Source organism: Streptomyces sp. NPDC029674, assembly GCF_044903205.1.
Classification (GTDB): domain Bacteria; phylum Actinomycetota; class Actinomycetes; order Streptomycetales; family Streptomycetaceae; genus Streptomyces.
This window is the reverse complement of record NZ_JBJDPY010000003.1, coordinates 110645-221232: the sequence shown is the minus strand read 5'-3', so window position 1 is coordinate 221232 and position 110588 is coordinate 110645. Positions and strand designations below refer to the sequence as shown.

108 protein-coding genes, 1 tRNA gene and 1 riboswitch (2 of these 110 running past the window's edge) are annotated in these 110588 nt (G+C 71.4%); of the genes, 57 read left to right on the top strand and 52 right to left on the bottom strand.

What is annotated here, in order from left to right:
* Window positions 1–345: the start of a DUF3027 domain-containing protein gene (locus ACI2L3_RS08450; RefSeq protein ID WP_404751538.1), read on the bottom strand. It extends 594 nt beyond the left edge of the window; only the first 345 of its 939 coding nucleotides appear in the window; its start codon is at window positions 343–345; its stop codon lies off the left edge, out of view.
* 652 nt (window positions 346–997) lie between these two features.
* On the opposite strand from ACI2L3_RS08450, the gene ACI2L3_RS08445 reads away from it, so the two are divergent.
* The 4 genes from ACI2L3_RS08445 (at window position 998) to ACI2L3_RS08430 (ending at window position 4672) form a co-directional block, all read left to right on the top strand.
* Window positions 998–2440: an MFS transporter gene (locus ACI2L3_RS08445; protein ID WP_404751919.1), complete on the top strand. Its 1443-nt coding sequence runs from the start codon at window positions 998–1000 to the stop codon at window positions 2438–2440.
* Between the two features lie 78 nt (window positions 2441–2518).
* Window positions 2519–3028: a DUF2771 domain-containing protein gene (locus tag ACI2L3_RS08440; protein WP_404751537.1), complete on the top strand. Its 510-nt coding sequence runs from the start codon at window positions 2519–2521 to the stop codon at window positions 3026–3028.
* Window positions 2998–3759: a futalosine hydrolase gene (locus ACI2L3_RS08435; RefSeq protein ID WP_404751536.1), complete on the top strand. Its 762-nt coding sequence runs from the start codon at window positions 2998–3000 to the stop codon at window positions 3757–3759. Before ACI2L3_RS08440 ends, ACI2L3_RS08435 begins: the two co-directional genes overlap by 31 nt.
* A gap of 70 nt (window positions 3760–3829) precedes the next feature.
* Window positions 3830–4672 (top strand): 1,4-dihydroxy-6-naphthoate synthase, encoded by an 843-nt coding sequence (locus tag ACI2L3_RS08430; RefSeq protein WP_404751918.1) that lies wholly within the window; start codon window positions 3830–3832, stop codon window positions 4670–4672.
* 14 nt (window positions 4673–4686) lie between these two features.
* Here the strand turns inward: ACI2L3_RS08430 and ACI2L3_RS08425 are convergent, their stop codons facing one another.
* Complete coding sequence (locus ACI2L3_RS08425; protein WP_362999596.1) at window positions 4687–5070, bottom strand: cold-shock protein; 384 nt, start codon at window positions 5068–5070, stop codon at window positions 4687–4689.
* Window positions 5071–5259: 189 nt separating this feature from the next.
* On the opposite strand from ACI2L3_RS08425, the gene ACI2L3_RS08420 reads away from it, so the two are divergent.
* Window positions 5260–5511, top strand: a complete 252-nt coding sequence (locus tag ACI2L3_RS08420; protein ID WP_404751535.1) for a hypothetical protein — start codon at window positions 5260–5262, stop codon at window positions 5509–5511.
* Here the strand turns inward: ACI2L3_RS08420 and ACI2L3_RS08415 are convergent.
* Window positions 5504–6133, bottom strand: a complete 630-nt coding sequence (locus tag ACI2L3_RS08415) for an HAD family hydrolase (protein WP_404751534.1) — start codon at window positions 6131–6133, stop codon at window positions 5504–5506. The genes ACI2L3_RS08420 and ACI2L3_RS08415 overlap by 8 nt on opposite strands.
* Window positions 6134–6280: 147 nt before the next feature.
* Between ACI2L3_RS08415 and ACI2L3_RS08410 the strand changes: the two genes are divergently transcribed.
* The 4 genes from ACI2L3_RS08410 to ACI2L3_RS08395 are packed head-to-tail and all read left to right on the top strand — an operon-like array spanning window position 6281 to window position 10231.
* The gene (locus ACI2L3_RS08410) at window positions 6281–7279 is read left to right on the top strand and encodes a FecCD family ABC transporter permease (RefSeq protein WP_404751533.1); all 999 of its coding nucleotides are present in this window, start codon (window positions 6281–6283) and stop codon (window positions 7277–7279) included.
* Window positions 7276–8388, top strand: a complete 1113-nt coding sequence (locus tag ACI2L3_RS08405; RefSeq protein WP_404751532.1) for a FecCD family ABC transporter permease — start codon at window positions 7276–7278, stop codon at window positions 8386–8388. Before ACI2L3_RS08410 ends, ACI2L3_RS08405 begins: the two co-directional genes overlap by 4 nt.
* The gene (locus ACI2L3_RS08400) at window positions 8385–9230 is read left to right on the top strand and encodes an ABC transporter ATP-binding protein (protein ID WP_404751531.1); all 846 of its coding nucleotides are present in this window, start codon (window positions 8385–8387) and stop codon (window positions 9228–9230) included. Before ACI2L3_RS08405 ends, ACI2L3_RS08400 begins: the two co-directional genes overlap by 4 nt.
* An 11-nt stretch (window positions 9231–9241) precedes the next feature.
* Window positions 9242–10231: an ABC transporter substrate-binding protein gene (locus ACI2L3_RS08395; protein ID WP_404751530.1), complete on the top strand. Its 990-nt coding sequence runs from the start codon at window positions 9242–9244 to the stop codon at window positions 10229–10231.
* A 66-nt stretch (window positions 10232–10297) separates the two neighbouring features.
* On the opposite strand, the gene ACI2L3_RS08390 is transcribed toward ACI2L3_RS08395, so the two are convergent.
* Window positions 10298–11392, bottom strand: a complete 1095-nt coding sequence (locus ACI2L3_RS08390) for an HAAS signaling domain-containing protein (RefSeq protein WP_404751529.1) — start codon at window positions 11390–11392, stop codon at window positions 10298–10300.
* A 210-nt stretch (window positions 11393–11602) separates the two neighbouring features.
* Between ACI2L3_RS08390 and ACI2L3_RS08385 the strand changes: the two genes are divergently transcribed.
* The 3 genes from ACI2L3_RS08385 to ACI2L3_RS08375 all read left to right on the top strand — a co-directional run bounded on the left by ACI2L3_RS08385 (window position 11603) and on the right by ACI2L3_RS08375 (window position 13391).
* A complete protein-coding gene (locus ACI2L3_RS08385) occupies window positions 11603–11800 on the top strand; it encodes a hypothetical protein (RefSeq protein WP_404751528.1) in 198 nt (65 codons plus the stop codon).
* Between the two features lie 102 nt (window positions 11801–11902).
* Window positions 11903–13078: a glycosyltransferase 87 family protein gene (locus ACI2L3_RS08380; protein WP_404751917.1), complete on the top strand. Its 1176-nt coding sequence runs from the start codon at window positions 11903–11905 to the stop codon at window positions 13076–13078.
* Entirely contained in the window at window positions 13035–13391 is a 357-nt protein-coding gene (locus ACI2L3_RS08375) for a hypothetical protein (protein WP_404751527.1), read from the top strand. Before ACI2L3_RS08380 ends, ACI2L3_RS08375 begins: the two co-directional genes overlap by 44 nt.
* 8 nt (window positions 13392–13399) lie before the next feature.
* On the opposite strand, the gene ACI2L3_RS08370 is transcribed toward ACI2L3_RS08375, so the two are convergent.
* From ACI2L3_RS08370 to ACI2L3_RS08355, 4 genes are read right to left on the bottom strand one after another with little or no spacing between them, the layout of a single operon-like run.
* Entirely contained in the window at window positions 13400–15040 is a 1641-nt protein-coding gene (locus ACI2L3_RS08370) for a DNA repair helicase XPB (protein ID WP_404751526.1), read from the bottom strand.
* Between the two features lie 52 nt (window positions 15041–15092).
* The gene (locus ACI2L3_RS08365; protein ID WP_404751525.1) at window positions 15093–17480 is read right to left on the bottom strand and encodes a tetratricopeptide repeat protein; all 2388 of its coding nucleotides are present in this window, start codon (window positions 17478–17480) and stop codon (window positions 15093–15095) included.
* Complete coding sequence (locus tag ACI2L3_RS08360; protein ID WP_404751524.1) at window positions 17477–19081, bottom strand: hypothetical protein; 1605 nt, start codon at window positions 19079–19081, stop codon at window positions 17477–17479. The genes ACI2L3_RS08365 and ACI2L3_RS08360 overlap by 4 nt, the downstream gene beginning before the upstream one ends.
* Window positions 19082–19129: 48 nt before the next feature.
* Window positions 19130–20074, bottom strand: a complete 945-nt coding sequence (locus ACI2L3_RS08355) for a hypothetical protein (protein ID WP_404751523.1) — start codon at window positions 20072–20074, stop codon at window positions 19130–19132.
* Window positions 20075–20244: 170 nt separating this feature from the next.
* Here ACI2L3_RS08355 and ACI2L3_RS08350 point away from each other — a divergent pair, with 170 nt between their 5' ends.
* From ACI2L3_RS08350 to ACI2L3_RS08340, 3 genes are all read left to right on the top strand, one after another.
* Complete coding sequence (locus ACI2L3_RS08350) at window positions 20245–21039, top strand: metallophosphoesterase family protein (RefSeq protein ID WP_404751522.1); 795 nt, start codon at window positions 20245–20247, stop codon at window positions 21037–21039.
* Between the two features lie 217 nt (window positions 21040–21256).
* Window positions 21257–23911, top strand: coding sequence for a helicase C-terminal domain-containing protein (locus ACI2L3_RS08345; RefSeq protein WP_404751521.1), 2655 nt, complete (start codon window positions 21257–21259; stop codon window positions 23909–23911).
* A gap of 664 nt (window positions 23912–24575) precedes the next feature.
* Window positions 24576–26552 carry a HelD family protein gene (locus ACI2L3_RS08340; protein WP_404751520.1) on the top strand — a complete coding sequence of 659 codons (1977 nt, stop codon included), beginning with the start codon at window positions 24576–24578 and terminating at the stop codon, window positions 26550–26552.
* On the opposite strand, the gene ACI2L3_RS08335 is transcribed toward ACI2L3_RS08340, so the two are convergent.
* The 3 genes from ACI2L3_RS08335 to ACI2L3_RS08325 form a co-directional block, all read right to left on the bottom strand.
* Window positions 26549–27172 carry a DUF2165 domain-containing protein gene (locus tag ACI2L3_RS08335; RefSeq protein WP_404751519.1) on the bottom strand — a complete coding sequence of 208 codons (624 nt, stop codon included), beginning with the start codon at window positions 27170–27172 and terminating at the stop codon, window positions 26549–26551. The genes ACI2L3_RS08340 and ACI2L3_RS08335 overlap by 4 nt on opposite strands.
* Window positions 27173–27292: 120 nt before the next feature.
* Window positions 27293–27985: a copper homeostasis protein CutC gene (locus ACI2L3_RS08330; protein WP_404751518.1), complete on the bottom strand. Its 693-nt coding sequence runs from the start codon at window positions 27983–27985 to the stop codon at window positions 27293–27295.
* Window positions 27986–28172: 187 nt separating this feature from the next.
* Window positions 28173–30476 carry a heavy metal translocating P-type ATPase gene (locus tag ACI2L3_RS08325; protein ID WP_404751517.1) on the bottom strand — a complete coding sequence of 768 codons (2304 nt, stop codon included), beginning with the start codon at window positions 30474–30476 and terminating at the stop codon, window positions 28173–28175.
* A 197-nt stretch (window positions 30477–30673) separates the two neighbouring features.
* On the opposite strand from ACI2L3_RS08325, the gene ACI2L3_RS08320 reads away from it, so the two are divergent.
* The gene (locus tag ACI2L3_RS08320; RefSeq protein ID WP_404751516.1) at window positions 30674–31630 is read left to right on the top strand and encodes a hypothetical protein; all 957 of its coding nucleotides are present in this window, start codon (window positions 30674–30676) and stop codon (window positions 31628–31630) included.
* A 22-nt stretch (window positions 31631–31652) separates the two neighbouring features.
* Here the strand turns inward: ACI2L3_RS08320 and ACI2L3_RS08315 are convergent, their stop codons facing one another.
* Entirely contained in the window at window positions 31653–32318 is a 666-nt protein-coding gene (locus ACI2L3_RS08315) for a CatB-related O-acetyltransferase (RefSeq protein ID WP_404751515.1), read from the bottom strand.
* Between the two features lie 16 nt (window positions 32319–32334).
* On the bottom strand, window positions 32335–33015 hold the full coding sequence (locus ACI2L3_RS08310; RefSeq protein WP_404751514.1) for a maleylpyruvate isomerase family mycothiol-dependent enzyme: 681 nt from the start codon (window positions 33013–33015) through the stop codon (window positions 32335–32337).
* A gap of 69 nt (window positions 33016–33084) precedes the next feature.
* Between ACI2L3_RS08310 and ACI2L3_RS08305 the strand changes: the two genes are divergently transcribed.
* Together ACI2L3_RS08305 and ACI2L3_RS08300 are read left to right on the top strand one after the other, a co-directional pair.
* Window positions 33085–33765, top strand: a complete 681-nt coding sequence (locus ACI2L3_RS08305) for a hypothetical protein (RefSeq protein WP_404751513.1) — start codon at window positions 33085–33087, stop codon at window positions 33763–33765.
* 74 nt (window positions 33766–33839) lie between these two features.
* The gene (locus ACI2L3_RS08300) at window positions 33840–34916 is read left to right on the top strand and encodes a GNAT family N-acetyltransferase (protein ID WP_404751512.1); all 1077 of its coding nucleotides are present in this window, start codon (window positions 33840–33842) and stop codon (window positions 34914–34916) included.
* Between the two features lie 9 nt (window positions 34917–34925).
* Here the strand turns inward: ACI2L3_RS08300 and ACI2L3_RS08295 are convergent, their stop codons facing one another.
* The 3 genes from ACI2L3_RS08295 to ACI2L3_RS08285 are packed head-to-tail and all read right to left on the bottom strand — an operon-like array spanning window position 34926 to window position 35897.
* Complete coding sequence (locus ACI2L3_RS08295; RefSeq protein ID WP_404751511.1) at window positions 34926–35228, bottom strand: NIPSNAP family protein; 303 nt, start codon at window positions 35226–35228, stop codon at window positions 34926–34928.
* A gap of 49 nt (window positions 35229–35277) precedes the next feature.
* Window positions 35278–35544: a DUF4031 domain-containing protein gene (locus tag ACI2L3_RS08290; RefSeq protein WP_404751510.1), complete on the bottom strand. Its 267-nt coding sequence runs from the start codon at window positions 35542–35544 to the stop codon at window positions 35278–35280.
* Window positions 35541–35897: a hypothetical protein gene (locus ACI2L3_RS08285; RefSeq protein ID WP_404751509.1), complete on the bottom strand. Its 357-nt coding sequence runs from the start codon at window positions 35895–35897 to the stop codon at window positions 35541–35543. The genes ACI2L3_RS08290 and ACI2L3_RS08285 overlap by 4 nt, the downstream gene beginning before the upstream one ends.
* A 101-nt stretch (window positions 35898–35998) precedes the next feature.
* Between ACI2L3_RS08285 and ACI2L3_RS08280 the strand changes: the two genes are divergently transcribed.
* The 4 genes from ACI2L3_RS08280 to ACI2L3_RS08265 are packed head-to-tail and all read left to right on the top strand — an operon-like array spanning window position 35999 to window position 38579.
* The gene (locus ACI2L3_RS08280; RefSeq protein WP_404751508.1) at window positions 35999–36922 is read left to right on the top strand and encodes a MurR/RpiR family transcriptional regulator; all 924 of its coding nucleotides are present in this window, start codon (window positions 35999–36001) and stop codon (window positions 36920–36922) included.
* Window positions 36923–36978: 56 nt separating this feature from the next.
* On the top strand, window positions 36979–37977 hold the full coding sequence (murQ, locus tag ACI2L3_RS08275; RefSeq protein WP_404751507.1) for an N-acetylmuramic acid 6-phosphate etherase: 999 nt from the start codon (window positions 36979–36981) through the stop codon (window positions 37975–37977).
* Window positions 37978–38025: 48 nt separating this feature from the next.
* Complete coding sequence (locus tag ACI2L3_RS08270) at window positions 38026–38313, top strand: type II toxin-antitoxin system Phd/YefM family antitoxin (protein ID WP_404751506.1); 288 nt, start codon at window positions 38026–38028, stop codon at window positions 38311–38313.
* Window positions 38310–38579, top strand: coding sequence for a type II toxin-antitoxin system RelE/ParE family toxin (locus tag ACI2L3_RS08265; RefSeq protein WP_404751505.1), 270 nt, complete (start codon window positions 38310–38312; stop codon window positions 38577–38579). The genes ACI2L3_RS08270 and ACI2L3_RS08265 overlap by 4 nt, the downstream gene beginning before the upstream one ends.
* 50 nt (window positions 38580–38629) lie before the next feature.
* Here ACI2L3_RS08265 and ACI2L3_RS08260 read toward each other — a convergent pair whose 3' ends face one another.
* The gene (locus tag ACI2L3_RS08260) at window positions 38630–38842 is read right to left on the bottom strand and encodes a hypothetical protein (RefSeq protein ID WP_404751504.1); all 213 of its coding nucleotides are present in this window, start codon (window positions 38840–38842) and stop codon (window positions 38630–38632) included.
* 2336 nt (window positions 38843–41178) lie between these two features.
* On the opposite strand from ACI2L3_RS08260, the gene ACI2L3_RS08255 reads away from it, so the two are divergent.
* Window positions 41179–42471, top strand: a complete 1293-nt coding sequence (locus ACI2L3_RS08255; RefSeq protein WP_404751503.1) for an esterase/lipase family protein — start codon at window positions 41179–41181, stop codon at window positions 42469–42471.
* A 109-nt stretch (window positions 42472–42580) separates the two neighbouring features.
* Here ACI2L3_RS08255 and groL read toward each other — a convergent pair whose 3' ends face one another.
* From groL to thrC, 4 genes are all read right to left on the bottom strand, one after another.
* Window positions 42581–44206 carry a chaperonin GroEL gene (groL, locus tag ACI2L3_RS08250; protein ID WP_062776541.1) on the bottom strand — a complete coding sequence of 542 codons (1626 nt, stop codon included), beginning with the start codon at window positions 44204–44206 and terminating at the stop codon, window positions 42581–42583.
* A gap of 318 nt (window positions 44207–44524) precedes the next feature.
* A complete protein-coding gene (locus ACI2L3_RS08245) occupies window positions 44525–44728 on the bottom strand; it encodes a cold-shock protein (protein WP_005315736.1) in 204 nt (67 codons plus the stop codon).
* Window positions 44729–45147: 419 nt separating this feature from the next.
* Complete coding sequence (locus ACI2L3_RS08240; protein ID WP_404751502.1) at window positions 45148–45423, bottom strand: MoaD/ThiS family protein; 276 nt, start codon at window positions 45421–45423, stop codon at window positions 45148–45150.
* A gap of 101 nt (window positions 45424–45524) precedes the next feature.
* Entirely contained in the window at window positions 45525–46844 is a 1320-nt protein-coding gene (gene thrC / locus ACI2L3_RS08235; protein ID WP_404751501.1) for a threonine synthase, read from the bottom strand.
* A riboswitch (SAM riboswitch) is annotated at window positions 46838–46966 on the bottom strand. (Overlaps the previous gene by 7 nt.)
* A gap of 155 nt (window positions 46967–47121) precedes the next feature.
* Between thrC and ACI2L3_RS08230 the strand changes: the two genes are divergently transcribed.
* Entirely contained in the window at window positions 47122–48066 is a 945-nt protein-coding gene (locus tag ACI2L3_RS08230; protein WP_404751500.1) for a glucosyl-3-phosphoglycerate synthase, read from the top strand.
* A gap of 65 nt (window positions 48067–48131) precedes the next feature.
* On the top strand, window positions 48132–49538 hold the full coding sequence (locus ACI2L3_RS08225) for a trehalose-6-phosphate synthase (RefSeq protein ID WP_404751499.1): 1407 nt from the start codon (window positions 48132–48134) through the stop codon (window positions 49536–49538).
* Window positions 49539–49541: 3 nt separating this feature from the next.
* Here ACI2L3_RS08225 and otsB read toward each other — a convergent pair whose 3' ends face one another.
* The 3 genes from otsB to ACI2L3_RS08210 are packed head-to-tail and all read right to left on the bottom strand — an operon-like array spanning window position 49542 to window position 51904.
* The gene (gene otsB / locus ACI2L3_RS08220; protein ID WP_404751498.1) at window positions 49542–50414 is read right to left on the bottom strand and encodes a trehalose-phosphatase; all 873 of its coding nucleotides are present in this window, start codon (window positions 50412–50414) and stop codon (window positions 49542–49544) included.
* 19 nt (window positions 50415–50433) lie between these two features.
* Window positions 50434–50676: a DUF3263 domain-containing protein gene (locus tag ACI2L3_RS08215; protein ID WP_404751497.1), complete on the bottom strand. Its 243-nt coding sequence runs from the start codon at window positions 50674–50676 to the stop codon at window positions 50434–50436.
* Window positions 50677–50686: 10 nt separating this feature from the next.
* Entirely contained in the window at window positions 50687–51904 is a 1218-nt protein-coding gene (locus ACI2L3_RS08210; RefSeq protein ID WP_404751916.1) for an ABC transporter substrate-binding protein, read from the bottom strand.
* Between the two features lie 234 nt (window positions 51905–52138).
* Between ACI2L3_RS08210 and ACI2L3_RS08205 the strand changes: the two genes are divergently transcribed.
* Entirely contained in the window at window positions 52139–53032 is an 894-nt protein-coding gene (locus ACI2L3_RS08205; RefSeq protein ID WP_404751496.1) for an SIS domain-containing protein, read from the top strand.
* A 13-nt stretch (window positions 53033–53045) separates the two neighbouring features.
* Here the strand turns inward: ACI2L3_RS08205 and ACI2L3_RS08200 are convergent, their stop codons facing one another.
* The gene (locus ACI2L3_RS08200) at window positions 53046–53927 is read right to left on the bottom strand and encodes a beta-propeller fold lactonase family protein (RefSeq protein WP_404751495.1); all 882 of its coding nucleotides are present in this window, start codon (window positions 53925–53927) and stop codon (window positions 53046–53048) included.
* Between the two features lie 427 nt (window positions 53928–54354).
* Here ACI2L3_RS08200 and ACI2L3_RS08195 point away from each other — a divergent pair, with 427 nt between their 5' ends.
* From ACI2L3_RS08195 to ACI2L3_RS08180, 4 genes are all read left to right on the top strand, one after another.
* Entirely contained in the window at window positions 54355–55305 is a 951-nt protein-coding gene (locus tag ACI2L3_RS08195) for an ROK family protein (RefSeq protein ID WP_404751494.1), read from the top strand.
* Window positions 55305–56441, top strand: coding sequence for an N-acetylglucosamine-6-phosphate deacetylase (gene nagA, locus ACI2L3_RS08190; RefSeq protein ID WP_404751493.1), 1137 nt, complete (start codon window positions 55305–55307; stop codon window positions 56439–56441). Before ACI2L3_RS08195 ends, nagA begins: the two co-directional genes overlap by 1 nt.
* Before the next feature lie 142 nt (window positions 56442–56583).
* Window positions 56584–57519, top strand: a complete 936-nt coding sequence (locus ACI2L3_RS08185) for a 1-phosphofructokinase family hexose kinase (RefSeq protein ID WP_404751492.1) — start codon at window positions 56584–56586, stop codon at window positions 57517–57519.
* Between the two features lie 73 nt (window positions 57520–57592).
* Window positions 57593–58450 carry a ketose-bisphosphate aldolase gene (locus ACI2L3_RS08180; protein ID WP_404751491.1) on the top strand — a complete coding sequence of 286 codons (858 nt, stop codon included), beginning with the start codon at window positions 57593–57595 and terminating at the stop codon, window positions 58448–58450.
* Here ACI2L3_RS08180 and ACI2L3_RS08175 read toward each other — a convergent pair.
* Window positions 58434–59420 (bottom strand): carbohydrate-binding protein, encoded by a 987-nt coding sequence (locus ACI2L3_RS08175; RefSeq protein ID WP_404751490.1) that lies wholly within the window; start codon window positions 59418–59420, stop codon window positions 58434–58436. The genes ACI2L3_RS08180 and ACI2L3_RS08175 overlap by 17 nt on opposite strands.
* An 87-nt stretch (window positions 59421–59507) precedes the next feature.
* On the bottom strand, window positions 59508–61145 hold the full coding sequence (gene cdgB, locus ACI2L3_RS08170) for a diguanylate cyclase CdgB (protein WP_404751489.1): 1638 nt from the start codon (window positions 61143–61145) through the stop codon (window positions 59508–59510).
* Window positions 61146–61650: 505 nt separating this feature from the next.
* Between cdgB and ACI2L3_RS08165 the strand changes: the two genes are divergently transcribed.
* A complete protein-coding gene (locus ACI2L3_RS08165; RefSeq protein ID WP_404751915.1) occupies window positions 61651–62142 on the top strand; it encodes a flavin reductase family protein in 492 nt (163 codons plus the stop codon).
* Window positions 62143–62302: 160 nt separating this feature from the next.
* Here ACI2L3_RS08165 and arfB read toward each other — a convergent pair whose 3' ends face one another.
* A complete protein-coding gene (gene arfB, locus ACI2L3_RS08160; RefSeq protein WP_404751488.1) occupies window positions 62303–62731 on the bottom strand; it encodes an alternative ribosome rescue aminoacyl-tRNA hydrolase ArfB in 429 nt (142 codons plus the stop codon).
* 205 nt (window positions 62732–62936) lie between these two features.
* Between arfB and ACI2L3_RS08155 the strand changes: the two genes are divergently transcribed.
* Together ACI2L3_RS08155 and ACI2L3_RS08150 are read left to right on the top strand one after the other, a co-directional pair.
* Entirely contained in the window at window positions 62937–63512 is a 576-nt protein-coding gene (locus ACI2L3_RS08155; protein WP_365355144.1) for a TerD family protein, read from the top strand.
* A 140-nt stretch (window positions 63513–63652) separates the two neighbouring features.
* Entirely contained in the window at window positions 63653–64045 is a 393-nt protein-coding gene (locus ACI2L3_RS08150) for a VOC family protein (protein ID WP_404751487.1), read from the top strand.
* Window positions 64046–64088: 43 nt separating this feature from the next.
* On the opposite strand, the gene ACI2L3_RS08145 is transcribed toward ACI2L3_RS08150, so the two are convergent.
* The 3 genes from ACI2L3_RS08145 to ACI2L3_RS08135 are packed head-to-tail and all read right to left on the bottom strand — an operon-like array spanning window position 64089 to window position 65743.
* The gene (locus ACI2L3_RS08145) at window positions 64089–64616 is read right to left on the bottom strand and encodes a DUF6879 family protein (protein ID WP_404751486.1); all 528 of its coding nucleotides are present in this window, start codon (window positions 64614–64616) and stop codon (window positions 64089–64091) included.
* Between the two features lie 24 nt (window positions 64617–64640).
* Window positions 64641–64874, bottom strand: a complete 234-nt coding sequence (locus tag ACI2L3_RS08140; RefSeq protein ID WP_404751485.1) for a DUF397 domain-containing protein — start codon at window positions 64872–64874, stop codon at window positions 64641–64643.
* 17 nt (window positions 64875–64891) lie between these two features.
* A complete protein-coding gene (locus ACI2L3_RS08135; protein ID WP_404751484.1) occupies window positions 64892–65743 on the bottom strand; it encodes a helix-turn-helix domain-containing protein in 852 nt (283 codons plus the stop codon).
* A 240-nt stretch (window positions 65744–65983) separates the two neighbouring features.
* On the opposite strand from ACI2L3_RS08135, the gene ACI2L3_RS08130 reads away from it, so the two are divergent.
* From ACI2L3_RS08130 to ACI2L3_RS08110, 5 genes are all read left to right on the top strand, one after another.
* Window positions 65984–66400 carry an ATP-binding protein gene (locus tag ACI2L3_RS08130; protein ID WP_404751483.1) on the top strand — a complete coding sequence of 139 codons (417 nt, stop codon included), beginning with the start codon at window positions 65984–65986 and terminating at the stop codon, window positions 66398–66400.
* Between the two features lie 93 nt (window positions 66401–66493).
* Window positions 66494–66862, top strand: coding sequence for a PadR family transcriptional regulator (locus ACI2L3_RS08125; protein WP_404751482.1), 369 nt, complete (start codon window positions 66494–66496; stop codon window positions 66860–66862).
* The gene (locus ACI2L3_RS08120) at window positions 66825–67889 is read left to right on the top strand and encodes a hypothetical protein (protein WP_404751481.1); all 1065 of its coding nucleotides are present in this window, start codon (window positions 66825–66827) and stop codon (window positions 67887–67889) included. Before ACI2L3_RS08125 ends, ACI2L3_RS08120 begins: the two co-directional genes overlap by 38 nt.
* Window positions 67890–67981: 92 nt before the next feature.
* Window positions 67982–68959: an NAD(P)-dependent alcohol dehydrogenase gene (locus tag ACI2L3_RS08115; RefSeq protein ID WP_404751480.1), complete on the top strand. Its 978-nt coding sequence runs from the start codon at window positions 67982–67984 to the stop codon at window positions 68957–68959.
* Window positions 68960–68968: 9 nt separating this feature from the next.
* Window positions 68969–69478, top strand: a complete 510-nt coding sequence (locus ACI2L3_RS08110) for a GNAT family N-acetyltransferase (RefSeq protein ID WP_404751479.1) — start codon at window positions 68969–68971, stop codon at window positions 69476–69478.
* Between the two features lie 18 nt (window positions 69479–69496).
* Here the strand turns inward: ACI2L3_RS08110 and ACI2L3_RS08105 are convergent, their stop codons facing one another.
* The 4 genes from ACI2L3_RS08105 to ACI2L3_RS08090 form a co-directional block, all read right to left on the bottom strand.
* Window positions 69497–70924, bottom strand: a complete 1428-nt coding sequence (locus ACI2L3_RS08105; RefSeq protein WP_404751914.1) for a M1 family metallopeptidase — start codon at window positions 70922–70924, stop codon at window positions 69497–69499.
* A 120-nt stretch (window positions 70925–71044) separates the two neighbouring features.
* Window positions 71045–72187, bottom strand: a complete 1143-nt coding sequence (locus ACI2L3_RS08100) for a YncE family protein (protein WP_404751478.1) — start codon at window positions 72185–72187, stop codon at window positions 71045–71047.
* Complete coding sequence (locus tag ACI2L3_RS08095) at window positions 72184–72804, bottom strand: ankyrin repeat domain-containing protein (RefSeq protein ID WP_404751477.1); 621 nt, start codon at window positions 72802–72804, stop codon at window positions 72184–72186. The genes ACI2L3_RS08100 and ACI2L3_RS08095 overlap by 4 nt, the downstream gene beginning before the upstream one ends.
* Window positions 72805–72914: 110 nt before the next feature.
* Window positions 72915–73472, bottom strand: coding sequence for a heme-binding protein (locus ACI2L3_RS08090; protein ID WP_404751913.1), 558 nt, complete (start codon window positions 73470–73472; stop codon window positions 72915–72917).
* A gap of 405 nt (window positions 73473–73877) precedes the next feature.
* Here ACI2L3_RS08090 and ACI2L3_RS08085 point away from each other — a divergent pair, with 405 nt between their 5' ends.
* The 3 genes from ACI2L3_RS08085 to ACI2L3_RS08075 all read left to right on the top strand — a co-directional run bounded on the left by ACI2L3_RS08085 (window position 73878) and on the right by ACI2L3_RS08075 (window position 76293).
* Window positions 73878–75056 carry a sensor histidine kinase gene (locus ACI2L3_RS08085; RefSeq protein WP_404751912.1) on the top strand — a complete coding sequence of 393 codons (1179 nt, stop codon included), beginning with the start codon at window positions 73878–73880 and terminating at the stop codon, window positions 75054–75056.
* Entirely contained in the window at window positions 75053–75709 is a 657-nt protein-coding gene (locus tag ACI2L3_RS08080; RefSeq protein WP_404751476.1) for a response regulator, read from the top strand. Before ACI2L3_RS08085 ends, ACI2L3_RS08080 begins: the two co-directional genes overlap by 4 nt.
* A gap of 83 nt (window positions 75710–75792) precedes the next feature.
* Entirely contained in the window at window positions 75793–76293 is a 501-nt protein-coding gene (locus ACI2L3_RS08075; protein WP_404751475.1) for a hypothetical protein, read from the top strand.
* Between the two features lie 416 nt (window positions 76294–76709).
* Here ACI2L3_RS08075 and ACI2L3_RS08070 read toward each other — a convergent pair whose 3' ends face one another.
* Window positions 76710–77423 carry a pentapeptide repeat-containing protein gene (locus tag ACI2L3_RS08070; RefSeq protein WP_404751474.1) on the bottom strand — a complete coding sequence of 238 codons (714 nt, stop codon included), beginning with the start codon at window positions 77421–77423 and terminating at the stop codon, window positions 76710–76712.
* A 158-nt stretch (window positions 77424–77581) separates the two neighbouring features.
* Here ACI2L3_RS08070 and ACI2L3_RS08065 point away from each other — a divergent pair, with 158 nt between their 5' ends.
* The 3 genes from ACI2L3_RS08065 to ACI2L3_RS08055 all read left to right on the top strand — a co-directional run bounded on the left by ACI2L3_RS08065 (window position 77582) and on the right by ACI2L3_RS08055 (window position 81227).
* Window positions 77582–78778: an NAD(P)-binding protein gene (locus tag ACI2L3_RS08065; RefSeq protein WP_404751473.1), complete on the top strand. Its 1197-nt coding sequence runs from the start codon at window positions 77582–77584 to the stop codon at window positions 78776–78778.
* A 101-nt stretch (window positions 78779–78879) separates the two neighbouring features.
* A complete protein-coding gene (locus tag ACI2L3_RS08060) occupies window positions 78880–79896 on the top strand; it encodes a zinc-binding dehydrogenase (protein WP_404751911.1) in 1017 nt (338 codons plus the stop codon).
* Window positions 79897–79979: 83 nt separating this feature from the next.
* On the top strand, window positions 79980–81227 hold the full coding sequence (locus tag ACI2L3_RS08055) for a GNAT family N-acetyltransferase (RefSeq protein ID WP_404751910.1): 1248 nt from the start codon (window positions 79980–79982) through the stop codon (window positions 81225–81227).
* 53 nt (window positions 81228–81280) lie between these two features.
* On the opposite strand, the gene ACI2L3_RS08050 is transcribed toward ACI2L3_RS08055, so the two are convergent.
* From ACI2L3_RS08050 to ACI2L3_RS08040, 3 genes are all read right to left on the bottom strand, one after another.
* The gene (locus tag ACI2L3_RS08050; protein ID WP_404751472.1) at window positions 81281–81754 is read right to left on the bottom strand and encodes a GNAT family N-acetyltransferase; all 474 of its coding nucleotides are present in this window, start codon (window positions 81752–81754) and stop codon (window positions 81281–81283) included.
* Window positions 81755–81853: 99 nt separating this feature from the next.
* A complete protein-coding gene (locus ACI2L3_RS08045; RefSeq protein WP_404751471.1) occupies window positions 81854–82741 on the bottom strand; it encodes an aminoglycoside phosphotransferase family protein in 888 nt (295 codons plus the stop codon).
* A 104-nt stretch (window positions 82742–82845) separates the two neighbouring features.
* Window positions 82846–83661, bottom strand: a complete 816-nt coding sequence (locus ACI2L3_RS08040) for a DsbA family protein (RefSeq protein WP_404751470.1) — start codon at window positions 83659–83661, stop codon at window positions 82846–82848.
* Between the two features lie 142 nt (window positions 83662–83803).
* On the opposite strand from ACI2L3_RS08040, the gene ACI2L3_RS08035 reads away from it, so the two are divergent.
* On the top strand, window positions 83804–85234 hold the full coding sequence (locus ACI2L3_RS08035; protein ID WP_404751469.1) for an NAD(P)/FAD-dependent oxidoreductase: 1431 nt from the start codon (window positions 83804–83806) through the stop codon (window positions 85232–85234).
* 179 nt (window positions 85235–85413) lie between these two features.
* Window positions 85414–88641: a Tat pathway signal protein gene (locus ACI2L3_RS08030; RefSeq protein ID WP_404751468.1), complete on the top strand. Its 3228-nt coding sequence runs from the start codon at window positions 85414–85416 to the stop codon at window positions 88639–88641.
* 61 nt (window positions 88642–88702) lie between these two features.
* Here the strand turns inward: ACI2L3_RS08030 and ACI2L3_RS08025 are convergent.
* Window positions 88703–88776 (bottom strand) — tRNA-Thr (locus tag ACI2L3_RS08025).
* A 212-nt stretch (window positions 88777–88988) separates the two neighbouring features.
* Between ACI2L3_RS08025 and ACI2L3_RS08020 the strand changes: the two genes are divergently transcribed.
* The 3 genes from ACI2L3_RS08020 (at window position 88989) to ACI2L3_RS08010 (ending at window position 91647) form a co-directional block, all read left to right on the top strand.
* On the top strand, window positions 88989–90125 hold the full coding sequence (locus ACI2L3_RS08020; protein WP_404751467.1) for an ABC transporter ATP-binding protein: 1137 nt from the start codon (window positions 88989–88991) through the stop codon (window positions 90123–90125).
* Window positions 90126–90427: 302 nt separating this feature from the next.
* Window positions 90428–90892: a hypothetical protein gene (locus tag ACI2L3_RS08015; protein ID WP_404751466.1), complete on the top strand. Its 465-nt coding sequence runs from the start codon at window positions 90428–90430 to the stop codon at window positions 90890–90892.
* 35 nt (window positions 90893–90927) lie between these two features.
* Window positions 90928–91647, top strand: coding sequence for an NDP-sugar synthase (locus tag ACI2L3_RS08010; RefSeq protein WP_404751465.1), 720 nt, complete (start codon window positions 90928–90930; stop codon window positions 91645–91647).
* A 104-nt stretch (window positions 91648–91751) separates the two neighbouring features.
* Here the strand turns inward: ACI2L3_RS08010 and ACI2L3_RS08005 are convergent, their stop codons facing one another.
* From ACI2L3_RS08005 to ACI2L3_RS07975, 7 genes are all read right to left on the bottom strand, one after another.
* A complete protein-coding gene (locus ACI2L3_RS08005) occupies window positions 91752–93419 on the bottom strand; it encodes a DoxX family protein (RefSeq protein WP_404751464.1) in 1668 nt (555 codons plus the stop codon).
* Between the two features lie 117 nt (window positions 93420–93536).
* Window positions 93537–94481: a 23S rRNA (guanosine(2251)-2'-O)-methyltransferase RlmB gene (gene rlmB / locus ACI2L3_RS08000; protein WP_404751463.1), complete on the bottom strand. Its 945-nt coding sequence runs from the start codon at window positions 94479–94481 to the stop codon at window positions 93537–93539.
* A gap of 109 nt (window positions 94482–94590) precedes the next feature.
* On the bottom strand, window positions 94591–95994 hold the full coding sequence (gene cysS / locus ACI2L3_RS07995; protein WP_404751462.1) for a cysteine--tRNA ligase: 1404 nt from the start codon (window positions 95992–95994) through the stop codon (window positions 94591–94593).
* Window positions 95995–96073: 79 nt separating this feature from the next.
* Complete coding sequence (locus ACI2L3_RS07990) at window positions 96074–96478, bottom strand: PPOX class F420-dependent oxidoreductase (protein WP_404751461.1); 405 nt, start codon at window positions 96476–96478, stop codon at window positions 96074–96076.
* Between the two features lie 82 nt (window positions 96479–96560).
* Window positions 96561–97076, bottom strand: coding sequence for a 2-C-methyl-D-erythritol 2,4-cyclodiphosphate synthase (gene ispF, locus ACI2L3_RS07985; protein ID WP_404751460.1), 516 nt, complete (start codon window positions 97074–97076; stop codon window positions 96561–96563).
* The gene (ispD, locus tag ACI2L3_RS07980) at window positions 97066–97797 is read right to left on the bottom strand and encodes a 2-C-methyl-D-erythritol 4-phosphate cytidylyltransferase (protein ID WP_404751459.1); all 732 of its coding nucleotides are present in this window, start codon (window positions 97795–97797) and stop codon (window positions 97066–97068) included. The genes ispF and ispD overlap by 11 nt, the downstream gene beginning before the upstream one ends.
* A 289-nt stretch (window positions 97798–98086) precedes the next feature.
* Window positions 98087–98569, bottom strand: coding sequence for a CarD family transcriptional regulator (locus ACI2L3_RS07975; protein WP_003953493.1), 483 nt, complete (start codon window positions 98567–98569; stop codon window positions 98087–98089).
* Window positions 98570–99407: 838 nt separating this feature from the next.
* Between ACI2L3_RS07975 and ACI2L3_RS07970 the strand changes: the two genes are divergently transcribed.
* On the top strand, window positions 99408–100175 hold the full coding sequence (locus ACI2L3_RS07970) for a copper chaperone PCu(A)C (RefSeq protein ID WP_404751458.1): 768 nt from the start codon (window positions 99408–99410) through the stop codon (window positions 100173–100175).
* An 82-nt stretch (window positions 100176–100257) separates the two neighbouring features.
* Here ACI2L3_RS07970 and ACI2L3_RS07965 read toward each other — a convergent pair whose 3' ends face one another.
* Window positions 100258–100938, bottom strand: a complete 681-nt coding sequence (locus tag ACI2L3_RS07965; protein ID WP_030362171.1) for a response regulator transcription factor — start codon at window positions 100936–100938, stop codon at window positions 100258–100260.
* Complete coding sequence (locus tag ACI2L3_RS07960; protein ID WP_404751457.1) at window positions 100935–102218, bottom strand: sensor histidine kinase; 1284 nt, start codon at window positions 102216–102218, stop codon at window positions 100935–100937. The genes ACI2L3_RS07965 and ACI2L3_RS07960 overlap by 4 nt, the downstream gene beginning before the upstream one ends.
* A gap of 273 nt (window positions 102219–102491) precedes the next feature.
* Here ACI2L3_RS07960 and phoU point away from each other — a divergent pair, with 273 nt between their 5' ends.
* From phoU to ACI2L3_RS07940, 4 genes are all read left to right on the top strand, one after another.
* The gene (gene phoU / locus ACI2L3_RS07955) at window positions 102492–103184 is read left to right on the top strand and encodes a phosphate signaling complex protein PhoU (RefSeq protein ID WP_404751456.1); all 693 of its coding nucleotides are present in this window, start codon (window positions 102492–102494) and stop codon (window positions 103182–103184) included.
* A gap of 627 nt (window positions 103185–103811) precedes the next feature.
* Complete coding sequence (locus ACI2L3_RS07950) at window positions 103812–104033, top strand: hypothetical protein (RefSeq protein WP_404751455.1); 222 nt, start codon at window positions 103812–103814, stop codon at window positions 104031–104033.
* Window positions 104034–104099: 66 nt separating this feature from the next.
* Complete coding sequence (locus ACI2L3_RS07945; protein WP_404751454.1) at window positions 104100–104450, top strand: hypothetical protein; 351 nt, start codon at window positions 104100–104102, stop codon at window positions 104448–104450.
* 108 nt (window positions 104451–104558) lie between these two features.
* Window positions 104559–104702 (top strand): hypothetical protein, encoded by a 144-nt coding sequence (locus ACI2L3_RS07940; RefSeq protein WP_404751453.1) that lies wholly within the window; start codon window positions 104559–104561, stop codon window positions 104700–104702.
* A gap of 342 nt (window positions 104703–105044) precedes the next feature.
* Here the strand turns inward: ACI2L3_RS07940 and ACI2L3_RS07935 are convergent, their stop codons facing one another.
* The gene (locus tag ACI2L3_RS07935; RefSeq protein ID WP_404751452.1) at window positions 105045–105803 is read right to left on the bottom strand and encodes a GntR family transcriptional regulator; all 759 of its coding nucleotides are present in this window, start codon (window positions 105801–105803) and stop codon (window positions 105045–105047) included.
* Window positions 105804–105994: 191 nt separating this feature from the next.
* Here ACI2L3_RS07935 and ACI2L3_RS07930 point away from each other — a divergent pair, with 191 nt between their 5' ends.
* The gene (locus ACI2L3_RS07930; RefSeq protein ID WP_404751451.1) at window positions 105995–106432 is read left to right on the top strand and encodes an ATP-binding protein; all 438 of its coding nucleotides are present in this window, start codon (window positions 105995–105997) and stop codon (window positions 106430–106432) included.
* A gap of 269 nt (window positions 106433–106701) precedes the next feature.
* A complete protein-coding gene (locus tag ACI2L3_RS07925; RefSeq protein WP_404751450.1) occupies window positions 106702–107232 on the top strand; it encodes a hypothetical protein in 531 nt (176 codons plus the stop codon).
* A gap of 113 nt (window positions 107233–107345) precedes the next feature.
* Here ACI2L3_RS07925 and ACI2L3_RS07920 read toward each other — a convergent pair whose 3' ends face one another.
* On the bottom strand, window positions 107346–108107 hold the full coding sequence (locus tag ACI2L3_RS07920) for a phosphoglyceromutase (RefSeq protein WP_404751449.1): 762 nt from the start codon (window positions 108105–108107) through the stop codon (window positions 107346–107348).
* 224 nt (window positions 108108–108331) lie between these two features.
* Here ACI2L3_RS07920 and ACI2L3_RS07915 point away from each other — a divergent pair, with 224 nt between their 5' ends.
* Window positions 108332–109624 carry an MDR family MFS transporter gene (locus ACI2L3_RS07915; RefSeq protein ID WP_404751909.1) on the top strand — a complete coding sequence of 431 codons (1293 nt, stop codon included), beginning with the start codon at window positions 108332–108334 and terminating at the stop codon, window positions 109622–109624.
* Here the strand turns inward: ACI2L3_RS07915 and ACI2L3_RS07910 are convergent.
* Window positions 109566–110588, bottom strand: the 3' portion of a protein-coding gene (locus tag ACI2L3_RS07910; RefSeq protein WP_404751448.1) for a glycosyl hydrolase family 28-related protein. It continues 714 nt past the right edge of the window; only the last 1023 of its 1737 coding nucleotides appear in the window; its start codon lies off the right edge, out of view — the gene reads right to left on this strand; its stop codon occupies window positions 109566–109568. The two genes, ACI2L3_RS07915 and ACI2L3_RS07910, sit on opposite strands and share 59 nt — an antisense overlap.

Below are 110588 nucleotides of genomic sequence, written 5' to 3'. Positions count from 1 at the left end.
CATGTCGCCCGGCCGCAGCCGCTCGCTCCACGGCACCCACTCGGGGGCGAGGAGCGCGTCCGGGCCCGGGAGCAGCACCGTCTCGTCGAGGGTGACGACCTTCGCCCGCGAGGCACGGGCCACCGTCACGGCCCACCGCCAGCCGCGGTAGCCGAATTCCTTGCACTCGAAGAGGTGCGTGACGACCCGGTCGCCCTCGACGACGACCTCGACATGCTCGCCGACCACACCGGGCGCGGCGGCCTCCTCGGCCGCGGCGCGCGCCAGGCCGACCGCTTCGGCGCACAGGCGGTCCGGGGTACGCGGGGTGCGCGGGGTACGGCTTCGCGTTGTCGCTGCGCTCACAAGTATCGCTTCTCTCCTACGCCGTCTCACGAGTGCGCCACCCTTACGCGGGGGTACGGACGGAGCGGACCAGAGGGCCGCGTCAACGTCCGCGCCCGACGTTCTCGGGCGCACCTACGTCACCCATTCTGCGGGATGACCGAGAGGCGCGCGGCCAAGAACAACCGCCGCAGGCGCGCTACGCACGCTACCTTCTCCTGGCCCCTGGGCCTACACCGACGTACGCCCCCGCGCCCCGAGCCACCCCTCCCGCACTCCTCCGCCCCCTCCCGCACACCCCCTCATCCCCCCGCACGTCCACACCCCGCGCCGCCGCTCCGCGGCGTTTTCCCCACCCACCCGCCCTTCCATCACCGCCGGGGACGGGCGGGTGGGCACACGCCGCGAAGCGGCAGAGAACGCCCACCCCCGACCGGCGAAAGCCCGGCCACCACCCCGCCACAAAGCAGCGCAGCACCCCCACGCAACGGCGCGGGGCAAACGGGCGGGTGGGTGGGCACCCGCCGCGAAGCGGCGGAGAAACGGCTGCCCCGGGCGGGGGAAGCCCGACAACTGGCCCCGCCCCGGGGAGGGCCGCCACGGCTTGCGGGGCGGATTCGCACTAGTAGTGGCCCCGAGGGGGCACTATGACGGGGTGGCCCCCACCAGGTCGATGTCCGTAGGAACCGTCTCGCCGGGACCGGCGAGACGGACCGCCCGCGCGCTGGGCCGCGCCCTCCACCTGCCCTTCACCGGCACAGCCCGAGGCATCCGCAAGGCCACCCACGCCCACGGAGCGGGCGAATCGGGGCTCGGGAAGCTGATCGAGCTGCACGCGGTGAACGGCGCCGGTGACGTCATGATCACCGTCGCCCTCGCCTCCACCGTCTTCTTCTCGGTGCCGACGGACGAGGCCCGCGGCCGCGTCGCGCTCTACCTCGCCATCACGATGGCACCGTTCACGCTCCTCGCCCCCGTCATCGGCCCGCTCCTCGACCGGCTCCCGCACGGCCGCCGCGCCGCGATGGCGGGCGCGATGCTGGCGCGGGCCCTGCTCGCGCTGGTCCTGTCGGGCGCGGTGGTGACCGGCAGCGTGGAGCTGTACCCGGCCGCGCTCGGCGTGCTGGTCGCGTCGAAGGCGTACGGGGTGGTCAGAAGCGCTGTCGTGCCGCGCCTCCTGCCACCGGGGTTCTCGCTGGTCAAGGCCAATTCCCGGGTCACACTCGGCGGTCTGCTCGCCACTGCCGTCGCCGCGCCCGCCGGCGCGGGGCTGCAGGCGATCGGGCCGCGCTGGCCGCTGTACGGGGCCTTCGTGATCTTCGTATCCGGGATGTTCCTGTCGTTCTCGCTGCCGCACAAGGTCGACTCGTCGAAGGGCGAGAGCAAGGCCCTGCTGGCGGCCGACGAGGAGCACCTGCACCTCCACCTGCACTCCCATGCCAGAGCCACCTCAAAAGCCGATGCCGGTGCCGGTGCCGGTGCCGATTCCGACGCCGACACCTTTCGCAAGCGGCGCCTCGGCCTGCGTACCGTCGGGCCCGCCGTCACCCACGCCCTCGCGGCGAACGCGTCGCTGCGCTGTCTGTCCGGCTTCCTCATCTTCTTCCTGGCGTTCCTGCTGCGGGAGCACCCGCTCGCGGGGCAGAGCGCGGCGGTGTCGCTCGGCATAGTGGGTGTGTCGGCGGGCGCGGGCAACGCGCTGGGTACGGCCGTCGGCGCCTGGCTGAAGGCGCGGGCGCCGGAGGTCATCATCGTGACGGTCGTGGCGGTGGTGCTGGGCGTGGCGGTGACGTCCGCGCTGTTCTTCGGGGCGGTGGGCGTCGCCTGTCTCGGCGCCTGCGCGGGCTTCGCGCAGGCGCTGTCGAAGCTGTCCCTGGACGCGCTGATCCAGCGGGACGTCCCGGAGCAGGTCCGCACCTCCGCGTTCGCCCGTTCCGAGACGCTGCTCCAGGTGGCGTGGGTGGCCGGGGGCGCCGTGGGCATCGCCCTGCCGCTGATCGGCACGCTCGGCCTCTCGGTGGCGGCCGGGATAGTCGCGGTGGGCTGGCTGTCGACCGTGCGCGGCCTCCTCGCCTCCTCCCGGCGCGGCGGCCCCCGCAAAGCCCGCGTGGTCTGACCTCGGACCGGGGGGCGGCACGGCACGCCGTGACCCCCACGTAGCGGCACCCCCCGACGCGCCCGATAGCCTTCGGCCATGACCTCCCTGCTCCGCGGCGGAGCCGCGAATGTGAACAGCGCGGTGCGCCGCCGCCGCACCGCGGCCGCCCTTGGCGCCGTCTCCGCCGGACTCCTCGCTCTCTCGGCCTGCGACAAGCCGACGCCGCTGGCCACCGTGACGGTCGGCAGCGACTCCGTGCACACGGAAGCCTCCTGCTACAACGACGGCAATGAGCTCGAGGAGTCCCAGATCAAGTCCTGCCTCCAGGACAAGGACGTCAAGTCCGTGAAGATCGACCCGGACGAGAAGGTCCGCTTCGGCGTCGACCCGGAGATGGCCGAAAAGGGCTGGACCCTGCTGATGAACGGTCAGCCGCTGACCGAGGCCAGCAAGAAGACGTACGTCGTCATCCCCGGCAGCGTCTTCTTCAACCAGCAGTACGGCGGTGGCGGCAACAAGTCGACCGTCAGCCTCCTCGAGGGCGGCAAGGGCTCCGAGACGAAGGCCACGGGCCTGTGGTCGTTCAAGTTCGAGAAGGACTCCTGACCACGTACGCCGAAGACACCGCACCCCCCGCGGGCCGCGTCCTCGTCGCCACCGCCGTCCCCGCCGAACGGGACGCGGTGGCCCGGGCGCTGACCGAGGGCCCCGACGCCGGCCATGCCGCCCATGCCGCCCACATCGACGTCCTCGCCGTCGGCGTGGGCCCGGCCGCCGCCGCGGCCGGCACGGCGACCGCACTCGCCCGCGCCGCCGCCACCGGCCGGCCCTACGGCCTCGTCGTCTCGGCGGGCATCGGCGGCGGCTTCCCGCCCCACGCGCCCGTCGGCTCCCTCGTCGTCGCCGACGAGATCACCGTCGCCGACCTGGGCGCCGAGACCCCCGACGGTTTCGCGCCGGTCACCGAACTGGGCTTCGGCGCCGTCACGCACCGGCCGCCCGCTGCCCTCGTACGGGAGGTGGCGGACGCCTGCGGTGCCGCGACCGGCACCGTCCTCACCGTCTCCACCGTGACCGGCTCCGCCGAGCGCGCCGCCGAGCTGCGGCTGCGTCATCCGCGCGCCCTCGCGGAGGCGATGGAGGGGTTCGGCGTCGCCGAGGCGGCCGCCCTGCACGGGCTGCCCGTCCTGGAGATCCGCGCGGTCTCCAATCCCGTCGGCCCGCGCGACCGCGCCGCCTGGCGGATCGGTGACGCGCTGGCCGCGCTGACCGAGGCGTTCGGGAAGTTCGCGCCGGTCCTGAGGAGTTGGAATCCACATGGCAACACACACACCTGAGCAGCCCGAGCAGACCGAGCAGCCCCAGCCGCGTGAGCAGCGGGACGCGGTCCCCGACCGGCCGCTGCGCATCGCCTACTCGCCCTGCCCCAACGACACCTTCGTCTTCGACGCCTGGGCGCACGGCCGGGTGCCGGGCGCGCCCCGCCTCGACGTCACGTTCGCGGACATCGACATCACGAACGGCATCGCGGAGCGCGGCGCCGCGGCGTCCGATCTGGACGTCATGAAGGTGTCGTACGCCGTCCTGCCGTACGTCCTGGACGAGTACGCGCTACTGCCCTGCGGCGGCGCCCTCGGCCGCGGCTGCGGGCCGCTCGTGCTGACCCGGGAGCCGGGCGTCGACCTGACCGGCAAGACGGTCGCCGTGCCCAGCGAGAAGTCGACGGCGTATCTGCTGTTCCGGCTGTGGGCGGCGGACACCCTCACCGACGGGGGCGTCGGCGAGATCGTCGTGCTGCCCTTCGACCAGATCATGCCCGCGGTGCGCGACGGCAAGGTCGACGCGGGCCTGGTCATCCACGAGGCGCGCTTCACGTACCAGAACTACGGCCTGCACCGCCTCGCCGACATGGGCGAGCACTGGGAGGCCACGACGGGCCTGCCGATCCCGCTGGGCGCGATCATCGCGAAGCGGAGCCTCGGCACCCAGGCGCTGCGGCGGATCGCCGAGGCCGCCCGCACCTCGGTCCGGATGGCCTGGGACGACCCGGAGGCCTCCCGTCCGTACGTACTGGAGCACGCCCAGGAGATGGACCCGGCGGTGGCTGACCAGCACATCGGGCTGTACGTCAACGAGTTCACGGCCGACCTCGGCGAGAGCGGGTACGCGGCGGTCCGCGGCCTGCTGACGCGCGCCGCGGCCGAGGGACTCGTACCGCCCCTCGGCCCGGACGCTCTGTCGTTCCCCTAGGCCGTCTACGCGGTCTACACGTCCAGCTGGTCGGCGACCGCCCGCAGCAGCCCCGCGATCTTCGCGCCGGACGCCTTGTCGGGGTAGCGGCCCTTCTCGAGCATCGGTGTGATGTTCTCGAGGAGGGTCGTCAGGTCCTGGACGATCGACGCCAGTTCGTCGGGCTTGCGGCGCTGCGCGGCCGCGACCGACGGGGTCGGGTCGAGGATGACGACGGAAAGAGCCTGGTCACCGCGTTGTCCCGCGACCACGCCGAATTCCACGCGCTGGCCGGGCTTGAGTGTGTCGACGCCGGCGGGCAGTACTGAGGAATGCACGAAGACGTCGCCGCCGTCGTCGCGGGAGAGAAAGCCGAAGCCCTTCTCGCTGTTGAACCACTTGACCTTGCCGGTAGGCACGTGAAGTCCTCGTCCTCGTACTCGTCGCTCGACTGTGCCGGGTCCGCCCGTCCGGAACGGCGGGCGAAAACGGCTCTGGATAGCACTACAGCGGGTCGCTCGACCCGCCAGGACCAAGACTATTGGTCCGGGGGCCGGTGACAAGACGTCCCCGGATTCTTCCTACGCGCTGGGAACTACCCTGGTCGGGTGCGTGACAAAACCCAAGCGAATTCCGCCGGACCGGGCGATGGAATGGTCCGGACCGGAGCAATCGTCTTCTTCGTCGGAGCCGTGGCCACACTGGTCACGGTGGCCCCGCTCTTCCTCGGCACCGATCCCTTTCCGCCGATCGCTTACGCGGTCTGCATGCTGATGGGCGCCGGGTTCCTCATCGCGGCGGCCGGGGTGCTGCGCGGCATCGCCTTCCAGCGGCGTCAGGCCAGGTCCGGCCTCAACTGACGGCGCCCCGGGCCGCGTACACGTCGAGCCAGCCGGGGAACTCCGTCAGCGAGCCGAGGACGACGTCCGCGCCCGCCGCGCGCAGTTCCGCCGCGTCGCACGGTCCGGTCGCCACCGCGACGGAGAGCGCGCCCGCCGTACGCGCGCCGCGTACGTCGCCGGTGTGGTCGCCGACGTACACCGCCGCGTCGTGCTCGCGCAGCGCCACCGCCTTCGCCTCCGCCCACAGCCAGCCGATGACGGCGTCGGCCTCGATGCCGAGGTGCGTGAGGTGCAGCTTCGCGTTCGGCTCGTGCTTGGCGGTCACCACGATCGCGCGGCCGCCGTGCGCCCGCACCGCGGCGACGGCCTCTCGGGCGCCGGGCATCGCGAGCGTCGGCTCGATGGCGTGTGTGGTGTAGATCTCGCGGTAGAGGTCCGCCGTCTCCTGGATCTCCTCCTCGGGGAACCAGTTCCGCAGCTCGTGCTCCAGCGGCGGGCCGAGCCGGGTGACCGCGAGGTCGGCGTCGACGTACGTCCCCGTCGCCGCGGAGAGCGCCTGATAGGCGGCCTTGATGCCGGGCCGGGAGTCGATCAGGGTCATGTCGAGGTCGAAGCCGACGGTGAGCGTGTGTGACGTCATGGACCCATTCTGCGACCCATTCCGCCGACGGCGGCGGCACCGCCCGCACATACACTTAGCCCACCCTTACCGCTCCCCCGGCCGCCCTTCTCAGCCCCTCCCCGAACCTCGCCGTCCCCCTCGACACCCGTGAAACGAGCTCAGCCGATGCGTGTGCCCGTCGGACGCGCCGCCGTGATGACGGCGGCCGTCGTGGCCCTGCTGCTCGCCGTCCTGTTCAGCCTCGCCGTCGGTGCCCGCGCCATCGCGCCGTCCGCCGTCCTCGACGCGCTGCTGCACGGCGGGAACAGCGACTCCGCCGGGGTGATCCGCGAGATGCGGGTGCCCCGCACCGTGATCGGCGTCCTCGTCGGCGCCTCGCTCGCGCTTGCCGGCACCGTCCTGCAGGGCATGACCCGCAACCCGATCGCCGACCCCGGCATCCTCGGCATCAGCCAGGGCGCCTCGGTGGGCGTCGTCCTCGCCATCGCCTACGCCGGGGTCCACACCCTCACCGGTTACGTCTGGTGGGCATTCGCCGGCGCCGGCCTCGCGTCGGTCGCCGTCTACGCCATCGCGGCGGGCGGCCGGGGCGGCGCCACCCCCGTGAAGCTCGCCCTCGGCGGCGCCGCGATCAACGCGCTGCTCGTCTCCGTGACGACCGCGATCCTCACCACCAAGGCCTCCGCGCTCGACGAGTTCCGGTTCTGGCAGGTCGGTTCGCTCTCCGGCCGCGACGCGGAGATCGTCGGCCAGATCTGGCCGTTCCTGCTCGTGGGCCTGGTGCTCGTCCTCGCGGTCGCGCGCGGCCTCGACGCGCTCGCGCTCGGCGAGGACGTGGCGAAGGGGCTCGGCCAGAACGTCGCGACGGTACGGATCGTCGGCGGGCTCGGCGCGACGCTCCTCACCGGCGCGGGTGTGGCCGCCGCCGGGCCCATCGCCTTCATCGGCCTCGCCGTGCCGCACATCGCCCGCGCGCTCATCGGCAGCGACCACCGCTGGGTGCTGCCGCTGGCCGCCGTCCTCGGGCCCGTGATGCTGCTGGTCTCCGACACGGTCGGGCGGATCGTCTTCCCGCCCAGCGAGGTGCCCGCCGGTGTGATGACCGCGCTGATCGGGGTGCCGTTCCTGGTGACGCTCGTACGACGGAAGACGGTGGCGGCATGAGCGCCGGTACGAGCGCCGGTACGGGCGCCGGTACGAGTGTCGCGCCTCGCCCCCGCCCCCGCGTCCGGCCCGCCGGTTACGCCGTCCTCCGCGTGCGCAAGGCCGCCTTCCTCGTCCACCGCCGGGCCGCCGTGGTCGCGGCCGCGCTCGCCCTGCTGCTCGCCGCGAGCTGCCTCGCGTACCTCTGCGTCGGCGAGTCCTTCGTCCGGCCCGCCGAGGCCCTGAAGGTCGTCTTCGGACGGCCCTCCCCGGACGAGCTGGTCGTGGGCACGCTGCGCGAACCCCGCCTGGTGGTGGGCCTGCTGGTCGGCGCCGCGTTCGGCGTGGCCGGGGCGCTCATCCAGACCGTCGCCCGCAACCCCCTCGCCAGCCCCGACATCATCGGCATCAGCCAGGGCGCGAGCGCGCTGACGGTCGGCGCGATGACCTTCGGCATCACCTCGTACACCGTCCTGCCCTACCTGTCCGTGCTCGGCGGGATCGCCGCGGCCGCCCTCGTCTACGCCTTCGCGTGGCGCGGCGGCCTGCACGCCACCCGCTTCGTCCTGATCGGCATCGGCTTCGCCATCGCCCTGCGCTCGGTGACGACGCTCTTCATGACGAAGGGCGACTACCTCGTCGCCCAGCAGGCGCAGATCTGGATGACGGGCTCCCTCAACGGCCGCGGCTGGGCCGAGGCGAACCCGCTCGGCCTGACCCTGCTCGCCCTGCTCCCGTTCATCCTCTGGGCGGCCCGCGCCCAGCGCGCGGTCACCATGGACGACGACACGGCGACGGCCCTCGGGACGCGCCTGGGCCACGTACGCCTCGGGCTCGTCCTGCTCGGCGTCGTCCTCGCCTCGGTGGCGACCGGCGCCGCGGGCCCCGTCGACTTCGTGGCGCTCCTCGCCCCGCAGATCGCCCGCCGCCTGACCCGCACCGCGCAGATCCCGCTGCTCTGCTCGGCGCTGCTCGGCGCGCTCATCATGGTCGTCGCCGACCTGCTGGCCCGCCGTCTCTTCTCGCCCACGGAGCTGCCGGTGGGCGTCCTCACGGCGGCCGTCGGAGCCCCGTACCTGATCTGGCTCATCGTCCGCAGCCGTACCGTCCGCAATGGAGGCACGTCGTGACCCGCCTTTCGGCCCGCGAGCTGACCCTCGCCTACGAGGACCACACGGTCGTCGAAGGCCTCGACCTCGTGATACCCGACGGCAAGGTCACGGTGATCGTCGGACCCAACGCCTGCGGCAAGTCCACGACGCTGCGCGCCCTCGGCCGCCTCCTCAAGCCGAGGAGCGGCGCCGTGCTCCTCGACGGCGAGTCCCTCGCCAGACTGCCCACCAAGAAGATCGCCCAGCAGATCGGGCTGCTCCCGCAGACGCCCGTCGCGCCCGAGGCGATCACCGTCGCCGACCTCGTCGCGCGCGGCCGCCAGCCCCACCAGCACTGGTGGCAGCAGTGGTCCGACGACGACGAGAAGGCGGTGACGGAGGCGATGGAACGTACCGACGTCGCCGCGCTCGCCGAACGCTCCGTCGACGAACTCTCCGGCGGCCAGCGCCAGCGCGTCTGGATAGCGATGGCCATCGCCCAGGACACGGACATCCTCCTCCTGGACGAGCCCACCACCTACCTCGACATCTCCCACCAGGTCGAAGTCCTCGACCTCGTACGCCAGTTGGCCGCGCCCACCCAGGACGGCGACCGGGGCCGCACCGTCGCCGTCGTCCTGCACGACCTCAACCAGGCCGCGCGCTACGCCGACCACCTCGTCGCCATGAAGAAGGGCGAGGTCGTCGCCGAGGGAGCCCCCTCGGACATCGTCACCGAGGAACTCGTGCGCCAGGTCTTCGGCCTGGAGTGCGTGGTGGTGCCGGACCCGGTGACCGGCTCTCCCCTGGTCGTCCCCGGAGCGCCGTGGACCGCGCCCGCACCCGATCCCGCAAGCACCCCGTCCCCCGCCCCCGCCTGAAAGGCGTCCCCATGACCCGCTTCCGCTCCCCGCTGCACCGCCGCGCCCTCCTCACCGGCTCCCTCGCCCTGACCGGCGCGCTCGCGCTGTCGGCCTGCGGATCGTCGGACTCCGGCTCCGGCTCCGGTGACGCCGCGGGCTCGGGCAAGACCCGCACCGTCAAGACGGCCATGGGCGACGTGAAGGTCCCCGCCGACCCGAAGCGCGTCGTCGTCCTCGACACCGCCGAACTGGACTCCGCGATCAGCCTCGGCGTGCAGCCGGTCGGCTCCACGCACGTCGAGGCCGAGTCGGGCTTCCTGAGCTACCTGCCCAAGGACAAGGTCAGCGGCATCAAGGACGTCGGCGAGATGCTGAACCCCAACATGGAGGCCATCGCCGCCCTGAAGCCCGACCTGATCCTGACGTCGAAGATCCGGCACGCGGCCAAGTACGACCAGCTCAAGGAGATCGCCCCGACCGTCATGACGGAGACGACGGGCTACCCCTGGAAGGAGAACTTCCAGGTGCACGCCGACGCGCTGGGCAAGCAGGATGAGGCCGAGAAGGTCGTCGCCGACTACAAGGCGCACGCCAAGAAGGTCACCACCGCCATCGGCGGCCCCGCCAAGGCCGAGCAGACCAAGGTCAACGTCATCCGCTTCATGGAGGGCGCCGACATCCGCCTCTACGGCGAGCAGAGCTACATCGCCACGCTCCTCAAGGACGTCGGCCTCGGCCGCGCGCCGATCTCCGCGAAGGCCAAGGACGGCTTCTCCTACGACCTGTCCCCCGAGAAGATCGACCTCGCGGACACCGACGTCATCTTCCGGTCGACGTACGGCGACCCGAAGAAGGCCAAGCAGACGCAGACCGTGGGCAGCGCCCTGTGGAAGAACATGAAGGCGGTGAAGTCGGGCAACGTCCACACCGTCGAGGACGAGCTGTGGATCCAGGGCATCGGCTACACGGCGGCGGACAAGATCCTGGACGAGATGCAGACGTACCTGACGAAGAAGTAGCCCTCGACGGGTCTGACGAAGTAGCCCCTCGACGGGGCTGAAGAAGTGACCCTTGACGGGTCTTGCTCACGGCCGTCGCCGCTGCGATCTCCACAGCAGGAAGAGCGCGGAGGCGACGGCCGCGCCGCGCACCACCCACGGCCAGGTGTCGGCGACGGCGTCGCTCATGCGCCCGTCCCCGAGCGGCTCCCAGCGCCCCTCGGCACGCCCCCACAGCCACGTGATGCCCGCGGCCACCGCGAGCCCCGGCAGCCACAGGACGGCGATCTTCACCTCGGCGGGGGAGAGCCTGCGGGAGACGTAGGTGATGAGCCAGCCGACGCCGAGGACCACGAGGTTGCCGAGGACCGCGCCGACGGTGAGGAGCGCGGCGGCGAGCAGGAGCAGCGGGTTGCTGAACGCGAGGCCCGTGCCGGAGCCGGCCCCCGCCCGGCGGCCGGGGCGCCACCACCGCCTCTTGGCCCCCTCCTCCGCGTACGCGTCCGCCCCCTCCCCGTACTCGACCGTTTCATCCGCTTCGTCCTCTTCGGTCTCCGCCTCGGGGTCGTCCTCGCCGTCCTTGCCCTCCTTGGGCGGGGGCTTGAGTATCTCCGGGATCTCCACGCCGCCGACGAAGCCGGGGACGCTGTCGGCGACGCCGAACGGGCTGCTGTCCACCCGCCACCAGTCGGGCTCGGAACCGCTGGGCCCCAGCTCGTCCGTGCCGGCGAGGTGCGGCGGCGACGCGCCCTCGAAGTCGGCGGGGTGGGCCAGGGCCGAGGGCTCCTGTGTGTCGTGCTCTCGCCGAGGTCCGGGCACGATGCGCCGCCGCAGACTCTTCGGCAGCCCGCTGGACCGCGCGCCGCTAGAGGCGGGCCGCGCCCCGCCGACCCACCGCTTCGGCACAGCGGGCGCGCTCTTCTCCGCGGAAGGGAGATCCACCGTCTCGTCCCCGGCCCCGCCCGCAGCCTCGACAACCTCCTCCGGTGTGCCGAGGCGGGCGAGGATGCGGCGGACCGCGGCGGGGCTGTCGCCCGCGGGCCTGGACCTGCCCCGGTCGATCCGGTTCCGCAACTCGGCGACCAGCCGCATCCGGTCGCCGGACGGCAACTGCCGCTGCTGGGCCAGGTCTCCGACCCGGCTCAGATAGTCGTAGACCAGCTGATCGCTCTCGATCCCCACGAAGTCCCCTCCGGGGCGGCTGCGTTGACGCGCCGCGGTTGTGCACAGCGCTACCGACGGTACCGTCTCGGGGCCACCGGGCGCCCGCACCCTAGGGGTTGCCGTCCACCTCAAGACGGACGGGAGCCGCCGCGGGCAGGACCGGAGACCTAGCGGCGGGTTGCACCGCAGACCGATGTGCCGGGGACGCCGGAAAACCATCATGAATGCATGAGCGCTGCCACCTTCACCCCCGCGTCCGTCCACTCCTCCGCCGACTCCGCGGCCCCCGCCACCGGCGACCGGGCCGCCGCGCACCCGCACCGCGTGAGCGACGCACTGCGCGCCGCCAAGGTCCTCGTGAGCGCCGCGTTCGGCGTGGTCGTGCTCGGTGAGTACGCCGAGGAAGCGGGCGTACGACACCGCTGACGCACCCCGGCCGGGCACCCCCGCCCGCGCCCCGGGCTCCACTAGGGTCACGCCGTGACACCACGGACTGCGACCACCCCCTCACTCTTCGCGGCTGCCGCGCTGCTCGCGGCCTCCCTCACCGCGCTGGCCGTCCTCTGCGTCGTCCAGGACGTACCGATGGCCGACACCCTGGTCTACCGGGCCGAGGGCGCGGCCGTCACCAACGGCAGCGATCTCTACGGCTTCACCGTCACCGAGTGGGAACTGCCCGCCACCTACCCGCCGTTCGCCGCGATCCTCTTCGTCCCGACGACCTGGCTGCCCGTGGAAGCCCTCAAGGCCGTCTTCCTCGTGGGCAACACCGCTCTCCTCGCGCTCCTGGTCCACCTCTCCTGCCGTCTGGCCGGGCTTCCCGTACGCGCCGCGTCCGTCTGCGCCGCCACGGCCCTCACCCTCTGGCTCGAACCCGTCTTCCAGACCGTCCTGTTCGGCCAGATCAACCTCGCGCTCGCCTGCCTGGTCCTCTGGGACCTGACGCGGCCGCCCGGCGCCCTCGGCAAGGGCTTCGCGGTCGGCGTCGCGGCCGGGATCAAGCTGACGCCCGCCGTGTTCGTCGCGTACCTGCTGCTGCGCGGCCGGGTCCGGGAGGCGGCCACCGCGCTCGCCGGGTTCGCGGGCACCGTGCTGCTCGGCGCGCTGGTGCTGCCCGCCGCGAGCGTCGAGTTCTGGACGCGGCGGGTCTTCGAGACGGGCCGGGTCGGCAAGGCGTGGATCGTCGACAACCAGTCCCTCCAGGGCCTGGTCGCCCGCCTCCTGCACGACGCCGAGCCGGGCGCGGCGTGGACCGTCCCTGCGGCCGTGACGGCCACCGCGGGCCTCTGGCTGGCCCGCCGCACACCCGTGGAGCCCCGTGCCCTCCTCCTGGCCGCGTTCACGGCCGTGCTGGTCTCGCCCATCAGCTGGTCGCACCACTGGGTGTGGTGCGTGCCGCTCCTTGCCGTCCTGCTCGCCGAGGGCAGGCGGTGGACGGCGGCCGCCGTGGCCGTCATCTTCACCGCCCGCACGTTCTGGCTGCTGCCGCACCGGGGCGACCTGGACCTGCGGCTGCCGTGGTGGCAGCAGCCGCTGGCGTCGCCGTACGCGCTGCTGGCTCTGACCATCGCTTCGGCTCTGGCTCTGGCGCCGAGGTTGAGTACGTACCTGAGTACGCGGACCGAGGTGCCGGCCCCGCGCCCGCGGGTTGACTCGCTCCATGCACCCCGAGACGGAGCCCCGCCACGAGTGGGCCGCACGTAACGCCGCTCATGCCGCCGCACATCCGGTCCCACGGCCGTCCCGCGTCCTCGCCCTGGCCCTGGCGACCCCGGTCGTCCTCCTGCTTCTCACCCTCGGCTGGTACGTGGTCGCGCTCGACGCGGAGCTCGGCGACGCGTCGTCGCCGGAGCACCAGGACGTCGTGGCCCGCTACGTCCTCGCGACGCTCGGGGGCCTCGGCTGCCTGACGGCGGGCTGGCTCACGCCGCGCGACTCGCGCGCGGCGTGGCTGCGGACGGCGTTCGCGCTGACGTCGGTCCTTGTGATCCCGGCGGCGATGCTGACGGGCGCCTAGGCCCTTTCCTACTGGGCCAGCAGCTCGTCGGCGTCCACGATCCGGTACGCGTACCCCTGCTCGGCGAGGAACCGCTGCCGGTGGGCGGCGAAGTCCTGGTCGATGGTGTCGCGGGCGACGACGGAGTAGAAGCGGGCCTCGTGCCCGTCGGCCTTGGGTCGCAGTACGCGCCCGAGCCGCTGGGCCTCCTCCTGCCGCGAGCCGAACGTCCCGGACACCTGGATGGCGACGGTGGCCTCGGGCAGGTCGATGGAGAAGTTGGCGACCTTCGACACGACGAGGACGGAGATCTCGCCCTGCCGGAAGGCGTCGAAGAGCTTCTCGCGCTGCGCGTTGGTGGTCTCGCCCTTGATGACGGGCGCGTCCAGGTGTTCGCCGAGCTCGTCGAGCTGGTCGATGTACTGCCCGATGACGAGGGTCTGCTCACCGGCGTGCTTCTTGACGAGCGCCTCCGTGACCTTCCGCTTGGTGGCGGTGGTCGCACAGAACCGGTACTTCTCCTCGGCCTCGGCGGTGGCGTACGCGAGCCGCTCGCTGTCGGTCAGATTGACCCGCACCTCCACGCAGTCGGCGGGCGCGATGTACCCCTGCGCCTCGATCTCCTTCCACGGGGCGTCGAACCGCTTGGGCCCGATGAGCGAGAAGACGTCGGACTCGCGCCCGTCCTCCCGTACGAGGGTCGCGGTGAGCCCGAGCCGGCGCCGGGCCTGGAGGTCGGCGGTGAACTTGAAGACGGGCGCGGGCAGCAGGTGCACCTCGTCGTAGATCACGAGCCCCCAGTCCCGCGAATCGAAGAGCTCAAGGTGCGGATAGATGCCCTTCCGCTTGGTCGTGAGCACCTGATACGTGGCGATGGTGACGGGCCGGATCTCCTTCCGGGTCCCGCTGTACTCACCGATCTCGTCCTCCGTGAGGGAGGTCCGCTTCACCAGCTCGTGCTTCCACTGGCGGGCGGAGACGGTGTTGGTGACGAGGATCAGCGTGGTCGCCTTGGCCTGCGCCATGGCCCCCGCGCCGACGAGGGTCTTCCCCGCCCCGCAAGGCAGCACGACGACCCCGCTGCCCCCGTGCCAGAACCCTTCGACGGCCTGCTGCTGATACGGCCGCAGCGCCCAGCCGCTCTCGTCCAGATCGATCTTGTGGGCTTCCCCGTCCACATACCCGGCGAGGTCCTCGGCTGGCCAGCCCAGCTTGAGCAGCGTCTGCTTGACCTGCCCGCGCTCGGAGGGGTGCACGACGACGGTGTCCGGGTCGATCCGCTCGCCGACGAGCGGCTGCACCTTCTTCGACCGCAGGATCTCCTCAAGCACCGGCCGGTCGGTGGTGGTGAGGACGAGCCCGTGGGTGGGGTGCTTGGAGAGCGTGAGCCGCCCGTACCGCGCCATCGTCTCGGCGACATCGACGAGCAGCGCGTGCGGTACGGGGTACCGCGAGAACTCCACGAGCGCGTCCACGACCTGCTCCGCGTCGTGCCCGGCCGCCCGCGCGTTCCACAGCCCGAGCGGCGTCACCCGGTACGTGTGAATGTGCTCGGGCGCCCGCTCCAGCTCCGCGAAGGGCGCGATGGCCCGACGACATGCGTCGGCCTGCTCGTGGTCGACCTCGAGCAGAAGAGTCTTGTCCGACTGGACGATGAGGGGACCGTTCACGCGAGCGCCCTTTCCTTAGGCCAAACGTCCAGTGTGCCGCATGCGCCGACGATCACGTCGAGCTCACCACGGCTCGCGTGCTGCTTCCGACCCTCTTCCTCAGCTGATCGACGGCTGCGAGCGTTTCCGCGGCCCTCGCTGTCTCGCCGGTCTGGTGGTACAGGTCAGCGGCCAGCTCCAGATTCTCCAGAGCCTCGGTGTTGCAGCCCTGCCGAAGCAGCGCGTACGCGAGACTCGTCAGTTCGTCGGCCAGCCCATGATCGTCTTTCCCTTCGAGGAACGCCTCCAGAGCTAGGGTGTGCAGCCGCACCGCCTTGTTCCACTTGCCCTGCATCTGGCGTGCGAGAGCCATGTTGCCCAAGGTCATCGCCTCACCACGGCGGTCTCCCAGCTGCCGGAAGATGTTCAGCGCTTCCTGCTGTGCGGCATGAGCGGCTGCGTGGTCTCCGGCAGCGATCAGCGTTCCGGAGAGATTGGCCAGCTCGACCGCCCTCTCGTGGGGTGCCAACAGGGCGTCGGCCATGTTGAGCGCGCGTCTGTGCAGCTCTACAGCCTGCTCAGCTTCTCCGGCATTGCGCGTCGCTGTGGCGATACTCCCCAGAGTCTGGGCGTAACCGCGCAGGTCACCCTGTTTACGGAAGATCTTCGCCACCTTGCGGAGGACACGGGCTGCCTCCTCCCGGCGGCCCAGCTCGGTCAGAGTCTCGCCCGTGTTGCTCAGAGCACGCGCCACCCCGACCCGGTCGCCGGCACGCTTGAACAGCTGCGCTGCCTCCGTATGGGCCGCCATGGCCTGTTCGAACCTGCGTTGCTCGTGAAGCGAGAGCCCGAGGTTGTTCAGTGTGCTGGCCAGGGCCTTGCGCTTCTTCAGCTTTCGGCAGATCTTGATGGCCTTGTGGTGCGCCCGTACGGACCTGCGCAACTTACGCATGTCGCGAAGCACCACACCGAGGGAGCTCAGCAGAGCCGCCTCGTGGAAACGGTCCTCGCACCGTCGGCTCGAGCGGATGCCTGCGGAGAGCACCCACCCGGCATCCTCCAGATAGCGCATCTCCGTCAGGAACTGCGAAACTGGCACTGCCAGGGCGACACACACGACGTCATCGTCGGCATCGTGAGCCCAGAGAACAGCCGCGACGAGAGTGGCGCGTTCGGCCTCCAGCCACTGCAACGCCTCTGCTCGGGTCCGGAAGGCGGAATACGCCACCGGATGCGGTTCCGCGGGGTCGAAGAGCCTGCCACACGCCAAGGTCGTCATCTTGTGCAAGTGGACGAGCAGACGTATGAGGGCCTTTCCCCAGGCATCACCGTCCGACGTGAGTCGCTTCCGGGCGTAGAGACGCACCAGAGCGTGCTGCTGCCAGCGACCGTATGGGTCCCGCGGCTCGACCAGGTGTCGGCGAGCGAGGTCCAGCAGTCCCCGTTCGGTCTCCTTGACGCTCTCCCCGTACAACTCGGCCGCAGCCTCCACGGAGAAGTCGGGCCCGGGATGCAGAGACATCATCCGGAAGAGCCTGGCCCGGTCCTTTGTGAGCCTTCGATAGGACAGTTCAAAGGCCGCCGTCACGGCGCGTTCCTCCCGGCTCAGCACATCGAGTCGGGAGTGCTCGTCCTCCAGGTCCCGGCGGAGGTGGGCCAGGGGCCGAGTCGGCACATCCACCAACAGGGACGCCACGATGCGCAGGGCCAACGGCAGACCGCCGCACAGCGCGACGATCCGGTCTGCTTCCTTCGCCTCGGCCATCACCCGCGATTCCTCCGGCAGAGCCACGCGAAGGACGTCTTCCAGCAGCTCCCGTCCCTCCTCAGCGGGCAACTCCCGCAGAGTGATCGCCAGGGCGTCCAGCTCTGCCAGGGAGTGCCGCGAAGAGATGAGAGTGGCCGTGCTCGTGTCGCTCGGCAGCAGATGCCGGATCTTTGCGGTAGCCGGTACGTCGTCCAGGACGACCAGGACCCGTTGTCCGGCATCGGCAAGCGCACCAAGCGCTGAACGATAGACGAGCGCGCGTTCCTCTACCCCGGAGGGAATGTCTTTCGGCGCAAGTCCGAGCGCCCGCAGGAGAGTGCCGAGCGCTTGCTTCGGCGACACTTTGTGTGTCGCGTCATAGCCGTGCAGGTCCACGAAGAGGACACCGCCGGGGAACCAGTCGTCTTCCTGTAGGACTCGGTCCGCGGCTTGAAGCACGAGTTCGGTCTTGCCCGTACCGGCCAGCCCGGATACCACCACGGTGCCTGCTGTCTCGCCCGGCTCGGTCGGCGCCAAGGCCGCGCAGACACTCTCCAGCTGTGTACGCCGTCCGGCGAAGGTCCCGGATTTCCGGGGCAGCCCGGCGAGCGCGGGATCCGGTCGAGCCGGGAGCGTCAGGTTGACGGTCTGCCCCTGTACGACGACCCCGAAGAAGACTCCTCCGCTGATGTGGTTCTCGACCGTGCCGGTCATTCCTGAGCCTGTTGGTGCCGAACGACGGCCCGGCTGAAGGCAAGGACCTCAGCTGTGGTGAACATGCTCCTGTTCTCCTCTGTGACCACGTACCCGACCTCACGCCAGGCGTGGAGGAAGGCGGGGTCGATTCCTCTCTCGGCCGCGCGTTCCGCCATGTCCAGCATCATGGTGTCGAAGTACTCCTTGCTGAGGCCGGTGGGGGTGTCCGCGTCGGGGTCGAAGAAGAGCGGGTCGCCAGGCCCCGGCTCGCGTCCGAACTTCTCTCGGAAGGCATCCCGTTGGCCCTCCAACACCTCCTTCGTCTCATCTCCATGCGAGGTACCGGCGGAGAACCGCACCACGGAGCTGCCGTCCGCGTTCCAGATGCGTTCGACGGGGTGACCCGGCCGCCGGCGCGACGGCTCCGTCCTGCCGGACCTTTTGCGGACCTTTTTCAACACCGCCTCGCGAACCGCCTCGCGCCGCTCGGCCCAGTCCTCGTCCGACTCTTCCCGAACGTCCTCCGCGACGTCGCTGATGTCCGGGCCCTTGAAGTCGGCAGTGCTCCCACGAGCGATGCTGCTCAGGCGCATTCTGGCGTGCATGCCCACCCAGTCCAGCAGGTCCGGGGTCACCTCTCCCGCCAGCGTGGACACCTTCGGTATACCCGACTCGAAGGCCAGACGCGGCAGGGCGAGACCAGGGGAGCTGGTCCATATCAAGGCTTCCGAGGGGATCGGCTCGGTGAATGAGGGGACGGCGACAAGGCGTCCGAGCGTTTCAGCCACAGACATTCCCAGCCTGGGGGCGAGAAGGAGGATGTCGAGCACCGGTACAAGGGGTGATCTCTCGTCCAGGGACAGCGCCCACGCCGAGGCGTGTTTCTCCGAGTCCTCCAGGAGCTCGCCCGGCTTCACCATCAGCGCCGTGTACAACGCCGGGAGCAGCAGCCCGGATTCGTCATTCACCGGCAGTCCGGCCTCGTGGAAGCGGCGCAGCCCGTCACGGAGTACGGCTTGCGGCGTGTCCTCGAACTGAAGATCCTTGTCCGTCGCCTTCCAGAACCGCCTGATCCGTTCCTTCGCGTGCACCGGCGGTTCGGGCAGTTGCAGGCCCGGAGACGGCCCATGGACCGCGCGGCAGCTCTGCAGGGCTGCCTCGGGCAGCAGCCGCCGGGGCAGGCTGCGCCGGTCGAGTCCCGCCCCTTCAAGTCGGCCGTTGAGCGCCAGCATCAGCCTCTTGTCATCGACCGGCAGCTGCAACTCCTCGCTGGCCGAGACGGCCTCGCCGACGAAGCGCTGGATGCCCTTTCCATGCACGGTTCCGCGCAGCAAGCGCAGCCAGGCATCACGCGCGTTGGCGAACTCGAACTCGTCATGGAAGGTCTTGGGAAAGACAGCCCCCAAGAACAGTGCGTCCAGCGGGTCGATGTCGCCGTGCCAGTGCGGAGCTGTGCCCTCCTGCTGAACTTCCCACAGCGCCATGAACCCGGCCGCGTAGGCAGCGGCCAGGCTGAGGCTTCCCGGCGTGTTCGCACGCAACAGCCGTGCGATCGCCGCCTCACCGTCCGCCTGCGGATCGTCACCACCCGGGACGTTCCTCAGGCCGTCCGCGGCCACCCGCCGTGCCCGCTGCTCTCTCTTCTTCCTCGACGCTTTTCCCACAGGTCAGGAATCAGCTGTTGCGGAGGAAGGCTCGGTGTCGTCCCCGGCGAACAGCTCGTCGATGCTCTCGGCGTGGACCGACCGGTCCAGCCAGCGGTTGAGCGTGTCGAAGTCGGTGCAGGCGCTCACGCGCTCGCGGGCGTCCTCGGGGATGTCGACGCCTCGCACCTCCAGGACACGGAGGATGGCCTTGGCCTCGCCTCTGGCCACGCCTTCTTGCTTTCCTTCTTCCCTGCCCTCTTCCTTGCCCTCGAGGTAGGCCGTCTCGCGGACCGTGCCGCGTCCGGGGAAGTAGGTGACGAAGGTCATCAGTTCTCTCCATTTCTCTCCGGCACGGGTGTTCCCCAGGCCGACGTCCAGAAGGTCGTTGTAGTAGGTGGCGGACTTCTTGTCGGACGCCTGCACGGCATGGGCCAGCGCCTCCAGTATGGCCGTGGCGTCCGAGCTGCTGCTATGCGTCAGGGCCGCGAAGGTGGCCATGGCCAGGTTCTCCCGCACGGCTCTCGGTTCGGTGATCATCGGTACGTTGTCCGGGCCGACGACCAGGGGGTGGGTGCTCTGGGCGGTCCAGCCGCGCGCTCCGCAACTGAAGGGGCCCGCGGCCCACTTCGCGGTGGCGCGGCTCTTGCACACCACGAGCAGCAGGACCGGCAGACGGAACTTCGCCCGGAGGTAGGCCACGTAGTACGGCCAGCTCGTCTCCTTGTCCGTGTCGTGGCGTCCCTGGGCCTCGATGGCGAGGAGGAAGTCGTCGCCGTCGGAGGGCTGGACACGCAGCACGCTGTCCACCCGCCGTTCCAGCGGCAGGAGTTCCGTCGCGTCGGGGGTGAGGACGTCCACGGCTGCCTTCTCCGGGAAAGGCAGGTTGAGGGCGCCGAAGACCGGGACGAGGATCTCGGGCCGGTCCTGGAAGATCCGGTGAGACGCCTCGTGGGCTGATGTGACCATGAGAGGACCTTCGCGGGGGTGGGCCGCGGTGTCCTGTCGTTCCGGGTGCGTTCACTCTTTCGAGAGCGGCAGGGACGTTCCCTCGGAAAGCGTGGCTTTCATGGCTCTCACGGCTTCGCGGTGAGCGGAAGGGGAGGCCTCCGGGGCTGTGGCGGGGCAGCGTGGTGGGCATGTTGAGTCGAGTGGCTGTGTTGTCCGATGTTCATGGTGTGTTGCCCGCTCTGGAGGCGGTTCTTGCGGAGCCGGATGTGCGGGCGGCGGAGCGGATCGTGTTGACGGGGGACATCGCGGCGGGGCCGCAGCCCGTCGAGGTGGTCGAGTTGCTGGCCGGGATGGGGGATCGCGTCGTCTGGGTCGGGGGCAACGCCGACCGCGAGCTGGTCGAGCACCGGCGGGGGCGGCGCTGTGAGGATGCCGTCTCCGCCTGGGCCGCGGAAGCGTTGGGTCCGGAGCACCTCGGGCTGTTGGAGCGGCTGCCGCGGACCGTGCGGCTGGCCGTGGGCGGGCTCGGGGAGGTTCTGTTCTGTCACGCCACGCCGCGTGACGACGAGGAAGTCGTCCTGGTCGGCTCCCGGCTCGAACGGTGGCGGGACGTGTTCGGCGGGCTCGAAGCGGACGTGCGGACGGTGGTCTGCGGCCACACCCACATGCCGTTCGTCCGCCTCGCGCACGGCCGCCTGGTGATCAACCCCGGCAGCGTCGGCATGCCCTACGGCAGGCCGGGGGCCCACTGGGCGCTCCTGGGCCCCGGCGTCGAGCTGCGGACCACGGAGTACGACATCGACTCCGCCGTCGACCGCGTGGCGCGGGACTCCGGATACCCCGGCGCCGCCGAGTGGGCCGACTACTACCTGCGGGCCCGCGCCACGGACGCGGAGGCCCTCGCGGTCTTCGGACCTCGGGACGGACGGGAGGGGGCGGACGGACCGGATGGGCCGGATGGGCCGGATGGGCCGCGGGATTGACGGGAGGGGTCGGGCGGTTCGGACGGGCCGCGGGATGGACGGGAGAGGTCGGACGGGCCGGATAGCCCTCGGGACGGACGGGAGAGGGCGGACGGTTCGGACGGGCCGCAGGACTGACGGGAGAGGGCGGACGGGCCGGGCCGTTCGGACGGGGCAGGGCGGGCGGGGCGGGCGTGAGGGCGGATGTCCGGGTGGTGGACCCGCTACCGTGAACCGGATGAGCACCGACGAGTCGCAGCCCACGGACAGCGCCGGCGTGAGCGCGCCCGCATCGCCGCGCGTCGCGGACACGCCCCGTTCCCTCGCCGAAGCGCTCCGGTCGCGGGAGGACGGCGCGCTCGCCGACCTGCTGCGGGCCCGGCCCGACCTGCTGAACCCGGTGCCCACCGACCTCACCCAGCTCGCCACGCGCGCGGGTACCCGGGCCTCCGTGGTGCGGGCCCTGGAGCGGCTCGACCGGTTCGCGCAGCAGGTGGCCGAGGCGCTCGCCGTGGCCCCGGACCCCGCTTCGTACGACGAGGTGAGCGCCCTGCTCGCGGGCGACGAAGGGGATCCCGCCGTCGAGGGGGCGCTCGGCCGCGCGCTCGGCACGCTCCACGCGCAGGCCCTCGTGTGGGGGCCCGACGACCGGCTGCGGCTGGTGCGGACCGCGCGGGAGCTCCTCGCCCCGTCGCCGCAGCATCCGTCCCCCACGGGCCTCGGCCCCACCGTCGCCGAGGCCACGGCCGGGATGTCACCGACCCGTATCCAGGACATCGTCGCCACGGCGGGGCTGCCGACGACGCACGACCCGGTGTCCGCCGTACAGTCGCTCACCGCACTGTTCACGGACCGTACGCGCATGTCGGCGCTGCTCGACGAGGCGCCCGCCGAGTCCGTGGAGGTGCTGTCCCGCCTGGTGTGGGGGCCGCCGTACGGGCAGGTCACCGCCGATCCGGCCCGGCACCTGCGCTGGCTCCTCGACCGGGGGCTGCTCCTGCCGACCGCGCCCGGCACGGTCGTACTCCCCCGCGAGGCCGCCCTGCACCTGCGCGCGGGCCGCGCCCACCGCACGGTGGAGCCGACGCCGCCGCCCGTGGAGGTGGCGCGCGAGCACCGTCCACAGGTTGTGGACGCGACCGCCGCCGGACAGGCGTACACCGCGCTCGCCACCGTCGAGGAGCTGCTGAAGGACTGGGACGAGGGCGGCCCCGCCGTGCTGCGCGCGGGCGGCCTCAGCGTGCGCGATCTGAAACGGACGGCGGTGGCGCTCGACACGAGCGAGCCGCTGGCCGCGTTCTGGGTCGAACTCGCCTACGCGGCCGGGCTGCTGGCGTCCGACGGTGAGGCCGACGAGCGGTACGCCGCGACCCCCGCGTACGACGAGTGGCAGGAGCTGCCCGCGCCCGAGCGGTGGGCGGCCCTCGCCACGGCGTGGCTGGCGGCCACCCGTACGGCGGGGCTGGTCGGCGGCCGCGACGGCAAGGACCGTACGCTCTCCGCGCTCGGCCCCCACCTGGACCGTTCGGCGGCCCCCGAGGTCCGCCACCGGGTCCTCGCGCTCCTCGCCGCGCTCCCCGAGGGCGCGGCGCCCGACGCGGAGTCCCTCCAGGCCCGCCTGCGCTGGGAGCACCCGTCTCCCGCCTCGCTCGACCTGCGGTCCCGTATCGCCCAGTGGACGCTGAACGAGGCGGAGTTGCTGGGTGTTACGGGGCGGGGGGCGTTGTCGGGGCATGGGCGGGCGTTGGTGGGGGGACGGGGGCCGGGGCTGGGGTTGGAGTCTCTGGGTGCCGGTGCCCCGAGCGGCTCGGGCTCCGCGAGCGACTCGGGTTCCGCGAGCTCCTTGGGTTCCGCGAGCCGTTCTGGTTCCGCCAGTTCCTCGGGCTCCGCGGGTGCCGTGAGTTCCGCGGGTGCCGCGGGTGTCGCGGGTGCCGCGGGTGTCGCGGGTGCCGCCGAACGACGCGCCCTCGCCGCCGAGCGCCTCGCCCCGCTCCTTCCCCAGCCCCTCGACCACGTCCTCCTCCAGGCCGATCTCACCGCCGTGGCCCCCGGCCCGCTGGAGCGGCCGCTCGGTGACGCCCTCGCCGTGCTCGCCGACGTCGAGTCGAAGGGCGGCGCCACCGTCTACCGCTTCTCGCCCGGCTCCGTACGGCGCGCGCTCGACGCCGGGCAGTCCGCGTCCGACCTGCACGCCTTCCTCGCCGCCCACTCCCGTACGCCGGTTCCGCAGCCCCTGGCGTATCTGATCGACGACGTGGCGCGCCGTCACGGCCACCTGCGGATCGGCGCCGCCTCCGCGTACGTACGGTGCGACGACGAGGCGATGCTCGACGAGATCATGGCCGACAAGCGCGCCCAGAGCCTGCGGCTGCGCCGGCTCGCGCCCACCGTGCTCGCCGCGCAGGCCGACCCCGGGACGCTCCTGGACGGGCTGCGTTCCATGGGGTTCGCGCCCGCCGCGGAGAGCGCGGAGGGCGACGTCCTGATCACCCGCGCCCATGCTCATCGCACGCCGCCCCGTTCGGCGCCGGAGCCGGTGCCGGACGGGCCGCCGGTGCCCGGGGCCACGCTCATCGACGCGGCGGTACGGGCCATCCGTGCGGGGGATCTGGCGTCCACGGCGCCCCGCAAGAGCCCTGCGGTGGCGGCGTCGGACGGTCGCCTGCCCCGCACCACGGCCGCGGAGACCCTCGCGACCATGCAGGCCGCGGTGCTGACCGGGGAGGCGGTCTGGGTCGGTTACGTGAACGCCGAGGGTGCGGCGAGCCAGCGTGTGCTCGCGCCCGTGCGGGTGGAGGGTGGCTTCGTCACGGCGTACGACCACACTGCGGATGAGGTCCGTACGTATCCCTTGCATCGCATTACGGGTGTGGCGGAGTTGGCGGACGACTGACGCGGGGCGCGGGCAGGGGTGCGGGGAACTGTGGGACCGGCCACGACGCGCCCGCGCCCGACGGATGGCCCCGCGGCTCCGAGCCCCGTGCGACGGGACGCTTTTTCGGGTGCGGGTCCTTGGGGGCTGGTCGCGCAGTTCCCCGCGCCCCTGAACGGGCTGGCCGGCCGCTCCTCGCCTGCGGGTCCGTGGGGGCTGATCGCGCAGTTCCCCGCGCCCCTGGAGCGCCGCCCGTCGGCCGTTCTTCTCCCGCCCTTCGGCCGCGCGCCGACGGCGGCTAAGGGCGCAGAGCCCGGCGCCCCGGGAAGGGCGCCCACCGGGCTGAGCACGCCGCCCCGCCCCCCCCCTGACCGGAAACCCACCCACCGGAAAACCCATTGGCACCGTCCCCCGACCCCCGCCTAAGATGCCCCCTTCCCCGGCCTCCCCGTGCGGAGTGCCGTCGTCCGGACGGAAACCGGGCGGCAGCCCATGTAGCAGCACCACGACACCGCTGAACCGCCGGAGGCACCCCGTGCATGCGCACGTCGACCCTGTCCCCCTCGATCCCGAAGGTTCCGAAGGCCCCGCGGGCCCCGTAGACCCCGCAGAGTGCGAGAACACCGCAGACCCCCTCGCCCGGGAACGCGGCCATCTCGCCGCGTCCCGTGCCGCGCTGCGGGCCATGCGCGAGGATGCCGAGGCGCTCGATATCCGTGACGTCACCGCGAACTGGGTGAACGCCGCCGTCCTGGAGCGGCAGCTCGACGAACGGATCAAGTCGCTCGCCGATCTGGCGCACACTCCGCTCTTCTTCGGGCGGCTCGATTACCTGCACGCGCCCGGTGCCGAGCAGGCCGAGGGTGCGGAGGGGGAGCAGTTCTACATCGGGCGGCGGCACGTGCACGACGCCGATGGGGACCCCATGGTCATCGACTGGCGCGCGCCGGTCTCCCAGCCGTTCTACCGGGCCTCGAAGAAGGACCCGATGGACATCGCGCTGCGCCGCCGTTTCGGTTATACGGCCGGTGACCTCACCGCGTACGAGGACGAGCACCTCAGCGACCCGGGGGAGGCCGAGCGGACCAGCCGACTGCTCCAGCGGGAGATCGAGCGGCCGCGCGTCGGGCCGATGCGGGACATCGTCGCCACCATCCAGCCGGAGCAGGACGAGATCGTCCGGAGTGGGCTCAGCGGCAGCGTGTGCGTGCAGGGCGGGCCGGGGACGGGTAAGACCGCCGTCGGGCTGCACCGGGTCGCCTACCTGCTGTACGCCCACCGGGAGCGGCTCGCCCGCACCGGCACCCTCGTCATCGGGCCGAACGCCTCCTTCCTGCACTACATCGAGCAAGTCCTCCCCGCCCTCGGTGAGTTGGAGGTCAAGCAGGCCACCGTCGACGACCTCGTCGCCCACGTGGAGGTGCGCGGCACGGACGAGCCGGCCGCTGCCCTCGTCAAGGGCGACGCCCGCATGGCGGAGGTGCTGCGCAACGCCGTCCGGTCGCACGTGACGATGCCCATCGAGCCGGTCGTGGTCGTGCGCGGGTCGCGCAGGTGGCGAGTCCCCGCGTATGAAGTGGAGGAGATCGTCAGTGAGTTGCTGGCGCGCGACATCCGGTACGGTGCCGCCCGCGACGCCCTCCCGCAGCGCATCGCGCACGCCGTGCTCGTCCGCATGGAGCAGGCGGGCGAGGCGCCGGACGACCGGGTGCAGGACGCGGTGGCCCGCAATCCCGCGGTGAAGGCGGCGGTGAAGGCGGTGTGGCCGCCCGTCGAGCCCGCCAAGCTCGTGCTGCGGCTGCTGTCCGACGCGGAATTCCTCGCCGCGCATGCCGAGGGGATCCTGAGCGAGGACGAGCAGAAGGCCGTGCTGTGGGCCAAGCCCGCGCGGAGCGTCAAGTCCGCCAAGTGGTCCGCCGCCGACGCCGTGTTGATCGACGAGGTCACCGACCTCGTCTCGCGCACCCACTCCCTCGGCCACGTCGTGCTCGACGAGGCGCAGGACCTGTCCCCGATGCAGTACCGCGCGGTGGGCCGGCGCTGCACCACGGGTTCGGCGACCGTCCTCGGCGACCTCGCGCAGGGCACCACACCGTGGGCGACGCGGAGTTGGGACGAGGCGCTGCGGCACCTCGGCAAGGACCGTGCGGTCGTGGAGGAGCTGACGGCCGGTTTCCGCGTGCCGCGCGAGGTCATCGCGTACGCGTCGCGGCTGCTGCCGGACATCGCGCCGGGGCTCACGGCGGTCGAATCGGTGCGTGAGTCGCCGGGTTCGCTCGCGGTACGCCGGGTGGCGGACGTGGGAGACCTCGACTCGGCGTGCCTGGAGGCGTGCGCGGAGTCGCTGCGGCAGGAGGGCTCCATCGGCCTCATCGCCGCGGACGCCCGCATCCCATCACTCGCCGCCGCGCTGACGGCGGCCGGCCTCACGTACCTCTCCCCCGGCGAGGAGACGACACCCGACACCCGCCTCACACTCGTGCCCGCGTCCCTCGCGAAGGGTCTCGAGTACGACTACGTGGTACTGGACGAGCCCTCCGCCGTCGTCACCGGCGAGCCGGACGAACGCACTGGCCTGCGCCGCCTCTACGTGGCACTGACCCGCGCCGTCTCCGGTCTGACCGTCGTCCACGCGGCCGACCTGCCCGAGCAGCTCGCTTAGAGCCTGTTCTTGGGGTCCTTGGGGTCCTTGGGGTCCTTGGGGTTCTTGGGGTCGGCCGGTGTGTCGGTCGGTGTGTCGGCCGGTGCGGTAGCTGACGGCAGGTGCGTGACGATGAGCACGATGCCCGCCAGCGTCACGACGCGCGTCGCCGCGTCCAGGCCGTTCCAGGCGTCCGACTGCCACATGGCGAACCATTCGCCGCCGATGCCGATGAAACCGATGCCGAAGAGGGCGAGGATCATCAACAGGCCGATGCTGCCCACCCGTTGGGCCCGGCGCAGGCCGTGCGGGCGGCGCAGGGCGCGGGCCCACAGGACCGTCGACGTGCCGAGGACCAGCGCCGCCAGGGTCTCCCAGGCGATGATTCCGACGTACGCCGCGTCCTGGAGCCCGGTGGACTCCACGGCCCGCCACTTGAGGCCGTTGTCCTTGAAGGTGGTGTCCATCGAGAGGACATGGCGTACGAACTGCTGGTTGGTCTCGAAGTCGGTGATGTTCCCGAACGCGACGAGCGCGATGTAGAGCGCGACCGTCCCCGTGAGCAGCATCGCGGCGACGGGCAGCGTCCCGGCCGTGAGTATGCGCTCCGCGGGACGCGTCTGTTCTGCTGGTGTCGGCATGAGGTCCCCTCCGTGTCGGTCCAGTTCTATCGCGTCCCGCGGAGAAACGATCAACCGGCGGCCGGCCGGCGACGGGGCGAGCAGTCAGCCGGCCGACCGTGAGACCGCCGTCAGCCGCCGTCAGCCGCCGTCCAGCGCCGTCCGCCATTCCGCGACCGCCGCCGCGGACACCGGCGCCGACCAGCCGTCGGGGCGGGCGGCCCCGCCGATGTGGAAGGCGTCGACGCCGGCCGCCGTCAGCCGCGGCAGGTGGTCGAGGCGGAGGCCGCCGCCGATGAGCAGCTGCGGCTCGTAACCGGGTTCGCCGCGCCGGGCCGCCTCGGCGAGCAGGGTCGGCAGGCCGTCGTCGACGCCGGTCGCGGCGCCCGCGGTGAGGTAGGTGTCGAGGCCCGGCAGGTCCCCGAGCTGCTTGCGGAGGGCCGCCCGGTCGGCGGCGCGGTCGATGGCGCGGTGGAAGGTCCAGCGGCACCCGTCGAGTGCGCCGACCAGCGCTTCGACGGCGGGCAGGTCGGGCCCGCCCGCCTCGTCGAGGAAGCCGAGCACGAACTCGTCGGCGCCCTCGCCCCTGAGCTCGTGGGTGCGGCGCAGCAGTTCGTCGACGTCGCCCGCGGCGAACCCGTCGGCGAGCCTGAGCATGACGCGCAGCGGGATGTCGACGGCGGAGCGGATCGCGGCGAAGGTCGCGCGGGACGGGGTGAGGCCGTCCGCGGCCATGTCGGTCACCAGCTCCAGGCGGTCCGCTCCGCCGGCCTGGGCGGCGACGGCGTCCCCGGCGTCGAGGGCGATCACCTCCAGGACTGCACGCTTGCTCATGGATTTCTCTTCCTTCTGGTCGGTGCGGCCGGACTGCCGGTCGCCGCCGGCTCGCCGGTTACCGCCGGTCTGCCGGTTACCGCCGGAAAACCTCGCACAGGTCTAGTCCAATTACCACCCTACGCGCAGAACACCCCGGCGCGAGCCGAGTCGCTCGCACCGGGGTGTGGGCCGGACTTCAGGTAATTCAGGCCAGCGGCTTGAACCCCCGCAGCCGCAGACTGTTGCCCACCACGAACACCGAGGAGAACGCCATCGCCGCACCCGCGATCATCGGGTTCAGGAGCCCCGCGGCGGCCAGCGGCAGCGCGCCGACGTTGTAGGCGAAGGCCCAGAACAGGTTCGACCTGATCGTGCCGAGGGTGCGGCGCGAGAGCCTGATCGCGTCGGCCGCCACCCGCAGGTCACCTCGTACGAGGGTCAGATCGCCCGCCTCGATCGCGGCGTCCGTGCCCGTGCCCATCGCCAGGCCGAGGTCGGCCTGGGCCAGCGCCGCCGCGTCGTTCACGCCGTCGCCGACCATGGCGACCGACTTGCCCTCGGCCTGCAGCCGCTTCACCACGTCGACCTTGTCCTGCGGCATGACCTCAGCGATCACGTGTTCGGGGGCGATGCCCACCTCGGCGGCGACCGACTCCGCGACCGCCTTGTTGTCGCCGGTCAGCAGGATCGGGGTGAGGCCGAGCGCGCGCAGCCGCTCGATCGCCTCGGCGCTGGTGTCCTTCACCGCGTCGGCGACCTCCAGGACCGCCCGCGCCTCACCGTCCCAGGCGACCGCGATGGCGGTACGGCCCGCCGCCTCGGCCTCGGCCTTGGCGCGCGCCAGCTCGACGGGGAGGTGGATCTCCCACTCGGCGAGCAGCTGCTCGCGGCCGACCAGGACCGCGTGTCCCTCGACGATGCCCTGCACGCCGCGCCCCGCGACGTTGGCGAAGTCCTCCGGAGTGGGCAGCTCGCCCACCGAGGCCGTGGCACCGGCGGCGACGGCCCGGGCGATGGGATGCTCGGAGGAGTGCTCCAGCGCGCCGGCCAGGCGCAGGACCTCGGCCTCCGTGGTGCCGTCCGCGGTGTGGGTGGCGAGGAGAGTCATCTTGCCGGTGGTGACGGTGCCGGTCTTGTCCAGGACGATGGTGTCGGCCTTGCGGGTGGACTCCAGGACCTCCGGGCCCTTGATCAGGATGCCGAGCTGGGCGCCGCGCCCGGTGCCGACCATGAGGGCGGTCGGCGTGGCGAGGCCCAGGGCGCACGGGCAGGCGATGATCAGTACGGCGACCGCGGCGGTGAAGGCGGCGGTCAGACCGGCGCCGTTGCCGAGCCAGAAGCCGAGGGTGGCGAGCGCCAGGCCGATGACGACCGGCACGAACACCGCGGAGATCTTGTCGGCGAGGCGCTGGGCCGCGGCCTTGCCGTTCTGCGCGTCCTCGACGAGCCTGGCCATCCGGGCGAGCTGGGTGTCGGCGCCGACGCGGGTGGCCTCGACGACGAGGCGTCCGCCGACGTTCAGGGTGGCGCCGGTGACGGCATCGCCGACGGCGACCTCGACGGGCACGGACTCGCCGGTGAGCATGGAGGCGTCCACGGCCGAGGAACCCTCGACGACCTTGCCGTCCGTGGCGATCTTCTCGCCGGGCCGCACCAGGAAGCGGTCACCGGCCTTCAGCCGGCCCACCGGGACGGTCTCCTCACGCCCGCCCTCGCGCAGCACGGTGACGTCCTTGGCGCCGAGCTGGAGCAGCGCCTTCAGGGCGGCGCCCGCCTTCCTCTTGGAGCGGGCCTCGAAGTAGCGCCCGGCGAGGATGAACGCGGTGACGCCCGCCGCGGCCTCCAGATAGATGTTCCCCGCGCCGTCGCTGCGGGCGATGGTCAGCTCGAAGGGGTGGGTCATGCCGGGCGTGCCGGCCGTCCCGAAGAACAGCGCCCACAGGGACCAGAGGAACGCCGCCGACGTACCGACCGAGATCAGCGTGTCCATCGTCGCCGCGCCGTGCCGGGCGTTCGTCCACGCCGCCTTGTGGAAGGGCCAGGCCGCGTACGTGACGACGGGCGCCGCGAGCGTGAGCGACAGCCACTGCCAGTACTCGAACTGCAGCGCGGGGACCATCGCCATCGCGATGACGGGCACGGAGAGCAGTGCCGCGGTGGTCAGGCGCTGGCGCAGGGGCCGCAGCTCGTCGTCGGCCCGCCGCGCCTCCTCGGCCTGCCTCTCGTCGCCGTCGAGCGCGGTCTCCTCACGTACGGGAGTGGGCTCCTGCGCGGTGTAGCCGGTGGCCTCGACCGTCGAGATCAGGTCCTGTACGGAGATGTCCGCGCCGCGGTAGCTGACCTTGGCCTTCTCGGTGGCGTAGTTGACGGTCGCCTCGACGCCGTCCATGCGGTTGAGCTTCTTCTCGATGCGGGCCGCGCAGGAGGCGCAGGTCATGCCACCGATGGCGAGTTCGACCTCTGCGGCGGGCGACGCCGTCTCGGCGGCACCGGGTGTGGTGGTGGCCATGGATCGGGCTCCTGTACGAGTCGGGTTCCCGATACCCGGGGCGGGTATCGCTGTCGGGATCCATGTATACCCCCGGGGGGTACGTAACGCAAGGGTCCTCCCCCAAGAGAACTCCACTTGACTTCGTACCCCCGGGGGGTATCTTCGAGTTCAGCGGAATGAGACCACGCAGGGACCCACCGACCCACGGAGCCGTCATGAACACCGGACTGAAGATCACCGCATTCGCCGCCGCCGTCACCGCGACCTTCGGCGCCGCGTACGGCGTCGGCACGGGCGTCGACCCCGTCACGGACAAGGCACCCGCGGCTCGGCACGGAGAACACGAGGGCGGCGGAAAGGAGAAGAAGGGCACGGGCGAGCAGGAGGGGCAGGACGGGCACGCCGAGAGCGCCCCGGGCGGCCTCCAGATCTCCGACCGCGGCTACACGCTGGACCTGAAGACCACCCGCATCGAGGCGGACAAGCGGCAGAAGCTGACCTTCACGATCGTCGAGGACGCCACAGGTAAGAACGTCACCGCGTACCGGAAGGAGCACGACAAGGAGCTGCACCTCATCGTCGCCTCACGCGACCTGACGGCCTACCGCCATCTGCACCCGGTCCGCGCGGCCGACGGCACCTGGTCGACGCCGGTCCGGCTCCCCGAGGCGGGCGGTTACCGCGTCTTCGCCGACTTCCGGCCCGAGGGCGCGAAGGAGGGGCTGACGCTGGGCGCGGACCTCGGAGTGGCGGGCTCGTACGACCCGAAGGAGCTGCCCGCGCACAGCACCACCGCGAAGGTCGACGGCTACGACGTCACGCTGAAGGGCGAGCTCAAGACGGGCGCGGGCGGCGACCTCACGCTGAGCGTCGCCAAGAACGGCAGGCCGGTGACCGACCTCCAGCCCTACCTGGGTGCGTACGGCCACCTCGTGGCGCTGCGCGCGGGCGACCTCGCCTACCTTCACGTCCACCCGAACGGCGCGCCCGGCGACGGGAAGACCGAGGCGGGCCCCGGCATCTCGTTCGGCACGGCAGCACCGAGCAAGGGCGCGTACCGCCTGTTCCTCGACTTCAAGCACGAGGGGAAGGTCCGCACGGCGGAGTTCACCGTGCACGCGGGCGGCGGCGCGCACGCCGAGCCCGAGAAGGGCGGCGGCCACGGGCACTGACCGCTTCGGGGTCGGGCGCGTCTCAGGCGGCGGGCGGCGCCACCGCCGCCAGCTCCTCCACCGAGCCCGACATGACGGCCCGGACGTGCTCGGTCAGATGGTCGAGAGGCCAGTCCCACCAGGCGAGTTCGAGCAGCCGGGCGATGTCCTCGTCGCCGAACCGGCGGCGGATGAGCTTCGCCGGGTTGCCGCCGACGATGCCGTAGTCCGGCACGTCGTCGACGACCACGGCACCCGAGGCGATGATCGCGCCGTGCCCGATGCGGACGCCCGGCATGACCGTCGACCGGTATCCGAACCAGACGTCGTTGCCGACGACCGTGTCGCCGCGCCCCGGCAGCCCGGAGATCAGGTCGAAGTGCTCGCTCCAGGACCCGCCCATGATCGGGAAGGGGAACGTCGAGGCCCCGTCCATCCGGTGGTTGGCGCCGTTCATGATGAACCGCACGCCCTCGCCCAGCGCGCAGTACTTCCCGATGACCAGCCGCTCGGGCCCGTAGTGATAGAGCACGTTCCGCGTCTCGAAGGCGGTCGGGTCGTCGGGGTCGTCGTAGTACGTGAAGTCCCCGACCTCGATCAGCGGCGACTTCACGAGCGGCTTGAGGAGGACCACCCGCTCCTGGCCCGGCATCGGGTGCAGCACGTTCGGATCGGCGGGTACGAGAGGCGTGCCGGAGTCGGAGGTCATCCCCTCATGATCCACGTCAGCCGAAGAGGTTCAACTCCTTTTCGGTGACGCCCGCCAGCTCGTACCGCGTACCGGCCAGCGGCCGTCCCGTGCAGAGCCGGACCAGCGTCGGCGCGTCCCCGATGTAGCGGGCGGGCGGCCGTGTCCCGTCGCCGGCGCCCAGGGACAGCGGCTCGTCCCAGCCGTCGACGTCCGCGTGCAGCGGCGGCGGCGCGGAGGCGGCATGCGTCGACCTGCTGAACCACTCGAGGAGCGGCAGCGCGTCGGCCAGCCCCGCACCGCCGTACGCACCCGGCTTCCCCCACGCCTCCCGTACGTCACCGGCGTGCACCCACTCCCCCAGCGCCACACCGTCCAGGAACCCCTTGGCGGCGGCGAGGACGGGCCCCACCTCCGTCATGCCGCGCTCCAGCTCGTCCACGACACGCGAGTTTGACCAGTCGGCGCGCTCGGCGATGTCGCGCTCATTGCTCTCGGGCGAGAACACGCCCTCCTCGAAACGGCTCTCCACCACCCGCATCAGCGCGGAGCCGCAGTGCGCGAGCACATGCCGCACGGTCCAGCCCGGACAGCAGGTGCGGATCTCGTACGCCTCGTCGGGCGCGGCCCTCAACAGCGGTATCAGGGCGTCGCGTTCGTTGCGGAGGAGGCGTCCGGCGCGGTCGGGTTCGTAGGTCTCGTCAGTGATCGTGGTCATGCCCGCAGCCAACCGCGTGCGGCCGCGCATGGCAACGGCCGGGCCGGAGGTCGCGATTACGATCGGCCCATGGCAGACGACATGTCGGACGACAAGGACCGCCTCCGCGCACGCTGGGCCGCCACCCTGCTCAGCGCGAGCCGGGACACCCGCGGAACCTCCAAAATCCCCGACGCCCCCGACCCCGCGCCCTACGCGGACCGGCTCCTCGCCCGCTGGTCCGAGCCGCAGCGCCGGTACCACACCACCGCGCACCTGACGGCGGTCCTCGACCACATCGACGTCCTCGCCGAGCACGCCGAGGACCCCGAACTCGTCCGCCTCGCCGCGTGGTTCCACGACGCGGTGTACGCGCCGGACCGCTCCGAGAACGAGGAACGCTCCGCCCGCCTGGCCGAGCGCGCCCTCACCGAGGCGGGCCTCACCTCCGCCCAGACCGCCGAGGTGGCCCGCCTGGTCCGCCTCACCGTCACGCACGACCCCGCCGACGGCGACCACAACGGCGAGACGCTGTGCGACGCCGACCTGGCGATCCTCGCGGCCTCCCCGGACGCGTACGCCGCCTACGCGGCCGCCGTCCGCGAGGAGTACGGCTTCGTGCCGGACGAGGCGTTCCGCGCGGGCCGCGCCGAGGTCCTGCGCCACCTCATGGCGCTGCCCCGCCTGTTCAGGACGCCGTACGGGGCGGCCAACTGGGAGGCACCCGCCCGGGAGAACCTGGCGACGGAGCTGGCGCTGCTCGACGCCTGAGCCGGTTCCTGTCCGTACTTGGGCCGCCCCGAAAAACAAGCGCCCGCGCGGCCCCGCTCCCGTACTCTCTCGGCATGCTTCTCATGGGTGGGGACCGGATCGACGAGGCCGTGGCGCACGCGGCGAAGGTGCTGCGCGCGGCCGCGGACCGCGACTGGAGCGTCAAGGCGGGCGGGCTCGACTGGAGCTGCCTGAAGACGGCGGAGCACATCACGGGCGACTTCGTGGCGTACGCGGGCCAGCTGACGGGCCGGGCCACCGACGGCTACGTCCCCTTCGAGACCGTGCTCGACGACGGCACGGAACCCGAGGGCGCGATCCACGCCATCGAGGCGAGCGGCCGCATCCTCGCGGCCGTGGTCCGCACGACGCCGCCCGGAGTGCGCGGCTACCACCCGTACCCCGTCGGCAGCGCGGACGCGGCGGGCTTCGCGGCGATGGGCGTCACGGAGGTCCTGCTCCACACGTACGACATCGCGCGGGCGCTCGGCGTGGACGCGGAACCGCCCGCGGAGCTCTGCGAGGCGGTACTCGCCCACCTCTTCCCGCACGTGCCGCCGACCCTCGCCGGCACCACCCCCTGGACGACGCTCCTGTGGGCCACCGGCCGCGGCACCCTGCCGGGCCGCGCGCCCCTCACGCACTGGCGCTGGCGCAACGCCGCGTCCCTGCCCGCGGGCCCCCTCGCCCTGCGCGAGCTGCCGCCGGCGGCGTGCGCGGATCTCGCCGCGGGCGGCACGGGCGGACTGACCTGGCTGGACGGCGGCCCCTTCACCGGGACGCGGAAGGCCGCCGAGATGATGAAGAAGGCGTACGCCTCCGGGGTGCACCGCTCCGAATGGGGCCTGTACGCGCTGGTCCGCACCGCCGACGAGCTGGCCGTCGGCGGCATGGGCTTCCACGGCCCGCCGGACGACGACGGCTGCGTCGAGGTCGGCTACGACCTGGTGGAGACGGCGCGCGGCCACGGCTACGCGACCCTCGCCCTCCGCGCCCTCTCCGAGTGGGCCCTCACCCACCCCGAGGTGACGTCCCTCCTCGCCGTGACCACCCCCGACAACACCCCCTCCCAACGCGTCGCCACCCGAGCCGGCTACACCCGCCTCCCGGACCGCGACACGAACCACGCGTACGGCTTGCGCCGCCCCTGACGCGCGTCCTCACTCCAGGGGCCGCAGGAACCGCCGCTCGTACCGCCGGATGCACCGCGTCCGGCGCGCCAGCTCGAAGGCCGCCTGGCACTCGGGGTCCGTCGCGCTGTCGGTGCGGTACTGCTCGTACGCGGCGAGGCTCGGGAAGGAGAAGAGGGCGTACGCGATGTCGCTGTCGCCCTCACTGGGCAGGAAGTAGCCGTGGTGGGTGCCGCCGAAGCGGTTGACCAGGACGACCCAGCGGCGGCCGTACTCCTCGAAGTCGGCGATGCGGTCGGGGTCGATCTCGTATTTCAGATGAACGGTGATCATGCGCCTGACCCTAGGCGCACGGAGCCCTGGGCCGAAGGCCCGCGGAGCCCTACGCCGGCCGCCCCTTCGGTCTCCGCAGCCCGGCTCCCGTGAGCCTCCGCACCAGTTCCTTGGAGCCGACCTCCACCGCGCCCGCCCGCACCGCGTCCTCGTACCGTTCCGCGGGTACGTCGTAGTGGTCGCGCTCGAAGGCGCGCGGCGGGCAGCCGATGCGTGCCGCGAACGCGTGCAGCTCCTCGTACGAGACGTCGCTGACCAGGTGGGACCACATGCGGCCGTGCCCCGGCCACGTCGGCGGGTCTATATAGACGCTCATGTCAGACCGCCCACCGGCGCCACGACCACGCCCGCCTTGCCGCACACCCAGTGCGGGTCGGGCCCCAACTCCGGCTCCACGTCCAGCGCGTGGGGCTCGCCCGTCTCGCACACGGGGCAGAGCGGCCACCGCCCGTACCGTTCCAGGAGCGCGTCCTGGACGTCCTGGGCGACGAGCCCCGCGACGTACTCGACCCCCTCGGGCCACTGCTCGACCCACCAGCGCCGGTGCGTCACCGACTCCTCGACCATCGAGACGACCTCGGCCTCGGCCACCTCGCGGGCGACGAGGTCGGCGAGGACCAGTGCGCGAGCGGCGTGCAACGCCTGCTCCAAGGGGTCGATCGCGTCCATGCAGCCATTGTCACCCCACCCGCACCGGACCGGAGAACCGGCGGGACGCCCGGGACCCACCGGGCCTTGACCGGGGCCCCGCCCGAAAATACCTTTCAAATGTGACCCATGACGTGAAGGAAATTTTCGCGGACGCCGCGCCGCCCGCCCCCGCCGCCCTCGCGGCCAAGGTGCGCACCCTGGCGCCGTCGATGACCCGCTCCATGCAGCGGGTCGCCGAGGCCGTCGCGGGCGACCCCGCCGGATGCGCCGCCCTCACGGTCACCGGCCTCGCCGAGCTCACCGGCACGAGCGAGGCGACCGTCGTCCGCACCGCCCGCCTCCTCGGCTACCCCGGCTACCGGGACCTGCGCCTCGCCCTCGCCGGCCTCGCCGCCCAGCAGCAGTCGGGGCGCGCGCCCGCCGTCACCGCGGACATCGCCGTCGACGACCCCATCGCGGACGTCGTGGCGAAGCTCGCGTACGACGAGCAGCAGACCCTCGCCGACACCGCCGCCGGACTCGACACCGTGCAGCTCGGAGCCGCCGTCGCCGCGCTCGCCACCGCCCGCCGCGCGGAGATCTACGGCGTCGCCGCCTCCGGCCTCGTCGCCCAGGACCTCGCCCAGAAACTGCTCCGCATCGGGCACATCGCGCACGCGCACTCCGACCCGCACCTGGCCGTCACCAACGCGGTGACGCTCCGCGCGAAGGACGTCGCCATCGCGATCACCCACTCCGGTTCGACCGGCGACGTGATCGAACCCCTCCGCGTCGCCTTCGAGCACGGCGCGACGACGATCGCGATCACCGGGCGGCCCGGCGCGGCCGTCTCCCAGTACGCCGATCACATACTGACCACCTCCACGGCCCGCGAGAGCGAACTGCGCCCGGCCGCGATGTCCTCCCGCACGAGTCAACTCCTTGTGGTGGACTGTCTGTTCGTGGGTGTCGCGCAGCGTACGTACGAGACGGCGGCGCCCGCACTCGCCGCGTCCTACGAGGCACTGGCCCACCGCCACAGCCCGCGCGGCACCAACCGCTGACGCCCCCCTGCTCCCCGCCAACCCCCCGCACCGGACACGAAAGAGCCGCAGCCGCCATGACCTCCACCGCCAACGCGCCCGACTCCGCGGGCGCCCCCCACCACCACCAGCACAAACGCGGTGACGACTACGGAGAGCTCCGCGCCCAGCTCGCCACCCTCACCACCGAGGCGTTCCGGCCCGAGCTCTCCGACATCGACCGGCTGCCCACCGCGGAGATCGCGGCCATCATGAACGGTGAGGACGCCACCGTCCCCGCGGCCGTCGCCGAGCAGCTCCCCGCGATCGCCGCCGCCATCGACGGCACCGCCGAGCGCATGGCCCGCGGTGGCCGGCTGGTCTACGCGGGCGCGGGCACCGCGGGACGGCTCGGGGTCCTCGACGCGTCCGAGTGCCCGCCCACGTTCAACACCGACCCGTCGGAGGTCGTCGGTCTCATCGCGGGCGGCCCGGACGCCATGGTCAAGGCGGTCGAGGGCGCGGAGGACAGCAAGGAGCTGGCCGCCGACGACCTGGAAGGGCTGAACCTCACCGAGGACGACGTCGTCGTCGGCATCTCCGCCTCCGGCCGCACCCCGTACGCGATCGGCGCCGTCGAGCACGCCCGCGCCCGCTACGGCGCGCTCACCATCGGCCTCTCCTGCAACGCGAACAGCGCGCTCGCCGCCGCCGCCGACCACGGCATCGAGGTCGTCGTCGGCCCCGAACTTCTCACCGGCTCGACCCGCCTCAAGGCCGGCACGGCCCAGAAGCTCGTCCTCAACATGCTGTCGACGATCACGATGATCCGCCTCGGCAAGACGTACGGGAACCTGATGGTCGACGTCCGCGCGTCCAACGAGAAGTTGCGGGCCCGCTCCCGCCGCATCGTCGCCCTCGCCACCGGTGCCTCCGACGACGAGATCGAGGCCGCGCTCGCCGCCACGGACGGAGAGGTGAAGAACGCCATCCTCACGATCCTCGGCCGCGTCGACGGCCCCACCGCCGCCACCCTGCTCACCGCCTCCGCCGGCCACCTCCGCACGGCCCTCGACAACTCCCGCACCACGGACTAGCCCCAGATGTTCCTCGCAGGTGTACACACAGGCGCGTACACTTGGGCCATGAGCGAGAGCGTCACCATCCGGGAAGCCCGCGCCCACCTCGCCGAGGTCGTCGACAAGGCCGAGGCGGGCGAGGTGACCGTACTGACACGCAAGGGCAGGCGCGTAGCCGCTCTGGTGCCCATAGAGGTTCTGGACGCACTCGACGAGGCGGCCGACGAACTCGCGGCACGCGAGGCCGAGCGGCACCGTGACGACCCCACCGTCGGCATGGCAGAACTTCTTGCGGACCTTTTTGAGGGCGATGGCAAGAACAGCGGTACGGCCACCGCGGACGACGCCGCGTGAAGTACGCCTTCCGCTTCACCACACACGCCCAGCGCCAACTCCGGTCCATCGACCGCCAACAGGCCATGCGTATTCTCACCGCCCTCACCGCGCTCGGCGACGACCCCCACCACGTCGACGCCGACATCAAGAAGCTCACCGGGCACGACGGCCTGTACCGGCTCCGCGTCGGCAGCTTCCGCATCGTCTACGAGATCCAGAACGATGTCCTGATCATCCTCGTCGTCCACGTCGGCGACCGCCGCGACGTGTACCGCAGCCTGTAAGCGGCGCTGCGTCCCCGTCGCCGACGCCGACGCCCGGGGATCCTCCCCGTTCACCGCGCCTCCTCCAGTACGGCGGCCAGCCGCAGCGCGGTGTCCAGGTTGCAGCGCCCCAGCTCGACCAGAGGCAACGTTCCCTCGGACGCCGCGGTCAGCGGATCGATCCGCAGCGACGGCAACGTGACCCCCACCTCCGCGAGCCCCGCCTTCAACTGCCGTACGGCTTCCTCCGCCGCCCGCACCCGTTCCTCCGCCGTCAGCGCCATGACCTCCACCTTTCACACGGAGTGTTGTTCCTCCATCACCCAGAGTGTCCAACTGCGGGCAACCTGAAAAGTGCAGGCGTCCCAACAACGCTCCGTGTTCGGGCTGCGGGAACTTCGGTGGGCCTGCGTCTTTGATGGTCACCGGGGCCGCCCGGTTTTTAGCGGAGTGTGGCGCCTCCGGGCCGCCAGTAAAGGGCGCTCCTGCGTCGCGTCGGCTGCGCCGATTCCGCTCCGCTCCACCCTTGACTGCCGCCCCTCCACCGCACGCAGACTTCGACCCGGACGGCCAGGGGTGGGGGCTTCGGGGTTCCCTGCTCGGGTCATCCCCTTTCACTGCCGGGTGCGGACCGGCCCAACGTGAGTCCCCGTCACCGTCGAGGCCTCGCCCCCGGCTTCGCCGCTCGGGTCATCACCTCTCGCCGCCGCCTGCGACCCGGCCCATCGTGGGTGCCCGCCACGGTCTGGGCTCGGCCACCCACCCGGCCTCTCAGCCCGGGTCATCGGCTCTCGCTGCCGAGTGCGGACCGGCCCATCGTGGGCGGATGCCACGTTCTCGGCGCGGCCAGGCCCCGGCTCTGCCGCTCGGGCCACCGGCTCTCGCCGCCGTGCGCGGACCGGTTCATCGTGTGCCGCGCCACGCTCGGGGCATGGTCTTCGGCCTTCGGCCTTCGGCGTGGGGGCTCCGGTCGGGGACCTACTTTGGAAAAGTAGTGAACCGGATCGGCGCGCGCCCCCCCTGCCACGCCCCGCGCTCCGTCAACCGGTCAGGCATACGAACGGTCTCCCCGCTCGGGTCACCCGCGCGCGCTGCCCGGTGCGGACCGGCCCAACGTGGACGGGCATCCCGGTCGGGGCTGGCCCGGCTTCTCCGCTCGGGCCATCGGCTCTCGCGGCCGGGTGCGGACCGGTCCAACGCGAGTCCCCGTCACAGTCAAGGCGTCGCCCCGGCTTCTCCGCTCGGGTCATCGGCTCTCGCTGCCGCATGCAGAGCGGCCCATCGTGGGCACGCGCCACGGTGAGGGCTCGACCAGCGGCCCCGGCTTCGCCGCTCGGCGGCACCTACTTTGGGAAAGTTGCGAATGCGTGCGCCGCGCGCCCCCCTCACGACACCAATACGCCCCCGGCATGCGGGCCCGCTATGCCCCATTCCCGCGCCGGGCGGGCATGCGCGACAGGCGCGGCAGGCCGTGGGCGGGCAGGCCGCGCCCGCTGCCGACGGCGAGGGCCCAGCCGCCGGCCGATTCCCACCCCCGGATGGGCATTCGCGGCAGGCGCACGGGGCGTGGCAGGGGGGCGCGCGCCGACCTGATTCGCAACTTTCCCAAAGTAGGTCCCCGACCGGGGCGGCCACGCGGGAGCACGGGAAAGCAAGAGCACGCGGGAGACCGAGCCCCGAACACGCCCCACACCCACACCCACACCCACACCCACACCCATGATGGGCCACCGGTCTGCACTCGGCGGCGAGAGCTGACGACCCGAGCGGAGAAGCCGGGGCGGCGCCTCGACCGTAGCGGGCGCTCATGTTAGGCCGGTCCGCACGCGGCAGCGCGAGCCGATGACCCGAGCGGAGAAGCCGGGCGGCTGGCCGAGCCCTCACCGTGGCTCCCGCCGACGATGGGCCGGGCCGCACGCGGCCGCGAGAGCCGATGACCCGAGCGGCGAGGCCGCGTGGCGGGCCGAGCCGTGAACGTGGCATCCGCCCACGATGGGCCGGGCCGCACCCGGCAGCGAGAGGGGATGACCCGAGCGGCGAAGCCGGGGGCGGTGCCTCGACGGTGACGGGGACTCACGTTGAGCCGGTCCGCACCCGGCAGTGAAAGGGGATGACCCGAGCAGAGGAGTCCGTCGCCCCACCCCTGGCCGTCCGGGTCAAAGTCTGCGTGCGGTGGAGGGACGGCAGTCAAGGGTGGAGCGAAGCGGAATCGGCGCAGCCGACGCGACGCAGGAGCGCCCTTTACTGGCGGCCCGGAACCGCCACACTCCGCTAAAAACCGGGCGGCCCCGGCGACCATCAAAGGCGCAGGCCCACCAAAGTCTCCCCCCCCGGCCAGCTGGTCGGCTTCGCGACAGAGTTGCCGCCCCCGAGCAGAAGCCGACCCGCCCCGAGTTGGCCGACGCGCCGCCGCCCCGCGAGGGTGCGGCGCCGACAGCCCCCCGTACCCCCAGGCCAAGACACTCGACCCCACGCGTCACACGCGTACACGGCCGGACTCCCCTGTCCGAAAGGGCCCCGCCCCCCGCGCGGATTGCCGCGACCGGGTGTCGGCGACTACCCGACGTACCAAAGATGGCACCGGACGTCACCGCATCGGCACGACCGGAGGGGACCCTTCATGACCAAGAGCAACGAACCCGACCAGCCGACCCAGCCCGACCTTCAGGAGATGGACGAGCGGGAGGTCGCCGAGGCGATCGGGTCGGCCGCGCGCATCACCCTGGCCCCGGGCCCCCGCGAGGCCCGCGAAGCCCCCGCCGCCGCGCCGCAGCCCAACGACGAGTGGGCGCTCCCCGGCGGCACCGCCTGGGTCTACCTCGCCGACCCGGCGAAGGGCCTGACGCGGCCCGTCATCCTCGGCGACGGATTCAACAGCGGGCCGAGCGAGCTGGACTTCTCGTGGGAGATCCTGGAGCGCGGCCCGTACCCGTTCCTCAGCGCGCTGCGGCAGCGCGGCTACGACGTCATCCTGCTCGGCTTCGACGAGCGGAGTGCCTCGATCCTGGAGAACGCCGAGGTCGCGAGGGCCGCGATCCTGGAGACGATCGCGCGGCGCAACGGCGAACACCCGCTGACGGTCGGCGGCTTCAGCATGGGCGGCCTCGTCACGCGGTACGCGCTCGCGAAGATGGAGCACGACGGCGGGACGGGCGAGAACGACCACCAGACGGCGCTGTACTTCTCGTACGACAGCCCGCACCGCGGCGCCTGGATCCCCATCGCGCTCCAGTCGTTCGCGCACTACATCCGGCGCCTCAACGCGGCGTTCTCGAACCAGATGAACAGTCCGGCCGCCCGCCAGCTGCTGTGGCAGCACATCAGTGAGTGGGGCGACACCCCCGAGACGGACAAGGAGCGCGGCACCTTCCTCGCCGAGCTGGACCGGGTGGGCCGGTGGCCCTCGCGGCCGAAGAAGATCGGCGTGGCCAACGGCTCCCGCATCGGTGAGAGCAACGGCATCCCGGCCGGCGAGCAGGCCTTCCACGGCAAGGGCCTCGCCATCACCGGCACCCACCTGTACACGCAGTCGGCGGGCGAGGACCAACTCGTCGCCCAGCTGCGGGTGGTGACCCTGCGCAGGCCGCGCATCCGCACCACGGGCCTGCCCGAGATCGACAGCGCCCCGGGCGGCACCCTGGAGGGCTTCGGCATCCTCGCCGACGAACTGAACAAGATCCCCGCACTGATCGGCCTCGGCTCCGAGGCGGACTTCCGCGAGCACTGCTTCGTACCGACGGTCAGCGCGATCGCCCTGCGCGACATCGACACCCACGAGAAGCTGTACGCGCCGGTCACGGCCGCCGCCGAGGAGGAGAGCGAACTGGACGAATTCCTCTGCGCCTCCCAGAACGAGGGCCACACGCTCGTGACCGAGGAACTCTGCAACTGGATCATGGACCGACTGCCGTAATCCAGGAACCGGAAAAACCGGGAACCCGGGAAACGCCCGAGGGCGGCACCCCTTCCTGAGAAGGGGTGCCGCCCTCGGTACGTGAGGACAGTGATCAACCAGAGGTCGATCAGAAGTCCATGTCACCGCCCGGCATGCCGCCGCCGGCCGGGGCAGCGCCCGCCTTCTCCGGCTTGTCGGCGATGACGGCCTCGGTGGTGAGGAACAGCGCGGCGATGGACGCGGCGTTCTGCAGGGCAGAGCGCGTGACCTTCGCCGGGTCGAGGATTCCCTCGGCGATCATGTCGACGTACTCACCGGTCGCGGCGTTCAGGCCGTGGCCGACGGTCAGGTTGCGCACCTTCTCGACGACGACACCGCCCTCGAGGCCGGCGTTGACGGCGATCTGCTTCAGCGGGGCCTCGAGGGCCAGCTTCACAGCGGCGGCACCGGTGGCCTCGTCGCCCTCGAGCTCCAGCTTCTCGAAGACCTGGGAGGCCTGGAGGAGAGCGACGCCACCGCCGGCGACGATGCCCTCTTCGACGGCCGCCTTCGCGTTGCGAACGGCGTCCTCGATGCGGTGCTTGCGCTCCTTGAGCTCGACCTCGGTCGCGGCACCGGCCTTGATGACGGCCACGCCGCCCGCGAGCTTCGCCAGGCGCTCCTGGAGCTTCTCGCGGTCGTAGTCCGAGTCGCTGTTCTCGATCTCGGCGCGGATCTGGTTGACGCGGCCCTGGACCTGGTCGCTGTCACCGGCGCCGTCGACGATGGTCGTCTCGTCCTTGGTGATGACGACCTTGCGGGCGCGGCCGAGCAGGTCGAGACCGGCGTTCTCCAGCTTGAGGCCGACCTCCTCGGAGATGACGGTGCCACCGGTGAGGATGGCGATGTCGCCGAGCATGGCCTTGCGGCGGTCACCGAAGCCCGGGGCCTTGACGGCGACGGACTTGAAGGTGCCACGGATCTTGTTGACGACCAGGGTCGACAGGGCCTCGCCCTCGACGTCCTCGGCGATGATCAGCAGCGGCTTGCCGGACTGCATGACCTTCTCGAGGAGCGGAAGGAGGTCCTTCACGTTCGAGATCTTGGAGTTGACGATCAGGATGTACGGGTCGTCGAGCGACGCCTCCATACGCTCCATGTCGGTGGCGAAGTACGCCGAGATGTAGCCCTTGTCGAAGCGCATACCCTCGGTGAGCTCCAGCTCCAGACCGAAGGTCTGGGACTCCTCGACGGTGATGACGCCTTCCTTGCCGACCTTGTCCATCGCCTCGGCGATGAGCTCGCCGATCTGCGTGTCGGCGGCGGAGATGGAGGCCGTCGAAGCGATCTGCTCCTTGGTCTCGACATCCTTCGCCTGCTCGAGCAGGGCGCCGGAGACAGCCTCGACGGCCTTCTCGATGCCGCGCTTCAGGGCCATCGGGTTGGCACCGGCGGCCACGTTGCGCAGACCCTCGCGCACCAGGGCCTGGGCCAGGACGGTCGCGGTCGTCGTGCCGTCACCGGCGACGTCGTCCGTCTTCTTCGCGACCTCCTTGACCAGCTCGGCGCCGATCTTCTCGTACGGGTCCTCGAGCTCGATCTCCTTGGCGATGGAGACACCATCGTTGGTGATCGTGGGGGCGCCCCACTTCTTCTCGAGGACGACGTTGCGACCCTTGGGGCCCAGGGTCACCTTGACGGCGTCGGCGAGCTGGTTCATGCCGCGCTCGAGGCCGCGCCGTGCCTCCTCGTCGAACGCGATGATCTTGGCCATGTGAAGTGGTCCTCCCGGACGGGGTGGAAAAGCAAACGGACCGTGCTGGTGCCCGCGACGGACGGACTGCTTGCCGTGTGGTTCCTTGCCCCACGCGGCCTGCGGACCTCACCGACCCGATCCAAGTTCTGTCACTCTCACTCGGAGAGTGCTAAGCCCAATGATTAGCACTCGACCCCCACGAGTGCAAGGTGCTCCCGCCAGATCCACCCCGCGCGCGGAAGCATGGACGCAAGCACGGACGCACACGAGGGGCCCGTACCCCTGGTGGGATACGAGCCCCTCGCGATGCTTGCTTCGGTGGTCGATCGCGCCGAGCTAGACGGCGAGCTTGACCATGTCCGCCTGCGGACCCTTCTGGCCCTGCGAGATCTCGAACTCGACTCGCTGACCTTCTTCAAGGGTGCGGTAGCCGTCCATCTGGATCGCGCTGTAGTGGACGAAAACATCCGCACCACCGTCGACCGCGATGAAGCCGTACCCCTTCTCCGCGTTGAACCACTTGACGGTGCCCTGAGCCATGCCTAACTCCCCTATTACTGGCCCTTGCACAGGACCGCACTTCGCGGACCCGGGTCAGACCTCACCCCCCACTGATTGGGGGTGTGCGCCGGAACGCGTCGACCGCCGCTGAATGTATCTGTCCAACTGCCGTCTGCAACAGGTCAATCGGACGAGAATTCTGGGCACGCGCGATCGGTAATATGCGGAGAATTCGCCGGAATTCAGGGCAAGTCGGGCCAGGCAAAAGCCACATGAGGAGCAAATGGGCTGTGCGCTTTGGCTACTTCTTGTCGGCTCCGGGCCGACTTCGTATATGCACTCGGCACTAACGGCGAAGCACGCTTCCCAACTGTACCGCGCTCAACCATGCAGAATTGCCCCCTCCGTTTCTCTCGCGGAGGGGGCAATTCACATAACGCAGGGTACTTGCGGAATGGTCAGCCACCCGCGACGGCGGGAATGATCGAGACGCCGGCGCCGTCCGGCGTGGCCGTCTCGAGGCCCTGCTCGAAACGGACGTCGTCGTCGTTCACGTACACGTTGACGAAGCGGCGCAGCTTGCCCTGGTCGTCCAGGACACGGGCGGCGATCCCGGCGTGGTTCTTCTCCAGGTCGGCGATGACCTCACCCAGATTCGCCCCCTCGGCAGCGACCTCGGCCTTGCCACTGGTGTAGGTGCGCAGAATGGTGGGGATACGGACGTTGACGCTCATGGATTCACCTCAGGAGGTACGGGCCCCGTAAGGGGCGCGGGGAACTGCGCGAGGACGGACCACGACCCGCGGCCGACAGCGGACCGCGGGCCCTACGGCGACTAGTCGGCGAGCCCCGCGGCACGGAACGCCGAAAGGCTGGGCTTGATCGTCGCCGTGGCCTGCGAAGTCTCAGCGACAGCGTCAAGCGTCTTGAGGCCGTCCCCGGTGTTCAGGACAACCGTGGTGAGGGCCGGGTCGAGGAGCCCCGCCTCGAAAAGCTTCTTCGTGACACCCACCGTCACCCCGCCCGCGGTCTCCGCGAAGATCCCTTCCGTGCGGGCGAGAATCTTGATCGCCTCGACGACCTGCTCGTCGTTGACGTCCTCCACCGCCCCACCCGTACGCCGCGCGATGTCGAGCACGTACGGCCCGTCGGCGGGGTTGCCGATGGCGAGCGACTTGGCGATGGTGTTCGGCTTCTGGGGGCGTACGACGTCGTGGCCGGCCTTGAAGGCGGCGGACACCGGCGAACATCCCTCGGCCTGCGCACCGAAGATCTTGTACGGCTTGTCCTCGACGAGGCCGAGCGCGATGAGCTCCTTGAGCCCCTTGTCGATCTTCGTGAGCTGCGATCCGGAGGCGATCGGGATGACGAGCTGGTCCGGCAGGACCCACCCCAGCTGCTCGCAGATCTCGTACGCGAGGGTCTTGGAGCCCTCGCCGTAGTACGGCCGCAGGTTGACGTTGACGAAGCCCCAGCCCTCGCCCAGCGGGTCGCCGATGAGCTCGGAGCAGAAGCGGTTCACGTCGTCGTAGTTGCCCTCGATGCCGACGAGTTCGCCGCCGTAGACCGCGGCCATGACGACCTTGCCCTGCTCCAGGTCGTGCGGGATGAACACGCAGGAACGGAAGCCGGCGCGGGCGGCGGCGGCGCCGACGGCACCCGCGAGGTTGCCGGTGGAGGAGCACGACAGAGTGGTGAACCCGAAGGCGCGGGCCGCTTCGAGGGCCTGCGCGACGACGCGGTCCTTGAAGGAGTGCGTGGGGTTGCCGGAGTCGTCCTTGACGAACAGCTTGCCCTGCTGGGCGCCGAGTTCGCGGGCGAGGTTGTCGGCCTTGACGAGCTGGGTCCAGCCGGGGTTCAGGTTCGGCTTGTCGGCCACGTCGGCGGGGACGGGCAGCAGCGGGGCGTAGCGCCAGATGTTGGCGGGGCCGGCCTCGATCTGCTTGCGGAGGGCTTCCGGGTCGCCGAGCGGCAGGTCGTACGCGACTTCGAGGGGGCCGAAACACTCGGCGCAGGCGAAGATCGGGCCGAGCGGGAACTTGGTGCCGCACTCACGGCACGAGAGGCCGGAGGCGGGTCCGAGGTCGACGGAAGGGGTGGTGCTTTCGGTGGCGACAGTCTGCACAGCCATGGAGGCGAGGCCCTTTCTCCTCATCTTCCTCGCGACGCATCTCGCCGCGAGACGGAATTGGCACCTTCCCCACCGTGACCTCGCGGTCGGCGGGAGGGTTGCCGGGGCTTCAACGGGCCGTTTCCCTCTGCCCCTCTGGATGAGCGGTTTTCGATTATGGGTTTCAGTTGTTCGTCTCAACGCGACGGTGACCCCGGCATGCGATGGTCCCCGGCGTTGTTCAAGACTGTAACCGAAGCCCTGGACCCTTGAGATAGTCGTCCGAACCGCGAGATGGATCACATATGGGAGGACCGCGAGCGTGCTGGAAGAGGTCGAACGCTGGCTCAGCAGGCGTTCCTGGTCCGTCGCCGACCGGCCGCAGGACCGGCTGACCGACGCCAAGCGCGCCTGCGGCGCCTCGGTGAGCGTCGTGCTGCCCGCGCTCGACGAGGAGGGGACGGTCGGCGAGATAGTCGCCGAGATCCGCCGCGAGCTGATGGAGAAGGTGCCGCTGGTCGACGAGCTCGTGGTGGTCGACTCCGGCTCCACGGACCGGACGGCGGAGGTCGCCGCGGCGGCGGGCGCCAAGGTCGTCCGCCGCGACGAGATCCTGCCGCGCGTTCCGGCGGTGCCCGGCAAGGGCGAGGTGCTGTGGCGCTCGCTGCTCGTGACGAGCGGTGACATCGTCGCGTTCGTCGACGCCGACCTGAAGGAGTTCTCCGCGGACTTCGTCTCGGGGATAGTGGGCCCGCTGCTCACCGACCCGGACGTGGCCTTCGTGAAGGCGATGTACGACCGGCCGCTCGGCGCGGCGGCCGGGCAGGGCGGCCGGGTGACGGAGCTGATGGCGCGGCCGCTCCTGAACATGCACTGGCCGCAGCTGGCGGGGTTCGTGCAGCCGCTGGGCGGCGAGTACGCGGCCCGCAGGTCCCTCCTGGAGCGGCTGCCGTTCCCCGTCGGATACGGCGTGGAGCTCGGCCTGCTCGTCGACGCGCTGCACACGGTGGGCCTGGACGCGCTGGCCCAGGTCGACGTGGGGGTGCGCAAGCACCGGCACCAGGACGGGCAGGCGCTCGGACGGATGGCGGCGGCGATCTACCGGACCGCGCAGCTGCGGCTCGCGCGCGGGCATCTCGTACGCCCCGAGCTCACGCAGTTCGAGCGCGGCGAGCACGGGTTCGTGCCGCGGACGTACGCGGTCGACACGGAGGAGCGGCCGCCGATGAGCGGCATCGCGGAGTACGCGCACCGCCGCGTGGCGTGACCGTCCGGACGGGCGGGGTCCGGTCGCACGTTTGCCCGGCCCCGAACCGGGCTACGTTTTGCCACATGGTCTCCGAGCACGGTTCGTCAACAGCGCAAGTACTCGTCGCGTCCAACCGCGGCCCCGTCTCGTACACCGTCGGAGAGGACGGGGAGCTGACCGCCAAGCGTGGCGGCGGCGGCCTGGTCTCCGGACTCAGCGCCATCGGCGACGAGGCGGACGCCCTGTGGGTGTGCGCGGCGCTCGGCGACGGCGACCGCGAGGCGGTGCGGCGCGGCGTCGGGGAGCCCGGCGTACGGATGCTGGACATCGACGCGGACGTCCACGCGGCCGCGTACAACGGCATCGCGAACTCGGTGCTGTGGTTCGTCCACCACCTGCTGTACCAGACGCCGTTGGAGCCGGTCTTCGGGCCGGAGTTCCGCGCACAGTGGGCGGCGTACGAGACGTACAACCGGGCGTTCGCCGAGGCGCTCGCCGAGGAGGCGGGTCCTGGGGCGGCCGTGCTGGTGCAGGACTACCACCTGGCGCTGGTGCCGGGCATGCTGCGGGAGCTCCGCGAGGATCTGCGCATCGGCCACTTCTCGCACACCCCGTGGGCGCCCGCCGACTACTTCCGGATGCTGCCGGACGACGTGGCGGAGCAGCTGTTGCGCGGGATGCTCGGCGCCGACCGGCTCGGGTTCCTCACCGGGCGGTGGGCGGACGCGTTCACCGAGTGCTGTGTGCGGGTCGTCGGCGGGACGACGGGCACCCGGATCGGGGTGCACGGGCTCGGCGCCGACGCCGACTTCCTGCGGGAGCGGTCGCGGCGCGAGGACGTCGAGGAGCGGATGCGGGCGCTGCGGGAGCAGGCGGGCAGCCAGGACGGCGAGGACCGGAAGCTGATCGTCCGGGTGGACCGGACGGAGCTGTCCAAGAACATCGTGCGGGGCCTGCACGCCTACCGCGAGCTGCTCGACACCCACCCCGAGTGGCGCGAGCGCGTCGTCCACGTCGCCTTCGCCTACCCGTCCCGGCAGGACCTGGCGGTCTACCGCGACTACACCGCGGAGGTCTCCCGCGTCGCCGAGGAGATCAACTCCACGTACGGGACGGACGGCTGGACCCCGGTCGTCCTGCACGTCAAGGACGACTTCGCGCGCTCCCTCGCGGCCTACCGCATGGCGGACGTGGCCCTGGTCAACCCCATCCGCGACGGCATGAACCTCGTCGCGAAGGAGGTGCCCGTCGTCTCCGACGAGGGCTGCGCGCTGGTCCTTTCGCGGGAGGCGGGCGCCCACGAAGAGCTCGGCGAGGACGCGCTCTCCGTGAACCCCTTCGACGTGATGGCCACTGCGGAGGCTCTGCACACGGCCCTCCTGATGCCGCCGGAGGAGCGCGCCGAGCGCACCAAGCGCCTCGCGGCGGCGGCGACGGCACTGCCGCCCGCGCAGTGGTTCCTGGACCAGCTGCGGGCCCTGACCGGCTAACGCCTAGGACAGCCGCGCGCCGATCGCCGACAGCAGCCGTACGACACCCTGCGGGCCGTCCACCACCAGGTCGGCCCGCCCGGCCAGCTCCGCGACCTCCGAGCTGCCGCTGCACACGAGCAGACCCGCGACACCGTCCGAGCGGAGCTTCTCCACGGCGCCGAAGGCGGGCAGGTCGCCGAGGTCGTCGCCCGCGTAGAGGACGGACTCGGCGCCCACCTCCCGCAGGTACTCGGCGAGGGCCACGCCCTTGTCCATGCCGGGCGGCCGCAGCTCAAGGACGAGCCGGCCCGGCTCGACGATCAGGCCGTGCCGGTGCGCCAGCTCGGCCAGCGGCTCACGCAGCGCCTCGAAGGCCGCCTGCGGGTCCTGCGCCCGGCGCGTGTGCACGGCGACGGCGCGCCCCTTCTCCTCTATCCACGAGCCGCGCCAGGCGCCGATCCCGTCCAGGAAGCCGGGCAGCTCGGCGCGCACGGCCGCGACCCCGGGGTGCGGCTCGGCGGCGCGGACCGTGCCGGTGACGGCGTCCCAGCGCTCGGCGCCGTAGTGCCCGAGGACGACGAGGTGCTCGAGGCCGCTCACGCCCGCGAAGCCGCCGTAGCGGACGGCGACGCCCGCCGGGCGGCCCGTGACGACCGCCACCGACCGCAGCCGGGGCGCCAGCGCCGCGAGTACGGGCACGGCGTCCGGGTGGGCGCGCGCCTGCTCGGGATCGGGCACGATCGGGGCGAGCGTCCCGTCGAAGTCGAGCGCCACCACGGCCCGTTCGGGCCGGGCGAGGAACGCGGCGAGGCCGTCGCGCCCCGCGGGCGTCACGGGCTCGGGCAGGCCGGGGGGTTCGGGCAGGTCCGACAGCGAGTACGTAGTGTCACCCATGGGCCCGACCTTAGCCGCGTCAGCGCTCGTCGCGCCGGGACTCCCGCACCCGGCGCAGCCGATTGACCGTAATCGGGTCGTGGGCGAGGGCCCTCGTGTCGTCGAGGAGGGCGTTCAGGACCTGGTAGTAGCGCACCGGCACCATGCCGAGCTCCTCGCGGATGGCGCGCTCCTTGGCGCCCGGGCCCGGCCACGGCCGCCGTTCGAGGGCCAGCACCGCGCGGTCCCGCTCAGAGAGGCCATCCGGCTCCTGATCGGTCATGCCCGCCACGCTACTCCGCGTTCTCCGCGGTCATCGCCCGCGTCTGGATCCGGCCGAGCACCGACTTCGGGTTGCCGCCCTCGCCGACGGTCTTGCCGATGTCCTTCTTGATGTCCGCCGAGACCTGCGCCCAGGACGTCTTGCCGACCGGGTAGAGCTCCGAGGTGGGGAGCTCCTTGAGGAACTTGCCGAGCGCGGTGTGGCCGCGGTCCTGCGCCATCGCCTGGGAGGCGGAGGTCGTCACGGGCAGGATGTCGTACTCGTTCGAGAACTCGAGCACGTTCTTCTTGCTGTAGACGTAGTCGAGGAACTTGCCGGCCTCCTTGCGGTGGCCGTTCTGCTTGAACGCCATCATCCAGTCGGCGACGCCCATCGTGGCCTGCGCCTTGCCGTTGACGCCGGGCGCCGGCACCATGCCGAACTTCACGCCCTTCTTGGCGGCCATCTTCATCAGCGTCGGGTGGCCGTTGAGCATGCCGACCTCGCCGCGCGAGAACGCCGCGAACGCCTCGGCGCGGTTCAGCTCGGCGGGCGGCTTCGGCCCGGTCAGGCCCTTGCCGACGAGCTCGTCCCTGAGCCAGGCGAACGTCTTGGCGTTCTGCGGGGAGTCGAGGGCGTACGAGCCGACGTTGTCGGTGTAACCGCCGCCGCCGCTGAGCATCCACATCAGCGTCTCGGCGGGGGCCTCCTCGGGGCCCAGCGGCAGCGCGTACGGGATCTTCACGCCGCGCGCCTTGAGCGCCTTCGCGTCGGCCTGCAGCTCGCTCCAGCTCTCCGGCGGAGTGAGGTGGGCGTCCTTGAAGAGCTTGGTGTTGTAGAAGAGCAGACGCGTGGAGGAGGCGAACGGCATGCCGTACTGGATGCGGTTGACCTCGCCGGCCTGCGAGAGCGGGGCGAGGAAATCGGCCTGCGTGGCGATGGAGAGGAGCTCGTCGGCCTCGTAGAGCTTGCCCTGCGCGGCGTAGTCGGCGTACGCGCCGATCTGCGCCAGGTCGGGGGCCTCGCCCTTCTTGACCATCTCCTTGACCTCGCGGTCGACGTCGTTCCAGGAGTGGACGGTGACCTCGACCTTGATGCCGGGGTTGTCGGCCTCGAAGCCCTTGACGACCTTGTCCCAGTACTTCTTGGAGCTGTTCGCCGCGGAGTCGCCGTAGTCGGCGGCCACCAGCTTGAGGGTGACGTCGCCGGAGTCGCCCGGACCGCCGCAGCCGGCGAGCACGCCCGCCATGCCCAGTGCGGCCACCGCCGCGGTCAGTCCTGTCACGCGCCGCTGCACAGCTGTCCCACCCTCATTGCTTCCACAATCCGCTTATCCGCTTATCCGCTTGAACTGCGAGTTTCCCCCGAGTCCGGACACAAGGTCTACACCACCCGCGTATCACTTGTGCAACGGCGGTCCCGCCGATGACCATGGCGGGGTCCCGCAGCAGTCCCGCACCGCACTGACGAGGAGTCCTGGCGCATGTCGCGTACCGCAGCAGAGATAGCCACCCAGCCCGCCTGCTGGCACCGGGCGGTGGAGGCGGCCGCCGGCTTCGAGGGGCTCCCGCAGCCGGGTGAGCGGGTCGCCGTCACCGGGTGCGGGACGTCGTGGTTCATGGCCATCGCGTACGCGGCGCTGCGCGAGGCGGCCGGTCTGGGCGAGACGGACGCCTTCGCGGCGTCGGAGTTCCCCGCCGGGCGGACGTACGACCGGGTCGTCGCGATCACCCGCTCGGGCACGACGACGGAGGTCCTGGACCTGCTGGCCCGCCTGAAGGGCACGGTCCCGACGCTCGCCCTCACGGCCGACCCGAAGACGCCCGTCATGGAGGCGGCGGACACCGTGGCGGTCCTGGACTGGGCGGACGAGGAGTCGGTCGTCCAGACCCGCTTCGCGACGACGGCGTTCGCCTTCCTGCGCGCAGGACTCGGCCACATTCCCGGCCTCAAGACGGTCGCCGAGGCGGCCGTCGACGCGGAGCTCGCGGTGACGGAGCCGCTGCCCGCGGCGGTGCTCGGGGCCGAGCAGTGGACGTTCCTGGGCCGCGGCTGGACGTACGGTCTCGCCCTGGAGGCCGCCCTGAAGATGCGGGAGGCGGCGGGCGCCTGGACGGAGTCGTACCCGGCGATGGAGTACCGCCACGGTCCGATCTCCATCACCGGTCCCGGCCGGGTGGCCTGGATGTTCGGCACGCTGCCGGAGGGGCTCGCGGGTGACGTGGCCCGGGTCGGCGGCGAACTGGTGGCCCGCCAGGAGGCGGACCCCCTCGCCGACCTCGTCCGCGCGCAGCGCCTTGCGGTGGCCCTCGCCGAATCCCGCGGCTTCGACCCGGACCGCCCCCGCAACCTCACGCGGAGCGTGATCCTGAGCTAGTGGACCGGGTGACCTACCTGAGGGTGATGGCGATGCCCTCGGGCTGGTCACCGGTGCGCAGGGTCGCCCGCACCTTCGTGAGCGCCGGCTCGACCACCGAGACGGTGTCGGACTCCTCATTGGTGACCCAGACCCGGCTGCCGCCCGGGCTGACCGCCACGCCCTGCGGTGTCCTGCCCACGGGCACCCGGGCGAGGACACCGCCGGTCGCGGTGTCGATGATCAGGAGTACGTCGGCCCCGGAGTCCGCGGCGTACAGCCGCCGTCCGTCGGGGCTGACGCCGAGGCCGAGCGGGGCCTTGCCGACCGCCCAGGTGGCCGTCACCTTGCGGGTGGCGGGGTCGATGACGGAGATGCGTCCCGAACCCGTGTCGGCGACGTAGACCCGGTCGCCCTTCGCCGTGGCGGTGATCCCGCTGGGAAAGTCGCCCACGGGGATGTGGGCCACGGGCTCGTGCCCCTTGGACAGGACGGTGACGCTGTTGCTGCCGCTGTTGGTGACGTAGGCGCTCCCGTCGGGCAGGGGGGCGATGCTGTGCGGGAGTTCGCCGACGGAGGGCGTCGCGAGGACCTTGCGGCTGGCCGTGTCGATGACGGAGACGTTGCCGCTGCCCCAGTTTGCGGCGAGCACCCAGCGCCCGTCGTGGCTGGCGGAGGCTGAGAACGGGCGGGTCCCGACCGGCACGGTCGCCACGGCTTCGCGGCCCGCCGTCTCGATGAAGGTGACGGAGTCGGACAGGCCGTTCGCCACGTACACGTGGGATCCGTCGGGGGCCGCGCCCACGCCGGTCGGTCCGCGGCCCGTCCTCGTGGTGGCGACGGGCTTCTCGAGCCGGACGTCGAAGGCCGAGACCGCACCGGAGCCGGTGTTGGCCACGTATGCGGCGATGCGCATCGGGAAGTCCTTTTCGGACGCGCCCTTGGGTTCCGGTCGCGGCGACGGGGACGGCCCCGTGGAGGCGGCGGCGGAAACGCACGCCATGACGGCGAGCACCGACCCGAGCGTCAGGAATCGGCGACAGCCGGCTCCGAGGGTTCTCAGCATGGATCTACCTCTATGACTGTGGGGGAAGTCCGTATGACTGTGGGGGAAGTCCGAGACGGATGTGCACTGCACTTCCAAACGTTCGACCTGGCGCACCCCGCACGGCCGGGAAAGGGATTCGTCCTATCGCATGGCGGCATTCGGGGCGGCTTGACCCGCTCGCTTACGTGCGGGGGTCATATGACAGGAGCATCGTTCGAGCATCGTTCACGAATCGCCCACGCCAGATTCGAGGTGGACTAGACCTTTCCCGGGGCGACGCGGGAGACTGTCCCCCGTGAGACACGTCATCGCCCTCGATGTGGGCGGCACCGGAATGAAGGCCGCCCTGGTCGGGGCCGACGGCACCCTGCTGCACGAGGCGCGCCGCCCCACGGGCCGCGAGCGCGGCGCCGACGCGGTCGTGGAGTCCATCCTCGGCTTCGCCGCGGACCTCCGCGCGCACGGCGTCGAGCGGTTCGGGGAGCCCGCCGCGGCGGCGGGAGTCGCCGTGCCGGGCATCGTCGACGCCGAGCGCGGCATCGCGGTGTACGCGGCCAACCTCGGCTGGCACGACGTCCCGCTGCGGGACCTCCTCAGCGCCCGCCTGGAAGGCATCCCCGTGGCCCTGGGCCACGACGTCCGCACGGGCGGCCTCGCCGAGGGCCGCATCGGAGCGGGGAAGGGCGCCGACCGGTTCCTCTTCGTACCCCTGGGGACCGGCATCGCCGGCGCCATCGGCATCGGCAGCGTCATCGAACCCGGCGCCCACGGCTCGGCCGGCGAGATCGGCCACATCGTCGTACGGCCGGGCGGCCCGCCCTGCGGCTGCGGCCAGCGCGGCTGCCTGGAGCGTCTCGCGTCCGCGTCGGCGGTCACCGAGGCGTGGGCCGCGGCGAGCGGCGACCCGGAGGCGGACGCCGCGGACTGCGCGAAGGCCGTGGAGTCCGGCGACCCCCGCGCCCAGGAGGTCTGGCGGAACGCCGTCGACGCGCTGGCCGACGGCCTGCTCACCGCCCTCACTCTGCTGGACCCGCACACCCTGATCATCGGTGGCGGCCTGGCCGAGGCGGGGGAAACCTTGTTCGCACCGCTCCGCGCGGCCGTCGCGGCGCGCGTCGTCCAGTTCCAGACGCTCCCCGAGATCGTCCCGGCCGCGCTCGGCGACACCGCGGGCTGCCTGGGCGCGGGCCTGCTGGCCTGGGACCTGCTCACCACAGAAACCCACCCCACGGAGGTAACCACCTGATGGCCACTAGCAAGGTTCTCGCCGGTGCCCAGGTGGTACTGCCCACCGGAACCCTCACCAACGGCCGCGTCATCGTGGACGGCACCCGCATCGCGGGCAGCCCGGCCCCGGACGCCGAGACCGTCGACCTGACCGGCCACTGGGTGGTCCCCGGCTTCGTCGACATCCACAACCACGGCGGCGGCGGCGCCTCCTTCACCTCCGGCACCGTCGAGGACGTCCTCAAGGGCGTCCACACCCACCGGCTGCACGGCACCACGACCGTCGTCGCCTCGACCGTCACCGGCGAGATGGACTTCCTCGCCCAGCGGGCCGGCGTGCTGTCCGAGCTCGCCGAGCAGGGCGACATCGCCGGCATCCACTTCGAGGGGCCGTTCATCTCGCCGTGCCGCAAGGGCGCGCACAGCGAGGGCCTGCTGCGCCACCCCGACCCCGCCGACGTGCGCAAGCTCCTCGACGCGGCGCGCGGCCAGGCGAAGATGTGCACGCTGGCGACCGAACTGCCGGGCGGCATCGACTCCGTGCGGCTGCTCGCCGAGCACGGCGTGATCGCGGCCATCGGCCACACGGACGCGACGTACGAGCAGACCGTGGAGGCCATCGACGCGGGCGCCACCGTCGCCACGCACCTCTTCAACGCCATGCCGGGCCTCGGCCACCGCGCCCCGGGCCCGATCGCCGCGCTCCTGGAGGACGAGCGGATCACCGTCGAGCTGATCAACGACGGCACCCACCTGCACCCGGCCGCCTTCGAGCTGGCCTTCCACCACGCGGGAGCCGCCCGGGTCGCCCTCATCACGGACGCCATGGACGCGGCGGGCTTCGGCGACGGCACGTACATGCTGGGCCCGCTGGAGGTCGAGGTGAAGGACAGCGTGGCGCGGCTCGCCGAGGGCGGCTCCATCGCGGGCTCCACACTCACCCTGGACCGCGCGTTCAAGCGCTCGGTGACCGTCGACGGCCTGTCCGTCGAGGACACCGTCCGCGCCATCTCCGCCAACCCGGCCAGGCTCCTCGGCCTCGACGACAAGGTGGGCTCCCTGGAGCCGGGCAAGGACGCGGACCTGGTGGTCCTGGACGAGTCCTTCGACCTCAAGGGCGTGATGCGCAAGGGCGAATGGGTGGTCGCTCCCTGATCTGCCCGCACCCTGATCTGCCCCGCAACGGAAGGCGGTTGGCCCACACCTCTGGGCCAACCGCCTTCTGTTTGGCATGATCAGAACCCGGAAGAGGCGAACGGCGAGCGCGTTCGTACGGGCACTGCGGGGGGTGGTACGGGTGATCCTCACCGTCACGCTGAACGCCGCCCTCGACCTCACCTACCGGGTCCCCGCCCTCGTCCCGCACACCACGCACCGCGTCACCGAGGTCATCGAACGCCCGGGCGGCAAGGGCCTGAACGTCGCCCGCGTGCTCGCCGCCCTCGGTCACGACGTGACCGTCACCGGCTTCGCTGGCGGCGACACCGGCCGCACCCTGCGCGAGCGCCTCGCCGCCGAGCCCCGCGTCACCGACGCGCTCGCCCCGGTCGCGGGCACCACCCGCCGCACCCTCGCCGTGGTCGACGCGGCGACCGGCGACACCACCCAGCTCAACGAGCCCGGCCCGGCCGTCACCCCCGCCGAATGGGCCGCTTTCCTGGACTCCTACGACGCGTTGCTGCACCGCGACGGCCTGCTCGCGGTCGCCCTCTGCGGCAGCCTGCCGCCCGGCGTCCCCGTCGGGGCGTACGGCCTTCTCATACGTTCCGCGCGCGCCGCCCGCGTCCCCGTCCTGCTCGACACCAGCGGGGAGCCGCTGCGCCGCGGCGTCGCCGCCCGCCCCGACATCGTCAAGCCCAACGCCGACGAGCTCGCCGAGCTGACCGGCTCCCACGAGCCCGCGCAGGCCACCCGTGACGCCCGCCGCAGGGGTGCGCACGCCGTCGTCGCCTCGCTCGGCGCCGACGGCCTCCTCGCGGTCACCCCGGACGGCGGCTGGCGCGCCCGGCCCCCGAAGCGGGTGCGCGGCAACCCGACCGGCGCCGGCGACTCGGCGGTCGCGGGGCTGCTCTCCGGGCTCGCCGAGAAACTGCCCTGGCCGGACCGCCTGGCCCGCGCCGTGGCCCTGTCGGCGGCGACGGTGGCGGCGCCGGTGGCGGGCGAGTTCGACCCCGCCACGTACGAAGAGACGCTGCCCCGGGTCACGGTCACCGGTCAGACCACGGCAGCGTGAACCACCGCACCTGAGCACAGAACCGCATCCGCACCGCACAACGGGGCGCAGCGCCCTGGGAATTGGGGAGCACGTGCCACTGGTCAGCACCGGAGAACTCGTCTCGGAGGCCCGTGCCGCGGGTCACGGCGTCGCCGCGTTCAACGTCATCACCCTGGAGCACGCGGAGGCGATCGCGCTCGGTGCCGAGCGGGCCGGAACCCCCGCGATCCTGCAGATCTCCGAGAACGCCGTGAAGTTCCACGGCGGCCGGCTCTCCGCGATCGCGGCCGCGACGGCGGCGGTGGCCCGCGCCTCCACGGCCCGCCTCGCCCTCCACCTCGACCACGTGACGGACGTCGAACTCCTGCGCTCCGCGCACCCGGAGGGCTTCAGTTCCGTCATGTTCGACGCGTCGAAGCTGCCGTACGGCGAGAACGTGAAGGCGACGGCGGACGCGGTCCGCTGGGGTCACGGGCGCGGCATCTGGGTCGAGGCGGAGCTCGGCGAGGTGGGCGGCAAGGAGGGCGAGGCCCCGCTGGACGCGCACGCGCCCGGGGTCCGCACGGACCCGGCGGAGGCGGCCGCCTACGTCGCCGACACCGGCGTCGACGCGCTCGCGGTGGCCGTCGGCTCCTCGCACGCGATGACGGAGCGCACGGCGTCCCTGGACCACGAGTTGATCCGCTCCCTCGCGGCGGCCGTGCCCGTGCCCCTCGTCCTGCACGGCTCAAGTGGCGTACCGGACGCGGACATCCGGCGTGCCATCGCGTCCGGCATGGTGAAGATCAACGTGGGCACGGCCCTCAACACGGCGTTCACGGGCGAGGTACGCGCGTACCTCGCCGCCCACGACAAGGGCGTCGACCCCCGGAAATACCTCGCCCCGGCTCGCGAGGCGATGGCCGGGACGGTGGCGGGGTTCCTGGGGCTGCTCAGCCCGTCTTCATGAGCCACATCTGGTCGATGTTCGCGCCGGTCGTCCCGCACAGGTCGCTCTGGGCGCAGGTGAGCGTGATCGTGTTGGTGCCCTTGGTGAGCTGGACCAGCGCCCAGGTGTGCGTCCAGCCCTTCTCCCAGTCGCCTTCCTCGGCGTGCGAGAAGTTCTCCATGTTCAGGGGACGGGTCTGCTTGTTGCCGTTGACGAGGATCGTGGCGTTGGAGTCCTTGCCGGGGACGCCGTAGTTCACCCACAGCTTGTACGGGCCGGACTTCGGGATGCCGTTGACCGTCCACGTCACCTGGGCGCCGACCTTGTCGAACCCGGCCACGTAGACCCCGCCCGACGCCTTGGCGCCGTCGATGTCGGACGCCGTGCTCGTGCCGCCCTCCAGCTTCAGGGCCTTCGCGTCCGTCTTCGGCAGCTCGACCGGCTTCTCGGGCTTCTTGCTCGGCTTCTCGCTGGGCTTGACGGACTCCGCCTGCGTCGGCTTGCCGCCCGCCTCCGTCTCGCCGCCCTTGTCGTCGCCGCCGCGTCCGAAGATCATCGCGGCGCCGATGCCTATGGCGACCACGGCCACCACGGCGATGGCGGCGATCAGCAGCCCCTTGGTGTTGGGGCCGCGCCCGCGCCCGCCGCCGTTGGCCGGCTGCATGTGCTGCGTGACGGGGGCGCCGCCGGGCTGCGCCTCGGGGGCGGTGTAGTGGGCGTTCGGCCGGCCGTAGGGCTGCTGTGCCTGGGGCGGGACCTGCTGGCCGTACGCCTGCTGGCCGCCGTAGGTCTGCTGGCCGTACGCGGGGCGGCGGTCACCGACCGCTCTGACCTGGTTGTACGAGGACCGGGGCCCCGGGTACCCGTAGCCGCCCCCACCGCTGGGCGGGGTCGCGCCGGCCGCCTGACCGTCCTCGTACAGGTAGCCGAACGGATCGTCGTCGCCCTGCGGCGCGCTCGGCGTGTTCTCGCCGTTATTGCCGGGCGTCATTCCCAGGTCACTCCCTCACATCGCTGACGCGGGGAGCCTACCCGGTCCCGCTGGGCCCAAGGAGTGGCCTTGACCTCATCGGGACCGCTATCCGGCCCGCCGGTGCTGCTTGGCACGTGAGCGTTTCTCCACGTACATCCGCTGGTCGGCGGAGTGCAACACTTCGTCGGCCGACATCCCGCAGTGCGCCCAGCCGATGCCGAAACTCGCCCCCACACGGACCGCTCTGCCGTCGACCCGGATCGGCGGGATGATCGCGTTCCGCAGCCGGACGGCGAGGTCCTGGGCGTCGGCGCGGCCGAGCCCGTCGGCGAGCACGACGAACTCGTCGCCGCCGAGCCGTGCCACCGTGTCCCCGTCCCGCACCCCGCTGGTGAGCCTGCGCGCGACCTCGATGAGGACGGCGTCACCGGTGTGGTGCCCGAACCGGTCGTTGATCGACTTGAAGCCGTCGAGGTCGCAGAAGAGGACGGCGAGCCCCTTGGTGCCGTCGTCCACGTCCCCCTCGCCGCCCGGCGGGGCGACGGTGTGGACGTGCGGATCGAAGCCCTCGTCCTGCTGGAGCGAGGCGTGCCCGAAGTCGAAGCCGTGTTCGTAGGCGGCGTCGAGGGAGTCCACCGCGCTGGGGCGGCCCGCGTGGGGCCTGCGGCAGAGGCGGGCGCTGAGCCGGGCGCGCAGCTCGGCGGAGTTCGGCAGTCCGGTGAGGGAGTCGTGCGAGGCGCGGTGGGCGAGCTGGAGCTCGCGGCGCTTGCGCTCCTCGATGTCCTCGACGTGCGTGAGCAGGAAGCGGGGCCCGTCGGCGGCGTCGGCGACCACGGAGTTGCGCAGGCTCACCCACACGTACGTCCCGTCGCGCCGCGCGAGCCGCAGCTCGGCGCGGCCGCCCTCGGCGGAGGTCCGCAGGAGCGTCCCGATGTCCTCGGGGTGCACGAGATCCGAGAACGAGTAGCGCCGCATGGCGGAGGCGGGACGGCCCAGGAGACGACAGAGCGCGTCATTGGTCCGCAGAATCCGGCCGTGCTGATCGCCGCCCATCTCGGCGATGGCCATGCCGGAGGGCGCGTACTCGAAGGCCTGCCGGAAGCTCTCCTCGCTGGCCCGCAGCGCCTGCTGTTCCCGCTCCAGGCGGACCAGGGCGCGCTGCATGTTCGCCCTGAGCCGGGCGTTGCTGATCGCGATGGCGGCCTGGAACGCGTACATCTGGAGGGCTTCGCGGCCCCAGGCGCCGGGCCTGCGGCCGTTGCGCGGCCGGTCCACGGAGATCACGCCGAGCAGTTCGCCGCCGGCCGCCCCGGTCGCGTACATGGGGGCGAAGAGCCGGTCGGAGGGGTGCCACTCGTCCTCGAAGCGGGGCTCGGGCCCTTCCGTGTACCACTGCGGTACGTCGTCGTCGTCGAGGACCCAGCCCTCGGTGTACGAGATGAAGCGCAGCGCGCCCCACGCCTCGCCCATCGCGAGGCGGCGCTCCCAGGCGTCCCTGGAGCCGACGCGTCCGGTGATGAGGGCCTCGGCGGAGGGGTTGCCCGCGAAGGCGGCGACGACGAGATCGCCGTCCGGGCGCACGAGATTGACACACGCCAGTTCATAGCCAAGGCCGTTGACGACGCCGTCGGCGACGGTCTGCAGCGTGTCCGCCAGGCTCCGGGCCGTGTTCAGCTCCGCAACCACCTGGTGCAGCTGCCGCAGGGTCGCAAGACGGACGTACGGCTCCGACTCGGTCTCCATGCTCGTTCTCCCCGAGACCTCGACAGCAACTCCAGGATGCGCAGCGCCCGCAGTGTTCTTCGGTGGTGGTCTTCCGTGCCTGTGTCTTGCCTTGTGTCTTGCCTTGCGTCTTGCCGTGTGTCTTGTTGGCTTGTGCCCTCAGTGTCTTATTGCCACCGTCACTGAATCACAGCGAGCTGCCCACTCGGTACACAGGGTCAACAAAATATGGGTCCTGTGACTCAAGTCACAGGTGGGGAACCGCCGTTGGTCCAGTCCCTTGGACTAGTCCACCGCATCGGGCGGCACTGCGTGCCAACTTTGCCGAGTCGTGTCCCGCGGGCGGCTCCGCCGCCGGTCCTAGGACCCGTCTGGGACCGGAGCCCGATGTTTCGAGGGGGGCGCACGGGCTAGCTTCGACAACGTGGCTCACGTACTGAAGACTCTCCCGGCCCCGTCCACCCCAGGCCTCCCGTCATCGGATGGGCATGCTGATGGGGTGAGCAACGACGAGTTCCGCGCGGCGATGTCCCGGCTGGCGGCGGGTGTGGTCCTGGTGACGGCGCGCGAGCCCGGCCTGGACCCGGACGACCCGGCCGCCCCGGAGGGCGAGGACGTGGGCATGACGGCCACGGCCTTCCTGTCCGTCTCCCTCGACCCGCCCCTGGTCATGGTGAGCCTGCGCGAGGGCTCCCGCATGGACGACCTGCTCGCCGAGCAGCCCCTGTGGGGCGTCTCGGTCCTCGCGGAGAGCCAGCGGCACATCGCGGGCCGCTTCGCGATGAAGGGCCGGATCAGCGACCGCCTCCTCTTCGAGGACATCCCCTACGTACGGGGCTCCACGTCCGGCGCCCCGCTGGTCGGCGGCGCGCTCGCGACGCTGGAGTGCCGTACGGAGCAGACGGTGGTGGCGGGCGATCACACGCTGGTGATCGGCCGCGTGCTGACGGCGTCCCTCCCTAGCGGGGAGGGCGGCCCTCTCCTGTACTTCCGGGGGCGCTACCGCCAGCTGGGCTAGCGGGGTGGGCCCCGCCCCGTCAGGGGCGCGGGGAACTGCGCGCTCAGCCCGCGCCGGGCCGCAGACGCGTCTGCCGGGGTCTCCGCAGACGCGTCTGCGGCTTTTCTGTGGTTGCTCGCGCAGTTCCCCGCGCCCCTTACGGGGCGCACCCTGCCCGGGGCTAGCCCCAGCCCTGTCCCGACCGCCCCCGCTTGGTCTCGCTCCGCGCCTTCTTGTTCCGCAGACGCCGCTCGTTGATGCCGCGAGGAATCTTCGTCGCGCGCCGCGGCTTGGGCGGCGGCGCGGTGGCCTCCGCGAGCAGGGAGGCGAGCCGCGTGGCGGCCATCTCCCTGTTCCGCCACTGGGAGCGGTGCTCACTCGCCCGTACGCTGACGACGCCGTCGACGAGCCGGGGCGCGAGCCGCTCCAGGGCGCGCTGCTTCCACACCTCTGGGAGCGCCTCGGTGTTCGCGAGGTCGAACCGCAGCTCGACCTGGGAGTCGCTGGTGTTGACGTGCTGCCCGCCCGGCCCGGACGACCGCGAGAAACGCCACATGAGCTCGGCCTCGGGCAGGGAGACGGAGCCGCGGATGACATGGGGACCGGACATGACTCCATGGTCCCGCGCCCGACAAGCCCACGTCACGCGCTTTTCCGGGCTGCCGTCCAAGCCCCCGCCAGAGGTACGTAAAGAAAGTAAAGCCAAATGGAACCTTGGGGACCCCGGTCGGCGTTGGTACCAGTGAAGTAGCTTCGTCCCCAGTACGAAGCACATACGCACTGTGCGTACGTAACGAGGGAAGGGACTCCCAACAATGGCAGTAAGCCTGTCCAAGGGTGGCAACGTCTCGCTCACCAAGGAGGCTCCGGGCCTGACCGCCGTCACCGTGGGCCTCGGCTGGGACGTCCGCACCACCACTGGCACCGACTTCGACCTGGACGCCTCCGCGATCGCGGTGAACCCCCAGGGCAAGGTCTTCTCGGACCAGCACTTCGTCTTCTTCAACAACAAGGCGACGCCGGACCAGACCATCGTCCACACCGGTGACAACGTCACGGGTGAGGGCGAGGGCGACGACGAGCAGATCAACGTGAACCTCGCGGGTCTGCCGGCCGACATCGAGAAGATCGTCTTCCCGGTCTCGATCTACGACGCCGAGAACCGCTCGCAGAACTTCGGCCAGGTTCGGAACGCGTTCATCCGCATCCTCAACCAGGCCGGCGGTGCGGAGATCGCGCGCTACGACCTCTCCGAGGACGCCGCCACCGAGACCGCCATGGTCTTCGGCGAGCTGTACCGCAACGGCGCGGAGTGGAAGTTCCGCGCCGTGGGCCAGGGCTACGCCTCGGGCCTGGTCGGCATCGCGCAGGACTTCGGCGTGAACGTCTGACGTGACCGGTTGACCGGCTGACGCGCCGATCGAACACGGAGGGCCCCGGCAGCAACACCGCCGGGGCCCTCCGGCGTCGACACCGCCGGGGCCCTCCGCCGTCCGCCCACGGCGCGCCCCGCTGCCCTACCCTCTCCGCCATGATCGCCGAACTGCAATGCGTGGTCCTCGACTGCCCCGACCCCACGGCACTGGCGGAGTTCTACCGCACGCTCCTGGGCGGCACGGTCAACCACCCGGACCCTCGCTGGTCCACCAGCCCCGACTGGACGACCCTGCACACCCCCACGGGCCAGGTCCTCACATTCCAGCGGGTCCACCACCACGTCCCGCCCCGCTGGCAGGACCCCGCCTCCCCCCAGCAGTTCCACCTGGACCTCCAGGTGCCCGACCTGACGGCGGCCCGCCCCCAGGTCCTGGCAGCGGGCGCGACCCTCCTGGACGAGAAGACCGGCGGCACGACGTGGCACGTCTACGCGGATCCGGCGGGGCACCCGTTCTGCTTGGTCCGCCACGCCTGGCAAAGCGCCTGAGCCGGGCCGAGGCAGTCAACGCGGTGCTCTCTGCCTCGAGCTCTCAGGACGGCTTGAATTGCTCATGCGGTACGGCCCGTTCCCACACAGCTTCGAAGGCCGTCGAGCACAGCCGCACAACGGCCGGGTCAGTGGTCCGCTCCTCGTCCCCCTCCGGCGAGAGTTCTCCCTCTCCGGTGAAATGGAGGAACACGACGAGACGGTCGTCGAACAGCCAGAAGTCGTTCCCGGGGAGAGCGAGGTCCGATGCCCGACGTCGTGGCAACCACCTCACCTGCTCCCCCGCCGCGACATTTCCGGCCGTCACATGGTGCTCGAAACGGATGTAGTCCGTGACCGGCTCCGAAACGATCCGCGCGCGGCGCACCACGACTCCGCGTGCGGTGGTCTCCCGCATCAGCGCAAGCCAGGCACTGGACTCCTGGTCCAGGTACCGGGAGGTCTCACGTGCGCCGTCCCGCCACGAGACGTACTCCGGGTCGGACTGCATGTAGCCGTCCCGCATCTCCAGGTGTATGGCAGACCGCTCGGCCAGTCGGAACAGCTCATCAAACGTGGGTTCCTCCGCCACCGTTCACCTCCGGGAAGAACTGCATCAGGCGCTTGGGGATTTCCACGACGGACTCGCGATCCGGCAGATCGAGGTCGAGGTGGAACGTCCTTCTCGGGACTTCTGCCAGCGGATGAGTGCGCTCAGGCTCGCTCGCGTGGCTGCCATGACCGCGTCCGGGGCGTCGCTTTCGCGTAGCAGGATGTGGGGCTGGTGGCCGGCGAGTTCGACGCAGTCTTCTGCGTCCACGCCTGAGAACGAGGACTTCTGCCACTGCATGAGCGCACCCATACCTTTCACAGCTCACTTGCGACGCGGTGAAGCAGTCGCCGGGATTCACGTTCACTCAACGACGCGCGCTCGGCGACGTCGAGCAGGTTTCCGAACCTCTTGAGTTGGACCTCGTCGGTAATGGAGATGCCCCCCACGGGGCTGTCCAAGTGCACTGTGCCCAGCTGCGGAACAACACCTCCCGCGTAGAGCAGCGACTGAGCCGCCTCGATGAAGTCCTCGCACGCGAAGGGGACGACCCGGAGTTTCACCGTCGGCCAGTGCGATACCTCTGCCAGGTAGTCCAGTTGCCCCTTGGCGACCTTGCGACCTCCGAACCGCATACGCAGTGCGGCCTCGTGGACAAGCGCCACAAACGAAGGGGGCGCCTCGCGCTCGAAGATGCTCCGGCGCTTGAGTCGGAACTCCACGCGTCCCTCCACCTCGTCGTCGGGAAGCACAGAGGCTCGGCTGGTGTGGATCGCCCGGATGTACTCCTCGGTCTGGAAGATGCCCGGCATGGTCACGATCTGAATGCTGCGCAGGTACGACGCGTGGTGCTCCAGCTCCGCGAGGTTCAGGAACCCGGGCCCGAGTACCCCGCGGTACTCCTCCCACCAGCCCTTGACCCTCTCCTCAGCCATGGCGCAAAGGGCGTCGATCAGCCTCTTGTCGGAGGCCGAGTAGATCTCCGCAAGGCGCCTCACCCTCTCCGCACTGACCCCCCAACGCCCCGCCTCGATATGGCTGATCTGCGCCTGATTGCCGCCGAGCCGTGCGCCCGCCTCACGCGCGGCCATCCCTGCCGCTTCACGGAGCTTGCGCAACTCGGCACCCAGTCGCGCCTGACGCGCGGTGGGTCTGCTCCTCGGTGGCATCCATCCCCCTCCTGGTCGAGCGGGCCAAGTCTGCCGCGCATCCGCGTGCCCGTGCGACCGGTCCACTCACACGAGTGAAGGTGGCGGCACATCTATGTGCCGTCACATACATGTGCCCTACCGTCGCTCACAGCTAGCCACAATGCACGCCAGTGATCCCGCAGAGCAACCGCCACCCGGCGGTCGAGCCACGGTGGCGTACAGCCCCAACTCCGCGACACAGAGCAGGAGTCAACAGGCATGGAAGCCCAACCCGACACCCCGCAGACGTACCACCTCACCACCCCCAACACCCCCCTCTCCCCCAAGATCTGCCGCGACACCCTCACCCTCCTCCTCGCCGCCAACGGCCGTGCCGAGCTCGCCGACACCGCCCGCACCCTCGTCTCCGAGGTCGTCACCAACGCCGTCATGCACACCAAGTCACCAACCATCGGCATGGAGGCATGCGTGCTGGCGGACGGCGGGGTGCGGGTTGCCGTGTACGACGACTGCCGCGCCGAACCCCTCGCCGCGCTCGACGTGTCGAGGGACCGCGAGCACGGGCGCGGGCTCTTCCTCGTGCAGGCGCTCGCCCACGAGTGGGGCACCGCCCCCGCGCCGTCCCGGTTCCGCACGGGCGGCGGCAAGCGCGTGTGGTTCGAGCTGCGGCAGTAGGAACCGGCAGCAAGGGAGAAGGAGATGTACAGGTCAGCGACTATTATGGATACTTGAATAGTCCGACGGACCGAAGAGAGGGGACCCGTGGCCATGCCGAACGCCGCCTGGACCCGTGCCGCGCTGCCCCTCTGTCTGCTCGGGGTTCTCGATGGTGAGGAGAAGAGTTACGGGTACGCCCTGCTCAGCCGGCTCGGTGAGGTCGGGCTCGGTGGGGTCAAGGCTGCGACTCTCTACCCCGCTCTCGCGCGGCTCGAAGAAGAAGGGGCCGTCGAGGTCGAGTGGGGGGCCGGGGACGGCGGGCCCGGGCGGAAGTACTACCGGATCACCCGGGAGGGGCGGGCGAGGCTGCGGCGTGACCAGGCCGCGTGGGGGGAGTTCTCCCGGACCGTCGACTCGCTTCTTCCGGCGAAGGGGGATGAGGATGAGCAGGACTCGCACGCAGACGCCGCAGACGGCTGAACCCACTTGGGCTCGTCCGGAGGACCAGGAGTGGGCCGACACCGTCACAGTGCGGCTCGTGCTCGACGAGGAGGCACCCGCCGGATTCGCCGACGAGATACTCGCCGAGGCGCGCCAGCTCGTCGAGGAAGCCGGGCAGCCCGCGCTCGACGTGCTGGGTGACCCCGTCGCGTACGCCCGCACCGTCGCCGCAGAGCGCGTCAGCGAGGAGTACCGGGCCCGGATCGACACGCGCGGCATGCGCCCCGGTGAGCGGATCACCGCGTCGTTCGGATCGCTCGGGTTCGTCTGGTTCGCGTTCTTCGGCATGTACTGGATCCAGGACGGGCTGTGGGTGGGAGTGAGCCCGTCCGCGGTCGCGGGCGTCGGGGGAATCGTGGCGGCCGCCTCGCTGGGGTGTGTCGCCTTCGCCACCCGCGCCGCCGGACGCCTCCGCGGCATGTGGTGGTTCCTCGCGGGCGCGGCCGGTGCGCTGGTGGCCGGGATCGCCCTCGCCACCGTCCTCTCCGAGGAACGGCTGTTCCGCGTGCCCGCCCCGGTGCTCATGCTGGTCGGCGCCGCGTGGGCCGTCGGTGCGTTCCTGCTCCCCGATGCGGCGATCGACCGGTGGTTCAGGCCCGCCCGTCCGGACGGAGGGCTCGACGACCGGCGGTGGCTCGCCCGGCTGGACGGGCTGCTGCGCGGGCGGCACGGCATGAAGGCCGGCGAGGCGCGTGGCCACGTACGGGAAGCGCGGCAGCATCTGGCCGCCGCCCCGCGGGACGGCAGCGCCGAGGACGTCTTCGGTGACGTCGAGATCTACGCCCTGCGCCTCTCGGAGGGGCCTCTCAGGCAACAGCGCGTGACGCGGCAGAAGTTCTACGGTGCCCTGACCTCGGCCGTGATCTTCGGGGTCCTCACCGTCGACAGGCTGCTCGACCCGCAGGAGCGGTTCTCCGGATGGGTGGCGTGCTCCGTGGGCGCGTTCGGCTGCGCGGCGTGGGGCGCGGTCAGCGAATGGCGTGCCCTGCGCAAGCAGCGGCGATGACCTCGCACAGTGAACCAGGGCTCTAGGCGGGGGCCGCGACCGGCGGGATGCTGAAGCAGCCGTGCTCGCCCCCGACCGGGGAGGAACCCGCTGTGAAGGCCATCGTGCAGGACGTCTACGGCTCCGCGGACACACTGGAACTGCGGGACGACCTCGACCGTCCCTCCCCCGCCCCCGATGAAGTCCTCGTCCGCGTGCACGCCGCCGGTGTCGGGCCGGACGTCCGGCATCTGATGACGGGGCTGCCCCTCATGGTCCGGCTCGGCTTCGGGCTCCGCAGGCCCAGGAACCCCGTCCGGGGCTGGGACGGCGCCGGACGGATCGAGTCGGTCGGCGCGAACGTGACCGGGCTACGGCGGGGCGACGCGGTCTACGGGCACTTCGAGGGCTCCTTCGCCGAGTACGCGCGCGCCAGGCCCGCCCGTATCGCCCCCAAGCCCGAAGCCCTCACCTTCGTGCAGGCCGCCGCCGTCCCGGTCTCCGGCGTCACCGCCCTGCGGGCCCTGCACGCCCGAGCCGGCCTGCGGGCCGGGCAGCGGGTCCTGGTCATCGGCGCGTCCGGCGGCGTGGGCAGCCTGGCCGTCCAGCTCGCCGTCGCCCACGGCGCGGACGTCGTCGGCGTCTGCGGGACCGGTGCGGCCGAGTTCGTCCGGTCCCTTGGCGCCGGCGACGTCATCGACTACACGCACGCGGAGATCACCGACAGCGGTCGCCGCTACGACGTCGTCCTCGACGCCGCCGGCAACCGCCCCCTCTCCCTGCTGCGCCGCGCCCTCACCCCGGACGGCACTCTCGTCCACATCGGCGGTGAGGGCGGCAGCCGCTGGTCCGGTGACGCCGGCACGCAGCTGCGGATGGCGCTGGCGGCCCGGTTCGCACGCCAGAATCTGCTCGGGCTCCTGGCGGCCGTACGGCGGGAGGATCTGTTGACCCTCAACAGCCTCGTCGAGAAGGGTGACGTCACACCGGCCGTCGACAGCACGTATCCCCTGGCGGAGGCCCCGGACGCCGTACGACACCTGGAGAAGGGCCGTCCTCGGGGCAAGGTCGTCCTGGTCGTCACGCCGTAGCCTGCCCGCATGATCCTCGAACCGCTCACCGCCGTCGACGGCGCGCTGCCCGGTCACGTCCTCACCGAGGTGACCGCGCTGTACGCGTCGAACCGTGAGTTCTTCGCGCTCAGCGGCGACTTCCCCGACCCGGACGACATCCGCGTCGAGCAGGTCGCCAAGGCCCTCGCGGACGAGCTCTCCCACCCGGACGCCGAGGTGCTGCTCGGGCGCTCGCGCGGGCGGCTCGTGGGGGTCGCCATCACGCTCGCCCGGCACCCGGACCCGACCGACCCGGACCCGTGGATCGGGCTGCTGATGGTCGAGGCGGGCGTCCAACGCACCGGGCTGGGGCGGGAGTTGGTGACGCTCGCCGAGGAGCGGTTCCGGGGTGCGGGCCGTGACGCCGTACGCCTCGCCGTCCTGGAGAACAACCCCGGCGCCCTGCGCTTCTGGACCGCGCTCGGCTACCTCGTCATCGGCCACCGCGAGGACCGCGCCCGCCACCGCCCGTGCGCGGTCCTCCGCAAGCCCCTCTGAGCCCGCCCCGGGCTCACCTCAGGGACGGTCCGGCTTCCCGTCGCCGTACAGCCAGTCGCCCCAGATCCGGCCGACCTTCTTCCGCGCCTCGTCGCCGCCCGCGTGCTTCTCGACGTACTCCGTGAAGTCCCTGGTGTCCGCGTTCTTGTGCCGGTACGTCTTCGCCCAGCCCTGCACGATGTCGTAGAACGCGTCGTCGCCCACCGCCTGGCGGATCTTGTGGATCACCATGGCGCCCCGCTCGTAGACGGGCGGGTCGGAGATGCTCGCGGCGTCCGTGGGCTTGGCGGGCGGGAAGGCCCAGATGGCTTCGTTGTCCTCCTCGTCCTCGTAGTAGTCGCCCTCGTAGAGCGCGTCGAAGATGTCCTGCGCGCTGTCGCCGTCGTTGTCCTCCTGGTACAGCCACTCCGCGTACGTCGCGAAGCCCTCGTTGAGCCACATGTCCTGCCAGGACTTGGGCGTGACGGAGTTGCCGAACCACTGGTGGGCCAGCTCGTGGACGAGGAGCCCGGTGTCGGGGGCGCCGGGGAAGACGGGGCGGGTCTGGGTCTCCAGGGCGTAGTCCACGTCCTCCTCGCGGTCGACGACCGCGCCCGCGGAGGAGAAGGGGTACGGGCCGAAGTTGTACTCGGCCCACTCGACGACGTCCGGGATCTTCGCGAGGACCTTCTCGCTCGCCTTCGCCCGCGAGGGGTCGACGGCCGTGATGACCGGCAGCCCGTCCTCCGTCGTCGACGTCTCCATCTCGTACTTGCCGACGGCCACGGTCGCCACGTAGCTCGCCATCGGTTCGGCGCTGTGCCAGGCGAAGGTGGTGCGGCCGTTCTTCGTCGACTCGCGGGTCAACTCCCCGTTGGAGACGGCCTTCAAGCCCTTGGGAACCGTGATCTCTATGTCGTACGAGGCCTTGTCGCTCGGGTGGTGGTTGCCCGGGAACCACGCCATGGAGCCGGTCGGCTCGCCGAGCGCGAGCGCGCCGTCGGCCGTCTTCAGCCAGCCCTCCTCCGAGCCGTCCTCGTCGGTGACGGTCTCCGGAGTGCCGGAATAGCGGACCGTCGCGCGGAACGTCTCGCCCCGGTCGAGCTCGTCGGCCGGGCGCACCCGCAGCTCCTGGCCGGCGCGCTGGAAGCGGGCGGCCTTGCCCTCGACGGTGATGCCGGAGACGTCGAGGCCCTTCAGGTCGAGGTTGAAGGAGCTGAGGTTCTTGGTGGCGCGGGCGGTGATCTCGGCGGTCCCGGTGAGGTGCCGGGAGTCCGGGTCGTAGCCGAGGGTCAGGCCGTAGTGCGCCACGTCGTACCCGCCGTTGCCCAGCTTCGGGAAGTACGGGTCGCGCACGCCGGTGGCGCCCGGCGTGCCGTCGACACCCGCGCCGCCGCAGGCACTGACGGTGGCGAGCAGGGCGAGGCAGGAGGTGACGGTGGCGGCTCGGACGGCCGGAGATCGCAGGTCCACGCCGATGATCTTATGCGGCAATTGTTCGGGACGGGATTGATATGGGGGGGCTGGACGGCCGGGCTCCGTCGGCGCCGCCCACGCGCCGCCGGGCCGCCGGGCCGCCGGGCCGCCTCAGAGGACGGCGATGCCCAACGGCCGCTCGCCTGCCGTCAGTCTCCGCACCGACCCGTCGTCCCACACGTCCACGACGGAGATGCCGTTCCAGTAGCCGTCGCGGGTGAAGCCGCCCGTGACGTACGCGGTGCGGCCGTCCTCCGACACGGCGACGTCCTCGTGCGGGCCGGTCAGCGGGACGACCCGCTCCCTGCCGTCCTTCGTCCGCACGGTCAGCGACGGGCCCTCGTCGGCGTCCGGGTCGATGGGCCCGGTGCCGACCGCGAACAGCGTGCCGTCGTCGGTGACCGTCACGCCGTGCTGGTGCGTGTTCGCGGTCATCTTCTCGACGTCGTACTCACCGGTGCGCGGATCGAGTACGACGAGTCTCTCGCCCTCGAAGGGCAGCAGGAGCCGTCCGTCGGAGGGCCGTACGGCCGTGTAGTGCGGCTTCAGCCAGGAGCCGAGGCCGCCCTCCGTCCCGTAGGGGGCGACTTCGACGCGGCGCGGCTTCAGCGAGTCCGCGCGTACGACGGTTACGTCGAAGGAGTCGTGGCCGGTGGCGTAGACCTCCCGGCCGTCCTTCGACACGTCGACGTCGAAGGGCCGCCGGCCGACGGGCACGGTGTCGGTCACCTCGCGCTCCCCCGTGTCGATGACCTCCAACGCGCCTTTCCTATCAGGCACATTGACGCCCACGTAGACGTGCTCTCCGTCCGGGGCGAGGGCGATGCCCATGCCGCCGCCCCGGTACTCGCCCGTCGTCACCGGGCCTGTCTCCGTCTCGTACGGGATGCGGTCGATCCGTTCACGGGTGCGCGTGTCGACCACGGCGACGGCGTCGGCGGTCGCCACCCAGGCACGGCCGTCGTCCCCCACGGCCAGCCCGTAGGGGGCGCGGCCGACCTTCACGGAGCCGACGGGGCCCTTTTCGGGGTCGACGAAGGTCACCGTGTCGGAGCCGAAATCGGCTACCAGGAGGGTGCCTGCGGGGGTTCGGGCGTGGGTGGGGAGGGGGGTGGGGGTGGTGGCTGTGGAGGTTGCTGCGGGTCGGGAAGGGGCGGCGGTGTCCTGGCCCGTGCCGCAGCCGGCGAGGGCGGTCAGGGCTGCGAGGGCGAGGGAGGTCGTCCTCGTGGCGGCGGTACGCCGGGGCGCTTTCATGAGGCCGCCCTCCGCAACAGCTCCGCGATCTCCGCGAACCCTCGCCGCTCCGCGTGCGCGAGCGGCGTGCCGCCGTCCCGGTCGGCGAGATCCGGCGTCGCGCCCGCGGCGAGCAGCAGCTCCACGATCTCCTGGTGCGCGCGCCCGCCGTCGCCCAGGATCACGGCCTCCAACAGGGCGGTCCAGCCGAGGTCGTTGACGTGGTCGACGTCGATGTCGGTGACGCGCAGGACCTCCCGTACGTACGCGACGTGCCCGCGCTCGGACGCCGGGATCAGGGAGACCCCGCCGAAGCGGTTGCGCAGCTTCAGGTCGGGCCCGGCTGGCAGCAGGACGTGGAGCATGGCGACGCTGCCCGTCACGCCGGTGACCAGCCAGGGGCTGTCGGAACGGTGGTCCTGCGCGTCGACGTCGGCGCCCGCGGCGACCAGCACCCCGGCCGCCTCCACGTGGTCCCCGAGGGCGGCGAGCAGCAGCGGTGAGCGCAGCTCGGTGTCCCGGGTCTCGACGCGGGCGCCCGCGGTGAGGGCGGCGGCGACTTCCGTGGCGTTGCCGGCCCGTGCGGCGTCCAGCAACCGCTGGTCGGCGGCGGTGGCGCCCGTGGCGGCGGTGTTCATGCCGGATCTCCTCGTCTCTCCTCGTCGTACGGTCCCCGCGCGGACGGACGCGGGGACCGAGAACAGCCTCAGCGGCATGCGGGTCGGCGCGCTCGGCCTGCTGGGAGTGCTCAGCGGCCGAGCGCCGCCACGCCCGCCTTCGCGAACTTCTCGTCCAGGTCGCCGCTCGGGGCGCCCGCGACGCCGATGCCCGCGATGGGCGCGCCCTTGGCGGTGACCGGCGCGCCGCCCGCGAGGAACAGCGTGCCGGGGATGTCCTTCAGGTTCGGGGCCTGCTCCAGGCGCTTGGTCAGCTCGGAGGTGGGCGCGTTCCAGGAGACGGCCGTGTACGCCTTCTTCACGGCGGACTCGGGGGACTGCGGCCCCGCGCCGTCGCCGCGCAGCTGGACGATGGTGTTGCCGTTGCGGTCGACGACGGCGACGGAGACGCGCTGGTTCTCCTTCTTCGCGGCGTCGAGGGTGGCCTGCGCGGCCTTGGTGGCGGCGGCGACGGTGAGGTGCGTCGACTGCGTGAGGTTCTTGTTGCCCGCGTCGGCGGTGACGGCGGCCTTCGTGGCGGCGTCAGGGGTGCCTGCGGTGGCGGAGACGGCGCCGAAGGTGCCGGCGCCGAGGACGGCGGCGGTCGCGGCGACGGTGAGGACACGGGTGCGGCGGGAGAGCTTCTGCATCGGGGGCTCCTGGGTTCTCGGGGTGGTGAGGTCGGGTTCGTTCATGGGGGAGGCGGTCCAGCCGACGCAGCTGGTCTGCCTCTGCCATCGATCCTCCGGCCGTTTCCGGCCCGTACCCCTCGACGTACCGGCTCGCGGCCGCACGCGACTCGGCCGACACCAGGGTCAACCGATCGGTTGACCCGCCCGTGGCCGCACCGGGTCACAATGAGGGTGTTTGCGCAGTTCAGCGAGTACGACGGTCCTGGTCCAGCGAGTACGACGGTCCTAGTTCAGCGTGTACGAGACGGCAGTACGAGTACGCGTACGAATACGAGTACGAGAGGGAGGCGCCCCGTGGGAGAGCGCAGGCCGGGGCTCGACCCCCGCACGCCGGACCCCGACGCCCGCTGGCTCGCGGCCGTCATGCACACGGCGTTCTTCCTGCTCCTCGGCTCGTCGCTGACCCGGTTCCTGATGCGGCACCCCGGCGAGCCGCGCACACCGTGGATCATCGCGCTCTCGGTCTCCCTCGCGCTCCTCTACGTCCTCGGCCCCGTCATCGGCGCCCGCCCCACCGCGCCGCGCCGCCTCGCCTGGCTGATCCTCGTCGTGGCCGTCTGGGTGGTGCTCGTCGTCCTCGCGCCGAGCTTCGCGTGGTGCGCGGTGCCGCTCTTCTACACCGGCCTGCGGACGCTGCCGCCGCGCGCCGCCCTGTTCCTGGTGGCCGTCCTCACCGCCTTCGTCGTCGTCGCCCAGCTGCAGCTCGCGGGCCGCTTCGACCCGAACCTGCTGCTCGCGCCGCCCGCCTGGGCCGCGGTCGCGACCGCCGTCTTCCTCTACATGCAGCGCCAGGCCGCCCGGCAGCGCGAACTCATCGACGACCTCATCCGCACCCGCCGCGAACTCGCCGCCATCGAACGGCGCGAGGGCACGCTCGCCGAGCGCCAGCGCCTGTCCATGGAGATCCACGACACCCTCGCGCAGGGCCTGTCCAGCCAGCAGATGCTGCTGCAGGCCGCCGACCGCGTCTGGGACACGGATCCGGTGAAGGCCCGCACCCACGTCCGCACCGCCGAGTCGATCACCGAGCACGGTCTCGCCGAGGCCCGCCGCTTCGTGCACGACCTGGCGCCCGCCGACCTCGCGGACGGCGGCGGCGTGGCGCAAGCGCTGCGGGCGCTCGCGGAGCGCGAGTCCGACGCGGGCCTCACCGTCCGCTTCCACGCGGAGGGCACGCCGGTGCCGCTGCCGGACCGGGTCAGCTCGGCGCTCCTCCGCATCGCGCAGGGCGCGCTCGCGAACGTACGCGAACACGCCGACGCCACCACGGCCGCGCTGACCCTCACCCTCCTCGACGACCAGGTCGTCCTCGACGTCGCCGACGACGGCCGCGGCTTCGCACCGCCGCCCTCCTCCGGGCCCGCGTCCCCGGCAGGCGTACGGGGACACGGGCTGCCCGCGATCCGCGCGCGGGCCGGGCAGCTCGGCGGCACCCTGACCATCGAGTCGGCGCCGGGCGAGGGCGCGGTCCTCTCCGTGTCGATCCCGCTGCCGGCCCCGCCGTCGGCCCCGCTGACGAACCCGTTGGAGCCCCCGTCATGAACACCGCCCCGGCCCGCCCCGTCCGCCTGCTGGTCTGCGACGACCACGTCGTCGTACGCGCCGGACTGCTCGCCCTGCTGGGCAGCGCGCCCGACATCGACGTGGTCGGCGAGGCGGGCACCGGCGAGGAGGCGGTCGCCCTCGCCGCGAAACTGGCACCGGACGTCGTCCTCATGGACCTGCAACTGGGCGCCGGCATCGACGGCGTGGAGGCCACCCGCCGCATCACCTCCTCCCCGGGCCCCGCCCCCGCACCCGCACCCCACGTCCTCGTCCTCACCACCTACGACACCGACGCGGACATCACCCGCGCCATCGAGGCGGGCGCCACGGGGTACCTCCTCAAGGCGGAGCGCCCCGAGGAACTCTTCTCCGCCATCCACGCCGCGTCCCAGGGCCGCACCACGCTCTCGCCGCCCGTCGCCTCCCGCGTCATGGCCCGCATGCGGGCCCCGCACCCCACGCTCACCGACCGCGAACGCGACATCCTCGGCCAGCTCTCCCAAGGCCTCGGCAACCGGGAGATCGCCCGCGCCCTCTTCATCAGCGAGGCCACGGTCAAGACCCACCTCGGGCGGATCTACGACAAGCTGGGGGTGGATACGCGGGCGGGCGCGGTGGCGGTGGCGAAGGAACAGCGGCTCTTGCGTTGATCCGGCGCCTCTTCGCGGCCCGGCCGCCTCGCGCGGCTGCGGCTACGGGCACCGGGCTGCCCGGTCCATGACACCATCGAACCGTGCTCGACATCGGCTACGCGCTCTCCCGCCGCTTCCCTGACCCCGCCCAGCTGGACTACAGCCGCGCGGACGTCCATACGCTCCGCCACGACCTGTTCTGCGGGGACGTGTACCTGGCGGACACCAAGGCCGACCGGGAACTGTCCACAGCCTGGGGATGGGTGCCCGTCCTCGACTTCGCGTGGGCGCTGTGCGACATCGTCGAGGCGCTGGACCAGGATCCGCTCGGCAGTCGGGCCTCCCGCCCCCAGTACGCGGAGCTCGACTTCACCGAGTCGACCGATCGCATGCTGTTCGCCCGCCGCTTCGGTTGGGTCGACATCGAGGCGGACTGGATGGATCCCGATGAGCCTCCGCTGACCTTCTCCCACTCGGAGCTCCGGCGTGAGGCCCGCGACTTTCTCCACGACCTCGTGGCGGACCTCACGGACCTCCACGACTCCCTTGCGGACAACCCTGCGCTCTGGGCCCTCCTCGCCCGGTTCCCCCGCACGGCCTGACTCCCGGCGCGGCGTGGGCGACCAGTGCCGGTGCGCCCGGCGCCGCCCTGCGGGGTAGGGGCAACTAGCCCGCCGCTTCGCGGCGGATGTATCCCACCCACCCGCCCGTGCACCCCGCGACGCCCCGCGGGAGTAGGGGCAGGTGGGGCGGGGGGCTCTGCGACACGCGGGCCCGCAGGGAGCAGGTCGGCCAGCCCCCACCGGGCCGCAGGCGCACACGCTCCCGAGGGGGTGTGGGGGTATGTGCGAACGGAGCACCGAGCACACTCTGGCGCCTTTGGACTTGAGGCGCGACGCAGGGATAGCGAGTACGCACATACCCCCGCGCCCCCGCCCCACAACCGGGCAATAGGCGCCACCCGCACCCGCCCAAGCACCGGACCCCACAGCCCGCCCAAGGCGCCCCGCCAGACCCCCTACTCCCCCACCCCAGCCACCCGCACCCCCACCCCCGCCGCAAACACCGCCGCCAGCTCCATCAGCTGACCAGGACTGATCACCGCCCCGGCCAGGCACTCGATCCCCCGCGCGATCTCCAGCTCCGCCGCCCCCCGAAGATCCACGTCCTTCATCCTCGTACCGGTGAAGTCGGCCCCCCGCACCACACACCCCCGAAACTCCACCCGCTCCAACGAAGCCGCCCCGAAGTCCGGCTCCACCAGCACGCAGCCGTCGAAGACGACGTCCCGCAGTCGTGCCTTGCGCAGGTTCAGGTAGTCGATCTTCCCGCCCCGCACCACGACCCGCTCCAGCACGCCCCCGTGCAACTGCACCCCGCCGAGCCGCGCGTCGACGATCTCCACGTCCCGCAGTGACGCCTCCGCGAGGTCCGTCCCCACCCCGCGCAGCTCCGTCAGTACGGAGTCGACGAACCGGGCCCGCGCCAACCGCGTCTCGCCGACCCCGCACCCCACCATCGCCGAGTCCATGAACAGCGCCCCGGCCGCGTCCTGCCCGCCGAGGTCGAGGTCACGGAACTCGACCCCGTCGTAGTCCCCGTCAGGCTCCAGCCCGCCTCCCCCGAGCCCCCCAAGCCCCTCGACCCCCTCGAACGGCCGGAGCGGAGGCAACCGCACCTCGGCCTGCCGAGCCGCCTTGACCACCCGCGCCGGTTTCGCTTTCTGAGCCATGCCCCCATCGTGCCCGCCACCACTGACAACGCCCCGATGTCACATCCGGCCCACCCCCACACGTCCAAGAAACGAAGCCCGGACCCAACCCCGAAGCCTCCGAACCCACCAACGCCCACACCAACGCCAACACCCGACCCTCACACCGGGAGCCCCCCATGCCCACCGCAAGGCCCAACCACCTCACCGTCATCGGCGGCGGCTTCGCCGGTCTCACCGCGGCCATCAGCGCCGCCGAGGCAGGCGCCCGCGTGACCCTCCGCGAGGCCCACCACACCCTCGGCGGCCGCGCCCGTACCGCCGAGGGCCGTTACAAGACGAACGAGGGCCCGCACGCCCTCTACAACGGCGGCCCGCACTGGACCTGGCTGAAGCAGCGCGACCTCATCGGGCCGCTCGCCCCGCTCCCGCCCCTCGAAGGCGCCCGCCTGCGCCTGCTCCACCACGGCGCGCTGCGCCGCACCCCGCCCCTCGCCATGCTGAAGCTGCTGCGCCGCAAGGCGGAACAGGCCCCCGTGGACCAGGATTTCACCAGCTGGGCCACCGCACAGGTCGGCGAGGAGGGCGCGAAGGCCGCCGCGCACTACATCGCCGTGGCGACGTTCCACCACGACCCCGGTTCGCTCTCCGCCCGCTTCGTGCAGGAGCGCCTGCGCCGCGCCACCAAGCTGCCGCCGGAGGCGCACTACCCGCGAGGCGGCTGGGGATCGGTCATCGACCGCATGGCCGCGCTCGCCTGGAACATGGGCGTACGCACGGAGACGATGGACCGCGTCGACAGCCTCTGTGACCTCGGGCTTCCCCAGGACGGCCCGGTCGTCGTCGCGACGTCCCTCGACGCGGCGCGCCGCCTCCTCGGCGACGATTCCCTGCGCTGGGAGAGCGGCCGCACCACACTCGTCGACGTGGCCTTCCGGTCCCGCAGGGGCGACGCCTTCGTCATCTCCGACCTGGACCGGACGGGCTGGGTCGAGCGTTTCACCGCGCAGGACCACACCCTCGCCCCGGAGGGGGAACAGCTCGTACAGGCGCAGATTCCGCTCTCCCCCGAGGAGACGAAGGCCGACGGCGTGGCCCGCGCCGAGCACCTCCTCGACCTCGGTCACCCCGGCTGGCGCGAACGTCTGACGTGGCGCCGCGCCTCGGTCGCGAACGGCCGTACGGGCGCGGTGGACCGCCCCGGCACCACCTGGCGGGACCGGCCCGCGATCGACCGCGGCGACGGCGTGTACCTGGCGGGAGACCAGGTGGCGGCTCCGGGCCTGCTCTCCGAGGTCTCGTTCAACAGCGCCATCGAGGCGGTCTCGCTCGCGCTGACGAGGTCGACTCTTGACCTCAAGTCCACTTCAGGTTGAAGGGTGGGGGCGTCCCGAATGGACCGCGTATGCGTACCGCACACCCTCAGGGAGCCCCGATGCCGATGCCGATGCCGATGCCGATGCCGATACCCACCACCATGCGAGCCGTCCGCCTCCACGCCTTCGGCCCCGCCGATAACCTCGTCCTCGAGGAGATCGCGGTCCCCGAACCGGCCGCGGGCCAGGTCCGCCTCACCGTGGCCGCGGCCGGCGTGCATCTCCTGGACACCGCCGTCCGAGAGGGCATCCAGGGCCCGCTGCCCGAGCTCCCCTCCCTGCCCACCATCCCCGGCCGGGAGGTCGCGGGCACCGTCGACGAGATCGGGGAGGGGACGCCCGCGCACTGGCTCGGCAAGCGCGTCGTCGTCCACATCGGCTTCGCCCCCGGGGGCTACGCCGAGCGCGTCGTCACCGACGCGTCCCGCCTGCACGAGATACCCGACGGCCTGGACCCCGCGGAGGCGGTCGCCCTGATCGGCACGGGACGTACGGCCATGGGCATCCTGCGGTTCGCGACGCTGACGCCCGACAGCGTGGCCGTCGTCCCCGCCGCAGCGGGCGGCATCGGCACGCTGCTCACGAAGTACGCCAAGCACCGCGGCGCCACGGTGATCGGTCTGGCCGGCGGCCCCGCGAAGACGGACCGCGTCCGCGCCAACGGCGCCGACCTCGCCGTGGACTACACCGACCCGGCGTGGCCCGACGAGGTCCGCACGTACCTCCGGGAGAAGCTCGGAGGCCGCGCCGCCACCGTCGTCTTCGACGGAGTGGGCGGCAAGGCGGGCCTGGCCGCGGTCGACCTGCTGGGCCCGGGCGGCAGCCACCTCGTCTTCGGCTGGTCCGGCAAGGGGCCGCACGACGGCGAGGAGCTGACGTTCACCGAGGAGGAGCTGGCCCGGCGCGGCATCACGCAGGTCAACGTCCTCGGACCGGCCATGATGCGTAAGGCCGGCGGCGACAACCCCGTCCGCACCCTGGAGCTCGCCGCCCTCACCGCCGCCTCCCTCGGCCACTTCACACCGGCCGTGCAGCGCTATCCCCTCGCGGAGGCGGCAGCGGCACACCGCGCCCTGGAGACCCGCGCCACGATGGGCAAGGTAGTCCTCATCCCCTGATCCCCGCCCTCCACCTCTTCTCAGTACGACCCGAAATCCAGGTGCCCGCACCACATCCGGGAACTACCGTCCGTTATATGGGTATGGAAACCGTCCAGTTCCGCGACATCCCCGAGGCGGGCATCGACCGCGCGCTCTCCCTCTCCTACCTCGTCTTCCACGAGAACCCGGAGGACGAGAAGCGCAAGCACCACCACGACCTGCTGCGCGACTGCACCCGCATCGGCGCGTACGAGAGCCCGGACGGGACGGCGGGTGACGACGGCGAACTCGTCGGGCTCCTCGCCGCGTTCCCCTTCACCCTGTCCGTACCGGGCGGCGAACTCCCCTGCCCCTGCGTGACCTTCGTGTCCGTGGCGCCCACGCACCGGCGCCGCGGCGTGCTCTCCGGAATGGTCGCGGAGCTGTTCGCGAGGGCGACGGCGGACGGCTCGCCGATCGCCGCGCTGTGGGCGTCGGAGGACGCCATCTACGGCAGATTCGGCTTCGGGCCCGCCACGCACGGCCACACCCTGGAGATCGACTCCCGGCGTCCGCTGGCCCTGCGCATCACCCCGGACGACCGCCCGCTGCGCCTCGTCGACCCGTCCGACGCGCCCGAGCTGCTCGCCGCGTACTACGACCGCACGCGCACCGAGCGCGCCGGCCGGATCGCCCGCACCGAGGCGTGGTGGCGCGAGGAGTGGCTGGTGGCGGAGGACGAGGAGGACGACGAGCTGTCACCGCCGCGCGTCGTCGTCCTCGGCGATCCCGCGGGCCCGCTCGGGGGTTACGCGATCTACCGCACCAAGACCCGCGACGACGCCCCCGGCCTCGTCCGCGTGGACGACCTGGAAGCGGACACTCCGGCCGCCGCGGCCGCGCTCTGGCGCTATCTCGCGTCGATCGACCTGACCGGCCAGATCCGTGCGTGGGGCCGCCCCGTGGACGACCCGCTCCACCTCTTCGCCGCCGACCGCGACCAGGTGCGCGTCACGGGCGAGTTCCCCGCGCTGTGGGTCCGCCTCATCGACGTACGCAAGGCGCTCGAGGCCCGCTCCTGGGCGGCCCCGGTGGACGTGGTCCTCGACGTACGCGACGACCGCCTCCCCGCCAACGAGGGCCGCCACCGCCTGACGGCGTCCCCCGACGGCTGCGCGTACGAGCGGACCGAGGACCCCGCGGACCTCACCCTCGCCGTACGCGACCTGGCCGCCTGCTACTTGGGCGGCACGACGACCGACGCGGTCGTCCGCGCGGGCCTGGCGACGGAGCACACACCGGGCACGGCGGCGGCACTGGACGCGGCGCTGCGCACGGCGCTCCTGCCGCACACCGTGGACGAGTTCTAGGAGCCGGAAGTCAAGAACCCGGAGCCGAAGACCCCAGACCCCAGAGCCCGGAGCTAAGAGCCCAGCGCCGTGAGCGCGTCATCGGTGAGCCGGTACACGGTCCACTCGTCCTGGGGCAGCGCGCCGAGCGACTTGTAGAAGTTGATCGACGGCTCGTTCCAGTCGAGTACGGACCATTCGAGCCGCTCGTAGCCGCGCTCCACGCAGATCCGGGCGAGCTCGGTGAGGAGCGCCTTGCCGTGGCCGCCGCCGCGCGCCTCGGGGCGTACGTACAGGTCCTCCAGGTAAATCCCGTGCACGCCGCGCCAGGTGGAGAAGTTCAGGAACCAGACCGAGAAGCCCACCACCTCACCGGACGTGTCGTCCTCCGCGATGTGCGCGAAGGCGGCGGGGCGCTCCCCGAAGAGCGCCTCGCGCAGCTGCTCCTCGGTGGCCCTCGCCTCGTCGGGTGCCTTCTCGTACGCGGCGAGGTCGCGGACCAGGGCGTGGATGACGGGGATGTCGGCGGGTGTGGCGGTACGAATCATGGGAGCAGCAAGCCATGTCCCGCCGGCCGGGGTCAACGCGGTCTCACCGTCCGGGCAGCCGCCGCGCGACCTCACCGTCCGAACAGCCGCCACGCGACCTCACCGTCCGAGCAGCCGCCGCGCGATCTCCAGGTCGTCGGCCACCGGCGGCCGTCCGTCCTGCACCTCCCACAGCGCGTTCTGCAGGACCCGGCCGAGCGTCCAGGCGCGCGCCCGCTCGCGGTCGAGGCCGAGCACCTCCGTCATCGCGTCGAACCGCCAGAGCACGTCGTCCGCGTCGAACTCGTTGTCCAGAGCGGGCCACAGATCGAAGCCGGGGTCCCCGGCGAGCGGCTTCGGGTCGATGGCGAGCCACGGCTCGCGGTCGCTGGCCAGGACGTTCTCGAAGTGCAGGTCCCAGTGCAGCATCCGGTCACCGGCCTCGCCCATGACCTCGCGCACCGCGCCCCCGCACCGCTCGACGAGTCCGCGCTCGTCGGGGTCGGGGATCGTTTTCAGGGCTTCCGGCAGCTGCTCGACCATCTCCGCCGCGATGTCGCCCAGCCTGCGCATGCCGGCGGGCGCGGGTGTCGCGGTGAGCCGGGCGAGGAGTTCGGCGAGGACGAGGACGGCCTTACGGGTGTCGGTCATCGTCGACAGCATCCGCCCGGAGTCGAGGCGTTCGAGCAGCATCGTGCCGGTGTCGGCGTCGTGGTCGAGGAGGCGTACGGCACCGTCCCCGCCCCAGATCCGCAGCGCGACCGGCTCACCCTCGGTCTCCTCGTCGAGGAGCTGGAACTTGACCGCGGCGGGCGTGCCGTCGGAGCGCACGACGGGCAGTACGAGCGCGGCCATTCCGTGCATCGGTTCGCCGTCGAGGGTCAGGTCCCAGCGGTCGATGAACTCCCGTACGCGGGCGGGGAGTCCGGCGATGAACGCCCGGCCCGGCTCTCCCGCGTAGAGGTGCTGCGACTCGACCAGCTCGTCCGGAATGCGAATGTCGATCACGTCCGGGACCCTACCGACGCGCCCGCGCCCCCGCACGGCAATTTTCCCGTACGGGGGCGCGGACCAAACAGACACGGGCGCGGACCAAACAGACACGGCCGGGCTCAGGAAATGCCCGCCGCCTTCAGCTCCTTGGCGAACGCGGCCTGCTCGTACAGCGCGCTGCCCTCGGCCTTCTCGCCGTCGATGAAGACGGTCGGCGTGGCCTGGATGCCGTCCTCGCTGAAGGCGTTCATCGCCTCGCCGACCCACTTCTTGTACGTCCCGTTGGTCACCGCCTTGTCGAAGGCGGCGCCGCGCAGGCCTTCGACCTTGTCGGCGATCTTCAGCAGGAAGGCCGGGGTGTAGGCGTCATCGGTCTCCTCCGCCGCCTGGTTGGCGAAGACGGCGGCGTGGAACTGCGGGAACCTGTCCGCCTCGACGGACGCCCGCAGCGCGTTCGCCGCGTTCACCGAGCCGCTGCCGCCGAGGTTCTTGTCGAGGAACGAGGCGATCGTGTACTCGACCTTCACCTTGCCGTCGGCCACCGGCTTCACCAGCGCCTGCGCCCCGCCGTCCTCGAACTTCTTGCAGAACGGACAGCGCGCGTCCTCGTACACCTTGACCGTATGCTTGGCCTTCGGATCACCGACGGTGACCACACCGCCCTTCACGGAGGCGGGCACACCGGCGAGCCGGGCACTGGCCGCCGGGGGCGCCTTCGCCTCCGGGGCATCGGCCTCCGGCCCCTTGCCGTTGGGCGCATCGGTCTCCGACGACTCCGACGACTTCGCGCCGGACGACGAGGCGGGCTTGTCGCTGCTGCCGCCACCGTTGTCGTCGTCGGGACCACAGGCGGACGCGGCCACCCCGATCAGCGCCGCCGCTGCCACCGCGGCGGCGACGCGCCCGGCCTTGCGCCCGGCCTTGTGTACGGCCATGAGTTGAGCCCTCCCAGTTTCGACACGTACCGCTCAAAGTATGGGAATCTACCCGGCCTCCCACCCCCCGGCCGACCCGCCCCGCGGCAACCCTCGTCCCCGCCCCTCCACACGCCCCCCACCTGCGCAGTAACGTCCGCCCATGAGCAGCGCGAACAGCACGCACCACACGGCCGGCACGGCCGGCACGGTCAACGGCGGCATATCGTTCTGGTACGCGGACGACGGCCTGCCGACGGCCCGTGAACCCCTCACCTCCGACACCACGGCGGACGTCTGCGTCGTCGGCGGCGGCTACACCGGCCTGTGGACCGCGTACTACCTGAAGAAGGCCGCCCCCTTCCTCCGCATCACCGTCCTGGAGCAGAAGTTCTGCGGCTACGGAGCCTCCGGCCGCAACGGCGGCTGGCTCTACAACGGCATCGCGGGCCGCGACCGCTACGCCGCACTGCACGGCCGCGAGGCGGCGGTACGCCTCCAGCGCGCGATGAACGAGACGGTCACCGAGGTGATCGGGACAGCGCGGGCGGAAGGGATCGAGGCGGACATCCATCACGGCGGCGTACTCGAAGTGGCCTACACACCCGCTCAGTTGGCCCGCCTCAAGGACTTCCACGACACGGAACTCTCGTACGGCGAGAAGGACCGCACCCTGCACGGCGCCCGCGAGACGGCCGAGCGGATACGCGTCGCCGGAGCCGTCGGCTCGACGTGGACCCCGCACGGCGCCCGCCTGCACCCGGTGAAACTGGTCAAGGGCCTGGCCGACACCGTGGAGTCCCTGGGCGTCACCATCCACGAGTCGACGCCGGTCACGGAGATCAAGCCGAAGCACGCGGTCACCCCGTACGGCACGGTCCGCGCCCCCTACATCCTGCGCTGCACCGAGGGGTTCACGGCCTCCCTGAAGGGCCAGCGCCGCACCTGGCTCCCCATGAACTCCTCGATGATCGCGACGGAACCCCTGTCACCCGCCCAGTGGGAGTCGATCGGCTGGGAGGGCCGCGAGACGCTCGGCGACATGGCGCACGCGTACATGTACGCCCAGCGCACCGCCGACGGCCGCATCGCGCTCGGCGGCCGCGGCGTCCCGTACCGCTACGGCTCGCGGACGGACAACGACGGCCGCACCCAACACCCCACGATCGAAGCCCTGCACTCCATCCTCCTCCGCTTCTTCCCCCAGCTCGCCGGCGTCCGGGTGGCCCACGCCTGGTCCGGCGTCCTCGGCGTCCCGCGCGACTGGTGCGCCACGGTCACCCTGGACCGCGCCACGGGCCTCGGCTGGGCGGGCGGCTACGTCGGCTCCGGCGTCGCCACCGCCAACCTCGCCGCCCGCACCCTGCGCGACCTGGTCCAACAGGACTCCGGCCAGACCGGCCCCACCGACCTCACCACGCTCCCCTGGGTCAACCACAAGGTCCGCCGCTGGGAACCGGAACCGTTCCGCTGGCTCGGCGTGCACGGCATGTACGCCACGTACCACGCGGCCGACCGCCGCGAACTGACCACCCACACGACGACCTCGTCCCGCCTTGCCCGCTGGGCGGACAAGGTGGCGGGCCGCCACTGACGAGGCCACATCAGCAGCCCCTCCAGTACGGACTGTCATCCCCTTGTGCCACGATCACCGATCACTTGTGCCACGATCACCGATCATCCGTGCAGCTGAACACCCAACGCCCGCGCAGCTGGGCACCCGACGTCCGTGCAGCTGAACACCCGACATCCGTACAGCCTGGGGGGGGCTCGATGCCTGAACCACGTCCTTCTTCCGCGAGACCCGCGGCGTTCGCCGCGCTGCTTCTCGCCCTCACCGCACTACTGGCCCTGCTCGTACCGTCCGCGCTGCCGGTGACGGCCGCCCACGCCGCCGGAGCGGAGTGCGCGCCGCTCGCCCTCGCCCCGTTCGGCGATCCGGGCGCGGCGGTCGGCAAGGCGACGGTCGCGCCCGACGCGACGACCTGTTACACCTTCACCACCACCGAGGCCGGCCTCCACCTGGTCTCGCTCGACGACTCCAGCAACGACGCGGACACCGAGGTCTACAGCGGTGACACACCGGTCGACTGCTTCGACAGCGAGTACCGCGTCGACGGCTGGTGCGACCTCGCCGCGGCGAGCACCTATACGTTGAAGGTCGTCAACGGCGGCTGGGAGGAGGCCGACACCGCGGTCACCGTCGTACCGCTCGGCGGCAACCGCGGCTGCGCCCCGAAGGCCGGCACCGACTGGGATCTGCCGACACCGACGCGCACGTCCACCAGCCCGGTCGAGATCGGCTGCCAGCCCTTCGACGCCGAGCCCGGCGACCGCATCCGGCTCACCGAGGGCACCAAGGCGTACGGCCAGTCCATCGCCTGGATCACCGACGCCACCGGCGCCCGGATCTGCCCCCGCTTCCCCGAGGACGACGAGGACAGCTGCGTCCTGCCCGGCAAGGGCCCCTACCGCGCCCTGTCCCGCGTCACGGAGGCGGAGAGGGGATTCCCCGCCGAGTACGCGGTCACGGCGCGCCGCCTGAACGACCCGAAGGGCTGCCCGGCCTCCCCCGTCCGCCCCTACGGACCGCTGACCGCACAGGACTTGATCACCACGCCCTGCTACACGGTCACCACCGAGAGGGCGGGCAAGTACCGCTTCGATGCCGTCGGCAAGGACGGCGACCCCGCTCCGGTCCGCGTGCACGACCGCTCCGGCAAGACCGTCTGCCGCAACACCGAGGCACCCTGCTCGCTGCCCGCCGCGGGCACCTACACCGCCTACCTCGACGGCTCGTCCCCGTTCCACGACACCCCGCGCGGCCTGGTCGTCCTCGACCGGGCCTCCGACAGCGGCTGCGTGAAGAGCGACATGGGCCTGCACAAGGGCGAGTTCACCGGTGCCGGGCAGTACGACTGCCTGAACCTCCCCGTGCCGAAGGACTCCCGGATCGCCGCGCTCACCGAGCTCGGCGCCTCCGGGGTCGACCCGGACGTCGAGGTCCTCGACCGCGAAGGCACCCAGCAGTGCGACGCGTACGAGCTCTCCGCAGGCGACTGCGCGCTCACCGGCACCGCGCCCTACCGCGCGCTCGTCCACGCCGACGGAAACCCCCGCACCGGCCCGTACGCGGTCGCCGTCCACCGCACCGACGCCGCGAACGACTGCCCCGTCCTGCCCGCCGGCAGCTTCTCCGCCAACGGCGCCAAGGCCAAACTCACCACCGGCGACGGGGTCTTCTCGCGCTGCCTGACCATCCCGGCGGACGCCCACACCTCCGCCGAGGTGCTCCAGCTCACCGCCACCTCCGGAGACGTCCCCGCCGAGTTCTCCGTGGTCGACTCCACGGGCAGGCGCGCCTGTGACCGTTACGCCACCACCAACGGCTGGACGCTCTGCGAGCTCACACCCGGCAAGGCCCACACGGTCCTCGTCACCGGCAGCGACAAGCCGGCCGAGTACACCCTGACGCGGCGCGACGTGACGTCGACGGCGTCGTCCGCGGGCTGCACGAAGACACCGGCGGCGAAGGTCGGCGGACCGTCCGCCAAGGGCACGTACGGCGCGCCCGGGACTCTGCGCTGCCGCCAGGTCACCACGCCGGCCGACACCGATGTCGTGCACCTCAACGTGCGGGACGCCCTGGGCACCGCCGACATGTACGTCCTCGGCGGCGACGGCGACAACGAGTGCTCCCAGCGCGGCCGGGCCTGCGCCGTCACCGGAAGCACCACCTACCAGGTCGTCGTGCAGACTCCGGCGAACCGCCAGGCGGCACCCGCGTACCGCCTCGACGCCCTGCGCGTCGCCACGGCGGAAGGCCCCGCCGCCGAGTGCGCCAAGGTCCCCTCGGTCGCCTACGGATACGGGCCGATCACCGGCACCCTCGACGAGTCCCGCACCGCGGTGTGCGCGGTCCTGCCCACCGTCGGCGGCGACCGCTTCGACACCGAAATCACCGACACGACCGGCGCCGCCACCACGGCGGTCCCCGCGCTCTACGACGACAAGTGGTCCAACGGCTGCACCGCTGCCGCGCCGGACGGCTACACCTGCGGGGTCAACAGGTCCACCTCGGCACCACCGGCCAAGCCCTCCCTCCTGGTCCTCGGCCTCCCGGAGAAGGCCTCCACCACCTCCTACCGCGCCACGCTCAAGTGCTCGTTCGGCCGCTGCGGCGGCGAGAAGGTCACCGTCACCGGCCTGACGCCCACCACGGCGCCCAGCGGCAGCAAGCCCACCCTCACGGTGACGGGCACCGCCCTCCCCGCGGACGCCACGGTCGAGCTGTACCAGGCGGGCAAGACCCTCACGGCCAGGACGAAGTCGGTGTCGGCCGACAACCGCACGCTGAAGGCGACACTCGACCTGACAGGCATCCCCGCCGGTGACTGGTCCGTCAGCGTCCACGCGAACGGGCAGTACCCGCACGGCACCTTCACCGTCACCGAGCCGGAGCTGCGCAACACCGCCGCCCCGCAGGTGACGGGCACCGCCACCGTCGGCTCCAAGGTCACCGCCGACCCCGGCACCTGGTCGCCCGCCCCGTCCTCGTACACCTACCGGTGGAAGGCGGACGGCGAGACCATCGAGGGCGCCACGGCCCCGACGTACAAGATCCCGGCGAAGCACCTGGGCAAGAAGCTGACCGTCGCGGTCACCGCCCACGCGGGCCCGCGCGACGCGACCGCGAACTCCGCCCCGGTGACGATCACCAAGGGCGCCGCCCCCAAGGCGACGGCGAAACCCTCGATCACCGGCACCGCCAAGGTAGGCAAAACCCTCAAGTCCACGAAGGGCACCTGGTCGCCCGCCCCGTCCTCGTACTCCTACCAGTGGTACGCGAACGGCACGAAGATCACCGGCGCCACCAAGTCCTCCCTGCCCCTGAAGACCGCCCAGCGCGGCAAGAAGATCACAGTCAAGGTGACGGCCCACCGCACGGGCCACAGCGACGGAACCTCCACAAGCAAGGCGACAGCAACCGTCACCCGCTAGCCACGCCCACAACCCCGAAGGCCCAGGCCACCGAGAGGTGACCTGGGCCTTCGCCATGCAGAGCCCCCTGTCGGATTCGAACCGACGACCTACGCATTACAAGTGCGTTGCTCTGGCCATCTGAGCTAAGGAGGCACGCACACCGGAGCGCTCCCGACGTGCCCGAGCAGTGTAACCAACACCGCCCGTGCGCCCGTCGAAAATTTCCTCGAAGGTCGCGGGGTCCCGACTACTGACAGACCACAGCCCCCCGGTATACGGTCACGAGCAGTTCACTCAGGTGGACTACACCACTCCCTCTACTCGGATCGTCCGGCACGTTCCTGCCGGTGAAGGGGGCCCTCACCATGGCCACTGTTACGTTCGACAAGGCGACCCGCATCTACCCGGGTGGCGACAAGCCCGCCGTCGACGGTCTCGACATCCAGATCGAGGACGGCGAATTCCTCGTCCTCGTCGGCCCGTCCGGCTGCGGCAAGTCCACCTCGCTCCGCATGCTCGCGGGGCTCGAGGACGTGAACGCCGGCGCGATCCGCATCGGTGAGCGCGACGTCACGCACCTGCCGCCGAAGGACCGGGACATCGCCATGGTGTTCCAGAACTACGCGCTCTACCCGCACATGACCGTCGCCGACAACATGGGCTTCGCCCTGAAGATCGCCGGCGTGAACAAGGCGGAGATCCGGCAGAAGGTCGAGGACGCCGCCAAGATCCTGGACCTCACCGAGTACCTCGGCCGCAAGCCGAAGGCGCTCTCCGGTGGTCAGCGTCAGCGTGTCGCCATGGGCCGTGCCATCGTGCGTGAGCCGCAGGTCTTCCTCATGGATGAGCCGCTCTCCAACCTCGACGCCAAGCTGCGCGTGTCGACGCGTACGCAGATCGCGTCGCTCCAGCGCCGCCTCGGCATCACCACCGTGTACGTCACCCACGACCAGGTCGAGGCCATGACGATGGGCGACCGCGTGGCCGTGCTGAAGGACGGGCTGCTGCAGCAGGTCGACTCGCCGCGCAGCATGTACGACCGCCCGGCCAACCTCTTCGTCGCGGGCTTCATCGGCTCCCCCGCCATGAACCTCGTCGAGGTGCCGATCACCGACGGCGGCGTGAAGTTCGGCAACTCGGTCGTGCCCGTGAGCCGGGAGGCTCTCAGCGCTGCCGCCGACCGCGGTGACCGCACCGTCACCGTGGGCGTCCGGCCCGAGCACTTCGACATCGTCGAGCAGAACGGCGAGGCCGCGAAGTCCCTCTCCAAGGAGACCGCGGACGCCCCGGCGGGCCTCGCCGTCTCCGTGAACGTCGTCGAGGAGCTCGGCGCCGACGGATACGTGTACGGCTCCGCCGAGGTCGGCGGCGAGCACAAGGACCTCGTGGTCCGGGTGAACGGCCGCCGGGTCCCGGAGAAGGGCGCCCAGCTGCACGTCGTGCCGCGTCCGGGTGAGACCCACGTGTTCTCGACGTCGACGGGCGAGCGCCTCAGCGACTGACGATCCAGCAGGCGCGTCCCGCCCAGGGCCGCGTCCCGCCAAGTTCCCGTAGGGCCCCGCACCATGAGTGCGGGGCCCTACGCGTACGCCCGGTCGGCACACCAGGCCGGTACGGCCGACCGGTACGCCCGACCGGGCCCCCGGACATCCCGCAGAAATCACGATGTTGTCGACAAATACCCCGGCACAATGGTCATTTCGACCTCCCGGCGTCAACACCGCTCCAGAGAAACCCACTTCCCTGTCGCTCGACCGAGTGACTAAATGTCGCCAAATCATCACCTAGCGCTACGCTCACTCGCGTGACGCACTCCGCCAACTACACCCAGAAGCCGCGCCGAGCCCACCGGGGCCCCGCCCGCCGCATCGGCCGCACGCTCGCCCTCGTCCTGCCCGTGATGCTGGTGCTTTCCGGGACCCTCGCGGTCACCAGCGTCAACTGGTCGGGGAGCACCTCGGACTCGATGCTCACCGCATCCGCCGACGACCTCTCCAAGCCCGCCAAGTCCCGCGCCCCGCAGGACGTCCTGCGCGACCGGCTCCTCCTGGAACTCCAGGAGAAGAACCCCGGCGTCGCGCTCACCCATCTCCAGCAGGAGGTGAACCGCCATCCGTCGCTCGCCCGGCACTGCGCGGCCATCGCCCGCGCGCTCGGCCGCGCCGCCGTGCGCGTGTACGGTCCGACCCGAGCCCAGTCGTACGCGAGGCCCGTCTGCGACACCTCCTTCGCGACGGGCGTCGCCGCGGCCCATCTGAACAACGGCTGAGCGGGCCGCCGCGCGGGGCCGCGTAGGGTTTCAGCATGACCACGCTGAAGCCCACGCAGGCTGTCGTCCTGGCCGGAGGCCAGGGCTCCAGGCTCCGCCCGTACACCGACGACCGGCCGAAGCCGATGGTCGAGATCCCCGGCACGGGGACCCCGATCATCGGCCATCAGCTTGCCTGGCTGGCCGAGGAGGGCGTGACGGACGCCGTCGTCTCCTGCGGGCACCTCGCGGAGGTCCTCCAGGAGTGGCTGGACTCCGCCGACCTCCCGCTGAACGTCAGCACGGTCGTCGAGAAGGAACCCCTCGGCCGTGGCGGCGGCCTCAAGTACGCCGCCCGGCACCTGCCGCACGCGGACCAGCCCTGGTACGCGACGAACGGCGACATCTGGACCCGCTTCTCGCTGCGCGACATGGCGGCCTTCCACGCCGAGCGCGACGCCACCGCGACCCTCGCCCTGGCCCGCCCCCGCATCCCGTGGGGCGCCGTCGAGACGGACGCGTTCGGCCACATCACGGACTTCATCGAGGCCCCGCCGTCCCCGTACCTCATCAACGCGGGCGTGTACGTCTTCTCGGCCTCCTTCACCGCGCTCCTGCCGGACCTCGGTGACCACGAGCGCACCACGTTCCCGCGCCTCGCCCGCGAGAAGAGCCTGGCGGGCTACCCGCTGCCGCAGGGCGCCTACTGGCGCGCGATCGACACCGCGAAGGACCTCACCGAGGCCGCCAAGGAACTGGCCGCACAGGGCCGTTGACCGCACGCTGACCGCACGTAAACCGTACGCATGACGGAGGGGCCCCACACCGTGTGTGGGGCCCCTCCGTCGTCAGCGGGTCAGCGGCTCAGCGGGTCACCGGGTCAGCGGCCGAGCACACCGCCCAGCAGGCCACCCGGCTTCTCCTCGGCACCACCCGTGCCGCCGGAAGCACCGGCGCCGCCCGTCGTGCCACCGGAGCCACCGCTGGACGACGGTCCCGCGGTCGTGGCCGACGGCTGCTGCGGCGCCGACTGCTGCGGCGGGGCCTGGCCCGCCGTGCTGCTGCCCTGCGTCTGGCTGGGCTGCCCGGCGGAGCCGACCGTGCCGGTCCGCTCCCGGGCGGCCGGGTCCGGCGCCGTGGCGCCCTGCGTCGGCGTCGCGGCGCTGCCCCGCGTCGGTGACGAGCCGGTCGACGAGGCGGACGGGCTCTGCGAGCGCCGCTCCTTCCGCTTCTTCGCGGGGTCCTGGGGCAGCGGGGAGCCCGGCAGCACGTTGCGCGGGGCCTCGCCGGGCCCCGGCACGGTGACCCGGTCGGCGTCGCGCACCGCGCCGCCCAGCATCGACCCGATGAGCAGCGTGAGGCCGACCACGACGGCACCGATGAGGCCGCCGCGCCGCAGCACGCGCCGCCGCAGGTCCCAGATGTCGACGCGCGGGCCGAGCGTGCGCCAGGCCTCGCCCGCGAGCCGCCCGTCGACGGAGTAGACGGGCGCGCCCGCGATGATCAGCGGCGACCAGGCGGCGAGGTAGATGATGTCGGGCGCGTCGTAGGCCGGCACGGTCTTCCAGCTGACGGTGACGATGAGCGCCGCCGACAGCAGCACGCCGACCGACGCGGCGACCCGCTGCCAGAGCCCGAGGACGGTCAGGACGCCGACGAGTACCTGGAGGAAGGCGATGCAGAGCCCGGCGCCCACCGGGTGCTGGAGGGCGAAGTCGCGCAGCGGCTCGGCGAGCGCCCAGGGGTGCAGCGAGTTCAGCCACTTGACCATGGAGCCCCGTTCGCCGCCGTCGAAGTAGACGGGGTCGCAGAGCTTGCCCATGCCGGCGTAGATGGAGATGAATCCGAGGAAGACGCGCAGCGGGAGGAGGACGACGCCGAGGTTCATCCGGCGGCCGGGGTAGTAGGCGTGCCGGACGGGGTCCGAGCCGTGTCTGCGGACCCGCTCCTCGCCCTCGCCGCCTTCGTCGTCGTACGTGTCGTCGTACGTGTCGTCGTACGTGTCGCCGTCCGCGTACGGTCCGTCCTGGCCGAGCCGCTCGTCGTAGTCGCTGCCGGACGGCCGCATCTGCGGGAGCAGCCTGGTCCCGGACTCGGGGGTGCGCGGGCCGATGACGGCGGGTGTCTCGACGGTCTCGGGGCCGTCGTCGAGGACGCGCGGGATGACCTGGGTGGCACCCCCCTCGTCGTAGGGCCCTGCCTCTTCGGCCGAACGGAGCACGCCGCTGCCGCGCACGGCCTGCAGCAGTCTGATCGCGCCGGTGTCGTCCGGGTCGGACTTCCCGCTCCAGACGACGGGCGCGCGGCGCTTGGCCGCCGCGCCGACGGCGGGGATGCGCACCGTCTCGTCGGGGGTGCCCAAGTGCCGTGAGATACGAGGGGATTGAGTGCGCCCAGCGGCGGGAAGCTGCACGCGGAAACTCGCGTGATTGACGATGACCTGCGCCGGGTCGCTCGGCACCTTCACCATGCTCAGCGCGGGAGCATCGTCGAAACCTGACGAGCTTCCCCCTGTGGGAGTGCGGGGTGTTCTGGTGTCCACACTCATCTAACCGAGTGATGTGTGTTTAGGACACTGCCTTGACCACGTGGAAATGTCCGGACCGCGTCAAGAGATCCCCGTCAAGGGATCACACGGTCCGGACATCAGTACGACCGGGAACACCTACGCGCGACGCCGCGCCGCCTCGTACAGCACCACACCCGCGGCGACACCCGCGTTCAGCGACTCCGCCCCACCCGGCATCGGAATCCGCACCCGGAAGTCGCAGGTCTCGCCGACGAGGCGGGAGAGGCCCTTGCCCTCGCTGCCGACGACGATGACGACAGGGCCGTCGAGCGCCTCCAGGTCACCGACCTCGTGCTCGCCGTCCGCGGCAAGGCCGACGACGGCGATGCCCGCCTTCTTGTACGCCTCAAGGGCGCGCGTCAGGTTCGTGCAGCGGGCGACCGGCGTCCGCGCGGCCGTACCCGCCGAGGTCTTCCACGCGCCGGCGGTCATGCCGGCGGCGCGCCGCTCGGGCACGACGACGCCGTGGCCGCCGAACGCGGTCACCGAGCGGACGATCGCGCCGAGGTTGCGCGGGTCCGTCACGCCGTCGAGCGCGACGATCAGCGGGTCCTGGCCCTCGTCGTGCGCGGCGGCGACGAGCTCCTCCGGGTGCGCGTACTCGTACGGCGGGACCTGGAGCACGAGGCCCTGGTGGTTGAGGCCGTTCGTCATGCGGTCCAGCTCCGGGCGGGGCGCCTCCATGAGGTGGATGCCGCCGCGCTCGGCCGCGAGCTGCAGCGCCTCGCGGACCCGCTCGTCGTTGTCGATGAACTGCTGGACGTAGAGCGTGGAGGCGGGCACGCCGTCGCGCAGCGCCTCGAAGACCGGGTTGCGGCCGACGACCATCTCGGACGTGCCCTTGCCGCCGCGCCCCTTGGGCGTGCCACGGCGGCCCGCGGCCTTCTTGGCCTTGGCGGTGGCGATGCGGTTCTTCACATGCCCCTTGCGCGCCTCGGCGGGCGGCGTCGGACCCTTGCCTTCCAGGCCGCGGCGCCGATTGCCGCCGCTGCCGACCTGCGCGCCCTTCTTGCCGGACATGCGGCGGTTGTTAGCGGCCATGACCTACCTGTCTGTTGGTGATACGTGTGCGCGTACGTGCGTACGCGCAGAGGTGTACGTCTATGAAGTGTGCCGCCCGGAAGGCCGGGCGGCACATCAGCGATGTCTCTCAGCGCGGGCCGAGCGTCCAGCGCGGCCCGGTCGGGCTGTCCTCGATGACGAGGCCCGACTGGTTGAGCTGGTCGCGGATGGCGTCGGCGGTGCCCCAGTCCTTGCGGCCGCGGGCGGCCTCGCGCTGGTCGAGGACGAGGCGGACGAGGGTGTCGACCACTCCGTGCAGGTCTTCGCCGCGGTCCTGGTCCCCGCCCGCCCAGTGCGGGTCGAGCGGGTCGAGGCCGAGGACGCCGAGCATGGCCCGCACCTCGGCGAGGCGCTCCACGGCGGCTTCCTTGTCGTCGGCGGCGAGGGCGCTGTTCCCCTGCCGGACCGTGGTGTGGACGATGGCGAGGGCCTGCGGCACGCCCATGTCGTCGTCCATGGCGTCGGCGAACGCGGGCGGCACCTCGGCGGCGGGCTCGACGGCCCCGCCGGCCTTCTCCACGACGCGCTGCACGAACCCCTCGATGCGGGCGAACGCGGACTCGGCCTCGCGCAGGGCGTCCGGGCTGTACTCGATCGTCGACCGGTAGTGCGGGGTGCCGAGGTAGTAGCGGAGCACGATGGGCCGCCACTGCTTGACCATCTCGCTGACGAGGACCGAGTTGCCGAGCGACTTGGACATCTTCTCGCCGGACATGGTGACCCAGGCGTTGTGCACCCAGTAGCGCGCGAACGTGTCACCGAAGGCCTTGGCCTGGGCGATCTCGTTCTCGTGGTGCGGGAAGATCAGGTCGATCCCGCCGCCGTGGATGTCGAACTCGGTGCCCAGGTACTTGTGGACCATCGCCGAGCACTCCAGGTGCCAGCCGGGCCGGCCACGGCCCCACGGGCTCTCCCAGTCGGGCTCCCCGGGCTTGCTCGCCTTCCACATGGCGAAGTCGCGCGGGTCGCGCTTGCCGGTGATGCCTTCCTCGGCGGGCTGGCGCAGCTCGTCCAGGTCCTGGTTGGAGAGCTCCAGGTACTCGGGGAAGGACCGCACGTCGAAGTAGACGCTGCCGTCCGCCTCGTACGCGTGGCCGCGCTCGATGAGGCCGCGCATCATCTCGATCATCTCGGTGATGTGGCCGGTGGCGCGCGGCTCGTAGGTGGGCGGCAGGCAGCCAAGGGCGTCGTATCCGCTGTTGAACGCGCGCTCGTTCTCGTACCCGATCGACCACCAGGGGCGGCCCTGCTCGGCCGACTTCTTGATGATCTTGTCGTCGATGTCGGTCACGTTGCGCACGAACGTCACGTCGTAGCCGCGGTACGCGAACCAGCGGCGCATGATGTCGAAGTTCAGGCCCGACCTGATGTGCCCGATGTGCGGTGCGGCCTGGACCGTGGCACCACAGAGGTAGATCGAGACGCAGCCGTCGTTGACGGGGCTGAAGTCACGGATCTGCCGGGCGCTGGTGTCGTACAGGCGAATCGTCACCACTCCAGGGTAGTGGGCGCGGGGCAGTGCCCCACGCCCCCTTGGGCACCGTGCGCGGAACTGTGACGTCCCGGCGTCCTCAGAGCCGCCCTACGACCTTCCGCGCGGTCACCCGGACGACCACCCTCGGGGAGTCGTTCACCGAGTCCGGGTTGAAGTCCACGTAGTCCTTGCCGGTGTACTTGCGGGACAGCTCGTCGATCAGCTCCTGGCCGCCCTCCGTCGTCATCTCCGCGGTGCCGCGGATCTCCGCGTACGTGTACGGCGCGTCGAAGGGCTGGAGCAGCACCGTCACCCGCGGATCGCGGCGCAGGTTCTTCTCCTTGCGGCGGCCGATCGTGGTGGAGAACAGCACGTCGTCGCCGTCGCGCTTCACCCAGACCGGCGACAGCTGAGGGCTGCCGTCGGGCTGGATGGTGGCGACGACGATGAAGGACGGTTCGTCGAGACGTGCCTTGAGCTCATCGGACAGTGCGGCGGACATGGCTTCACTCCTTCGTGGACAGCCGGGCTACGAGAGCCTTGCCTTGTAGGAGCCACGCTTACCCGAAATCCGCGGAAGGCTCTCAGCGCGTCATCCGTACGACCAAGGCGGTGGCCACCGCGGCGAGTCCGTCGCCGCGGCCGGGGAAGCCGAGGCCGTCGGTGGTGGCCCCGGAGACCGAGACGGGGGCGCCGGCCGCTTCGGAGAGCACCTTCTGCGCCTCGTCCCTGCGCTTGCCGATCTTCGGGCGGTCGCCGATGACCTGCACGGCGACGTTGCCCACGGTGAAGCCGGCCTCCCGGACGATGCGGGCGGCCTCCGTGAGGAGGGTCAGGCCGGAGGCGCCGGACCACTCGGGGCGGCCGGTGCCGAAGTGCGCGCCGAGGTCGCCGAGGCCGGCCGCCGAGAACAGCGCGTTGCAGGCCGCGTGGGCGACGACGTCCGCGTCGGAGTGCCCGGCGAGTCCGGGTCCCTCGTCGTCCCACTTCAGGCCCGCGCACCACAGTTCGCGGCCCTCTTCGAAGGCGTGGATGTCGGTGCCGATGCCGACGAGAGGGAGCACCGGCGGGAGCACCGGCGTGGGCGTCTCAGAAGCCATCGTTGGCCCTCCTGCGGGCGAGGACGGCCTCGGCGAGCACCAGGTCGAGGGGGCGCGTCACCTTGAACGCCTCCTCGTGGCCGGGCACGACGACGACGGGCAGACCGAGCTGCTCGACCATGCTGGCGTCGTCCGTCACGTTGTCGGTGACGGTCTCGTGCGCGCGCACCAGGGTGGCGCGGTCGAAGCCCTGCGGGGTCTGCACGGCGCGCAGCCTGGCCCGCTCGGGCGTGGCCACGACGGGCTCGGGCTGCCCGGGCTCCGCCGCGGGCTCGACCTGCTTGACGGTGTCGGCGAGGGGCAGCGCCGGGACGACGGCGGGCGCTCCCTCCCGTACGGCTCGGATGACGCCGTCGACCGTGTCGACGGGCACCAGCGGGCGGGCCGCGTCGTGCACGAGCACGATGTCGAAGCCGGGCGGCAGCGCGTCGAGACCGGCCCGCACGGACTCCTGGCGGCTCTCTCCACCGGGCACGACGACGAAGTCGGTGCGCTCGGGCAGCGCGTGGTCGTCCAGGAGCGTCTTGACCTCGGGGGCGCCGTCCGGCGGTGCCACCACGACGACGAGGGAGACGGCGCGGGATTCCGCCATGGCGCGCACGGCGTGGATGAGCATCGGGGTGCCGTTCAGCGCGCGAAGCGCTTTGGGGGCGCCAGGGCCGAGGCGCACGCCCCGCCCAGCCGCGGGAATGACCACCGCGGTACGGGATTCGCTAGACATCGGTTCCGTTCAGGTTTGTGTGCTCGGCCGACGTGGGTATGGCCTCACCGTGCCGGGGTGGCATCTTGACCGGACCCTTCCGTGACATCTGGTCGAGCCAGCTGCCGAGTCCAGCACGCCAACACGGCTCCCCGGGGGCCGCTCTCACATGTGCCAGGGTGCGGGGATTTTTGGGTACGAACATGCCGCAGCGCCCGGCGACTCCAGTAAGGGTCAGCGGGCACCGCGGCATTGCTGCGCCTGGTCGACGCGAGACTGCCGAGGCCTCAAGCACCTCGGACCGTCCGCGTCAGGACGCGAGGACCTCGTCCAGCAGGGCCTCGGCCTTGTCCTCGTTCGTGTTCTCCGCGAGGGCGAGCTCGCTCACCAGGATCTGACGGGCCTTGGCGAGCATGCGCTTCTCGCCGGCCGACAGTCCACGCTCGCGCTCCCGACGCCACAGGTCACGCACGACTTCCGCGACCTTGATGACATCGCCGGAGGCGAGCTTCTCGAGATTTGCCTTGTAGCGGCGCGACCAGTTCGTGGGCTCTTCCGCATACGGCGCGCGCAGTACTTCGAAGACCCGGTCGAGGCCGTCCTGCCCGACCACATCACGCACGCCGACGAACTCCGCATTGTCCGCTGGCACACGCACCGTCAGGTCGCCCTGGGCGACCTTCAGCACCAAGTAGGTCTTGTCCACGCCTTTGATCTGGCGAGTTTCGATGGCCTCGATCAGCGCGGCCCCGTGATGGGGATAGACCACGGTGTCGCCAACCTTGAACGTCATGTGACAGGTACCCCTTCCGTGGCTATCCATCCTAACACGAGAATCGCCTCTTCTGAATGGCGTTTTCGCAGGTCAGGGCATATCTCGGGGCTTGACAACAGCAACAGGAACGTGCTGCGGAGGGCCATCGGAACGGGGTATTCGCAGGTCGGAGCGGCTCTTCGGGGAGACGGAAACGCACCCGTTTCGCGCCCCCGGAGGGCGTCCGAAGCGGCCGAACGTCCCGGTTTGCGCGGTTCCAAGCGGTGAACTTTCGATACGCCGTTCGGTGGCCGGAGAGGTGTGCCCCACGTACCCCCCGGCGTTTCCCGAATTGATCAAGCCGCCGCGTCATCCGGCAGGTGATCAATTCCCCGGACCCCCGCGCATTCCTTACCGGAAATCCGCAGGGCGTGACACGTGAGCCTCTTGACGCTGTTTTTGCGAAAGGGGCTGGAGGGAGCAATGAGGGGCGGGGGGTGACCGGCCCGCGCGACCCCGGCCGCCGGTCCGGTGGGCTAGGGCCTGTCCGGCGGATCAGGTCGCGGCGGGGTGGCGGCCACCCGGCGGTGCAGGTGAGCGGGGTCTGGTGCGTCGAGATGCAAGGCGGAGGAGGGCGGCAACGCGGAGCGTTGACAACCGACGACAACGCCGCAGATCGGCGTGCCAGACCCCGCGCCCCGCGGCATGATCCGCCGGACAGGCCCTAAGGGGCGGGTCGGGTGCGGTGGCGCGGGAACGGCTCGGTAACCTAAGCGCGCTGACACACCCTTAGGACGGCTTTACGGCCGCCCGTAGGACGGCTTTACGGCCGCCCGCCCCGTCCTGTACCGCCCACGTTCAAGGAGTTGCCGCCGCCGTGAGCCGCAGCCTTCGACGCGGCGCCCTCGCCGCCACCGCCATCGCGTTCTCTCTCGCCTCGCTCTCCGCGTGCGCGGCGGGCAACAACGCACAGACGATGGAGATCAAGCCGGACAACGCCGCGACCACCGTCGGCGACATCAAGATCCAGAACGCCATGGTCATCACGCAGCCCGGCCAGGAGTCCGCAGGCCCGGCCGCGGTCGCCGCGACGATCTTCAACTCCGGCGACAAGCCCCAGACCCTGAACGCGGTCTCGGTCGACGGCGCCGAGGGGAAGGCCAAGCTGACGCGCGGCAAGGAGGACAAGGACTCCAAGCCGAAGGGTCCGCTGACCATCCCGGCCGGCGGCTCCATCGTCATCGGCGGCAAGGACAACGCCTCGGCGGTCCTGTCCGGGAACCTGGACGAGGTCAAGGAAGGCAACGCGCAGCCCGTCACCTTCTCGTTCAGCAGGACCGGCGACGTGAAGATGGAGGCGTTCGTCGTCCCCGCCGAGAGCTACTTCTCCAAGTGGGGCCCGACCGAGGTGCCGCAGGCTCCGGGCGGGAAGCCGTCGAAGCCCGCGAAGTCCGGGGAGCCCGGCCAGCCCGGTGAGTCCGGGAAGCCCGGCGAGTCCGCTTCGGGCGCCGCCACCGACCCGTCCGGCGCTCCCTCCGGAGACGCGGCCGGCCACGCGGCCGACGGCGCGGAGACGGACCCGTCGGGTTCCGCCTCGCACGACGCGGGCACGGGCACCGGCACCGGGACCGGCGCCGAGCACTGATCGACGTACGTACAGCAGGAAGGGCGGGACCCTCTCGGGGTCCCGCCCTTCTTCATGCGCCCGCTCTCACTCGCCGTGCTGTTTACGGCTCGAACTTGTAGCCGAGGCCGCGGACCGTCACCAGGTACCGCGGCGCCCCCGGGTCCGGCTCGATCTTGGCGCGCAGGCGCTTCACGTGGACGTCGAGGGTCTTGGTGTCGCCCACGTAGTCGGCGCCCCAGACGCGGTCGATGAGCTGCATGCGGGTCAGGACGCGGCCCGCGTTGCGCAGCAGCATCTCCAGGAGGTCGAACTCCTTCAGGGGCAGGTCGACCTTGGAGCCGGAGACCGTGACCACGTGGCGGTCGACGTCCATCCGCACCGGGCCGGCCTCCAGGGCCTGCGGGGCGACCTCCTCGGGCTCGCCGCGGCGGCGCAGCACCGCGCGGATGCGGGCGACCAGTTCGCGCGAGGAGAAGGGCTTGGTGACGTAGTCATCGGCTCCTATCTCCAGGCCGACGACCTTGTCGATCTCGCTGTCCTTGGCGGTGACCATGATCACCGGGACGTTGGAGCGGCTGCGCAGCTGGCGGCAGACCTCGGTGCCGGGCAGGCCGGGCAGCATCAGGTCGAGCAGGACGAGGTCGGCGCCGTTGCGCTCGAATTCGTCGAGTCCGTCCGGGCCGGTCGCCGCGATGGCGACTTCGAAGCCCTCCTTACGGAGCATGTAGGACAGGGCGTCGCTGAAGGATTCCTCGTCCTCGACGACGAGCACTCGGGTCACGGAAGGACCTCCGGGGCAGGAATGGGTTCGTACGTGGTGGTCGCGGCGGCTGCAGCGCTTGCGTCGGATGGGGTGGCCTCGTCGTCGAGCCCACCATGGCCGCCGCCGTGGCCGGTTGCGCGGTCGCGGTGCGCGGCCGCCTCGGGCAGCCGCAGGGTGAACGTGGAGCCCTGACCCTCGGAGCTCCACACGGTGACCTCCCCGCCGTGCGAGGCGGCCACGTGCTTGACGATGGCGAGGCCGAGGCCGGTGCCGCCGGTGGCCCGGGAGCGGGCCGGGTCGACGCGGTAGAAGCGCTCGAAGATGCGTTCCTTGTCCTTGTCGGAGATGCCGATGCCCTGGTCGGTGACCGCGACCTCGATGAGGTCCCCGCCGGGTGCGGTGACCCGGCGGGCGGCTATGCCCACGCGGGTACGGGCCGGACTGTAGTTCACGGCGTTCTCCACGAGATTGCCGAGGGCCGCCGCGAGCTGCCCGCGGTTGCCCCAGATCTGAAGCTCGGCGGTGCCTCCGGCGGCCATGGTGATCTGCTTGTGCGAGGCCTGGTGGCGGCTGCGGTCGATCGCCTCGGCCACCAGTTCGTCGACGCGCACGGGTTCGGCGTCCTCCAAAGGGTCGTCGTTCTGCACGCGGGAGAGGTCGATGAGCTCCTGCACGAGGTTGGTGAGCCGGGTCGCCTCGATCTGCATGCGGCCGGCGAAGCGCTCGACGGCCTCGGGGTCGTCGGAGGCGTCCATGACGGCTTCGGAGAGCAGCGAGAGGGCCCCCACCGGCGTCTTCAGCTCGTGACTGACGTTCGCCACGAAGTCCCGTCGTACGGCCTCGATGCGGCGGGCCTCGGTGAGGTCCTCCACGAGGAGGAGGACGAGGCGGGAGCCGAGCGGCGCCACGCGCGCGGAGACCGCGAGCGCCTCGCCGCGGCCGGTGCCGCGCCGCGGCAGGTCCAGTTCGACCTGGCGTATCTCCCCGTCGCGGCGGGTGTCGCGGGCCATCTGGAGCATGGGCTCGACGGCGAGTTTCCCACCGCGTACGAGACCGAGCGCGTACGCCGCCGAGCTGGCCTTGACCACGGCGTCGGCCTCGTCGAGGACGACCGCGGAGGAGCGGAGCACGGAGAGCACCGTGTCCACGCCCGGTGGCAGTACGGGGTCGGTGTGCAGAGAGGTCCGGGTGGGGCGTTTCTGGTCGCGCTCGCTCCATCGGAACGCCAGCATGGCGATGACACCGGTGCACACCCCGGCGATCGCTGCCACTGCGGCGACCGCCGCGTTCACGTCCATGCGTCCAGGTTATGCGCCGAGTAAGAGCCGGTCACAGCCGTACGGGTGTCGGCTCGAACAGTCGTCGCCCAGAGTTCACCGTGGGGACCGCACCGGTTCACTTCTCCCGAGCGGACCGGGACGGCGCCGGTCGGGGATGCCGTCCGTCGTCGCCCACAGTTCACCTTGATGACGGGGGTGATTCATTTGGGGTGCCGGAAACGGACGCGTCCGGCCCGCACCGTGGGAGCGTAGGGGCCAGCCCCCTGGCACGTACTAGAGAGGGACAGCCACATGCGGGACGCGTACCACGAGGAACTTGACTCGATCGGCGACAGCCTCGTCGAGATGGCCCGCCTCGTCGGGTCCGCGATCGGGCGCGCCACGACGGCCATGCTCGACGCCGACCTGAAGATGGCCGAGAGCGTGATCGCGGCCGACCAGAAGGTCGACGATCTGCAGCACGACCTGGAGGCGCGCGCGATAGCCCTGCTGGCGCGCCAGCAGCCGGTCGCCACGGATCTGCGCATCGTGGTCACCTCGCTGCGCATGAGCGCCGACCTGGAGCGCTCGGGCGACCTCGCCCAGCACGTCGCGAAGCTGGCGAGGCTCCGCTTCCCCGACTCGGCGGTGCCGCGTGACCTGCACGCCACGATCCTGGAGATGGGCCAGCTCGCGCAGCGCCTGATGGCGAAGGCGGCGGAGGTCATCATCACCAAGGACGTCGACCTGGCGCTCCAGCTGGAGCAGGACGACGACGAGATGGACCAGCTGCACCGCACGCTGTTCCAGCACCTGATGGACGACCGCTGGAAGCACGGCATCGAGACGGCCGTCGACGTGACGCTCCTCGGCCGCTACTACGAGCGCTTCGCGGACCACGCGGTGTCGGTGGCGAAGCGGGTCGTGTACCTGGTCACGGGCGAGCACGCGGACGAGATACAGCCGACGGGGCAGGCGCCGGTGGAGGGCGCGAGCTCCAGCTGAAGCGCGAGGTCGCACTCAACACACACGCGCGTGTGCCCCGCCCGGGGCGAGCTCGTCCCGGGCGGGGCACACCCCTGTTCGCCCGTAATACCTGTCCGGACACCCGTCCGGCGTAGCGCCCGCCGCGGATGTCAACCGCAACCGTGTCAGCCGCAACCGTGTCAGCCGCAGCCGCCACCGCACTGGCAGGTGCCACCCGACTGACAGCCGCAGCTGCAGCCGGGGCCGCAACCGCAGGCACCCAGAAGGACGAGAGCGGGCAGACCCGGCGTCTCGGCCGGCTGCTGGGGAACGGATTCGCGCGTGGGGGACTTCGTAGGGGACTGTGCCATGGTCTCCTCCTCGAAGGCGTACCGGCGTACTCCTTGCTGCCCATTGCATGCCCATGAGGCCGGGGCGCGTCAACGGCGCACGCGCGCGTGGCCGTTGCCCTCTGACCACGCACGGAGCACGGCCGGCTCCATGAGTCCCCCTGGAACTCCCTTGGAACCCCCCTGGAGCCACGAGCCGATTCAGCCTTGGTTGAGCGCTTTGCTGCCAACTACAGGTGACGGGGCCGCCGGCAGGACGAGGTTCGGGCTACACAGGAACGTCCGGGTCTTTGCTCCTGACGGGAGGGGTGGCCACGTGGTGCTGTCGATCGACCTCGCGGTTCTGTTGGCTGTCGTCATCGTCGTACTCCTCCGCAGACGAGTGGCCCCCCGAACCAAGACAGACACGTTCCTGACCATGTCCGTGGTCCTGGTCTTCGGCATCCTGGTGGCCCCGACGGACTTCGGCCAGGGCATCCAGAGCGTGGTCACGGACTTGGCGCAGGGGATCTCGGACACGAGCACGTCCGGCCCCTGAGCGGACCGGTACGGGATGGGCCCATCCCGCTGATCACGCTCGGAAGGGCACGAGTAGGTTGGCCGCATGCCTTCCGTACTCGTTATCGGTTACGACCCGCAGGCCATACCCGGTGTCGACGCGGAGGGCCTCCGCGCGTCGCTGGACAAGGAACTGGCCCGGTTCGGGGAGCACGGCATCGAAGCGGCCATGGCACTCGTCGTGTTCGGCGAGTCGGCCGAGTCCACACTGGTCGCGTCGCTGACCGAGCGTGCGTGGGACGTGGTGGTGATCGGAGCCGGAATCCGCAAGACGGAACAGTTGCTCCCACTCTTCGAGCAGATCGTGAACCTGATCCACCGCCACGCACCACAGGCCGCCATCGCGTTCAACTCCAACGGCGGGGACAGCGTCGAGGCGGCGGTACGCCAGCTCTAGCGGGCCGGCCGCCCAGTGGCGCCACAGCCGCCATGGCCGCCTGACGGGCCGCCATTGGTCGTTACCGACCCTATCCGGTCTGCGCATACGCCACTACTCTACGTATCCATGCGGAAAGCCATGCGCCTGTACTGGGGATACGTCGCGGTCGGGGCTCTCATCGTCGCGTGGACGCAGCAATGGGCCGTCCCGGTCATCGCCTCCTTGTCAGTCGCGGTCTCCGCTTACGTCGCCTTCCAGGTGCCGGTCTGATGTGGGGCGGTCAACCGAGACGGCAAGACCTACTGCCGGAACAATGCCTACGGCCTGCTGATGGGATGCGGAAACCGCCAACATCGTTGGCAGAAGCTCAAGATGATCGTCCTACGGAGCAAGGTCGGCGATGTGAGCCGTGCCGTATTCCCGACTGCAAGAGACAAGTTCAACGGCTTCTTGGCAGTAGCAGGACTGCTCTCCGCCATCGCAGCGGTGATCGTTCCTGTTGTGACGAGCTGACCTCACCCTCCAGCAAACCCCCGGAGTGGGAGCGCTTCGGGCTCGAACTCGAACTCGAAACCGGCGGAAACCCGACACGCTGACCATGCCCGCTCGGCGTCAGGCGTCGAAGTCGTACTCCAACACGTACGAGGCGGCGTCCAGCGTCATTTCGTTGAACTCGACAGGGCTGCCTTCGCTCGTGAAGGCCGTGCGGCAGATGAGGATGACCGGGGTGCCCGAGGACATGCCCAAGCGCACCGCCTCGTCCTTCGACGGCATGCGTGAGCGGATTTCTTCGCGGAAGTGCACCGGCTTGTGGCCGAGTTCGGCGAGACGGGCGTACGTTCCGCCCTCCCCGGTGTCCTCCCGCGTGATCGCGGATCCGGCGACCAGGGCCATGGGCAGGTAGCTCGTCGCGAGCAGGACGGGTTTGCCGTCGAGGACGAAACGCCGACGCCTCACGCACACCGGCAGCTCATCGGCCAAGTCGAGGACCGCAGCGACGCGTTCGGGCGCGGCCTCCTCGGACACCGTGACCTCATCCACCTCAAGGGAGCGGTTCCCGATGTCTGCCGACCAGACGGAACGGCCGTTGCCCCACTGTTGCTCGGCCAGCCGCTGAATGCCTCGGCGCCTGAGCGGACGGAAGGTGCGGACGAACACGCCGGCTCCCTTGCGGGCTTCAGCGATGCCCTCGTCCCGAAGGACGCCCAGGGCCTGGCGCGCCGTCATACGGGCGACGCCGTGCGTGGCCATGAGGTCGTTCTCCCCCGGCAGCCGATCACCGGGACCGTACTGACCCGCCTGGATCGCCTCGCGCAGGGTGTCTGCGATCCGCTCGTACTTGGGTCGAGGGCCGTCTTCGGTGTGGGCCATCCCGCAGGTCTCCTCCCGCTCTTCTCTAGACACCTTAGGCCACGGGTTGGGCACCCTCTTGCTGCGCGTAACCGACGGTCTTTGGTCACCCCCCTCTCCTCACTGTTCGATTGACCTCTCTAGAGAGGTTGCGGCAGAGTCAGATGTATAGAGAGGTCGACGGGGCCTCAGGAGTGAGAGGTGCGGAACCGATGACCTACACGCTCGACCGTTATCCCTGCGAAGAGTCGCCACGCCTCGGCGCGATGACTTTGCACCCCGTCGCGGAGTCCGTGCCTCGGGCCCGTCGCTGGTTCCGGAAGTTCATCACTCCGTACGACCCCGCCTGCTCCGTCGACGACTGCGTCCTGGTGATCTCGGAGCTCGTGACCAACGCCGTCGTGCACGGCAGGTCGGACGAGCCCTGGGTCATCCGGGTGGAGTGGTTCCGCGAGGGTGGCTCGCTCCGGGTCGAGGTGCACAACCCGGGGCTCCCGGAGAACGTGCGGCGGAGGTGCCCCGATGCCGACGACGCACACGGGCGCGGGCTGCTCCTGGTCGACTCCGTCGCCGACTCCTGGCACGCCGACACCAGCCGCTTCGGCGGAACGGTGGTCTCTTTCCGGATGTCCGACGCCTGGCCGTCCTGAGCGCGGGCCGGTCGGGCGGGCGGCGACCCACGCCCACACGTAAGCACCCGGCCCAGCGGCGGTACCTCAACTGCTCCTGCGACCAGGTTGCCGTTGTTGGTCGACTTCGGTCGCGATGGGTTGATCTTTGACAGGGGCACCCTGCACGCGGCGCAACAGCTCAAGCTCAGCCTGACGCTGACGCTGGAACGTCAGGGGCCCGTCACGTGCCTGCTCAAAAGCGGCTCAATTGCCGTTTCTGCACTACACAGGTTGCACAAGACAGATTCATGAACGGGTTGGAATGGGGCACCGTCCCCGCATGGTTCAGCGCTCTCCTTACCGGCGGTTCTCTGCTCCTGGGCTTCTACATCCTTCTGCGCGACCGAAGGAAGGAAGAGCGGAACGAAGCCTTGAAAGTAGTCACGTGGACAGAACGGCGAGCCGGCGACGGAGGTAGCTTCATCCGCATCCACGTGCGCAACACCGCCGACCGACCCATCCTGTACGCCAGCGCGCTCTACTCGAAGGGCGACGGGAGCGGGGCGATCCGTAGCTTGCCCGCGGCTGTGCCCTGGGTGCCAAAAGACGAAGAGATTGCCCTAGACGTCCCGCGGTATCAGGACGGCCGCCGCACGCTTGCCCTTGGCCTGTCTTTCCAGGACGCGGATGGCTTCTGGTGGGTGAAGGACATCTCCTCACACGATGTCTACCGACAGACTGGGCATCGGCGGAGTGACCCATCCCTGCGGTTGCTGTTTACGTCGTTCGGCACCTATCGGCTCTACCGGCAGCGGAAGAGGGCCCTACGACGCGCATGACGCAGTTGGACCGAACAGCGGGAGAGAACCCATTGAGGGCTCAGGGCGGCCCCGAGCGGCAAAGTGCCCCCGACTTGCGCCATCCGGGCAGGTCGGGGGCGCGATCACACAACTTACTTCTTCTTGCCCTGGTTCTTGACCGCCTCGATCGCCGCCTTCGCCGCGTCCGGGTCCAGGTACGTGCCGCCCGGGTTCACCGGCTTGAACTCGGCGTCCAGCTCGTAGGAGAGCGGGATGCCCGTGGGGATGTTCAGGCCCGCGATGTCGGAGTCGGAGATGCCGTCCAGGTGCTTGACCAGGGCGCGGAGGCTGTTGCCGTGGGCCGCGACCAGGACCGTCCGGCCCGTGAGGAGGTCGGGGACGATGCCGTCGAACCAGTACGGGAGCATGCGGACGACGACGTCCTTGAGGCACTCCGTCTGGGGGCGCAGCTCCGGGGGGAGGGTCGCGTAGCGGGGGTCGGAGAACTGGGAGTACTCAGCGTCGCGGTCCAGCGCCGGCGGTGGGGTGTCGTACGAGCGGCGCCACAGCATGAACTGCTCCTCGCCGAACTCGGCGAGCGTCTGGGCCTTGTCCTTGCCCTGGAGGGCGCCGTAGTGGCGCTCGTTCAGGCGCCAGGAGCGGTGGACCGGGATCCAGTGGCGGTCGGCCGCCTCGAGGGCGAGCTGCGCCGTGCGGATCGCGCGCTTCTGGAGCGACGTGTGGACCACGTCGGGGAGCAGGCCGGCGTCCTTGAGCAGCTCACCGCCGCGGACCGCCTCCTTCTCGCCCTTCTCGTTGAGGTTGACGTCCACCCAGCCGGTGAACAGGTTCTTCGCGTTCCATTCGCTCTCGCCGTGGCGGAGGAGGATCAGCTTGTACGGTGCGTCGGCCATGCCTCTGAGCGTAATCGAACTCCAGGGGGCCTCGCGCGCGCGGGCGCGGGCGTGAAATGCGGAGGGTGCGGTGGATGCGCTGGGCGACAGTTGACGGCTGTCGTCAATTGAGTGGCGTGGCCAGATCCCCGACTCGTAACGTTTGCCCGCCGCCAGAGGCTCTTACATCGCGGCTCGTACTTTGCCATTTGTGCTCCGGGGGGACCTCCATGTCGTTCACCGCCATGCCGTTCAACGCCATGAAACGCGCTGTCAGCGAGAGCGTCTCGGGGCTGCCCCGCGCCTTCTGGTGGCTGTGGACGAGCACGCTGGTCAACCGGCTCGGGGCGTTCGTCGCCACGTTCATGGCCCTGTACCTGACCCTGGAGCGGGGCTACTCGGCGTCGTACGCGGGGCTCGTCGTCGCCCTGCACGGGCTCGGCGGCGTCATCTCCTCGCTCGGCGCGGGGGTGATGACCGACCGGCTCGGGCGGCGGCCCACGCTGCTGATCGCGCAGGCCTCGACGGCCGTGTCGGTGGCCGTGCTCGGGTTCATGGAGCACCCCGCCGCGATCGCGGGCGTCGCCTTCGCCGTGGGCATGGCGAGCAACGCGTCCCGGCCCGCCGTGCAGGCGATGATGGCCGACATCGTGCGCCCCGAGGACCGGGTGCGCGCCTTCTCCTTGAATTACTGGGCCATCAATCTCGGCTTCGCCATCTCCTCGGCGGGCGCCGGGTTCATCGCCTCGTACAGCTATCGCGCCGGTTTCCTCATCGAGGCCGTCATGACCATGGCCTGCGCGATCGTCGTCTTCGTGAAGCTGCCCGAGTCGCGGCCCGTGCGGACGGCGCTGGAGAAGGCGGCGGAGCCCGAGGTGGGCCTCGGGACCGTGCTGCGGGACGGGCGGTTCATGGGCGTGGTCGGACTCTCCTTCCTCGTCGCGCTGATCTTCCAGCAGGGGGCCGTGGGGCTGCCGATCGCGATGGGCGACGCGGGGTTCTCGCCCGCCGACTACGGCGTCGCCATCGCCGTGAACGGCGTGCTGATCGTGGCGTTGCAGATCCCCGTCACCCGGTTCATCGAACACCGGGACCCGCGGCGGCTGTTGGTCATCTCCTCGGTGCTCGCGGGGTACGGCTTCGGGCTCACCGCGTTCGCCGGGTCGGTCGGGGTCTTCGCCCTGACGGTGTGCGTGTGGACGCTCGCCGAGATCGTCAACGCACCGACGCAGACGGGGTTGGTCGTCCAGCTCTCCCCGGTGCACGGTCGCGGGCGCTACCAGGGCATGTACACGATGTCGTGGTCCGTGGCCGCGCTGGTCGCCCCGCTCATGTCCGGGTTCGTGATCGACCGGTTCGGGGCGGAGTGGCTGTGGGCCGCCTGCGCGGTGATCGGGACGGCGGCCGGTGCCGGGTACTGGGGGCTGATGCGGAAGCTGCCGGATGAGGCGTCCGGCGCCGAGGTCAGCGGCGCCGAGGTCAGCGTCGCAGAGCCCGTTGCGCCTCGTGCAGATTCCGTGGCCGAACCGCGTCCGTAGTGCCGTACAGCTCCAGGCGCGCGTGCAGGTCGCCGGTGAAGTCGGGGACGTCGATCTGGTCGAACTCGCGGACCGTGTTGAGGCCGACCGTCGCGCTGTGCGGCGCGAGTCCGTCGAGTTTCATCAGGCCCGCGCGTCCGTTGGTGACGCGGATGTTCCAGTGCGTGAAGCGGGCTCCGAAGAGGGGGCCCGCGCTCGCGTCGCCGCCGTGCCGGCCGTTGTTTTCGACGGTGATGTCCGTACGTACGTTCGCAAAGGGCATTCCGCGGTGGCTGTCGAACGTGCCCATCTCCATGTGGCCGCGTGACCAGACGTTGTGGGAGGAGAGGCCCTCGACGTTGATGCCGTGCAGTTGCGTGCCTGGTGGGGCGGGGGTGGTGCGGGCGTCGATCCGGAAGTCCTCGATGAGGTTGTCGTGCGAGCCCTCCCGGCAGAAGTACGGGTGGTGGGAGCCGCGGCCCGTCACGCGCGTGCGGCGCAGGGTGCAGGCGGAGGCGGCGACCAGCCCGAAGCCGTTGTCCACGTGGCGTACGACGATGTCGTCGGCCCAGCAGTCGTACGCGCACTGGAACGTGACGCCGTTGTAGCCCTTGTCCAGGAGGTGCGGGGACTGCGGGGTCTCTGCCACTTCGAGGGTGAGGGCCTCGACTCCGGAGCCGGTCAGGGCCGTGACGTGAGTGGTGAGACGGGGGTCCCACTCTGGGCGTACGTCGAGGGGGAGGGGGCGTTCGAAGGTGACCCGGCGCTTTCGGGGGTCGACGGCGGCGACCCGTACGGGCCACTCGTAGGGGACGTACGAGGTGAGCTTCGTCTTGTCGTCCCAGGTGTACGACTTCGCGCCCTCGCCGTCGCCCGCCATGTGCTCCAGGAGGGTGTGGTCGGGGTCATCCGCGAGGCGTAGGAGGACGAGGTCGCCCTTGTGGAGGCGGAACGTGTCGGTGACGGTCACCGACCACGAGCCGCG

What these genes read in the sequence shown, in the direction of transcription:
- ACI2L3_RS08445 (WP_404751919.1), top strand. Translation starts at nt 998, where the DNA reads ATGTCCGTAGGAACCGTCTCGCCGGGACCGGCGAGACGGACCGCCCGC.
- ACI2L3_RS08440 (WP_404751537.1), top strand. Translation starts at nt 2,519, where the DNA reads ATGACCTCCCTGCTCCGCGGCGGAGCCGCGAATGTGAACAGCGCGGTG.
- ACI2L3_RS08415 (WP_404751534.1), bottom strand. Translation starts at nt 6,133, where the DNA reads ATGACGTCACACACGCTCACCGTCGGCTTCGACCTCGACATGACCCTG.
- ACI2L3_RS08410 (WP_404751533.1), top strand. Translation starts at nt 6,281, where the DNA reads ATGCGTGTGCCCGTCGGACGCGCCGCCGTGATGACGGCGGCCGTCGTG.
- ACI2L3_RS08405 (WP_404751532.1), top strand. Translation starts at nt 7,276, where the DNA reads ATGAGCGCCGGTACGAGCGCCGGTACGGGCGCCGGTACGAGTGTCGCG.
- ACI2L3_RS08395 (WP_404751530.1), top strand. Translation starts at nt 9,242, where the DNA reads ATGACCCGCTTCCGCTCCCCGCTGCACCGCCGCGCCCTCCTCACCGGC.
- ACI2L3_RS08385 (WP_404751528.1), top strand. Translation starts at nt 11,603, where the DNA reads ATGAGCGCTGCCACCTTCACCCCCGCGTCCGTCCACTCCTCCGCCGAC.
- ACI2L3_RS08375 (WP_404751527.1), top strand. Translation starts at nt 13,035, where the DNA reads ATGCACCCCGAGACGGAGCCCCGCCACGAGTGGGCCGCACGTAACGCC.
- ACI2L3_RS08365 (WP_404751525.1), bottom strand. Translation starts at nt 17,480, where the DNA reads ATGACCGGCACGGTCGAGAACCACATCAGCGGAGGAGTCTTCTTCGGG.
- ACI2L3_RS08355 (WP_404751523.1), bottom strand. Translation starts at nt 20,074, where the DNA reads ATGGTCACATCAGCCCACGAGGCGTCTCACCGGATCTTCCAGGACCGG.
- ACI2L3_RS08350 (WP_404751522.1), top strand. Translation starts at nt 20,245, where the DNA reads ATGTTGAGTCGAGTGGCTGTGTTGTCCGATGTTCATGGTGTGTTGCCC.
- ACI2L3_RS08345 (WP_404751521.1), top strand. Translation starts at nt 21,257, where the DNA reads ATGAGCACCGACGAGTCGCAGCCCACGGACAGCGCCGGCGTGAGCGCG.
- ACI2L3_RS08340 (WP_404751520.1), top strand. Translation starts at nt 24,576, where the DNA reads ATGCGCGAGGATGCCGAGGCGCTCGATATCCGTGACGTCACCGCGAAC.
- ACI2L3_RS08335 (WP_404751519.1), bottom strand. Translation starts at nt 27,172, where the DNA reads ATGCCGACACCAGCAGAACAGACGCGTCCCGCGGAGCGCATACTCACG.
- ACI2L3_RS08330 (WP_404751518.1), bottom strand. Translation starts at nt 27,985, where the DNA reads ATGAGCAAGCGTGCAGTCCTGGAGGTGATCGCCCTCGACGCCGGGGAC.
- ACI2L3_RS08325 (WP_404751517.1), bottom strand. Translation starts at nt 30,476, where the DNA reads ATGGCCACCACCACACCCGGTGCCGCCGAGACGGCGTCGCCCGCCGCA.
- ACI2L3_RS08320 (WP_404751516.1), top strand. Translation starts at nt 30,674, where the DNA reads ATGAACACCGGACTGAAGATCACCGCATTCGCCGCCGCCGTCACCGCG.
- ACI2L3_RS08315 (WP_404751515.1), bottom strand. Translation starts at nt 32,318, where the DNA reads ATGACCTCCGACTCCGGCACGCCTCTCGTACCCGCCGATCCGAACGTG.
- ACI2L3_RS08310 (WP_404751514.1), bottom strand. Translation starts at nt 33,015, where the DNA reads ATGACCACGATCACTGACGAGACCTACGAACCCGACCGCGCCGGACGC.
- ACI2L3_RS08305 (WP_404751513.1), top strand. Translation starts at nt 33,085, where the DNA reads ATGGCAGACGACATGTCGGACGACAAGGACCGCCTCCGCGCACGCTGG.
- ACI2L3_RS08300 (WP_404751512.1), top strand. Translation starts at nt 33,840, where the DNA reads ATGCTTCTCATGGGTGGGGACCGGATCGACGAGGCCGTGGCGCACGCG.
- ACI2L3_RS08295 (WP_404751511.1), bottom strand. Translation starts at nt 35,228, where the DNA reads ATGATCACCGTTCATCTGAAATACGAGATCGACCCCGACCGCATCGCC.
- ACI2L3_RS08290 (WP_404751510.1), bottom strand. Translation starts at nt 35,544, where the DNA reads ATGAGCGTCTATATAGACCCGCCGACGTGGCCGGGGCACGGCCGCATG.
- ACI2L3_RS08285 (WP_404751509.1), bottom strand. Translation starts at nt 35,897, where the DNA reads ATGGACGCGATCGACCCCTTGGAGCAGGCGTTGCACGCCGCTCGCGCA.
- murQ (WP_404751507.1), top strand. Translation starts at nt 36,979, where the DNA reads ATGACCTCCACCGCCAACGCGCCCGACTCCGCGGGCGCCCCCCACCAC.
- ACI2L3_RS08270 (WP_404751506.1), top strand. Translation starts at nt 38,026, where the DNA reads ATGAGCGAGAGCGTCACCATCCGGGAAGCCCGCGCCCACCTCGCCGAG.
- ACI2L3_RS08260 (WP_404751504.1), bottom strand. Translation starts at nt 38,842, where the DNA reads ATGGCGCTGACGGCGGAGGAACGGGTGCGGGCGGCGGAGGAAGCCGTA.
- ACI2L3_RS08255 (WP_404751503.1), top strand. Translation starts at nt 41,179, where the DNA reads ATGACCAAGAGCAACGAACCCGACCAGCCGACCCAGCCCGACCTTCAG.
- groL (WP_062776541.1), bottom strand. Translation starts at nt 44,206, where the DNA reads ATGGCCAAGATCATCGCGTTCGACGAGGAGGCACGGCGCGGCCTCGAG.
- ACI2L3_RS08245 (WP_005315736.1), bottom strand. Translation starts at nt 44,728, where the DNA reads ATGGCTCAGGGCACCGTCAAGTGGTTCAACGCGGAGAAGGGGTACGGC.
- ACI2L3_RS08240 (WP_404751502.1), bottom strand. Translation starts at nt 45,423, where the DNA reads ATGAGCGTCAACGTCCGTATCCCCACCATTCTGCGCACCTACACCAGT.
- thrC (WP_404751501.1), bottom strand. Translation starts at nt 46,844, where the DNA reads ATGAGGAGAAAGGGCCTCGCCTCCATGGCTGTGCAGACTGTCGCCACC.
- ACI2L3_RS08225 (WP_404751499.1), top strand. Translation starts at nt 48,132, where the DNA reads ATGGTCTCCGAGCACGGTTCGTCAACAGCGCAAGTACTCGTCGCGTCC.
- otsB (WP_404751498.1), bottom strand. Translation starts at nt 50,414, where the DNA reads ATGGGTGACACTACGTACTCGCTGTCGGACCTGCCCGAACCCCCCGGC.
- ACI2L3_RS08215 (WP_404751497.1), bottom strand. Translation starts at nt 50,676, where the DNA reads ATGACCGATCAGGAGCCGGATGGCCTCTCTGAGCGGGACCGCGCGGTG.
- ACI2L3_RS08210 (WP_404751916.1), bottom strand. Translation starts at nt 51,904, where the DNA reads ATGGCGGGCGTGCTCGCCGGCTGCGGCGGTCCGGGCGACTCCGGCGAC.
- ACI2L3_RS08205 (WP_404751496.1), top strand. Translation starts at nt 52,139, where the DNA reads ATGTCGCGTACCGCAGCAGAGATAGCCACCCAGCCCGCCTGCTGGCAC.
- ACI2L3_RS08200 (WP_404751495.1), bottom strand. Translation starts at nt 53,927, where the DNA reads ATGCGCATCGCCGCATACGTGGCCAACACCGGCTCCGGTGCGGTCTCG.
- nagA (WP_404751493.1), top strand. Translation starts at nt 55,305, where the DNA reads ATGGCCACTAGCAAGGTTCTCGCCGGTGCCCAGGTGGTACTGCCCACC.
- ACI2L3_RS08175 (WP_404751490.1), bottom strand. Translation starts at nt 59,420, where the DNA reads ATGACGCCCGGCAATAACGGCGAGAACACGCCGAGCGCGCCGCAGGGC.
- cdgB (WP_404751489.1), bottom strand. Translation starts at nt 61,145, where the DNA reads ATGGAGACCGAGTCGGAGCCGTACGTCCGTCTTGCGACCCTGCGGCAG.
- ACI2L3_RS08165 (WP_404751915.1), top strand. Translation starts at nt 61,651, where the DNA reads ATGTCCCGGCTGGCGGCGGGTGTGGTCCTGGTGACGGCGCGCGAGCCC.
- arfB (WP_404751488.1), bottom strand. Translation starts at nt 62,731, where the DNA reads ATGTCCGGTCCCCATGTCATCCGCGGCTCCGTCTCCCTGCCCGAGGCC.
- ACI2L3_RS08155 (WP_365355144.1), top strand. Translation starts at nt 62,937, where the DNA reads ATGGCAGTAAGCCTGTCCAAGGGTGGCAACGTCTCGCTCACCAAGGAG.
- ACI2L3_RS08150 (WP_404751487.1), top strand. Translation starts at nt 63,653, where the DNA reads ATGATCGCCGAACTGCAATGCGTGGTCCTCGACTGCCCCGACCCCACG.
- ACI2L3_RS08140 (WP_404751485.1), bottom strand. Translation starts at nt 64,874, where the DNA reads ATGCAGTGGCAGAAGTCCTCGTTCTCAGGCGTGGACGCAGAAGACTGC.
- ACI2L3_RS08135 (WP_404751484.1), bottom strand. Translation starts at nt 65,743, where the DNA reads ATGCCACCGAGGAGCAGACCCACCGCGCGTCAGGCGCGACTGGGTGCC.
- ACI2L3_RS08130 (WP_404751483.1), top strand. Translation starts at nt 65,984, where the DNA reads ATGGAAGCCCAACCCGACACCCCGCAGACGTACCACCTCACCACCCCC.
- ACI2L3_RS08125 (WP_404751482.1), top strand. Translation starts at nt 66,494, where the DNA reads ATGCCGAACGCCGCCTGGACCCGTGCCGCGCTGCCCCTCTGTCTGCTC.
- ACI2L3_RS08120 (WP_404751481.1), top strand. Translation starts at nt 66,825, where the DNA reads ATGAGCAGGACTCGCACGCAGACGCCGCAGACGGCTGAACCCACTTGG.
- ACI2L3_RS08110 (WP_404751479.1), top strand. Translation starts at nt 68,969, where the DNA reads ATGATCCTCGAACCGCTCACCGCCGTCGACGGCGCGCTGCCCGGTCAC.
- ACI2L3_RS08100 (WP_404751478.1), bottom strand. Translation starts at nt 72,187, where the DNA reads ATGAAAGCGCCCCGGCGTACCGCCGCCACGAGGACGACCTCCCTCGCC.
- ACI2L3_RS08095 (WP_404751477.1), bottom strand. Translation starts at nt 72,804, where the DNA reads ATGAACACCGCCGCCACGGGCGCCACCGCCGCCGACCAGCGGTTGCTG.
- ACI2L3_RS08090 (WP_404751913.1), bottom strand. Translation starts at nt 73,472, where the DNA reads ATGCAGAAGCTCTCCCGCCGCACCCGTGTCCTCACCGTCGCCGCGACC.
- ACI2L3_RS08085 (WP_404751912.1), top strand. Translation starts at nt 73,878, where the DNA reads ATGCACACGGCGTTCTTCCTGCTCCTCGGCTCGTCGCTGACCCGGTTC.
- ACI2L3_RS08080 (WP_404751476.1), top strand. Translation starts at nt 75,053, where the DNA reads ATGAACACCGCCCCGGCCCGCCCCGTCCGCCTGCTGGTCTGCGACGAC.
- ACI2L3_RS08070 (WP_404751474.1), bottom strand. Translation starts at nt 77,423, where the DNA reads ATGGCTCAGAAAGCGAAACCGGCGCGGGTGGTCAAGGCGGCTCGGCAG.
- ACI2L3_RS08065 (WP_404751473.1), top strand. Translation starts at nt 77,582, where the DNA reads ATGCCCACCGCAAGGCCCAACCACCTCACCGTCATCGGCGGCGGCTTC.
- ACI2L3_RS08060 (WP_404751911.1), top strand. Translation starts at nt 78,880, where the DNA reads ATGCGAGCCGTCCGCCTCCACGCCTTCGGCCCCGCCGATAACCTCGTC.
- ACI2L3_RS08055 (WP_404751910.1), top strand. Translation starts at nt 79,980, where the DNA reads ATGGAAACCGTCCAGTTCCGCGACATCCCCGAGGCGGGCATCGACCGC.
- ACI2L3_RS08050 (WP_404751472.1), bottom strand. Translation starts at nt 81,754, where the DNA reads ATGATTCGTACCGCCACACCCGCCGACATCCCCGTCATCCACGCCCTG.
- ACI2L3_RS08040 (WP_404751470.1), bottom strand. Translation starts at nt 83,661, where the DNA reads ATGGCCGTACACAAGGCCGGGCGCAAGGCCGGGCGCGTCGCCGCCGCG.
- ACI2L3_RS08035 (WP_404751469.1), top strand. Translation starts at nt 83,804, where the DNA reads ATGAGCAGCGCGAACAGCACGCACCACACGGCCGGCACGGCCGGCACG.
- ACI2L3_RS08030 (WP_404751468.1), top strand. Translation starts at nt 85,414, where the DNA reads ATGCCTGAACCACGTCCTTCTTCCGCGAGACCCGCGGCGTTCGCCGCG.
- ACI2L3_RS08020 (WP_404751467.1), top strand. Translation starts at nt 88,989, where the DNA reads ATGGCCACTGTTACGTTCGACAAGGCGACCCGCATCTACCCGGGTGGC.
- ACI2L3_RS08010 (WP_404751465.1), top strand. Translation starts at nt 90,928, where the DNA reads ATGACCACGCTGAAGCCCACGCAGGCTGTCGTCCTGGCCGGAGGCCAG.
- ACI2L3_RS08005 (WP_404751464.1), bottom strand. Translation starts at nt 93,419, where the DNA reads ATGAGTGTGGACACCAGAACACCCCGCACTCCCACAGGGGGAAGCTCG.
- rlmB (WP_404751463.1), bottom strand. Translation starts at nt 94,481, where the DNA reads ATGGCCGCTAACAACCGCCGCATGTCCGGCAAGAAGGGCGCGCAGGTC.
- ACI2L3_RS07990 (WP_404751461.1), bottom strand. Translation starts at nt 96,478, where the DNA reads ATGTCCGCCGCACTGTCCGATGAGCTCAAGGCACGTCTCGACGAACCG.
- ispF (WP_404751460.1), bottom strand. Translation starts at nt 97,076, where the DNA reads ATGGCTTCTGAGACGCCCACGCCGGTGCTCCCGCCGGTGCTCCCTCTC.
- ispD (WP_404751459.1), bottom strand. Translation starts at nt 97,797, where the DNA reads ATGTCTAGCGAATCCCGTACCGCGGTGGTCATTCCCGCGGCTGGGCGG.
- ACI2L3_RS07975 (WP_003953493.1), bottom strand. Translation starts at nt 98,569, where the DNA reads ATGACGTTCAAGGTTGGCGACACCGTGGTCTATCCCCATCACGGGGCC.
- ACI2L3_RS07960 (WP_404751457.1), bottom strand. Translation starts at nt 102,218, where the DNA reads ATGGACGTGAACGCGGCGGTCGCCGCAGTGGCAGCGATCGCCGGGGTG.
- phoU (WP_404751456.1), top strand. Translation starts at nt 102,492, where the DNA reads ATGCGGGACGCGTACCACGAGGAACTTGACTCGATCGGCGACAGCCTC.
- ACI2L3_RS07945 (WP_404751454.1), top strand. Translation starts at nt 104,100, where the DNA reads ATGCCTTCCGTACTCGTTATCGGTTACGACCCGCAGGCCATACCCGGT.
- ACI2L3_RS07940 (WP_404751453.1), top strand. Translation starts at nt 104,559, where the DNA reads ATGCGGAAAGCCATGCGCCTGTACTGGGGATACGTCGCGGTCGGGGCT.
- ACI2L3_RS07935 (WP_404751452.1), bottom strand. Translation starts at nt 105,803, where the DNA reads ATGGCCCACACCGAAGACGGCCCTCGACCCAAGTACGAGCGGATCGCA.
- ACI2L3_RS07930 (WP_404751451.1), top strand. Translation starts at nt 105,995, where the DNA reads ATGACCTACACGCTCGACCGTTATCCCTGCGAAGAGTCGCCACGCCTC.
- ACI2L3_RS07925 (WP_404751450.1), top strand. Translation starts at nt 106,702, where the DNA reads ATGAACGGGTTGGAATGGGGCACCGTCCCCGCATGGTTCAGCGCTCTC.
- ACI2L3_RS07920 (WP_404751449.1), bottom strand. Translation starts at nt 108,107, where the DNA reads ATGGCCGACGCACCGTACAAGCTGATCCTCCTCCGCCACGGCGAGAGC.
- ACI2L3_RS07915 (WP_404751909.1), top strand. Translation starts at nt 108,332, where the DNA reads ATGCCGTTCAACGCCATGAAACGCGCTGTCAGCGAGAGCGTCTCGGGG.